97 protein-coding genes, 1 tRNA gene and 2 pseudogenes (1 of these 100 running past the window's edge) are annotated in these 115,343 nt (G+C 45.1%); 46 read left to right on the plus strand and 54 right to left on the minus strand.

Translation table 11 applies throughout. From position 1 onward, the window contains the following. The first annotated feature begins 20 nt into the window (after positions 1-20). Positions 21-97 (plus strand) — tRNA-Asp (locus Xmir_RS05090). 173 nt (positions 98-270) lie between these two features. Here Xmir_RS05090 and Xmir_RS05095 read toward each other — a convergent pair. The 3 genes from Xmir_RS05095 to Xmir_RS05105 are packed head-to-tail and all read right to left on the minus strand — an operon-like array spanning position 271 to position 2,387. Continuing rightward, positions 271-468, minus strand: coding sequence for a hypothetical protein (locus Xmir_RS05095; protein ID WP_099113346.1), 198 nt, complete (start codon positions 466-468; stop codon positions 271-273). A 42-nt stretch (positions 469-510) separates the two neighbouring features. Then, entirely contained in the window at positions 511-1,455 is a 945-nt protein-coding gene (locus tag Xmir_RS05100) for a hypothetical protein (RefSeq protein ID WP_099113347.1), read from the minus strand. 32 nt (positions 1,456-1,487) lie between these two features. Next, positions 1,488-2,387: a HEAT repeat domain-containing protein gene (locus Xmir_RS05105; RefSeq protein ID WP_167385943.1), complete on the minus strand. Its 900-nt coding sequence runs from the start codon at positions 2,385-2,387 to the stop codon at positions 1,488-1,490. 341 nt (positions 2,388-2,728) lie between these two features. Here Xmir_RS05105 and Xmir_RS05110 point away from each other — a divergent pair, with 341 nt between their 5' ends. After that, the gene (locus Xmir_RS05110) at positions 2,729-3,523 is read left to right on the plus strand and encodes an endonuclease/exonuclease/phosphatase family protein (RefSeq protein WP_255523075.1); all 795 of its coding nucleotides are present in this window, start codon (positions 2,729-2,731) and stop codon (positions 3,521-3,523) included. A 76-nt stretch (positions 3,524-3,599) separates the two neighbouring features. Here the strand turns inward: Xmir_RS05110 and Xmir_RS05115 are convergent, their stop codons facing one another. Then, positions 3,600-4,985 carry an amino acid permease gene (locus Xmir_RS05115; RefSeq protein WP_099113350.1) on the minus strand — a complete coding sequence of 462 codons (1,386 nt, stop codon included), beginning with the start codon at positions 4,983-4,985 and terminating at the stop codon, positions 3,600-3,602. 169 nt (positions 4,986-5,154) lie between these two features. Here Xmir_RS05115 and queE point away from each other — a divergent pair, with 169 nt between their 5' ends. Next, positions 5,155-5,826, plus strand: a complete 672-nt coding sequence (gene queE, locus Xmir_RS05120; RefSeq protein ID WP_099113351.1) for a 7-carboxy-7-deazaguanine synthase QueE — start codon at positions 5,155-5,157, stop codon at positions 5,824-5,826. A gap of 34 nt (positions 5,827-5,860) precedes the next feature. On the opposite strand, the gene queD is transcribed toward queE, so the two are convergent. Beyond that, the gene (gene queD, locus Xmir_RS05125) at positions 5,861-6,223 is read right to left on the minus strand and encodes a 6-carboxytetrahydropterin synthase QueD (protein WP_099113352.1); all 363 of its coding nucleotides are present in this window, start codon (positions 6,221-6,223) and stop codon (positions 5,861-5,863) included. A 275-nt stretch (positions 6,224-6,498) separates the two neighbouring features. On the opposite strand from queD, the gene cysJ reads away from it, so the two are divergent. From cysJ to Xmir_RS05140, 3 genes are read left to right on the plus strand one after another with little or no spacing between them, the layout of a single operon-like run. After that, positions 6,499-8,319 carry an NADPH-dependent assimilatory sulfite reductase flavoprotein subunit gene (cysJ, locus tag Xmir_RS05130; RefSeq protein WP_099113353.1) on the plus strand — a complete coding sequence of 607 codons (1,821 nt, stop codon included), beginning with the start codon at positions 6,499-6,501 and terminating at the stop codon, positions 8,317-8,319. A gap of 1 nt (position 8,320) precedes the next feature. Next, a complete protein-coding gene (gene cysI / locus Xmir_RS05135) occupies positions 8,321-10,060 on the plus strand; it encodes an assimilatory sulfite reductase (NADPH) hemoprotein subunit (protein WP_099113354.1) in 1,740 nt (579 codons plus the stop codon). After that, the gene (locus Xmir_RS05140; protein ID WP_099113355.1) at positions 10,057-10,791 is read left to right on the plus strand and encodes a phosphoadenylyl-sulfate reductase; all 735 of its coding nucleotides are present in this window, start codon (positions 10,057-10,059) and stop codon (positions 10,789-10,791) included. Before cysI ends, Xmir_RS05140 begins: the two co-directional genes overlap by 4 nt. A 230-nt stretch (positions 10,792-11,021) precedes the next feature. Here Xmir_RS05140 and Xmir_RS05145 read toward each other — a convergent pair whose 3' ends face one another. Beyond that, complete coding sequence (locus Xmir_RS05145; protein WP_208620388.1) at positions 11,022-11,498, minus strand: DUF2846 domain-containing protein; 477 nt, start codon at positions 11,496-11,498, stop codon at positions 11,022-11,024. Positions 11,499-12,295: 797 nt separating this feature from the next. Here Xmir_RS05145 and cysG point away from each other — a divergent pair. The 8 genes from cysG (at position 12,296) to truD (ending at position 19,637) form a co-directional block, all read left to right on the plus strand. Beyond that, positions 12,296-13,750, plus strand: a complete 1,455-nt coding sequence (gene cysG, locus Xmir_RS05150; RefSeq protein WP_099113356.1) for a siroheme synthase CysG — start codon at positions 12,296-12,298, stop codon at positions 13,748-13,750. 10 nt (positions 13,751-13,760) lie between these two features. Then, entirely contained in the window at positions 13,761-14,669 is a 909-nt protein-coding gene (gene cysD / locus Xmir_RS05155) for a sulfate adenylyltransferase subunit CysD (RefSeq protein WP_099113357.1), read from the plus strand. 11 nt (positions 14,670-14,680) lie between these two features. Further along, on the plus strand, positions 14,681-16,123 hold the full coding sequence (cysN, locus tag Xmir_RS05160) for a sulfate adenylyltransferase subunit CysN (RefSeq protein WP_099113358.1): 1,443 nt from the start codon (positions 14,681-14,683) through the stop codon (positions 16,121-16,123). Beyond that, positions 16,124-16,756, plus strand: a complete 633-nt coding sequence (gene cysC, locus Xmir_RS05165; protein ID WP_099113359.1) for an adenylyl-sulfate kinase — start codon at positions 16,124-16,126, stop codon at positions 16,754-16,756. A gap of 215 nt (positions 16,757-16,971) precedes the next feature. Then, positions 16,972-17,289: a cell division protein FtsB gene (ftsB, locus tag Xmir_RS05170; RefSeq protein WP_099113360.1), complete on the plus strand. Its 318-nt coding sequence runs from the start codon at positions 16,972-16,974 to the stop codon at positions 17,287-17,289. A 13-nt stretch (positions 17,290-17,302) separates the two neighbouring features. Next, positions 17,303-18,115 carry a 2-C-methyl-D-erythritol 4-phosphate cytidylyltransferase gene (gene ispD, locus Xmir_RS05175; protein ID WP_208620389.1) on the plus strand — a complete coding sequence of 271 codons (813 nt, stop codon included), beginning with the start codon at positions 17,303-17,305 and terminating at the stop codon, positions 18,113-18,115. Then, a complete protein-coding gene (ispF, locus tag Xmir_RS05180) occupies positions 18,112-18,585 on the plus strand; it encodes a 2-C-methyl-D-erythritol 2,4-cyclodiphosphate synthase (RefSeq protein WP_099113361.1) in 474 nt (157 codons plus the stop codon). Before ispD ends, ispF begins: the two co-directional genes overlap by 4 nt. Before the next feature lie 2 nt (positions 18,586-18,587). Continuing rightward, on the plus strand, positions 18,588-19,637 hold the full coding sequence (gene truD / locus Xmir_RS05185; RefSeq protein ID WP_099113362.1) for a tRNA pseudouridine(13) synthase TruD: 1,050 nt from the start codon (positions 18,588-18,590) through the stop codon (positions 19,635-19,637). Positions 19,638-19,790: 153 nt separating this feature from the next. Here truD and Xmir_RS05190 read toward each other — a convergent pair whose 3' ends face one another. Continuing rightward, a complete protein-coding gene (locus tag Xmir_RS05190) occupies positions 19,791-20,681 on the minus strand; it encodes a lipase family protein (RefSeq protein ID WP_099113363.1) in 891 nt (296 codons plus the stop codon). A gap of 631 nt (positions 20,682-21,312) precedes the next feature. Here Xmir_RS05190 and surE point away from each other — a divergent pair. From surE to rpoS, 4 genes are all read left to right on the plus strand, one after another. Next, on the plus strand, positions 21,313-22,077 hold the full coding sequence (gene surE / locus Xmir_RS05195; protein WP_099113364.1) for a 5'/3'-nucleotidase SurE: 765 nt from the start codon (positions 21,313-21,315) through the stop codon (positions 22,075-22,077). Further along, on the plus strand, positions 22,071-22,697 hold the full coding sequence (locus Xmir_RS05200) for a protein-L-isoaspartate(D-aspartate) O-methyltransferase (protein WP_099113365.1): 627 nt from the start codon (positions 22,071-22,073) through the stop codon (positions 22,695-22,697). Before surE ends, Xmir_RS05200 begins: the two co-directional genes overlap by 7 nt. Before the next feature lie 151 nt (positions 22,698-22,848). Further along, positions 22,849-23,925 (plus strand): murein hydrolase activator NlpD, encoded by a 1,077-nt coding sequence (gene nlpD, locus Xmir_RS05205; RefSeq protein ID WP_099113366.1) that lies wholly within the window; start codon positions 22,849-22,851, stop codon positions 23,923-23,925. Positions 23,926-23,978: 53 nt separating this feature from the next. Beyond that, positions 23,979-24,974, plus strand: a complete 996-nt coding sequence (gene rpoS, locus Xmir_RS05210) for an RNA polymerase sigma factor RpoS (RefSeq protein WP_099113367.1) — start codon at positions 23,979-23,981, stop codon at positions 24,972-24,974. 239 nt (positions 24,975-25,213) lie between these two features. Here the strand turns inward: rpoS and miaE are convergent, their stop codons facing one another. Further along, a complete protein-coding gene (gene miaE, locus Xmir_RS05215) occupies positions 25,214-26,032 on the minus strand; it encodes a tRNA isopentenyl-2-thiomethyl-A-37 hydroxylase MiaE (RefSeq protein WP_099113368.1) in 819 nt (272 codons plus the stop codon). A gap of 2 nt (positions 26,033-26,034) precedes the next feature. After that, positions 26,035-28,617, minus strand: a complete 2,583-nt coding sequence (gene mutS / locus Xmir_RS05220; protein WP_099113545.1) for a DNA mismatch repair protein MutS — start codon at positions 28,615-28,617, stop codon at positions 26,035-26,037. Between the two features lie 640 nt (positions 28,618-29,257). Between mutS and Xmir_RS05225 the strand changes: the two genes are divergently transcribed. Beyond that, positions 29,258-30,259, plus strand: a complete 1,002-nt coding sequence (locus Xmir_RS05225) for a Fic family protein (RefSeq protein ID WP_099113369.1) — start codon at positions 29,258-29,260, stop codon at positions 30,257-30,259. A gap of 159 nt (positions 30,260-30,418) precedes the next feature. On the opposite strand, the gene Xmir_RS05230 is transcribed toward Xmir_RS05225, so the two are convergent. Both Xmir_RS05230 and Xmir_RS05235 read right to left on the minus strand, forming a co-directional pair. Continuing rightward, positions 30,419-31,024, minus strand: a complete 606-nt coding sequence (locus Xmir_RS05230) for a plasmid pRiA4b ORF-3 family protein (RefSeq protein WP_099113370.1) — start codon at positions 31,022-31,024, stop codon at positions 30,419-30,421. Positions 31,025-31,145: 121 nt separating this feature from the next. After that, positions 31,146-32,510 (minus strand): Fic family protein, encoded by a 1,365-nt coding sequence (locus Xmir_RS05235; protein WP_099113371.1) that lies wholly within the window; start codon positions 32,508-32,510, stop codon positions 31,146-31,148. 111 nt (positions 32,511-32,621) lie between these two features. Between Xmir_RS05235 and map the strand changes: the two genes are divergently transcribed. The 5 genes from map to yjiA all read left to right on the plus strand — a co-directional run bounded on the left by map (position 32,622) and on the right by yjiA (position 39,257). After that, positions 32,622-33,431 carry a type I methionyl aminopeptidase gene (map, locus tag Xmir_RS05240; RefSeq protein WP_099113372.1) on the plus strand — a complete coding sequence of 270 codons (810 nt, stop codon included), beginning with the start codon at positions 32,622-32,624 and terminating at the stop codon, positions 33,429-33,431. Positions 33,432-33,883: 452 nt separating this feature from the next. Further along, positions 33,884-35,338 carry a phosphoethanolamine transferase gene (locus Xmir_RS05245; protein WP_167385944.1) on the plus strand — a complete coding sequence of 485 codons (1,455 nt, stop codon included), beginning with the start codon at positions 33,884-33,886 and terminating at the stop codon, positions 35,336-35,338. A 381-nt stretch (positions 35,339-35,719) separates the two neighbouring features. After that, entirely contained in the window at positions 35,720-37,873 is a 2,154-nt protein-coding gene (locus Xmir_RS05250; protein ID WP_099113374.1) for a carbon starvation CstA family protein, read from the plus strand. A 112-nt stretch (positions 37,874-37,985) separates the two neighbouring features. Further along, on the plus strand, positions 37,986-38,189 hold the full coding sequence (locus tag Xmir_RS05255) for a YbdD/YjiX family protein (protein ID WP_047962587.1): 204 nt from the start codon (positions 37,986-37,988) through the stop codon (positions 38,187-38,189). Between the two features lie 102 nt (positions 38,190-38,291). Beyond that, positions 38,292-39,257 carry a GTPase gene (yjiA, locus tag Xmir_RS05260; RefSeq protein ID WP_099113546.1) on the plus strand — a complete coding sequence of 322 codons (966 nt, stop codon included), beginning with the start codon at positions 38,292-38,294 and terminating at the stop codon, positions 39,255-39,257. Between the two features lie 320 nt (positions 39,258-39,577). Here yjiA and Xmir_RS05265 read toward each other — a convergent pair. The 3 genes and pseudogenes from Xmir_RS05265 to Xmir_RS05275 form a co-directional block, all read right to left on the minus strand. After that, a pseudogene (locus Xmir_RS05265) lies at positions 39,578-40,144 on the minus strand (tyrosine-type DNA invertase); the annotation flags it as partial. Between the two features lie 841 nt (positions 40,145-40,985). Beyond that, positions 40,986-42,344 carry an L-cysteine desulfidase family protein gene (locus Xmir_RS05270; RefSeq protein WP_099113376.1) on the minus strand — a complete coding sequence of 453 codons (1,359 nt, stop codon included), beginning with the start codon at positions 42,342-42,344 and terminating at the stop codon, positions 40,986-40,988. Positions 42,345-42,423: 79 nt separating this feature from the next. Further along, a complete protein-coding gene (locus tag Xmir_RS05275; RefSeq protein ID WP_099113377.1) occupies positions 42,424-43,749 on the minus strand; it encodes an SLC5/6 family protein in 1,326 nt (441 codons plus the stop codon). A 1,039-nt stretch (positions 43,750-44,788) separates the two neighbouring features. On the opposite strand from Xmir_RS05275, the gene Xmir_RS05280 reads away from it, so the two are divergent. Genes Xmir_RS05280 through Xmir_RS05290 form a run of 3 tightly spaced genes read left to right on the plus strand, consistent with a single transcriptional unit; the run spans position 44,789 to position 46,526 of the window. Further along, positions 44,789-45,460: a CsgG/HfaB family protein gene (locus tag Xmir_RS05280; protein WP_099113378.1), complete on the plus strand. Its 672-nt coding sequence runs from the start codon at positions 44,789-44,791 to the stop codon at positions 45,458-45,460. A gap of 50 nt (positions 45,461-45,510) precedes the next feature. Beyond that, complete coding sequence (locus Xmir_RS05285; RefSeq protein WP_047962592.1) at positions 45,511-45,867, plus strand: DUF4810 domain-containing protein; 357 nt, start codon at positions 45,511-45,513, stop codon at positions 45,865-45,867. Next, entirely contained in the window at positions 45,867-46,526 is a 660-nt protein-coding gene (locus Xmir_RS05290; protein ID WP_099113379.1) for a DUF799 domain-containing protein, read from the plus strand. The genes Xmir_RS05285 and Xmir_RS05290 overlap by 1 nt, the downstream gene beginning before the upstream one ends. 84 nt (positions 46,527-46,610) lie before the next feature. On the opposite strand, the gene Xmir_RS05295 is transcribed toward Xmir_RS05290, so the two are convergent. The 7 genes from Xmir_RS05295 to Xmir_RS05325 form a co-directional block, all read right to left on the minus strand. Beyond that, positions 46,611-47,951, minus strand: coding sequence for an MATE family efflux transporter (locus Xmir_RS05295; RefSeq protein ID WP_099113380.1), 1,341 nt, complete (start codon positions 47,949-47,951; stop codon positions 46,611-46,613). A 231-nt stretch (positions 47,952-48,182) separates the two neighbouring features. Next, the gene (fbpC, locus tag Xmir_RS05300; RefSeq protein ID WP_099113381.1) at positions 48,183-49,226 is read right to left on the minus strand and encodes a ferric ABC transporter ATP-binding protein; all 1,044 of its coding nucleotides are present in this window, start codon (positions 49,224-49,226) and stop codon (positions 48,183-48,185) included. Between the two features lie 15 nt (positions 49,227-49,241). Continuing rightward, entirely contained in the window at positions 49,242-51,320 is a 2,079-nt protein-coding gene (locus Xmir_RS05305; protein WP_099113382.1) for an ABC transporter permease, read from the minus strand. Between the two features lie 107 nt (positions 51,321-51,427). Continuing rightward, positions 51,428-52,459: an ABC transporter substrate-binding protein gene (locus Xmir_RS05310; protein WP_099113383.1), complete on the minus strand. Its 1,032-nt coding sequence runs from the start codon at positions 52,457-52,459 to the stop codon at positions 51,428-51,430. A 935-nt stretch (positions 52,460-53,394) separates the two neighbouring features. Beyond that, positions 53,395-54,690 (minus strand): MFS transporter family glucose-6-phosphate receptor UhpC, encoded by a 1,296-nt coding sequence (uhpC, locus tag Xmir_RS05315; protein ID WP_099113384.1) that lies wholly within the window; start codon positions 54,688-54,690, stop codon positions 53,395-53,397. Between the two features lie 27 nt (positions 54,691-54,717). Beyond that, the gene (locus Xmir_RS05320; protein WP_099113385.1) at positions 54,718-56,298 is read right to left on the minus strand and encodes an MASE1 domain-containing sensor histidine kinase; all 1,581 of its coding nucleotides are present in this window, start codon (positions 56,296-56,298) and stop codon (positions 54,718-54,720) included. A gap of 3 nt (positions 56,299-56,301) precedes the next feature. Next, positions 56,302-56,931 carry a response regulator transcription factor gene (locus tag Xmir_RS05325; protein WP_099113386.1) on the minus strand — a complete coding sequence of 210 codons (630 nt, stop codon included), beginning with the start codon at positions 56,929-56,931 and terminating at the stop codon, positions 56,302-56,304. A 903-nt stretch (positions 56,932-57,834) separates the two neighbouring features. Between Xmir_RS05325 and Xmir_RS05330 the strand changes: the two genes are divergently transcribed. After that, the gene (locus Xmir_RS05330) at positions 57,835-58,383 is read left to right on the plus strand and encodes a cysteine hydrolase family protein (RefSeq protein WP_099113387.1); all 549 of its coding nucleotides are present in this window, start codon (positions 57,835-57,837) and stop codon (positions 58,381-58,383) included. Positions 58,384-58,469: 86 nt separating this feature from the next. Here Xmir_RS05330 and speD read toward each other — a convergent pair whose 3' ends face one another. From speD to Xmir_RS05345, 3 genes are all read right to left on the minus strand, one after another. Then, on the minus strand, positions 58,470-59,270 hold the full coding sequence (speD, locus tag Xmir_RS05335) for an adenosylmethionine decarboxylase (protein ID WP_167385945.1): 801 nt from the start codon (positions 59,268-59,270) through the stop codon (positions 58,470-58,472). 22 nt (positions 59,271-59,292) lie between these two features. After that, positions 59,293-60,156 (minus strand): polyamine aminopropyltransferase, encoded by an 864-nt coding sequence (speE, locus tag Xmir_RS05340; protein ID WP_099113388.1) that lies wholly within the window; start codon positions 60,154-60,156, stop codon positions 59,293-59,295. Between the two features lie 110 nt (positions 60,157-60,266). After that, positions 60,267-60,614 carry a YacC family pilotin-like protein gene (locus Xmir_RS05345; RefSeq protein WP_099113389.1) on the minus strand — a complete coding sequence of 116 codons (348 nt, stop codon included), beginning with the start codon at positions 60,612-60,614 and terminating at the stop codon, positions 60,267-60,269. A 275-nt stretch (positions 60,615-60,889) separates the two neighbouring features. On the opposite strand from Xmir_RS05345, the gene hpt reads away from it, so the two are divergent. Next, positions 60,890-61,429, plus strand: a complete 540-nt coding sequence (gene hpt / locus Xmir_RS05350; protein ID WP_099113390.1) for a hypoxanthine phosphoribosyltransferase — start codon at positions 60,890-60,892, stop codon at positions 61,427-61,429. Positions 61,430-61,511: 82 nt separating this feature from the next. On the opposite strand, the gene can is transcribed toward hpt, so the two are convergent. Further along, positions 61,512-62,165 (minus strand): carbonate dehydratase, encoded by a 654-nt coding sequence (can, locus tag Xmir_RS05355; protein ID WP_099113391.1) that lies wholly within the window; start codon positions 62,163-62,165, stop codon positions 61,512-61,514. A gap of 181 nt (positions 62,166-62,346) precedes the next feature. On the opposite strand from can, the gene Xmir_RS05360 reads away from it, so the two are divergent. The 3 genes from Xmir_RS05360 to Xmir_RS28060 all read left to right on the plus strand — a co-directional run bounded on the left by Xmir_RS05360 (position 62,347) and on the right by Xmir_RS28060 (position 64,429). Further along, a complete protein-coding gene (locus Xmir_RS05360) occupies positions 62,347-63,270 on the plus strand; it encodes an ABC transporter ATP-binding protein (RefSeq protein ID WP_099113392.1) in 924 nt (307 codons plus the stop codon). After that, positions 63,270-64,040 (plus strand): ABC transporter permease, encoded by a 771-nt coding sequence (locus tag Xmir_RS05365; RefSeq protein ID WP_099113393.1) that lies wholly within the window; start codon positions 63,270-63,272, stop codon positions 64,038-64,040. The genes Xmir_RS05360 and Xmir_RS05365 overlap by 1 nt, the downstream gene beginning before the upstream one ends. A 239-nt stretch (positions 64,041-64,279) precedes the next feature. Next, positions 64,280-64,429 (plus strand): SymE family type I addiction module toxin, encoded by a 150-nt coding sequence (locus Xmir_RS28060; RefSeq protein ID WP_339373870.1) that lies wholly within the window; start codon positions 64,280-64,282, stop codon positions 64,427-64,429. Positions 64,430-64,551: 122 nt separating this feature from the next. Here the strand turns inward: Xmir_RS28060 and Xmir_RS05380 are convergent, their stop codons facing one another. From Xmir_RS05380 to Xmir_RS05405, 5 genes are all read right to left on the minus strand, one after another. Beyond that, the gene (locus Xmir_RS05380) at positions 64,552-64,932 is read right to left on the minus strand and encodes a hypothetical protein (RefSeq protein ID WP_145956867.1); all 381 of its coding nucleotides are present in this window, start codon (positions 64,930-64,932) and stop codon (positions 64,552-64,554) included. Between the two features lie 43 nt (positions 64,933-64,975). Continuing rightward, a complete protein-coding gene (locus tag Xmir_RS05385; protein WP_244170861.1) occupies positions 64,976-65,419 on the minus strand; it encodes an RHS repeat-associated core domain-containing protein in 444 nt (147 codons plus the stop codon). Positions 65,420-65,488: 69 nt separating this feature from the next. Further along, on the minus strand, positions 65,489-66,016 hold the full coding sequence (locus tag Xmir_RS22700; protein WP_145956868.1) for a hypothetical protein: 528 nt from the start codon (positions 66,014-66,016) through the stop codon (positions 65,489-65,491). A 374-nt stretch (positions 66,017-66,390) separates the two neighbouring features. Further along, entirely contained in the window at positions 66,391-67,434 is a 1,044-nt protein-coding gene (gene xerC, locus Xmir_RS05400; protein ID WP_099113397.1) for a site-specific tyrosine recombinase XerC, read from the minus strand. Between the two features lie 218 nt (positions 67,435-67,652). Beyond that, complete coding sequence (locus Xmir_RS05405; RefSeq protein ID WP_099113398.1) at positions 67,653-70,355, minus strand: CHC2 zinc finger domain-containing protein; 2,703 nt, start codon at positions 70,353-70,355, stop codon at positions 67,653-67,655. A 130-nt stretch (positions 70,356-70,485) separates the two neighbouring features. On the opposite strand from Xmir_RS05405, the gene Xmir_RS05410 reads away from it, so the two are divergent. Together Xmir_RS05410 and Xmir_RS05415 are read left to right on the plus strand one after the other, a co-directional pair. After that, positions 70,486-70,827, plus strand: coding sequence for a helix-turn-helix domain-containing protein (locus tag Xmir_RS05410; RefSeq protein ID WP_339373871.1), 342 nt, complete (start codon positions 70,486-70,488; stop codon positions 70,825-70,827). Positions 70,828-70,902: 75 nt separating this feature from the next. Further along, positions 70,903-71,223 (plus strand): SymE family type I addiction module toxin, encoded by a 321-nt coding sequence (locus tag Xmir_RS05415; RefSeq protein ID WP_099113400.1) that lies wholly within the window; start codon positions 70,903-70,905, stop codon positions 71,221-71,223. A gap of 83 nt (positions 71,224-71,306) precedes the next feature. Here Xmir_RS05415 and imm45 (Xmir_RS05420) read toward each other — a convergent pair whose 3' ends face one another. The 6 genes and pseudogenes from imm45 (Xmir_RS05420) to Xmir_RS05445 all read right to left on the minus strand — a co-directional run bounded on the left by imm45 (Xmir_RS05420) (position 71,307) and on the right by Xmir_RS05445 (position 76,976). Next, on the minus strand, positions 71,307-71,636 hold the full coding sequence (gene imm45, locus Xmir_RS05420; RefSeq protein ID WP_244170862.1) for an Imm45 family immunity protein: 330 nt from the start codon (positions 71,634-71,636) through the stop codon (positions 71,307-71,309). Continuing rightward, positions 71,636-71,875, minus strand: a complete 240-nt coding sequence (locus tag Xmir_RS31660; protein WP_339373872.1) for a colicin E3/pyocin S6 family cytotoxin — start codon at positions 71,873-71,875, stop codon at positions 71,636-71,638. The genes imm45 (Xmir_RS05420) and Xmir_RS31660 overlap by 1 nt, the downstream gene beginning before the upstream one ends. Positions 71,876-71,962: 87 nt before the next feature. Continuing rightward, positions 71,963-72,096: pseudogene (locus tag Xmir_RS31665) on the minus strand (RHS repeat-associated core domain-containing protein); the annotation flags it as partial. A gap of 13 nt (positions 72,097-72,109) precedes the next feature. After that, the gene (locus Xmir_RS22705) at positions 72,110-72,637 is read right to left on the minus strand and encodes a hypothetical protein (RefSeq protein WP_145956868.1); all 528 of its coding nucleotides are present in this window, start codon (positions 72,635-72,637) and stop codon (positions 72,110-72,112) included. A gap of 374 nt (positions 72,638-73,011) precedes the next feature. Next, complete coding sequence (gene xerC, locus Xmir_RS05440) at positions 73,012-74,055, minus strand: site-specific tyrosine recombinase XerC (RefSeq protein ID WP_099113397.1); 1,044 nt, start codon at positions 74,053-74,055, stop codon at positions 73,012-73,014. Positions 74,056-74,273: 218 nt separating this feature from the next. Then, a complete protein-coding gene (locus tag Xmir_RS05445) occupies positions 74,274-76,976 on the minus strand; it encodes a CHC2 zinc finger domain-containing protein (protein ID WP_099113398.1) in 2,703 nt (900 codons plus the stop codon). Positions 76,977-77,106: 130 nt separating this feature from the next. Between Xmir_RS05445 and Xmir_RS05450 the strand changes: the two genes are divergently transcribed. Both Xmir_RS05450 and Xmir_RS05455 read left to right on the plus strand, forming a co-directional pair. Continuing rightward, a complete protein-coding gene (locus Xmir_RS05450; protein WP_339373871.1) occupies positions 77,107-77,448 on the plus strand; it encodes a helix-turn-helix domain-containing protein in 342 nt (113 codons plus the stop codon). Positions 77,449-77,523: 75 nt separating this feature from the next. Further along, positions 77,524-77,844 (plus strand): SymE family type I addiction module toxin, encoded by a 321-nt coding sequence (locus tag Xmir_RS05455; RefSeq protein ID WP_099113400.1) that lies wholly within the window; start codon positions 77,524-77,526, stop codon positions 77,842-77,844. An 83-nt stretch (positions 77,845-77,927) separates the two neighbouring features. Here the strand turns inward: Xmir_RS05455 and imm45 (Xmir_RS05460) are convergent, their stop codons facing one another. The 12 genes from imm45 (Xmir_RS05460) to sfsA form a co-directional block, all read right to left on the minus strand. Then, positions 77,928-78,257, minus strand: coding sequence for an Imm45 family immunity protein (gene imm45, locus Xmir_RS05460; protein WP_244170862.1), 330 nt, complete (start codon positions 78,255-78,257; stop codon positions 77,928-77,930). Then, positions 78,257-82,894 carry an RHS repeat-associated core domain-containing protein gene (locus Xmir_RS05465; protein ID WP_099113401.1) on the minus strand — a complete coding sequence of 1,546 codons (4,638 nt, stop codon included), beginning with the start codon at positions 82,892-82,894 and terminating at the stop codon, positions 78,257-78,259. The genes imm45 (Xmir_RS05460) and Xmir_RS05465 overlap by 1 nt, the downstream gene beginning before the upstream one ends. 12 nt (positions 82,895-82,906) lie before the next feature. Further along, entirely contained in the window at positions 82,907-83,263 is a 357-nt protein-coding gene (locus Xmir_RS05470; protein ID WP_099113402.1) for a DUF4150 domain-containing protein, read from the minus strand. Next, positions 83,256-84,473 (minus strand): DUF2169 family type VI secretion system accessory protein, encoded by a 1,218-nt coding sequence (locus Xmir_RS05475; RefSeq protein ID WP_099113403.1) that lies wholly within the window; start codon positions 84,471-84,473, stop codon positions 83,256-83,258. Before Xmir_RS05475 ends, Xmir_RS05470 begins: the two co-directional genes overlap by 8 nt. Positions 84,474-84,488: 15 nt before the next feature. After that, the gene (locus Xmir_RS05480; protein ID WP_099113404.1) at positions 84,489-86,660 is read right to left on the minus strand and encodes a type VI secretion system Vgr family protein; all 2,172 of its coding nucleotides are present in this window, start codon (positions 86,658-86,660) and stop codon (positions 84,489-84,491) included. 698 nt (positions 86,661-87,358) lie between these two features. Next, on the minus strand, positions 87,359-88,216 hold the full coding sequence (gene panC, locus Xmir_RS05485) for a pantoate--beta-alanine ligase (protein WP_099113405.1): 858 nt from the start codon (positions 88,214-88,216) through the stop codon (positions 87,359-87,361). Between the two features lie 38 nt (positions 88,217-88,254). Next, positions 88,255-89,049, minus strand: a complete 795-nt coding sequence (gene panB / locus Xmir_RS05490; RefSeq protein WP_099113406.1) for a 3-methyl-2-oxobutanoate hydroxymethyltransferase — start codon at positions 89,047-89,049, stop codon at positions 88,255-88,257. A 181-nt stretch (positions 89,050-89,230) separates the two neighbouring features. Continuing rightward, positions 89,231-89,713, minus strand: coding sequence for a 2-amino-4-hydroxy-6-hydroxymethyldihydropteridine diphosphokinase (gene folK, locus Xmir_RS05495; RefSeq protein WP_099113549.1), 483 nt, complete (start codon positions 89,711-89,713; stop codon positions 89,231-89,233). 1 nt (position 89,714) lies between these two features. Beyond that, positions 89,715-91,082, minus strand: coding sequence for a polynucleotide adenylyltransferase PcnB (gene pcnB / locus Xmir_RS05500; protein WP_244170871.1), 1,368 nt, complete (start codon positions 91,080-91,082; stop codon positions 89,715-89,717). Positions 91,083-91,373: 291 nt separating this feature from the next. Continuing rightward, positions 91,374-92,270, minus strand: coding sequence for a tRNA glutamyl-Q(34) synthetase GluQRS (gluQRS, locus tag Xmir_RS05505; RefSeq protein ID WP_099113408.1), 897 nt, complete (start codon positions 92,268-92,270; stop codon positions 91,374-91,376). 58 nt (positions 92,271-92,328) lie between these two features. Beyond that, positions 92,329-92,784 carry an RNA polymerase-binding protein DksA gene (dksA, locus tag Xmir_RS05510; protein WP_010845119.1) on the minus strand — a complete coding sequence of 152 codons (456 nt, stop codon included), beginning with the start codon at positions 92,782-92,784 and terminating at the stop codon, positions 92,329-92,331. A gap of 194 nt (positions 92,785-92,978) precedes the next feature. Next, positions 92,979-93,689: a DNA/RNA nuclease SfsA gene (gene sfsA, locus Xmir_RS05515; RefSeq protein WP_099113409.1), complete on the minus strand. Its 711-nt coding sequence runs from the start codon at positions 93,687-93,689 to the stop codon at positions 92,979-92,981. 119 nt (positions 93,690-93,808) lie between these two features. Between sfsA and hrpB the strand changes: the two genes are divergently transcribed. Next, complete coding sequence (hrpB, locus tag Xmir_RS05520) at positions 93,809-96,283, plus strand: ATP-dependent helicase HrpB (protein WP_244170864.1); 2,475 nt, start codon at positions 93,809-93,811, stop codon at positions 96,281-96,283. Positions 96,284-96,330: 47 nt separating this feature from the next. Then, positions 96,331-98,814 (plus strand): bifunctional glycosyl transferase/transpeptidase, encoded by a 2,484-nt coding sequence (gene mrcB, locus Xmir_RS05525; RefSeq protein ID WP_099113411.1) that lies wholly within the window; start codon positions 96,331-96,333, stop codon positions 98,812-98,814. 118 nt (positions 98,815-98,932) lie between these two features. On the opposite strand, the gene Xmir_RS05530 is transcribed toward mrcB, so the two are convergent. Together Xmir_RS05530 and Xmir_RS05535 are read right to left on the minus strand one after the other, a co-directional pair. After that, complete coding sequence (locus tag Xmir_RS05530; protein ID WP_244170865.1) at positions 98,933-99,277, minus strand: type II toxin-antitoxin system HicB family antitoxin; 345 nt, start codon at positions 99,275-99,277, stop codon at positions 98,933-98,935. Then, positions 99,274-99,528: a type II toxin-antitoxin system HicA family toxin gene (locus Xmir_RS05535; protein WP_099113412.1), complete on the minus strand. Its 255-nt coding sequence runs from the start codon at positions 99,526-99,528 to the stop codon at positions 99,274-99,276. The genes Xmir_RS05530 and Xmir_RS05535 overlap by 4 nt, the downstream gene beginning before the upstream one ends. A gap of 339 nt (positions 99,529-99,867) precedes the next feature. Between Xmir_RS05535 and Xmir_RS05540 the strand changes: the two genes are divergently transcribed. Continuing rightward, a complete protein-coding gene (locus Xmir_RS05540) occupies positions 99,868-100,608 on the plus strand; it encodes a sulfite exporter TauE/SafE family protein (RefSeq protein ID WP_099113413.1) in 741 nt (246 codons plus the stop codon). Between the two features lie 67 nt (positions 100,609-100,675). On the opposite strand, the gene hemL is transcribed toward Xmir_RS05540, so the two are convergent. Then, positions 100,676-101,959, minus strand: a complete 1,284-nt coding sequence (gene hemL / locus Xmir_RS05545; RefSeq protein WP_099113414.1) for a glutamate-1-semialdehyde 2,1-aminomutase — start codon at positions 101,957-101,959, stop codon at positions 100,676-100,678. A gap of 356 nt (positions 101,960-102,315) precedes the next feature. Here hemL and Xmir_RS05550 point away from each other — a divergent pair, with 356 nt between their 5' ends. Both Xmir_RS05550 and erpA read left to right on the plus strand, forming a co-directional pair. Beyond that, positions 102,316-102,978, plus strand: a complete 663-nt coding sequence (locus Xmir_RS05550; protein WP_099113415.1) for a hypothetical protein — start codon at positions 102,316-102,318, stop codon at positions 102,976-102,978. Between the two features lie 204 nt (positions 102,979-103,182). Beyond that, a complete protein-coding gene (erpA, locus tag Xmir_RS05555) occupies positions 103,183-103,527 on the plus strand; it encodes an iron-sulfur cluster insertion protein ErpA (protein ID WP_099113416.1) in 345 nt (114 codons plus the stop codon). A 102-nt stretch (positions 103,528-103,629) separates the two neighbouring features. Here the strand turns inward: erpA and btuF are convergent, their stop codons facing one another. Both btuF and mtnN read right to left on the minus strand, forming a co-directional pair. Beyond that, positions 103,630-104,466 (minus strand): vitamin B12 ABC transporter substrate-binding protein BtuF, encoded by an 837-nt coding sequence (gene btuF, locus Xmir_RS05560; protein WP_422646036.1) that lies wholly within the window; start codon positions 104,464-104,466, stop codon positions 103,630-103,632. Positions 104,467-104,493: 27 nt separating this feature from the next. After that, positions 104,494-105,192, minus strand: coding sequence for a 5'-methylthioadenosine/S-adenosylhomocysteine nucleosidase (mtnN, locus tag Xmir_RS05565; RefSeq protein ID WP_099113417.1), 699 nt, complete (start codon positions 105,190-105,192; stop codon positions 104,494-104,496). A 134-nt stretch (positions 105,193-105,326) separates the two neighbouring features. Between mtnN and dgt the strand changes: the two genes are divergently transcribed. After that, the gene (gene dgt / locus Xmir_RS05570) at positions 105,327-106,853 is read left to right on the plus strand and encodes a dGTPase (RefSeq protein WP_099113418.1); all 1,527 of its coding nucleotides are present in this window, start codon (positions 105,327-105,329) and stop codon (positions 106,851-106,853) included. On the opposite strand, the gene Xmir_RS05575 is transcribed toward dgt, so the two are convergent. Continuing rightward, positions 106,837-109,245, minus strand: coding sequence for an ATP-binding protein (locus Xmir_RS05575; protein ID WP_099113419.1), 2,409 nt, complete (start codon positions 109,243-109,245; stop codon positions 106,837-106,839). The two genes, dgt and Xmir_RS05575, sit on opposite strands and share 17 nt — an antisense overlap. Positions 109,246-109,298: 53 nt before the next feature. Between Xmir_RS05575 and rlmD the strand changes: the two genes are divergently transcribed. From rlmD to pyrG, 4 genes are all read left to right on the plus strand, one after another. Further along, positions 109,299-110,651 carry a 23S rRNA (uracil(1939)-C(5))-methyltransferase RlmD gene (gene rlmD, locus Xmir_RS05580; protein WP_099113552.1) on the plus strand — a complete coding sequence of 451 codons (1,353 nt, stop codon included), beginning with the start codon at positions 109,299-109,301 and terminating at the stop codon, positions 110,649-110,651. A gap of 9 nt (positions 110,652-110,660) precedes the next feature. Next, entirely contained in the window at positions 110,661-112,895 is a 2,235-nt protein-coding gene (gene relA, locus Xmir_RS05585; protein WP_099113420.1) for a GTP diphosphokinase, read from the plus strand. A 6-nt stretch (positions 112,896-112,901) separates the two neighbouring features. After that, positions 112,902-113,702 (plus strand): nucleoside triphosphate pyrophosphohydrolase, encoded by an 801-nt coding sequence (gene mazG, locus Xmir_RS05590; protein ID WP_099113421.1) that lies wholly within the window; start codon positions 112,902-112,904, stop codon positions 113,700-113,702. Between the two features lie 260 nt (positions 113,703-113,962). Further along, positions 113,963-115,343 carry the 5' portion of a glutamine hydrolyzing CTP synthase gene (pyrG, locus tag Xmir_RS05595; protein WP_099113422.1) on the plus strand. 257 nt of this gene lie beyond the right edge of the window, so 1,381 of the gene's 1,638 nt are visible here — the first part of the coding sequence; the start codon lies at positions 113,963-113,965; its stop codon lies beyond the right edge, outside the window.

Consider the following 115,343-nt stretch of genomic DNA (forward strand, 5'->3'; position numbering starts at 1 on the left):
GCGGGAGAAAGAAATTCGGTGGTGCGGTAGTTCAGTTGGTTAGAATACCGGCCTGTCACGCCGGGGGTCGCGGGTTCGAGTCCCGTCCGCACCGCCACCTTATTTCGAGAAAAACCCTGAGAGAAATCTCAGGGTTTTTTCTTATCTGCAATAATTATCTGTTGTAATAAATTGCTTTGATTGTTAACCGCTTTCAATGGCTATATTCTGAATTCTGATAAATCTCGTGTATGAATATTGGACTGATTTTACTAACCTGAATCAGCAATTTCATTGTCCTTCTGATAAACCATATGGGTATAAACAACCTCGTTCAGCCCCTCCAGCGTCTATTTCACGACCAGCTTTGTTGCCGGAGAGAGTGTGAGGTACTGCACCGGCCAGCAAGATTTCTGTACCGAAAGAGGCAAGAGAAATTTCTGCAATTACTCCTGCTTTTTTGTTTTGAATTTGTTCAATATGATTCATTTTATTTCCCCTTTGATCAACAGGATTGTAAAGACTTCTCACTTATTTGGATAAGATAGCCTTGATTTTTTCTTTTACTCTTATTCTGACATAACTACTTTTATCATCATTTACTAAGCTAATGAGATCACTAATATCGTCCTTGTTATATGAACATTCAGCAGCGTCTAATATAGCCTCAAAGGCAATAGCACGTATTTCATCTCTGCTGTGATTACGGGCTACTTGCAAAGCGAGCTGACGACTTTTTTCGTTACCTAATTTTAATAATCCGTGGAATAGTGACTCTTGGGCGTGATAGCTTTCTTTCCTCCCTTTTTTTATATGTGCAATAACTTGTTGGTTTTCTGTTGGTTTTTCTTCATTATCTAAAATTAGTTTATTTTGGCTCACTTTTGTTTCTGGCTGCACTATCAAATTTAACGATACGCAAAAATCTTTTGGTGGGTATTGGATATGTACGTCTTTGTTTCGTCTATAAAACATGACATTGCCCGCAGATAACAATCGATCACCGGAAAAATTCAATGTTACTGATTCACCCTCTGTGCCGTTTATGTCATTGTCGTTGTAGTCATATAGGCTAGTTTTATAGCCATTCCCAAAGAAATTAACAGTCCAGAAATCAAAATCATGATCATGTGCTTTTCCATAAGGAAGTGGTACAAAATCGAACTGATTTTTCAACGGCAGCCAAACAACCATCCTGATAGAGATTCTTTTATCTTTGTAAATCAAGTAAGTAGGTGCTTGCATATCATTTTCTTTCTGAAACTGTGTTGGATCTCTGAGATCTGAACAAATAAAAGAAATGATTTCTTCTTTATTGGCGGCATAAGAATACAGCCATTCAGCGACTTGATTAATTTCTTCTTCTATATAAATCCTTTTATTTATATGAGAGATGACATCTGAGCTTTTTAACAATGCAAGAAATTTTTTAAGATCCAGTACATTTTTGACTGTTGGGGTGCTATCTATCGTCATATTCTGTTTCTCCTGAACTGGCAATGACATTTTTAACAATTTTTTGCCATTGTCATTTCTAGGCTATGTATAGCAGCTTGTTTAAGTATTGGATCTTGGTCATTCTCCGCCAGTATTTTAAGAATTTTTAGGCAATTGGATGGCGCTATTTTGGAAAGGCTCTGTACTGCTTCCCAGCGTACAAAGTTTGCGTAATTGGATGTTGCTAAATTTTCAATACATTGAATAGCTTGGGATGCCTTCATCTCTCCTAATAGCCTGACATATAATAGAATTCTGGATGCCTGCAAATTTGTACAGATACTTTGTATTGGCTCTAATGTTTCTCTGTTATAAACCCATGTAATCCACCCTTTCGGATCAGAATGTACAATCAATACGAAATTATTAGGAGAAGATTCAACATCAAAATCTAAGATATATTTATAAGCTTCAAAGTAATAAACTTTATTTGGTTTAAAATGACAATCTTCAACTCTTTTTATGGGTTTTGGTTTTTGGAGTATATTTTGTTCTGAACAAAACTCATAGCAAGGGACTATTATTTCCGTATTTGTCGGATTGATGACAAAAATATCAAATTCATTTGTATAAAGTGTATCTTGCTCACTATCACCAATAAGCCTGATTAATAAATTAAAATTATTTTGTCTATGTAGATAAATATGATCTTCAGATACCCCTTCATAATTTGAGGTAATTTCTCTTTTTTCCAGAATATCATTTAATATATCTACAATATCTTCCTGTTTTAGTGATGATAATATAGAGGCTATATTCAAAAAATCTGGATTATCTCCATTCATAACCTCATCGACGGCTTTTTGTAAGTCCGCTAATGCCTTAATTGAAGGTAGCATTGATGAAGTAAATTGGGAATGATACGCATCAATATTATTCAACTCATCTTGTTCGAAAATATTTTTTGGCATATTCAGTTCCTTCATACTTTGATTTCAACATGCTGGTTGTATGACAGTCATCAAATGAAACAGTATCTTTACGTTATTATTTCGTCAAGTAAAATTATATTATTGAATGCGCAATTTTATATTTATTAGATCTTAATATTAATTTTTTATAAATAATTGTAATAACTCATATTGTTAATCTATTCTCTCATCGTTGAGCCATTTTTTTGTGCATAGGAGATTGAAATCAATAATGTGTATGTCATATTAAGTAGCGAATGGGGTGGCGTATGGCGGAGGTAAGCTTGGAAAGAAAAAGCTACGCGAGAAGGCTGTATGAAAGAAAGCTTGTAAATATGAGGATGAGATATGCGAAAAAAAATTATGCTATGCGATATGTCGCGGGTCAGCCTGTAGAACAAGTTTTTCCTACTTCTAAGCAACTATTAGAAGAAGCCGCGTTGCCACGTGGGGAACCGATTCTTGCCAGCAATAACGAACTTTCTATCGCTATTTGGAATATCTATAAGCAGCAACGTCCATTATGGAAAAGTGTTCTGACCTCTTTAGCCGAGAAGAGCGACCTTATCTTACTGCAAGAAGCGCAAACGACCCCGGATTTATTGAAATTCATTACAGCCAGTGGCTTGGTTGCAGATCAAGTTCCTGCATTTGTCATACCTCAGCATCCATCGGGTGTAATGACATTGGCATCTTCTTCACCTGTTTATTGCTGCCCACTTCGCGAAAAAGAACCGATACTCAGGCTATCTAAGTCCTCATTAATCACGATTTACCCACTACCCGATGAACGCCAATTGATGGTGATAAATGTGCATGCCATTAACTTCAGTCTTGGTGTCGATGTTTATAGCAGGCAGCTGGACAATCTTGGTATCCACATAGGACTGCATGACGGCCCCGTTATTTTTGCCGGAGACTTTAATGCGTGGAGTCGCCAGAGATTAAAAGTTCTGGCGCGTTTTGCACATCGTATGCAACTTGAAGAAGTGTATTTCGATGATGATCACAGAACGATTGTTTTTGGTAAGCCGTTGGATTTCGTTTTTTATCGTGGATTAAAAGTCCTGAATGCAACGGTTTTAACGACAGTCGCTTCTGATCACAACCCATTGATTGTGAACTTCTCTCTATAACTGATAAAGAAAATAACTGGTGATTATTGATTGAAGGAATAAAAAAGCGCCGAAATTTATCGACGCTTTTTTTAACTTATTGATTTGAGGAGCGTGTTGTTGATTGCTTCTTTTTCACACTGAAGAGGTAGGCCAGCGTGAGCAAAATTACCCAACCTATTCCAACGTATAAAGCATCTCTCGTTTGTTCAAAATAACCTAACAATGCGATGACGCTGATCATGAAAATGATCGTAATAGCCGGGGCAATTGGCCACATTGGAATGGGGAATTTTAACGTCCTGATTTCTTCTGCACTCATTTTGCGGCGCATGGCAACATGGGAAAGCAAGATCATCAACCATACCCAAACCGTTGCAAATGTAGCGACAGAGGCGATAAGAATGAAAATTTCTGTAGGGATAAGATAATTCAGAACCACGCCCAGTAACAGAACTGATATCATGACAAGGACGGTCATCCATGGTACGCCATTACGAGTCAGTTTCTTGAATGATTTAGGTGCTTGCCCTTCTTGGGCCATACCGTACATCATCCTGCCTGCACCAAAAATATCACTATTAATAGCGGAAATGGCCGCGGTAATCACCACGACATTCAGAATATTCGCGGCTGAATTAATCCCCAGATTGGAAAAAATTTGTACGAATGGGCTTCCTTCCTGACCAATTTGATTCCATGGATAGATACACATCAGGATACACAGGGTCAGGACATAGAAGATCAAGATACGAAATGGAACAGCATTGATTGCTTTAGGGATTGTCTTTTCGGGATTTTTCGCTTCACTCGCGGTGATGCCAATGACTTCTATACCACCGAAAGCGAACATCACAATGGCAAAGGACGCTATCACCCCACCGATGCCATTTGGCATAAAACCACCGTGCTCCCATAAGTTGGAAAACCCGGTAGCATGTTCAGTTGTTTGCCCGAAACCGTAAAACATAATGGCAATACCACCTACAATCATGGCAATGATGGCGGTGACTTTGATGATAGAAAGCCAGAATTCCATTTCACCGAAGATCTTTACATGGCATAGATTGAGGGCACCAATAAAGCATACAATTCCCAATACCCAAATCCACTGATCAACATGAGGGAACCAAAGCTTCATATATGTGCCGAATGCGGTAATATCAGCCAGACAAACAAAGAGCATTTCAAGAATATAGATCCAACCCGTCAGAAAACCGGCCAAAGGCCCCAGATAATGGCTGGCATATTGTGAAAAAGAACCGGAGACGGGATGATGAACGGCCATTTCGCCAAGTGCTCTCATCACAATAAATACGGCAGCACCGCCGATTAAATAGGCCAGCAACACAGCGGGGCCAGCTTGCTGAATTGCTGCTGCTGAGCCGTAAAACAGCCCCGTGCCTATTGCAGAGCCTAAAGCCATAAAGCGGATGTGCCGCACGCTTAGGCCCTGTTTAAGCTGATTTTCATTATTTTGCATTCGTTATTCCCATCTATCCTTTCATGCCAGAGAGTATTTTAGGCATACGATGCCCTGTCTGGTTTGAGATGCCAGCAAAAGCAACCCAATACCATACCATAAAGATGGATGTTCGCGGGATAGATATCTGTAATAATAACGGGCAGTTTAGTAAAACCAGAGTTTTTTTATGATTTACCCAATAAATGAAATTTTTCAAACTTTACAGGGAGAAGGGGTGTTTACCGGTGTTCCTTCGGTCTTCATCCGCTTACAAGGATGTCCGGTAGGGTGTAGTTGGTGTGATACCAAGCATACATGGGAAAAAGAGGCTGATAAACAGCAGCCCATGGAAAACATCTTACTGAAATCGCAAGACAGCGATACCTGGGGTATGGCGACAGCGAAGCAGCTACTTGGCATATTCACTCGTCAAGGCTACAGCGCACGTCATATCGTGATTACCGGAGGCGAACCATGCTTATATGATCTGCGTCCTCTGACTGAAACACTGGAAAATGAAGGTTATCAATGCCAGATAGAGACAAGTGGTACACACGAAATTCAGTGCTCTGAAAAAACGTGGGTGACAGTTTCGCCAAAAGTAAAAATGCGTGGTGGATATCGAGTTTTGCCTGAGGCCATGAAACGAGCAAATGAAATTAAACATCCTGTTGGGCGGGAGCGCGATATTGAAGCATTGGATGAATTGCTGACGATGCTTGATGGCAGTTCCGCCCCGATAATTGCTTTACAACCCATCAGTCAGAAAGAAGAAGCGACCCGCCTGTGCATTGAAACGTGTATTGCCCGAAACTGGCGTTTTTCGATGCAGACCCATAAATACTTAAATATCGCCTGAAATTCATTCAGCACCAGATTCTGGTGCTGAATCTTTACTCACCTCGATAGATACAACCTGCGCTACAGGTTTCTTTCACCATTACGGCACTGAGTTGGGATAATATCGGTTTCAGCCGTTCCCATATCCACTTGGCCAGGACTTCACTGGTTGGATTTTCAAGCCCGGGAATTTCATTGAGATAGTGGTGATCAAGCTGTTCCCAAATGGGTTTAAAAGCAGTTTTTACATCGGCAAAGTCCATAAGCCAGCCGCTGAGGGGATCGACTTCTCCGGTAAGCTCCACGCGTACCATAAATGAATGTCCATGCAGGCGTCCACATTTATGCCCCTCAGGAACATGTGGGAGATGATGTGCTGCTTCAAATTGAAAATCTTTAAAGATAGTTGTAATCATGATGCGTTCCCCGATTTCAAAAGGCCGGCTATTCTACCTGAACTTTGTGCGCTTAACGTGATTTTTCTGGAGGAATAAAACACAGCGCTTAACAACTTTATCGATATATTAAATCTGTAAATAAAGTTAGGCATTTTGGTTATGAGATATTGCGATCCTTTCTTTAATTACTCATCCTATTTTGGGATAACCTGATAATTAATCCATGTTTATGATAGTTGTACTTTATTTATTCTCCCTGCATGGATATTCGCTATAGCAAAGGGCACTGGACAATGACCGCAAAACCACCTTCAACTGTATTATTACCTGTTTCTCCAGAACAGCTATCACGCCTGCAATCAGCAACGAGTGATTTTTCATCACACCAATTAGCTTGGTTATCTGGCTATTTTTGGGGAATGGTGAATCACCAGCCGCAAACGGAGATGGAGACGCCTGTTGTATCTATGCAGGAAACAGTAACCTTACTCTCTGCTTCACAAACAGGTAATGCCCGTCGTTTAGCCGAACAACTTAGAGATTCATTATTGGCTGCAAATCTCAATGTGAACTTGATTAACGCAGGTGATTATAAGTTTAAGCAAATTTCCCAAGAACGGATACTGATTATTATTGCTTCGACGCAAGGTGAAGGTGAACCAGCAGAAGAGGCGGTAGCGCTCTATAAGTATCTCTATTCCAAAAAAGCGCCATCAATGAAAGATACGGTTTATGCGGTATTTGGCTTGGGAGACACTTCGTATGAAAATTTCTGTCAGGCAGGAAAAGATTTTGATAACCGTCTGAATGAGCTTGGCGCACAGCGCTTATTGGATCGTGTTGACGCTGATGTGGAGTATCAAGCGCTGGCCGATCAATGGCGCCGACAAATCACAGATATTTTACAACTGCGCCTGTCAGTACAGGCAAAATCAGCCACCTCTGCTCAATCTGTTTCAACTCAGGCAATATCAACTGCACAAACGGATTCAGTGAGTGCGATGTATACCAAGGAAACGCCCTTGGCTGCATCGCTGTTGTCCAACCAAAAAATCACGGGACGTGGTTCTGACAAAGATGTTCGCCACGTTGAAATTGATCTGGGGGATTCAGGGCTGACTTATCAGCCGGGGGATGCCCTTGGAGTTTGGTTTGAAAACGATCCCGCTTTGGTGGATGAATTAATAGCCCTGCTTTGGTTGGAAGGTTCAGAACAAGTTAATGTGAATGGCAAGTTACTTCCACTGCGTGAGGCGCTGATAAGTCATCTAGAGCTGACTCAAAACACCGGCATGATTGTTGAGAAATATACCGCATTGGCGAAGGATGAAAAGCTGCTGGCATTAGTGGCTGATAAACAGGCATTGCAGCAATATGCTCAGTCAACACCAATTGTGGATATGGTCAGAAACGTCGCTGCACATCCTGAAGCTCAACAATTTGTTGATTTACTGCGCCCACTGACACCCCGGCTCTATTCCATTTCTTCTTCACAATCTGAAGTTGAAAATGAAGTCCACATTACCGTAGGGGTGGTTCGCTACGACATTGAAGGGCGAGCGCGTACTGGAGGTACATCAGGTTATTTGGCTGATCGCTTGCAGGAAGATGATGGCATCCGCGTTTTCATCGAAAAGAATAATAATTTTCGCTTGCCCGCTGATCCCAATACGCCTGTCATTATGATTGGGCCGGGAACGGGCATTGCTCCATTCAGGGCATTTTTGCAAGAGCGTGATAGTCAGGGGACAGAAGGTAAAAACTGGCTGTTTTTTGGCAATCCACATTTTGTTGAGGATTTTCTGTATCAGGTTGAATTCCAGCGTTATGTGAAAGAGGGTTTGTTGACTCGCATTGATTTGGCATGGTCACGGGATCAGCAACATAAAGTATATGTACAAGACAAACTATATGAGCAAGGCGAAGAAGTCTGGCGTTGGATTCAGGATGGTGCGCATCTGTATGTTTGTGGCGATGCTAATCGCATGGCAAAAGACGTAGAACAAGCCCTATTGGACATTATTTCACAACATGGTGGTATGGATGCCGAGCAGGCTGATGAATTCTTGAGTGAATTGCGCCTTGAGCGCCGTTATCAGAGAGATGTTTACTAACATGAGCAATGTGAGCAAAGAAAAACAAGGGCCTTTGATCGTTGAAGGTAAACTTGCAGATAGTGAGCGTATGAAGCTGGACAGCAATTACCTGCGGGGAACCATCAGCGAAGATTTAAAAAATGGGCTGACAGGTGGGTTTGAGGGAGATAATTTCCTGCTTATCCGCTTTCACGGCATGTATCAGCAAGATGATCGTGATATCCGGACTGAGCGCGCAGAACAAAAACTCGAACCGCGCCATGCCATGATGCTGCGTTGCCGTTTGCCGGGGGGGATTATTACCCCCAAACAGTGGCTGGGCATTGATCGTTTTGCGACAGAAAATACGCTGTACGGCAGCATTCGATTGACCAATCGGCAGACATTTCAGTTTCATGGCATTCTGAAAAATAATCTTAAACCTGCGCATCAACTGCTGGCATTGATGGGGCTGGATTCACTGGCGACAGCCAATGACGTTAATCGCAATGTACTGTGCACATCTAATCCCGTGCAATCTGTTTTACACCAACAGGCTTATGAATGGGCTAAAAAGATATCGGAACATCTGTTGCCACGGACTAACGCGTATGCTGAAATCTGGCTGGATAAAGAAAAAATCGCGACAACCGATGAAGAGCCGATCCTTGGCAAAACTTATTTGCCCCGTAAATTCAAAACCTCAGTAGTGATCCCGCCACAAAATGACGTTGATCTGCATGCCAACGATATGAACTTTGTTGCTATTGCAGAAAATGATCAACTGATCGGCTTTAATGTGTTGGTCGGTGGTGGATTAGCCATGACTCACGGTGATAAGAAAACATTCCCCCGTTTGGCGAGTGAATTTGGTTATATTCCACTAGAACATACATTGGCGATTGCAGAAGCCATCGTGACAACCCAGCGAGATTGGGGTAACCGAACTGATCGTAAAAATGCGAAAACCAAATATACCCTTGAGCGTGTGGGTGTAGAAACGTTCAAACAGGAAGTTGAAAAGCGTGCTGGTGTGAAATTTGAAACGGTCCGACCCTATGAATTCACCAGTCGGGGAGATCAAATGGGTTGGTTAAAAGGCATTGATGATCAATGGCACCTAACCTTATTTATCGAAAATGGGCGTTTACTGGATTATCCTGAGAAACCGTTAAAAACAGGGATCGCAGAAATTGCAAAAATCCATCAAGGCGATTTTCGTCTGACTGCCAATCAAAACCTGATTGTAGCGGGAATACCGGAAAGTGAAAAATCTCGGATTGAGCAAATTGCCCGTGCTCATGGCTTAATTGATGATGGTGTGACGACTTTACGTCATCATTCTATGGCCTGCGTTTCATTTCCGACTTGTCCATTGGCAATGGCCGAAGCTGAACGTTTCTTGCCGGCCTTTGTTGACCATATTGATACATTGATGGAAAAGCACGGTGTTGCTGATGAAGAGATCATTTTGCGTGTCACTGGCTGCCCCAATGGATGCGGCAGGGCAATGCTGGCAGAAATAGGGCTGGTGGGTAAAGCGCTTGATCGTTATAACCTGCATTTGGGAGGAAACCGCATTGGTAACCGAATTCCCCGCATGTACAGGGAAAATATCACATCAGCAGAGATCATTGAGATACTGGATACATTAATTGGTCGTTGGGCATCAGAGCGTCATGCCAATGAATGTTTTGGCGACTTCCTGATCCGCGCCGATATCATTAAGCCAGTATTGAATTCAGCAGTCGATTTTTACGACTGGCAGGAGGCTGTATGAGCCGATTGAATCTCCCGGAGCTGGCGGCACTGACACCAGAACAGCAAACCACGGCGCTGGCTGACATCAATCAACAATTAGAGTTGTTGGATGCCCATGATCGCGTGAAATGGGCGCTGGAACATTTGCCCGGCGAATTTGTGCTTTCCTCTAGTTTTGGTATTCAGGCGGCAGTTTGCTTACATCTTGTGACACGGGAGTACCCTGATATTCCCGTCGTGCTTACCGATACGGGGTACTTATTTCCCGAAACTTATCAATTTATCGATAGGCTGACCGAAAAACTCAACTTGAACCTGAAGGTTTTTCGTGCAGAGCACTCCTCAGTTTGGCAAGAAACGCGTTATGGCAAATTATGGGAGCAGGGAATAGAAGGCATTGAACGTTATAATCAGATCAACAAAGTTGAGCCGATGAACCGTGCATTGAAAGAATTGAAAGCACAGAGTTGGTTTGCAGGTTTGCGTCGTCAGCAATCAGAAAGCCGCGCTAATTTGCCTGTACTGGCAATTCAACGAGATGTTTTCAAAATCCTGCCAATGATTGATTGGGATAATCGGCGCGTACATCAATACCTGACTCAGCATGGCCTTGAGTACCATCCATTGTGGGAAGAAGGCTATCTCTCTGTGGGGGATACCCATACGACGCAAAAATGGGAACCGGGTATGAGTGAAGAACAAACTCGTTTTTTTGGCCTGAAACGTGAGTGCGGTTTGCACGAAGGTTGAATTTGTTCCTGAATTCTTATAGAAGTGGCCGTTTACTCAGGCCACCTCTAAACTAAAATTTGATTACATAAAACATAATCAGAAGCATTAATTCCACTAAAAATCAATGTGTAAAACAAAAAACTCGTTGGTAAGGCGAGATTTTTTTGTGCAGTAAAGCTGGCGTTTATTAATGAAATATTCTCAGATACTGCTGTTAACTTAGCATTGTGTAGTTGTTATGCTAAAAATCAGTTCTCACAATGCCCTTCCTTTGCAAGATGAACACCTGCCTTAGATATCACTCTTTTCCCTTCATCTTCAGTTGATACACTCAAACCCGCACCGCCAACAAAAACGCCCATTTTTATGTATTGTCTTATGAAGTAATTTTTTCCAGATTCAGTAAAAATGAGCAGGTCATTAGGGGAGAATTCTGATTCAGTAGATATTTTGTGATTTTGATCACCTGATACTTGTGTGTAGAAAAAAGTTTTATCCGCTGTTTCTCCAATACACTTCCCATCAACATAAATATCTTTTTTTAGAGCCTTACCGACAAAGCTATCGCGGTAGATATATAAACCAGATCTGCCTTTCTCTGGCGCAGAGAAGCTTTTAGCTTTCGATGATTCTTGTTCAGTTGCAAGAGGTACGCTGGCACAACCACTAAGAAATAACGCGCTAAAAAGAGAAATTGATAAAAGTAATTTTTTGGTATTCATCATAAAAAATAGAACCTTTTGTATAAAAGTAAAAGAACTTGCTCAATCCAGATGAAGTCGTCGTCATCCAAGAATAAATAATAGCCATCCATCACCTATATTGCGAATATTTGGTATTTAAACTTTCAAGAGGCACTGAGTATTCGTATTTTCCTGTTTAAAATGTATTATTTTACAGGTTTTCGGTCAGTGAAGTTAGATAGATACGCTTGCACGTTGAATGCACCAGATTTAAAATCTACTACTTGGGAATAACTTAGATAAAATATCTTTATAATATTTTTCTTTTTCTCTGGGTTTAAGTTTTGAATTTAATTTGCAAAAATTAAAATTTAATCAATAAATATTAGCGCACAAAAGCATTCTAATAGGGATTATGATGTTCACGTCCTTTAAGCAATATGTCCAGTATTCCGGTGGGATATCTCATTTTGTATTGGGTGATTTACAAAAATAAGAATGGTAAAGCCGAGGTGGATTTTATTTGTAACCTGAAGGGATCATCTAAATAAGTCGATGAAATAAACGTAAGGTGTGATAATAAACAGCATTTTTATAACCTTAAAATGTGATTCATATCACAAAATAACCTCTTTCAGCAAAGAGGCGGTACACAATAAAAAAGCAGGAGTTTTTCCTGAATATTTCACATGTTGCAATTTCATAACCCATTAAAAAACTGACCTTATGCAATTCAGGAACTAATAATTACTTTTTGTCATTTCATAACCTCGTCACAGCTTCATATATTCATCCTTTAGATAATTATTAAAAAATTAAACACTGGATGGCATGTCACTGTGGACTATTTACCCTTATTTGTTGAGCTCAAAGCCCGAAAAGTATTGCTGGTGGGAGGTGGAGAAATTGCTTCCCGCAAGGCAAGTTTGTTACTGCGTACTGGTGCAGCGTTAACAGTTGTTGCACCTGAATTACATGCAGAACTGCAACAGCGTCATCAAAAGGGAGAGTTTGAGTGGTTACAGGGAACGTTTAAAACCGAATATCTTAATGGCGTATTTTTAGTGATTGCCGCGACTGACGATCACAATCTCAACCAATCTATTTTTGAAGAAGCCAATAACTGGGCAATTCTGGTTAATGTTGTGGATAACCAACCACTTTGCTCCGCTATTTTTCCATCCATCATTGATCGTTCTCCGATTATGGTCGCTATTTCATCGGCCGGAAAATCTCCGGTATTGACAAAATTATTGCGGGAAAAGTTGGAGTCCTTACTGCCATTTCATCTTGGTTCAATGGCAGACATTGCAGGCCGCTGGCGTGAACGCGTAAAACAGCGGTTTGCTTCCATGCGTCAGCGACGTCATTTTTGGGAAAAGGCATTTAGTGGGCGTTTTGCCACTTTGGTTGCTAATGGACAATTACAACAAGCAGAAGAACAACTCGAACAACAATTCACTCAGGATAATTCTCGCATCCAAGGAGAATTGGCGTTGGTAGGAGCAGGGCCGGGAGATCCGGGTTTACTGACATTAAAAGGTTTGCAGGTGCTCCAGCAGGCTGATGTCGTCCTCTATGACCATTTGGTTAGTGACGAGATTCTGGAATTAGTGCGCCGTGATGCAGACAAAATCTGCGTTGGAAAAAGAGCGGGTAATCATTCTGTTGTTCAGGAAGAAACGAATGCGCTTATCGTTAAACTGGCAAACCAAGGGAAAAAAGTTGTGCGCCTGAAAGGAGGCGATCCCTTTATTTTTGGTCGTGGCGGAGAAGAATTACAAATTGCGGCAGAGGCTGGTATTCCTTTTCAGGTTGTGCCCGGTATTACCGCTGCCGTTGGTGCTTCTGCGTATGCAGGTATTCCTTTGACACATCGAGAACATTCTCAAAGCGTCACTTTTATTACAGGTCATTGCCGTGAAAACGGTAATGAATTGGATTGGCCTGCATTAGCGCGGGGCAATCAAACACTGGCAATTTACATGGGCATCATGAAATCTGCCTTAATCAGTCAAAAACTGATTTCACACGGGCGGGATGCCGATACTCCCGTTGCCGTCATTGGTTGTGGCACTCGTCAAGAACAGCAAGTGTTGACCGGAACCTTATCCGAACTGGAACGGTTGGCACAGGAAGCTCCATCTCCTGCTTTGCTGGTAGTGGGAGAAGTGGCTCAACTCCATCATCAGATAGCGTGGTTTGGGCAGCAATCCGTTGATCAAAATCCATTGACTGATCAAGAAAAAACGGTTGCTCAAGTAAATCATCCAGCTGTTATTGATTTTGAATAAGGAGTGGTCAATGGACAAAAAAAGACTGACACATTTACAGCAACTTGAAGCTGAAAGTATCCATATCATACGGGAAGTCGCGGCTGAATTTGCCAACCCTGTGATGCTCTATTCGATAGGTAAAGATTCTTCAGTCATGCTGCACCTCGCACGTAAGGCTTTTTATCCGGGAAAGGTTCCTTTTCCTTTACTGCACGTGGATACAGGCTGGAAATTTCGGGACATGTATGATTTCCGCGATCGTACTGTGGAAGAGTATGGTCTTGAATTGCTGGTTTACCGCAATCCACAAGGGGATGAACTGGGAATTAATCCTTTTATTCATGGCAGCGCAAAACATACCGACATCATGAAGACAGAGGGATTGAAACAGGCGCTGAATAAATATGGTTTTGATGCTGCATTTGGTGGGGCGCGGCGTGATGAAGAAAAATCGCGGGCGAAAGAACGGATTTACTCATTCCGTGATCGCGTTCATCGCTGGGATCCCAAAAACCAGCGCCCAGAACTCTGGCGCAACTATAACGGCCAGATTAACAAAGGGGAAAGCATCCGCGTATTCCCGTTATCCAACTGGACTGAATTGGACATCTGGCAATACATCTATTTAGAACAGATTGACATTGTTCCCCTTTATTTCGCTAAACATCGTCCGGTTATTCAGCGCGACGGAACATGGATTATGGTTGACGATGATCGCATTGATCTGAAAACTGGAGAAGTTATCAGTCAGCGTAAAGTTCGTTTCAGAACATTGGGTTGTTGGCCGCTGACAGGTGCTGTGGAGTCGGATGCAGGGACATTACCGGAAATCATAGAAGAAATGTTGATATCGACTACCAGTGAACGGCAGGGACGGCTGATTGATAGTGATCAATCCGGTTCGATGGAGCTGAAAAAGCGTCAGGGTTATTTTTAAGGAGACCAGAAATGCCAGCACTTGCATATAATGAAACCATCGCCAGCCAGATCAAACAGCAAGGAGGCGTTGAAGCTTACCTGCGGGGACAGCAAGAAAAGGGATTATTGCGCTTTTTAACCTGTGGTAGCGTGGATGATGGCAAAAGTACACTAATAGGCCGTTTACTGCATGACACCCGCCAAATTTATGAAGATCAGCTTGCAACATTACAAAGCGACAGCAAGCGGATAGGGACTCAAGGCGAAAAGCTGGATTTGGCATTATTAGTCGATGGATTGGCTGCGGAACGGGAGCAGGGCATTACCATTGACGTTGCATACCGTTATTTTTCTACAGAAAAGCGCAAATTCATCATTGCGGATACACCGGGGCATGAACAATATACCCGCAATATGGCCACTGGCGCTTCAACCAGTAATCTCTCCATTTTGCTGATAGATGCACGAAAAGGTGTCCAGGAGCAAACACGCCGACACAGTTTTATCAGCACCCTGCTGGGTATTCGCCATCTGGTGGTAGCCGTGAATAAAATGGATCTGCTCGAATACCGACAAGATATATTTGAACAGATCAAACAGGATTACTTGGATTTTGCAGCTCAATTGCCTGCTGACCTGAATATTCATTTCGTGCCAATTTCAGCATTGGAAGGGGATAACATTGTCACCCGCAGCGAAAAAATGGCCTGGCATACAGGGAAAACTTTACTGGATATCCTTGAATCCGTGGATGTACAGACCAAAGCGACAGAACAGCCTCTGCGCTTTCCGGTGCAATATGTAAACCGCCCCGATCTCGATTTTCGTGGATACAGTGGGACATTATCGTCAGGGGTTTTGCGCCAAGGCCAGAAAATTAAAGTGATGCCATCAGGGGTTGTTTCGACGGTAGAGAGAATAGTGACTTTTAATGGTGATCTGCCATTTGCTGTACCTGGAGAAGCCATTACCGTTGTACTAAAAGATGAAATTGATATCAGTCGTGGCGATCTATTGGTTGCTGTTGAGGATCAAATGATTGCAGTCCGCCATGCTTTGGTTGATGTTGTATGGATGTCGGAAAAGCCATTGATTCAGGGGCAAAGTCTGGATATCAAAGTTGCGGGTAAAAAAAGCCGGGGCAAAGTCGATAATTTCCAATATCAGGTAGATATTAACAATTTGACCCAGAAAGTTGCGGTTGAGCTCTCTTTGAATGCAATTGGGCTGGTGGAATTCTCATTTGATGAGCCGTTACTGCTCGACAGTTATGCACAAAATGCGGATACAGGCGGCATCATTCTGATTGATCGTCTGACCAACGTTACTGTGGGAGCCGGGCTGGTGCGGGAAATTCAGACTGATGTTTATGAAGAGCCTAAAGAATACAGTGAGTTTGAACTGGAGTTCAATCGGTTAGTCCGTCGCCACTTCCCGCATTGGGGAGCGCGTGACTTATTGGGAGGGAAATAAGTGTCTCAGAATAAGGCATCTGGCTCCCGCTCACCGGTTTCACAAAATATCGTCTGGCATTCACATGCACTGGATAGGAAACAGCGGGAAACAGTAAATGGGCATCCTGCCTTAGTAGTTTGGTTCACGGGATTATCTGGCTCAGGAAAATCCACTCTTGCGGGGGCATTGGAACAAGCGTTGTTTTCGCAAGGAATCAAAACCTACTTACTGGACGGTGATAATCTGCGCCATGGTTTGTGCAGTGATTTAGGATTTTCTGACACTGACAGGCAGGAAAATATTCGACGAGTCGGAGAAGTCTCAAAATTGATGGTTGATGCCGGGCTGGTGGTGCTGACCGCGTTTATTTCCCCCAACAAAACAGAGCGGCAAAAAATACGTGAACTCATGGAAGTGGGGCAATTTATTGAAGTGCATGTTGATACACCTCTTGAAATATGTGAGGCTCGTGATCCCAAAGGGTTATATAAAAAAGCACGAGCGGGAGAATTGCCCCATTTCACGGGAATTAGTGCAGTTTATGAAGCACCGGAGCATCCTGATATTTATTTGAATGGCTCACAACCCGTGGAAACTTCGATTGAAAAATTGCTTTTAGTTCTGCAAAGTTACGGTATCCAGCCAGCTTAATTCCCTCGTTAAATAAACCGCGGTGAAACACATTATTATTGATAGTGGAATAATGTGTTTCTACACTCATCTAACTCAATATGTGCTTATTACATCACGTGGTCATATTTTGTGGCCGTATTTTAGATCAGTTTTGCGATAGTAAATAGATAGTAAATAGTCAGTGGCGTGATGCTTTCAGTTGTGGGATGATTAGCGGGTTTTCAGGGGGGGAGATGGGCAAACTAACGCTACTATTACTGATTCTGCTTGGCTGGTTGCAGTATTCGCTGTGGCTCGGCAAAAATGGTATTCATGATTACGTTCGGGTTAAGTCTGAGGTTGATAAGCAAGAAGTCGATAATCTCAAACTTAAAGCGCGTAATGATCAGCTATTTGCTGAAATCAAGGATCTTAAAGTAGGAAATGAGGCGATTGAAGAACGTGCTCGTAATGAACTGGGCATGATTAAGCCGGGAGAATCCTTTTACCGTATGGTGCCAGATACCTCTAAACAAAACGCGCCGCAATCTTTAAACCAGAACAGCAACTAATTTACTAATCGAAATGAATAATTCAGGGTTTCATTCTCCTATTGACCATACTCTTATTGACACTCCTCTTACTGAAATAGTCGCATTGATCCCGGCTGCGGGCATTGGTAGCCGGATGAAATCCGATTGCCCAAAGCAGTACCTCAACGTTGCGGGGAAAACGATCCTTGAACATACCTTGGCTGCATTACTTGAGCATCCCCGTATACAGCGCATTATTGTTGCACTGAATCCTGCTGATACTCAATTTGAGCAGTTGGATATCGCCTCAGATCCCAGAATTACCACCGTTATCGGTGGTGAAGAGCGGGCAGACTCAGTATTGGCAGGGTTAAATTATTTGTCTGGCTTGCCGGCCGAAAGAGCAATTTGGGTTTTGGTACACGATGCCGCTCGCCCTTGTCTTCATCGGGACGATTTAGATAATTTGCTATGTCTTATTGAGAAACGTGTCGATTCTCCTGACGTATGTGGCGGGCTTCTGGCCTCTCCCGTGAGGGATACCATGAAACGCATGGTATCGCAGTCAGTAAAAGAATCACCCTCAACCAAACATTATACAGTGATTGATCATACCGTTGATCGCAACGGACTTTGGCATGCCCTGACCCCGCAGTTATTCCCTTTACAGCTATTGCGTGATTGCTTGAGCAAAGCACTTGCAGAACAAGCCTGCATTACGGATGAATCTTCGGCACTGGAATATTGTGGTTACCGCCCTGTATTGGTCAATGGGCGGGCGGATAATATTAAAGTTACCCAACCTGAAGATTTAGCATTGGCTGAGTTTTATCTATCCCGAAAATCTAAGGAATCTATCGTATGAGAATTGGACACGGTTTTGATGTGCATAAATTTGGCGGAGAAGGCCCATTGATCATTGGCGGTGTCCGTATTCCTTATGAACAAGGACTAATCGCTCATTCAGATGGCGATGTTGCGTTACATGCTGCTACAGATGCTTTGTTGGGCGCGGCGGCATTAGGTGATATCGGTAAATTATTCCCTGATACTGACCCTGCCTTTAAAGGTGCGGATAGCCGGGAACTGCTGAAAGAAGCTTATCGCCGTATCCGGGCAAAGGGTTATCGGATCGGGAATTTGGATATCACCATCATTGCGCAGGCACCGAAAATGCTGCCTCATATTCCTCAGATGCGGGTTAATTTGGCAGAGGATCTTGAATGTCATATGGATGATATTAACGTTAAGGCGACAACCACAGAAAAACTGGGATTTGTTGGCCGTAAAGAAGGCATTGCCTGCGAAGCGGTGGCTTTGCTGGTAAAGGAATAAGTATGACGTTGAGTGAATTACATTGGCTTTATGGCCGACCGGAAGCGACGGGTGTTGTCAAAGCCGCACCAGAAGACTTTATTGTTCGTGAAGATTTAGGCTTTTCTCCTGATGGAGAAGGTGAACACTTGATGGTACACATCCGTAAGACAGGATGTAACACCCAATTTGTGGCAGATAATCTTGCTCGTTTTGCCAAAATACCGTCTCGTTCTGTCAGTTATGCAGGGTTAAAAGATCGCAATGCGGTCACGGAACAGTGGTTTTGTTTACATCTTCCGGGAAAACAAGATCCGGATTTAACCGCCTTTCAACTTGAAGGTTGTGAAGTGCTGGCAACCTCCCGCCAGAAACGAAAACTACGGATTGGTGCATTGAAAGGTAATGATTTTACTCTGGTATTGAGAGAAATATCTGATCGGCAGTCCGTGGAAAACCGCTTACAGCAGATATCACAAACAGGTGTACCTAATTATTTTGGTGAGCAACGTTTCGGGCGTGATGGTCAAAATCTGGTGCAGGCGCAGCGCTGGGCGGCGAACGAAATTCAAGTCAGAGAACGTAATCGCCGCAGCTTTTACCTTTCTGCCTGCCGTAGTGCCATGTTTAATGCGATTGCCAGCATACGTATCGCCCAGAATACACATCAGCAGGTGTTGAATGGCGATGCTTTGCAGTTAACAGGACGTGGTAGCTGGTTTGTGGCTGATGAGTCTGAATTAGCCGTGTTGCAGCAGCGAGTCATGGACGGAGAATTACAGATAACGGCGCCTTTGCCGGGCGATAAGTCATTGGGTACACAGCATCAAGCCCTGGATTTTGAACAACAATGCTTACTGAAATATGAATCACTTTGGGAATTAGCCAAACGTGAGCGAGTGGAGAGCGCCCGCCGCGCAATATTGGTGAAGCCACTTAACTTGCGCTGGGAATGGAAGGATGATCAAATCGTTACTCTCTATTTCTCTCTGCCATCGGGGAGTTTTGCCACCAGCGTTGTCAGGGAGCTGATTAATCAAGAGCAAAATAATACTGCGGATATTGCGGAGTAAGAGTTTGATTAAGAGCCTAATGGAATAGGCTCTTAATCCATATTTATATCTAATACCCATCACACCCCATAATGGCCGCCTTACCACGATACATAAAAACGGGCGAATCGTGTTGGCTGTGTTCATTCATTATATTCCCTGATTTTTTATTATCTAACCCTTTATTATCACTTGTAGACAGTCATTCCATGTTTGATGCTCTACCGGGACATTTGCACTAATTACTTCGTAAAATTTGTATTTATTTAATAAAGCAAGATAAGTGAGTATAGTGTGTTTACAATTTATTGTATCAGTGATTTTCACATCGTCTCTCGGAGGCAGTTCATTGACATTGGGTAGTTGTTCAGAAAAAGGAGGAATTTTAGTTATCCAATCATATATATAATTATGAACGACATTATCCTTGAAATGCTCACTAACATATGTAACAAATTCATAATTTCCTACTCTTGGGCTGGCAAATAGGCAAGCCCTGCCGTGAGGGGCTTTATTATAGATATCTCTCATAAGATAAGTTCCCATTGCAGCACCAAGGCTATGACCTGATATTGTGTAATAGCCATTTACTCCGATAAATTGTGTGATGGCATCTGCTAGTTTGAGTTGGGAGTAATTAATACCTGTTGTATTATCAGGAACAATCAGATTCAGAGATTGATACATTGAATGAAAACCATCAAAAACTGCTTGATCTGGTGTATCAGGCCAGGGATGTATATAGTGTATATCAAAGTCTTTTATTTTTTCTGCAGAGGTTTTGGTCCCTCGGAGAGCAATAACGTATTCTCCTGGGTTTTTTATTCTCTCAACAATATATCCATGGTTAGCTCTTTTATCGGGAAATATTAATTCTTTTTTATTTTCTTTGGCATTTTCACAAATAATACATTCTATTCCTGATATATAACATTTCAGTTTCCAGCCATCTTTTTCTATGCGTGGATCTGGAGGGGGCATCAGGTTATCCGGATATTGATCATACATCGTTGCTGCATATAGAACTAATGATGCAAAACTATCGAAGTAATTTTCTGTGAACATATCTATCTCCCTATGTTGTTATTATAAAAAACCAAATAGATAACTAAAGTATATTTGGTTTTTTAAATATTGCCTGAAATTCAGGTGAATATTTTGTTTTTTTATTTATTTATATGTTATTTGTTTTAATTAAAATCAGGAGGCTAATTCTAATTGGTAAAAATAATTGTTTAATTAATAAATGAATCAAAAAATAATCATATACATTAATATATGATTAAATAAGCGAATTTTTCAGTTATATATCGTGTTTCCATCTGGGAAACTGCTCCAGAACAAAGTGATAATCCGTAACAAACTCACCGCTTTCATTGCTCAACAGCCGCCGTCAATTCAGACACTTCGACCATGAAGTAAAAAATAGTGTTCATCGGGATACTTTGATTCACTGAGATTTTCTTTTTTTAGCAGGCAGAAAATCAAAGAGATATTTCTTGTGGCGGCTGTTTTCATTTACTCAGCTTGAACGTAAAGCACTCTACAAAACAGGTAGCGTCATGCTAAGATCAAACGATTTTCTGACAGCTTTAATATTGTTCAATCGTAAGTCACGCCAGACAAATAGGATTACAGACAGGATAAGTTACAGTATTAAGCTATGTTTCACTTAATAAATCAATGAGATACTTACATGCTGCGGATATTGCTGAGTAACGATGATGGTGTTACCGCACCGGGTATTCAAACCTTAGCGGCTACATTGCGGGAACACTATCATGTTCAGGTGGTTGCACCTGATCGTAACCGTAGCGGTGCGTCGAACGCCTTAACACTAGATCGCCCCTTGCGCATTCATACACTGAATAATGGTGACATTGCCGTTCAGGAGGGAACACCGACGGATTGCGTCTATTTAGGTGTGAATAAACTGGTTCGCCCCCGTCCTGACATTGTTGTTTCAGGAATTAACTGTGGCCCCAATCTCGGGGATGATGTGATTTATTCCGGCACGGTTGCGGCTGCGATGGAAGGGCGCCATCTGGGGTTACCTGCACTGGCGGTATCACTCAATGGCGATAAACATTATGAAACAGCAGCAGAAGTAACAGTACGCTTATTAACGTTGTTGCAAAAGTTTCCATTGAGAGCGGGCAATATTCTGAATATCAATGTGCCTGATATCCCTATTGAGCAAATTAAAGGGTTCCGGGTAACCCGATGTGGCAGCCGCTGCGCTGCTGAAGAAGTTTATGCTTTGGAAGACCCCAAAGGCAATATGCTCTACTGGATAGGCCCTCCGGGAGAAAAAAATGACTTTGGGCCTGAAACGGATTTTGCAGCAGTGGAGGAAGGGTTTGTCTCCATTACTCCTTTACAGGTGGATTTGACGGCTTATAAAGCTCAGGAATTGATAAGCGATTGGTTGGCAAAAGTCGGAGATATTGACGAATGTTAATCCGGTCAATGAAAAATTTGCTGGCGCAATTGCGCCAGCAAGGAATACACAATGAGCATCTGTTGGAAATTATAGCCAAAGTACCCAGGGAATGTTTCGTTGATGAAGCCCTGGCGCACAAGGCTTATGAGAATACAGCCCTGCCGATTGGGCATGGGCAGACCATATCCCAGCCTTATATTGTTGCTCGCATGACAGAATTGCTGAATGTAACGCCAGAATCCAATGTATTGGAAATAGGCACCGGCTCCGGTTATCAGACTGCTATACTTGCTCATTTAGCCAAACATGTTTTCTCTGTGGAACGTATAAAGGGATTACAGTGGCAGGCCAAACGCAGATTGAAACAACTGGACTTACATAATATCTCAACTCGTCACGGTGATGGTTGGCATGGATGGCCATCAAAAGGGCCGTTTGATGCCATCATTGTTACCGCTGCACCACCAGAAGTTCCACAGGCTTTGCTCCATCAACTTGCCGATGGCGGTGTGATGGTTTTGCCTGTCGGTGAGCGTTCTCAGTCGTTGAAAGTGGTACATCGTTATGGGAATGATTTTCATAGTGAAGTTATCGAATCAGTCCGTTTTGTGCCCCTAATTCAAGGCGAGCTAGCATAATCAGCTAATTTTTTGTGGCTATGACTTTTAAATTAGCTGTCATTTTTTCTGAAATTAAGCAAAATATTTCGCTTTAAATCTTTTGTAATTCTAAATTTCTTTATAAATCATTATTCTTTGCTCTTATATTGCCTTTATGAGGGGATAAGGTATGAATTCAGGAAACCCAGTGAAAAAAATAAAGTGGATAATTACCAGTACTGTTATGGGAATCATGCTGGTAGGTTGTAGCAATACACCGGATCGCCCGGCACCAATAGTGAATATTGATAATAAGGAGAAAAATGGAGAAATATTCTCTAAACCGTCATCAATTTCGGCTCCATTGCCATCTTCTCCTCCTGTGATTTCAACTCATCGCGTATCAGATAATCATGCTGCCAAAAACCGTCAGTTAGTGAATCATGCTACCGAAAATGGTTCATATTCAGGAAAGATTGTCTATAACCGTAACTACGAAAACATTCCCAAGGGAAGCTACAGCGGGAGTACCTACACGGTCAAACATGGCGATACTTTGTTTTATATAGCCTGGATTACAGGTAATGATTTTCGTGATCTATCTCAAAGAAACGGCATTTCAGAACCTTATGGCTTAAATGTTGGGCAAGTCCTGAAAATAGATAATGTAAACTCCAAGAATGGTGTATTAATAGCATCAAATAGTACTCAATCTAAAATTAAGCAGGTTGATTTTCAAAAAATTAATGCGTATCCTGCAAATATTGATAGACCAAGCTCAGGAAAGATGTTGCCAAGAGTAACTATTTCTGGTAGTGAAAATGCCGCTCAAAAAGTATCTACAGCAACAGATACAGATGTAAATAACACTATTAGCAGTGCTGGCATTGGCACTATTAATAGTTGGAGATGGCCGGCAGAAGGCAAAATTCTTGAAGGCTTTTCTGATTCTCAGGGAGGAAATAAAGGCGTTGATATTGCGGGCAATCGTGGCCAACCCGTATTCTCAACAGCCAGTGGGAAAGTCGTTTATGCCGGTAATGCGTTACGTGGATATGGAAATTTAATAATTATAAAACATAACGATGACTACCTGAGCGCCTATGCTCATAACGATACTATGTTAGTTCGTGAGCAGCAGGATGTTCAAGCGGGGCAAAAAATTGCCACCATGGGTAGTACCGGAACAAGTTCCGTAAGATTGCATTTTGAAATTCGCTATAAGGGAAAATCCGTAAACCCGCTGCGTTATCTTCCGCAGCGATAAACCGGGGCAGGATCTGAAATTCCTGCCCGCATTATCATGGGTAGGAGCAGCTGATGAGCCAAAGTACGCTTAAAGTTAATAAGTTGTATGATGATGCGGATTTAGACGAAAATCGCATGGAAGCTGATGACTTTGATGAAGCGTTGCTGAAAGATGAGGATGATGTAGCCAATCTTGATGAAGATTTGGATTTGTTGCAAGGGGTAAACCAACGTGTTCTTGATGCAACACAGCTATATCTTGGAGAGATTGGTTTTTCTCCTCTGCTGACCGCAGAGGAAGAGGTTCTTTTCGCGAGACGGGCACTTCGAGGAGATATGGCTGCACGCCAACGCATGATTGAAAGTAACTTGCGGTTGGTTGTTAAAATATCTCGCCGATATAGCAATCGGGGATTAGCTTTGCTGGATCTGATTGAAGAAGGCAACCTTGGGCTTATTCGTGCGGTAGAAAAATTTGATCCTGAAAGGGGATTCCGTTTTTCTACTTATGCAACATGGTGGATACGTCAAACAATCGAACGTGCCATCATGAACCAAACTCGCACAATTCGTCTGCCTATTCACATAGTCAAAGAGTTAAATGTCTATTTACGTACTGCAAGAGAACTGGCACACAAATTGGATCACGAACCCAGTGTCGAAGAAATTGCGGAGAAACTGGATAAACCCGTTGAAGACGTGAGCCGTATGATGCGGCTTAACGAGCGCATTACTTCTGTCGATACGCCAATTAGTGGCGATTCAGATAAAGCATTATTGGATATTTTATCTGATGAAAACGACTCAGGGCCGGAAACAACAATCCAAGATGATGATATGAAACAGAGTATCGTTAAGTGGTTGTTTGAACTGAATGCAAAACAGCGTGAAGTTCTGGCCAGACGTTTCGGTTTGCTTGGGTATGAAGCGGAAACATTAGAGGATGTTGGGCGAGAAATAGGTTTAACAAGAGAGAGAGTTCGTCAAATTCAGGTTGAGGGATTGCGTCGTCTTAGAGATATACTGCATACCCAAGGCTTGAATATAGAATCATTATTCCGTACTTAATTATATTTATATCCATTTGATTTCAATTTACTGCGAGGTGAAAAGTAAACAAATTTCCAGAGGCAGAAGTGACTGTATGCCTGGAATGCGTGGCTGTGATCTTCAAATTGGTAACTGAAAGTTAAAGAGATATATTTGGTGGTAACCCAAAGGTGGGCTAAATAAGCCCATCTTTTATTTCTCTTTCACTTACCTATTTATTCACTTATTTATATTTTTATTATCACTTAGTCTTCTATTTATCTATTTTCGATAATAGGAACACCACTGTGAAATTTAAAATCATGATCCAGTGTTTGAATAAGTTCTGCTTCAATTCGGCCGAAATAATTCACCCTTTCTGCAATATCTTCTTTAGATATCAATTGAGCCAGTGACAAATAATCTTGATAGTGGCGGGCTTCTGATCGCAGCAGAGAAATATAAAACTTACCTAATTCTTCATCTAAGTGAGGCGCCAGTTTTGCGAAACGTTCACATGAGCGCGCCTCAATATAAGCACCAATAATCAGCTTATCCACCAACGTATAAGGTTCATGGTTGGTAATATGTTGAAACAGGGATTTGGCATAGCGACTGGCAGTGATACTGTCATAGCTTATCCCTCTGGCATCCATGATTTCCAGTACCTGATAAAAGTGATGGAGTTCTTCCTTAATCAACATCACCATTTTATCAATTAAATCCTGACCATACGGTGATTTTGACCGAGCAGTAATTTGCTTGGTAGCCTGACTTTTTCCCTTTAGTGAATGGATGTCACCTATTTTTTTATAAGCAAAATCTTCATAGGGCTGAAACCATGCCAATAAGGTGTCAGCACTTTCGGGGTCAACGGCATATTTGCGAATTAAGAACATGGCGCTTTGCGCCGCTTTCAATTCGCACAATAGATGATCACGCAGTAAAACCGGCAGATTTTCGGGCTGCCGGGCTTTTTCTACCCACTGTTCAGGTGTTTCGCACTGTAAGAACTGATAAATGGGGACTAACAAGCTGGCATCAAACTTTATTGCTGTTCCGCTTTTTTCTACCCCATTTATTGCTACGTCATTCATTGCTATACCATATCCTTTAAGCGATAGATCCATTCCAGTGCCTGGCGTGGTGTTAACGTATCTGGATTCAGGTTTTCCAATGCTTCTACTGCCGGAGAAGTTTCTTCTGTCAGCAGAGTCAACTGCGGCGTATCAACATGGCTTGCCGTCGCATGATTGGAGAGCGATTCCAGTTCCTTCAGTTTCTGCCGCGCCCGCTTAATGACATCACGGGGAACACCCGCTAAAGAAGCAACCGCCAGCCCATAGCTCTTGCTTGCTGCGCCTTCCTGCACACTGTGCATGAAAGCAATCGTATCGCCATGTTCGACGGCATCCAGATGAATATTGACAACACCTTCCAGTTTTTCTGGCAGGGTTGTCAGCTCGAAATAGTGAGTTGCAAACAGTGTCATCGCTTTGATGCGGTTAGCCAAACTTTCAGCGCAGGACCAGGCAAGGGATAAACCATCATATGTAGACGTGCCGCGACCGATTTCATCCATTAATACTAAACTGTATTCGGTAGCATTATGCAGAATATTGGCGGTTTCGGTCATTTCCACCATAAAGGTAGAACGCCCTGACGCGAGATCATCAGATGCACCTACACGAGTGAAAATACGGTCTACGGGGCCAATAATCGCTTTCTCGGCAGGGACAAAGCTCCCAATATAGGCCAGCAGCGTAATCAGGGCCGCCTGACGCATATAGGTACTTTTACCCCCCATATTCGGCCCTGTAATAATCAGCAAACGGCGCTGTGATGAGAGCGTTAATGGGTTAGAAATAAATGGCTCACTCAATACCTGCTCAACAACGGGATGGCGACCGCCAGTGATTTGAATACCGGCTTTATCTGTCAGTATCGGACAAGTGTAATTCAGTGTTTCAGCACGTTCAGCAAGATTTGCCAGCACATCCAGTTCTGCCAGCGCTTCCGCACTGGCCTGCAACTCCGCCAGATGAGGCAACAACAAATCAAACAATTCTTCATACAGCGCTTTCTCAATGGCAAGTGCTTTGCCTTTGGAAGTCAGCACCTTGTCTTCATATTCCTTTAATTCAGGAATGATATAGCGTTCTGCATTTTTAAGCGTCTGACGACGAACATAATGGATCGGCACTAAATGGCTTTGCCCGCGGCTGACTTGAATATAGTATCCATGCACCGCATTGAAGCCGACTTTCAGGGTATCTATGCCGAGCTTTTCACGTTCACGGATCTCCAGTCTGTCCAGATAATCACTGGCACCCTCGGCCAATGCTCTCCACTCGTCCAATTCAGCATTATAGCCAGTCGCAATGACACCGCCGTCACGTACTAAAACAGGCGGTGTTTCGACAACCGCATTTTCCAACAGCGTTTGTAGTTCATCAAAATGCCCCACGCGTTGCTGTAATGCCTGAATATAAGGAAAATCGGAAGATGCCATGATCTGATGAATGTCCGGCAATTGCTGGAAAGCGTGACGCATTCTGGCCAGATCACGGGGACGGGCAGAGCGAAGTGCAAGGCGGGCAAGTACACGCTCTAAGTCACCGACCTGACGTAAAAATGGTTGTAACTCATAGCCAATTTCCTGTAATGCGGAAATGGCTTGCTGGCGGTTTTCCAGTATGCCTTTATTGCGAATCGGCGTATGCAGCCAGCGTTTTAGCATTCGGCTGCCCATTGGTGTTACACACTGATCGAGTACCGAAGCCAGCGTGTTCTCCGTACCACCGGATAGATTTAACGTCAGCTCAAGATTACGGCGGGTTGCGGCATCCATAATGACCGTTTCCTGTTGACGTTCCATCGTAAGGCTACGGATATGGGGGAGGGCGGTGCGTTGAGTATCTTTAACATATTGCAGCAAACAACCCGCAGCACGCAGAGCAAGCGTCGATTTTTCCACGCCGAAGCCAATCAGGTCACGAGTGCTGAATTGCAGATTCAGTTGTTGCTTTGCGGTTTCCAGTTCAAATTCCCACATTGGGCGGCGGCGTAAACCATGACAGCGCTCGATCAGCGCCATCGGCCCGAATGTTTCAGGATAAAGCAATTCAGCGGGTCGTGTGCGTTGCAATTCTGCGGCAATAGTATCTTCATCGGCCATTTCAGACACGCGGAAACGGCCGGAAGTGATATCCAATGTTGCATAACCAAAGCCCTGACTGTCATGCCAGATAGCCGCCAGAAGATTATCCTGACGCTCTTGCAGCAAAGCCTCATCAGTCACTGTACCGGGTGTGACAATACGTACAACTTTGCGCTCAACAGGGCCTTTGCTGCTTGCTGGATCACCGACTTGCTCACAGAGCGCTGCGGATTCACCGAGTTGTACCAGTTTTGCCAAGTAGTTTTCGATTGCGTGATAAGGAACGCCCGCCATAGGAATAGGCTGACCCGCCGATTGCCCGCGTTTGGTCAGAGAAATATCCAGTAGCTTCGCCGCTTTTTTGGCATCGTCATAGAACAACTCATAAAAATCCCCCATCCGATAAAGCAGTAGAATATCTGGGTGCTGTGCTTTCAGTCGCAGATACTGCTGCATCATGGGAGTATGGCTATCTATATCCTTTGCTGGGGATTCTTTCGTATTGATGTTATTCAATTTCATTAATTCCTGTTGACTCAGTTGGGCCATCGACGCTCAGTCAACCCATCTAAATGACAAAACCTAAATATGATCAGCTAAGGATGGAACGTTAATGAACCTCATCCTGGGCGAAAAAGCTATCTTATCACTGATAATCTGTGTGATTCACCTATGGATTAGATTAGGAAGATTTTGGTGCTAGGTTAGCAGGATTACTCGCAGGAATGTATCAGATTTTTTCATTATTCAGCAGGATTGCGAAGCGGCTCGACTTAATCCCTTTCACTATTACCGACTTCTCTGCCATAAATATTATGCTTCTTAATCTAAGCTTTTCGGAAGTTAATTCTAAATTCATGAGGGTGATAATCATTGTTGTTCACATTGCTATTTGTTGTTGCCCATTATTGAAGTTTACGTAAAAAGATATTATTTTTAACCAGTTACAACAAATTAGCTCGTTTTAAAGTTTCCAATTTAACCGCTTGTGTTTGAGTCAGCCCCTATTATTAGCTTATTCTCTCAAATAACAGAAAATATAGATGACAGGAAAATAGATGATAAGAAATAGTGCCTTGTTCCTTTATCTTATTGAGTTTATAAGTATTGCAAAGAAATCAATGTACCATTGAGAATCGAACGGATTGAAGAGGAAATTATCGTGGCTGTTTACCAACCCCCTTACACTATTACACCAATCATGCTGAATCGCGTGGCAGAAATAGCTGAATTATTGGGGCGTTGGTCTATGAGTGCGGAGTGCTCTTCGCCTTTGTTACGTAAAGAAAATCGCATTCGTACTATACAAGCATCATTGGCGATTGAGCATAATAGTTTGTCTACTGAACAAGTCACGGCAATTATTGATGGAAAACGAGTATTGGCGCCTGCAAAGGATATTCAGGAAGTGCGTAATGCTATATTGGCTTACGAGAAGTTACCGGATTGGTGTAGCTCTCGTTTGACGGATCTTTTGGCTGCACACCGGTTACTAATGGTTGGATTGGTTGATTTTCCGGGGCAGTTACGTCAGGGGGATGTGGGTATCTATCGAGAAAACCAGTTAATCCATATGGCTCCACCTGCTAATCAAATATTGCGATTAATCGGGGATCTTCTGATGTGGTTGAAACACACGGATATTCATCCGTTAATTGCCAGCTCGATCTTTCATTATGAATTCGAGTTTATTCATCCATTTACTGATGGAAATGGCCGCATGGGGCGCCTATGGCAAACGTTGATTCTGAGTGAATGGCGCCCGGAGTTGATGTGGTTACCCGTAGAAACCCTGATTCATCACCAGCAACAGGCCTATTATCAGGTTCTTAGGGAATGTGATCGAACAGGCGACTGTACGTTATTTATCGATTTTATGTTAGAAAAATTAGCCGAAGCGCTTAGGGAAAGCCTGAATGCGTATCAACAGGACTCTGTCGCAATGTCGGTAGAAATGTCGGTAGAAAATTTACAGCCACTCAATGCTACCTCGCAGAAAATCTTATCAGTTATTGCACTTCATCCTGCCATTACCATCACTCAATTGGCTGATGAGTTAGGTGTAAACCGCCGCACAATCGAGCGGAATATAAAGATATTGCAAGATAATGGCTATCTGGTTCGTGTTGGCGCGAAGAAAGGGGGATATTGGCGGGTTAGCTGACTCGGTAATACCCTAAAATTGGGATATTCAAACTGCCTGCAACAAAAAAACGCCTATTGAGAAAGTCCTAATAGAATTAGGACTCATAAAATGGCAAGAATAATGAAGCAGTTATTTTAAAATATAGTTATCTGAGAATATAGTTATTAGAAAATATAGCTATCCGAATAGTGATAAATAGCGATCTCTTGACCAGCGATAATATAAGGCCAGCATATTGTTTACTTCTTCTATATTAAATTTTTCAGGGGAAAAAGCGGTATCAGGGGAAATATCGGATTTTCCATTAACCCATGCAAACATTTCCTGATAATCTTTATGTGTTGGTTTATTAAGGATATCAACCAGTTCCATATAGCCATATATTCCACCACAATCTTCTGGCGGGCAGGCTCTTTGACCTTCACAGCAGAAAATAGGCATAGGGAGTTCATGAGGAGAATAATTACTGTTTTCAAGTACAATTTCATGTTCCCAGTAATCACCGAAATCATAAAGATAAGTGAATTTGCTCCCTTTTCTTTTGAGTAATGAACCCAGCCTTACTTTTCTCTCTTCTTTACCCTCTTCAGGTTCTTCAGGCATTTCAGTGAATCGTTTGATACCAAAAGAAAATTCATGTAAATGGCTGTCATTCCAACCCATCACGATTTGTATTATATCGTGTAATCTATCCAATGAAATATTGGATGGAACGACAAAACGACGCCATATGCTTGGATTAGTTTCTATAAGTGTTATTTTCAACAGGTAAAACTTTTCCATTTATCGTCCTTCTAACTTGATGAGTTGGTAGAAAAATCAGTGTATGTTTACTTATTCCAGTCATAGTATGGTGTGGTTTGAATTGAAATACGAACTATTTTTGTACCCATAAAATAGTTAGTTACCACCCACTTGATTTAACAGATGTTTTTTCTTTCCATGTTGAGATTTGTGATAAATTCTTAGGTGCGACATAAACCGCTTCTCTGCCATCTTTATGTGTTTTTAATAAACCTAGTTTTTCCAATTGGTTAAGATCATTTCGCGCTGTATTGTCTGATACCCTCATTCTGCCGCGAATTTCTGCCACAGTGAAAATATTTCCCGGTCTGGCAAACGCAATATTTAGCAATGCGCGCTGTCTGGCATTCAATTCAGCGATGATGTTTGATTCGTAAAGGAATGTTTCTACTTCAGTCCGGGTTTTTATAATATGTTTTATATAATTAAGATATTCTTCGATTGCCCGCTCAACAATTTGACACTGATAATCAACAAAATAAGTGAGATCAAACTGGTCAGTCTCTGTATAACAGTATGCCTTTACATAAGCCGTTGAGGATTTTTTCAATAGCTTACTGATGGAGATGTATTTAAATGCAGTATAACCACAACGCAGCATGTACCAGTAAAATAAGGCTCTTGCCGTTCTGCCATTTCCGTCATTAAAGGGATGAATAAATCCCATCATAAAATGGAGAACAATAGCTTTTATTAATGGGTGTAAATAATCAATACCAGCCTGTCGTTCATGGGCGGTATTTGCCCAAAGACAGAGTTCTTCTATCCTCTGTCCGATTTCTTTGTAGGAAGGTGGAGTGTGTATAATTTCACCGTCTACGCCTGCAACAACAACATCATTGGTTGTGCGGAATCGGGCTGGTTTATATTTATCATCGTTAATTCCTTCAACTGCAATAGCATGAATTTCTCTGATGAAAGCAGGAGTAAGCTTATCATTGCAGTGCTCTGTAATATACGCCATCATCCGGTGATTACCCATAATCATACGCTCACTTTCGTCTCTCGGAGGGCGTTGGATTTTGAGCATTTCTAAAGCAACTTGGCTGGTTGTCGCTGCACCTTCCAACTGGCTGGATGAAATTGACTCTTCAGCAATGAGTTCATCAAATAAATACTTTGAAGCATTGAGCGATTCCAACAATTCAGCTTGCCCGGCTGAGGATGTTACTCGGTCTATTTTAGAACAAATTTGTTTAATTATTGGTGTTGTGAACAACTTGGCCAGTTGATCCGGATTATCACCTGTCAATGACAGTTGTTGGATATTTTTATTACGCAGAAAACGCACAATTGACCAGTAGGCAATGGGGTCTGCTCCTACAGGTAGTCGATGACGTAATTTATCCCAGGGAAGATAGCGACCTTCATCATCAATGGCTTTTGCGTTGGATATATTGATGGAAAAGACAGATGGGGCCATTTCTGCGATATCTGTAAGTGCAGGGGGACGCTTAATTTTCATCTTTCACCGCAAAATTAGAGAAATTTGAGATAAATGTTGGCTTGAGTTGTGTACTAATGCAAGTGCATTATTAAAACGGAACCTACATAATTTGAATTAAGAGAAGAACACATGACAAAAAGCAACGGAATATTGATAAAGAATGCGGAAGAGATAAAGAAAATGGAAATTGCGGGGCGTTTGACAGGTCAGGTACTTGAAGCGGTTCGCCCGATTATCGCACCAGGTATAACGACTCTGGAAATCGATTCATTTTGCCATGATTACATCGTTAATACCCTTGATGCGATACCCGGCAGTTTGGGGCAATACGGCTTCCCTTATACAGTCAATACTTCAGTGAATCACGTTGTTTGTCATGGCTGGCCTTCTGAGAAGAGGCTGAAAAATGGAGATATTGTTAACGTAGATGTGACGGTTAAAAAAGAAGGATATTATGGCGACAGCAGTATTACATTTTGTGTCGGTGACGTACCATCCCATGCCAAGCGTTTGGTCAATGTGACCCAAGAATGTCTATACAAGGCGATTAAGATCGTTAAGCCGGGTGTCACGTTGGGGGATATCGGCCACACGATACAACAACATGCTGAAGCCAATAATTACTCTGTGGTGCGTGAATATTGTGGGCATGGCATTGGCCGCAGTATGCATGAGGAACCACAAGTCCTGCATTATGGCAGGGCTGGTGAAGGCATATTGCTGGAGGAAGGCATGACTTTCACGATCGAGCCTATGATTAACCAAGGTAAAAAGGACGTGAAGCTGCATAAAGATGGCTGGACAGTAACGACCAAAGATCGCCGGTTATCGGCTCAGTTTGAGCATACGATTTTGGTAACCCATGATGGCTTCAAGGTATTGACTTTGCGGGATGAAGAACGTGAGGCTTTTGAGCGTTACCTGTCGATCACCCGGTAATCTGCATTCTGTTGAATAATGGTAAACCCAATGCTGGTTAATATGGAGTTGGATATAGTGTTGGGTTTTGTTTTGTCATTAAGTAAACTTTTTTCCTTTAATCTATAGAATTTTTTCTAAGAAGAAAAAATTTTCTTTGTGAAATCAGTCAGTTTATTATTTAGCGGATTTAGATAAACTTATCTTCATTCCCATGTTTAGCTAAAATTGCGCCATGCTGAATTTTCGAACAGCAGACGTGGGTAGTGTTTGTTCAAAAAATAACAAATTTGCTTAAGTGGATATTTATCTCCGCTATATAAAATTACAGGGTTACTATGTCTTCTATTTATAAAAATAAGAACGTCTCTTGTTTTATTGTCCTTTTTTTTCTTATATTTCTAATACATAAATGCTTGGGTTATCAATTAAAGCTGATATATGTCCTTAGTGCATTTTCATTATTTCTATTTATGGCTGCGGTCAGTAAACGAATATATACCGTTCTGATTGCCTTTTTTTCCCTTGTGGGAATACTCTACACTCCCATTGGTCTCAACTATGGTTATCCTGATGTTAATGCGGTAGGTTCATTACTCTACACGAATCAGAATGAAACATTGGAGTATATTAGTGGCCTTTCGCTATCAACTTATCTAACTGCCATAGCCATTTTTGTTTTGATGATGTTTGCTTTCAAATTAAACATCACCTTATCTGATAAAAGCAAAAAATGGTTACTTGCCCTATTTTTTATTTCTGCTTTCTGGTCGCCAGTTAAAGGCTACATTAAATCGGATTTTGAAGATGGCTCGGAACTTTTGAATACCAGTTTGCCTGAGGCCCGCTTTTTCAGTGACGTTTATCGGAGTTATGCGGAAGTTATGTCTGAAAATAGTCGGTTTGCCAAGATTATTAAGAATCAGGATGATTGGCAACCTGTTGTCAAAGAAGAAAAATATGACACATACATTATGGTGATTGGAGAGAGTGTCCGAAAAGACTTTCTGGGGGCTTATGGTTTTCCAAATAAAAATACCCCATGGTTGGATAAAACCAATGCAACAATGTTGACCAACTATATTTCTGCTGCTCCATCAACACAACTGTCATTGACGAACTCTCTGGCAATTCGTGAAAAAAACGAAATTCAATTGAATAACAGCATAATTTCATTGGCGAAAAAGACGGGATTTGAAACTTACTGGCTTTCTAATCAAGGCATGAAAGGAGGCTTTGATTCTCCGGTGGCACTGATTGGGCAACAGGCCAAATATCATACTTTTTTAAAAGAAGGCAGCTCAGATGATCGCAGTTATATGCCGGATGAAAATTTATTGCCTTATATCCGTAATGCGTTGATGAAAGATAAGCAGAAGAAACTGGTTGTCATTCACTTAATGGGTTCGCATCCACAGCCTTGTGCCAGAACTAATGAACAATACAGCGGTTATTTTCATTCCCAAAACATCTCGTGTTATATCCAGAGTATCCAGAATACGGATAACCTTCTGGCAGAAATTGAAAATATTGCCAATCAAAACCAATTGCATTGGACGATGCTCTATTTCGCGGATCATGGGTTGTCATTTGTGAATAAAAACACGGATGGTGAGAACGTGACTCATAACGACAGTTATAAACAGAACTATCAAGTTCCTTTTATCATCACCGATTACGATTATTCCACGAAAAACGTGGCTTCCAACCAATCCGGTAAAGATAAGATCGATGCGCCACGCAGCGGTTTGTACCTTTTATCCATGTTGTCCACATGGTTGGGAGTCGAGGAACCCCGTTTGATATCCGACTGTGATTGGTTTTCTAATCAAGAATGTCAGAACCAACATACCGTGATTTCATTCAGTAACGAGTATAAGGACTTTAATCAATTGAAGGATGACACTATTAATTTAGGTCTTAAATAGTAATTTAGGTCATAAGTAGTAATTTATGTCATAAATAGTAATTTCGGTTACAAATAGTAATTTTGGTTACAAAGAGTAATTTGGCTTATAAATAGTTAATTTTGGTTTGTGAACAGTGAGTTACGTCACAAATTCAAGGTGGGTTTTCTAAGCCATAACCACTGATGGGGGGATTCTGACCGTTTAATGCGGTATTCAACCGCTGGCTTAGATCCTTCCAATATTGCGAGAGGGATTTTATATCATAGTGCAGTGTGGCGAGGAGTATTTGCCTTTAATCGGTATTGCTTTCTTTCGGCCATCAGAGAGTTATCTCGTGGAAAAGGAAGTAAAAAATTAAATAGTGACTTGCTGTTCGTCTTACCTTGAAAAGGAAGTTTTATGAACAATAATAAATTGTTAAAACATATTCCCTGGATGATATTGGGGATAATTGGCGCACTTTGCCTTGGAGTTGTTGCGCTACGACGGGGAGAACACATTAGCGCTTTATGGATCATTGTTGCATCCGTAGCGGTTTATCTGGTTGCTTATCGGTATTACAGCCTCTATATCGCCACTAAGGTGATGAAACTGGATGCGACACGGGCAACCCCTGCGGTCGTCAATAATGATGGACTGAACTATGTTCCTACCAATAAAAATGTCCTGTTTGGCCATCACTTTGCGGCCATTGCAGGCGCGGGGCCGTTAGTCGGGCCGGTATTGGCGGCACAGGTAGGATATCTGCCGGGAACATTGTGGCTATTGGCCGGGGTGGTGCTCGCTGGTGCGGTACAGGATTTTATGGTGTTGTTTATCTCCTCCCGCCGCAATGGTGCATCGCTTGGTGAGATCGTTAAAGAAGAAATGGGACGGGTGCCGGGAACAATCGCCCTGTTTGGTTGCTTCTTAATCATGATTATCATTCTGGCGGTACTGGCCTTGATTGTCGTGAAAGCATTGGCGGAAAGTCCGTGGGGAGTCTTTACGGTTTGTTCTACAGTGCCAATTGCGCTTTTCATGGGGATCTACATGCGATATATCCGTCCGGGGCGTGTTGGTGAAGTCTCCGTGATGGGTATTCTCATGCTGGTTGCTGCTATTTGGTTTGGCGGAGTGGTTGCGGCCGATCCTTATTGGGGACCTGCGCTGACTTTCAAAGATACCACCATCACTTATGCACTGATTGGTTATGCGTTTATCTCTGCATTATTACCCGTCTGGCTCATTTTGGCACCGCGTGATTATCTGGCGACTTTCCTGAAAATCGGGGTCATTGTCGGCCTTGCGATTGGTATCGTTATTCTGAATCCTGAACTGAAAATGCCTGCCGTCACACAATATATTGATGGTACAGGGCCAGTTTGGAAAGGTACGCTGTTCCCATTCCTGTTCATTACCATTGCTTGTGGTGCGGTATCGGGTTTCCATGCCCTGATCTCTTCGGGAACGACACCTAAGTTGCTGGCAAATGAAAAAGATGCACGTTTCATTGGTTATGGTGCGATGCTGATGGAATCATTTGTTGCGATCATGGCATTGGTTGCAGCATCCATCATCGAACCGGGCCTGTACTTTGCCATGAATACGCCTCCGGCAGCGCTGGGCATTACCATGCCTGATCTGCATAATCTGGGCACAGCAGAAGCACCCATGATCATGGCTTCCTTAAAGGAAGTGACAACTCATGCAGCCGCGACTGTCAGTTCTTGGGGCTTTGTAATTTCGCCGGATCAGATTTTGCAAACGGCAAAAGACATTGGTGAACCATCTGTCCTGAACCGTGCGGGTGGCGCGCCCACTCTGGCGGTAGGTATTGCCCACGTATTCCACCAAATCATCCCTGCGGCGGATATGGGCTTCTGGTATCACTTCGGTATTCTGTTTGAAGCATTGTTTATCCTGACAGCTCTGGATGCAGGTACGCGCTCAGGTCGTTTCATGTTGCAGGATCTTTTGGGTAATTTTGTTCCATTCCTGAAAAAGACTGACTCTCTGATTGCCGGCATTATCGGTACGGCGGGTTGTGTTGGCTTATGGGGTTACCTGTTGTACCAAGGCGTGGTTGATCCATTGGGTGGCGTGAAGAGCCTGTGGCCACTGTTTGGCATCTCTAACCAGATGCTGGCAGCCGTTGCGTTGGTATTGGGTACGGTTGTACTGATCAAGATGAAGCGTACTCAATACATTTGGGTAACGGTGCTTCCTGCGGTTTGGTTGCTGATTTGTACGACTTGGGCGCTGGGCCTGAAACTGTTTAGTGATGACCCACGGCTTGAAGGTTTCCTTTTCCTTGCGAAAGAGTATAAACAGCGGATTGCTGAAGGTGGCGCGGAATTAACGGCCCAGCAAATCAGCAACATGAACCACATTGTTGTAAACAACTATACCAATGCGGGTTTAAGTATCCTGTTCTTCGTGGTGGTGTATGGCATCATTATCTATGGCATCAAAACCGCGATAAAAGCGAGCAAAACACCAGAGCGTACCGATAACGAAACACCTTATGTTCCGATTCCAGAGGGCGGGGTAAAAGTCTCTTCTACGCACTGATGTGATACTTATGCTGATACTGGCTAAGTGATTCTGTATCGGTAACAGCTATATTCCTATACCCCGCATAATCGGCTTTGTATTATGTGGGGTATTTTTTTGGAGAATCATTATGTTTGGCAATCTTGGCCGGGCAGGTAAATATTTGGGGCAGGCAGCTCGTATGCTGGTAGGCGTTCCTGACTACGATACATATGTCCAGCATATGAAAGAAAATCACCCTGATAAACCGTACATGACCTATGAAGAATTTTTCCGTGAACGCCAGAATGCCCGCTATGGTGGTGATGGAAAAGGGGGGATGCGCTGCTGTTAATGAAAAGAACTCATGAAAAGTACTCGTAAAAAATACGATGCAGTGGATGGAAAACAAAACAACAAGTCAGCGAACTTATTGAGCAGCCAGCAGGAAACGAAAATGCAACCAATATCAGTCACGATCCTGACCGGTTTTTTGGGATCAGGTAAGACGACGCTATTGCGTCATATTATCAATGCCAATCATGGTTATAAAATCGCCGTCATCGAAAATGAATTTGGTGAAGTGCCTATTGATAATGAATTAATTGGCGATCGTGCCACTCAGATTAAGACATTAAGTAATGGATGTATCTGCTGTAGCCGCTCGAATGATTTGGAAGATGCCTTGCTGGATTTATTGGGTAGCATGGATAAAGGGCAAATCTATTTTGATCGCCTGATAATTGAATGTACCGGCATGGCGGATCCCGGGCCGATTACGCAGACTTTCTTCTCCCATGAAGTCTTGTGCCAGCGTTTTTTATTGGATGGCATTATTACCTTGGTTGATGCTGTTCATGCCGATCAACAGTTAGATCGCTTTCCCATTGCACAGTCTCAGGTAGGCTATGCTGACAGGATTATTCTGACGAAAACGGATGTTGCTCCGACCCATGATGCTTTAGTTGAGCGTTTACAGCGAATTAATGCTAAGGCCCCGATTCATAAAGTGATTCAGGGTGAGGCTGATTTAAGCGTGCTGTTTGATGTTGAAGGTTTTATGCTGAATGACAAATTGACGGTTTCAGCACCTGTATTCCGATTTATCCCCAAACAACAAAACACGGTCCAGTCGATTGTTGTTAGCTTATCGCATCCGGTTGAATTATCAGAGATTTCCAGCTTGATGGAAGAGTTGTTGCTGAGCTTTGCAGACAACCTGCTGCGTTACAAAGGCATTCTTGCTATCAAAGATGAATCGCGCCGATTGTTGTTTCAGGGCGTACAGCGCCTATATAGTGCGGATTGGGACAGAGCATGGCGTGATGATGAATTACGTGAAAGTGTGTTAGTTTTTATTGGAATAGATCTGCCGGAACCGAAAATTCGTGAGAAATTTTCGGCACTGTTTGTAGAATTGTAATCGGTTGTTTTTTTATTCTTTATTGAGCAGTGAAATAATTTATATAAATTCGCTGCTCGTGTTTAATTAGAAGTTTATTTTATATTTTATCTTTCAAGTCTAAGGTTGTGTGAAAAAATATAGCAATATATTAACAAATCTCAAACAATAAAAATAAAATTTATCCATAAACGGAGATTATCATACGCATAAGAGAATGGCTTATTTAGATGATAGTGGAATCGTTTATTTTGTCCCCTGCAATCTCCACAAGTAAGTTAGTGGAGATTGTTGCAATAACAGGTTATGTTAGTGGAAACAGCAAAGGAAAAATAAAACGTTTATTTAGATTGAGTTTCCCAAATTCTGGAAAAACGTTTCACATTACTGGCTGTATAAATCACGGTATGTGAAATGTTACGATGCCCAAGATAATCCTGAATCAGACGTGTATCACGACCAAGATCGGCTAACGCATAACCACAGGCATGCCTTAACATATGGGGATGTGGAGAAACACTGACGGATGCTTGTTTTCCATAACGTTTCAGTAATCCATAGACTTGTTGCCGTGAAACGGCCCCGGATTTTTGGGAAAGGAACACCCAAGGGGAATCGGCTTCGCGCCATTTTTGGCGAACATTGAGCCATTTTTTTAATGCTTCAATTTCTTCTGGAATCAAAGGATGTGTAGTTGAAAGCCCACCCTTTAACCGCCTGATATGAATAATCGCCGAATTTAGATCGAGATCAGAGAGACATAGATTACACAGCTCACTAACCCTAAAACCGTGAATAAAACACATTAATAACATGCAGTAATCCCGTTCTGCGTGACGTCCTTGTTTTGTTTCTGCCAAAATTGCGTCTATTTCGTATCGGGTCAAAAATTTACGTTGTTTCATGAAATTATCATTCCTATGAAATCAGAGAGATTAATTGTGAATAGCAAGGTATTTTGGCCAGCCGAATACAATAAGCCACCAGTGTTTTTTGAATGTGATTGGCAAAATACCGGATTGATTTAATTGAAATACCGCAAATAAAAAATTTGCTTCTTCTGTTCGTCTTATTTCTCATGAAAATACTAATTGAAATCGTATAAATGTGTGTTATTTGATTTTTAAGTACAGAATGGGGCAATCATAAATAGAATTCCATATAAAAAAACTTTTCTACTGAATTTTACAACTAATCATTTCGCATGGTTTTTATTTTAGTTTTTTATTCTTCTAAATTTCCTTTTAGGTGTATTGATTTTGTATTTTTACTGCATTTACTAGAAAAAGTAAATAATTTATCTAACTTGCTCATATAATGACTCGATTTTGATTAAAAAATTATCAGCCATACATGGCTTTTAGTTTAATGTTCTGATATTTATTTAAATATTGAATTTTTATTCTTCAATTTTAAGCGAAAGTGTTAATCAAAACGAGGTTTTTGGGAAATCAAAGGGATGGCACTAAGACTCTAAGCCACTAAGAGGTGAATTAAAGTGATGGACAGAACTTAAGTCAGGCTAACATCATTGGTTATTATTTCTAATGTATGTTGCGCAGGCTGGATTTTAAAAGGTCAATAATGCTTATTCAGTTTGTGAAATTTAATTAAATAGATATCCCCTATAATTATTTAAATATAGTTTCATCATTGTAATGATTATTTACTGGAACAAATAATGTAGAAGATGATTTTATTGGGACCAAAAAACACTCTCCTGAGCATTTTCTGGTCGTATCAGGTTATTTAAGCAAAGCTGGCCTTGTGCGCCATAATCTCAATGATTTGTATATCTGTTTGCTGCATGGCATGTCGTGCAAGTGAACATAGGTTTGCGATGGATTGGTCTACGTCATTGGAAACAATACCATCACTGCCACTGACACAACTGTTATCCAGCGCCATCAAAACGGCTTTATAGGCAGCGCTGGCGCTGGTGGAAACTTTCATTGCACAACTGTTTGAAGCCCCGTCGCAAATCATACCGCTGATATCACCTATCATGTTGCAAATTGCCATTGCAACGGGTTGATAGCGTTGTTCAATCAACCATGCAATCCCTGCTGCTGCACCCATTGATGCCGTTGTTGCTGCGCAAAGAGCGGAAAGCGTTGGCAATTTGTTGTGAATGTAAATCGCCATCAGGTGTGACAACATCAGCGCCCGTGCCAACTGTTCTTTATTGCAGCCCAGATGTTCAGCCACAACAACAACTGGCATAGTCGCTGCGATCCCTTGATTGCCTGAACCGGAATTACTCATTGCCGGTAAAACAGCGCCACCCATACGGGCATCTGAAGCTGCGGAAGTGCGGATCATAATGTCGGAAAGGAGATCCCGTGCCAATAACCCCCTGTCACGTTGGCGTTGCAGAGTCATGCCAATGTGTAAGCCATACTGTGTGGTTAACCCTGCTTGAGACAGGGCATCATTCAAACGCGCGGCTTCCAGTATAAAGTGAATATCCTCATAAGGTGCTTCGGTTGCAAACTCATAAACCGTAAAAGCGGTGGCTTGCTCAAGGCAATATTCAGTTTCATGATTGGCAACATATCCGTCAGTGTTATTTTCATCGGCATGACAGACCGCTGTATCGTTGGATTGTGATTGCTTATCAAATATGACACGGCCATTATGCTCAATTCTCACAATTTTGGTGTGATTGCCCGCGATAGTGACTGTTGCCGATTCATTCTCATAAAATACCGTGGCTTCTGAATACAGAACTTCATCACACGGTTGTTGGATACTGACGGTGACAGCGCCTTGCTGTAATAATGCCTTACTTTGTGCGATCTCTTCGGGAGTGGCATTCTGTAAAACCTCCAGACCCGCATTAGGGTTGCCACCCAATGCACCAAGTGCAGCCGCAACTGGCAGCCCAACCATTCCCGTACCCGGCACGGTGACACCCATACCATTTTTCATCAAATTGGGTGAAACTCGTGCACTGATCCGCTGTGCTGGGCCGGATAGATAAGATGCGGCTGTGGCCGCAGCAAGGGCCAGTGAAATGGGTTCAGTACACCCGATGGCTGGCTTAACTTCCTTTTTGACTGCACGAATAAACTCATTCCACAACCGTGTGTGTTGTTTCTGACTCATATAAACAAACCTTAATGACAAAACTGATCGAAATTGGCCTTTCACATATAAAATTTCTTAAGCAGGCGTTTTTTCCATATCAGGAAAAGGCCAGAAAAGGAGAAACGCATAACAAAACCCCGGTAAAGATGACCAAAATGAGCGATGCGCCTTTATAGTGGTGCAGGCCGGGAACTTTATAGACCAGATAGGCGGGGATTAAACAACCAACGATGCCAAATATCGGGCTACAGAGGGAAGTGAAGCTCAATACCGGGGCATTCAGGAGGATGGCGCTCCATGCCAATAAAATGGCAAAAGCTATAATGCCATTTTGAACCCATTTTTCATTGATATTTTCGGCAGGCATCAGGCGGCTAAGAATATTCATGGCAATCCCCTGGCTGGCTTCGCGGAATCCGAGATAAACACCAAAAAAGGCCGTCATCACAGCAAAGATATTGAGCATGATACTGACGGCAATGACCCAACCGCCGGGAAAGAACTGGGCGGCAACCGCCAGGGCAGAAATATTCTGCTCATAGGCTTTGAGGGCTTCATCGTGTCCCATTGCCAGCGTAAAAGAGACGGCATAGAAAAATACGGTACAAAACAGGATGCCAAAGGCAATGTTCATGGCTCTCAATGCTTTGTGGCGGGCAACTTCACGTTTTTGTTCCCGGTTACGATAAGAGATGATCATCGGGCTTAGTGTTTGAATGAACAAAATAGAGGTGAGTGTAAAAGGCAACGTAATAATGGCTTTTTTGATTAATAAACCGAGAGGAGGTAATGCCCCGATATTGTATAAGTGCCACATGCCTATCATGGAAAGCCCCAATGCGGCAACGACAAATAACTTGGCCATCACCATCAGGCTGGACACCTTGAACAGTAATCGTTCACCACGGGATGAAATAGCGACCAGCAGACAGATTAACACTAGCCCATAAAATGGATTTTCCGACATTAACTCATCAGTAATGCCAAAGGTTTGTAGATAAGAAGCGCTGTCATTGGTTATGGCGGTGGAATAAACAAACATCCAGATCACCAGCATAATAAAGTAGAGCACCCCCAATAAAATTCCCCAGTTTTTACCGAGATAACCACTGATGACACTGGGATAATCTTTGCATTCTGGTGATTCAGCAAGCGTGTTGATAAAAAGTCGCTGAAAAAGATACATGGCAGGATAGCCAATAATGGAAGAAAGCAGGAAAACCCACAACCCCATTAATCCGACCTGGACAGGCAGGAAAACAATACCCGCTCCGATGGCCATACCAATACTCATGATAACCCAACCGGTATCGGTATTATCGAATTTTATCGCCTTTTTCCATTCATCTTCTGTCATGTTGGCGCACTTGACTGCCGGAGATAAGTGGGGCGTAACATCATTGTTTTTTGCTGCTGTTTTCATAATAGCACTCGCTTACATCTTTGGTATTTTAATGGGCATAGAACAGGCACAAGGGGAAATACATCACGTAAACACGATTAACCACTATTTTAATAAGGTTATTGTCGTGTACTGATAGTCAATGATTTCAAAGAGAAAAAATTTCCCTAAACACTCCATCTGATACGATTTTTGAGAGAACAACTTCGTCATAAAGAAGAAATTGCTACTTATTGTTTTCAACGAAAAACCGCAAAGGGAGATTGTGCAAAAAAGAATGCTGGTTTGTTTGTATCATATTGATAAATAAAATAATTGAATTTTAGTAAGAAGGTCTTATGAGTCTTTGTGATATTAACAATTGAAACAACCAGAGGGAAAAATTGTGTACTTTATCACGCTTATCTTAGTTCAAAACACCTTGTTAGTATTAAATCCTTTTTATTGTTAATATTATGATGTAGTTCAGCATATTAATCTAGAGTTTTTTACTGGTGGAATTGTTCAGTACATGAACTTCATCTGGGGACATGGATTGGAAATAGCATCTTATTCACCGTTAATAGGCTTTCGTTTATTGTGGTTAAACAGATATATTAAGAGATTCAAAATGTATTTTTATTTAAATAAGTTAAATTATAATTTTCCTTTGAATAGCAAAGGCAATTTTGTTTGATTGAGATAATCAAATAGTTTGAGTAATCTACTATAAGCAATATAGTCGTCGTAATTCCTTATTTTATCAATAAATAATCCGGTAAATTATAATATTATTTCCTCCGGTAGATTTTATATAATAAAAGTGATTGAGTTTAACTCATCAATAAGAGATTGACATTAATACCGGATAACTAATTCCCCCTGAATGATCTTTACTGAATTTTCAATTTTTAATCATTATTAATCATTGGGTTAGTAAGTGACCGTCTCTCCTGATTTTTGAATTAAATAGACTTTTCCTATAACAATATTTATTATTATTTCGTTTGATGTTAGTAGCATCCGCCTGTACAAAAAATCGGGCACTTTTATTTAAACATTCATTCAGGAAGACATAATAATGAAAAGCAAACTCACATTAGCCTCGCTTTGTCTGGCTTCTCTTGTGTTGGCTGGTTGTGCGACAGAATCTTCGTCAACACTGCCGGTACAAAAAGTCACTTCTTATAAGACTACTTATGCAGGCATTCGCAGCCCAATCGCCGTCGGGAAATTCGAAAACCGTTCAAGCTATCAAAATGGCATTTTTTCTGACGGCATTGATCGTTTAGGAAATCAGTCAAAAACAATTCTGGTGACTCACCTACAACAAACCGGCCGTTTTAACGTGTTGGAACGCACCAATCTGGCTGAATTGAAAGCTGAAGCGGGTTTGCAGGGCAAGACTCAGAAACTGAAAGGGGCCAATTATATTATTACGGGTTCCGTGACTGAATTTGGCCGCAAAGAAATCGGTGATCATCAATTATGGGGCATTTTAGGCCGTGGCAAATCACAAGTGGCTTATGCAAAAGTGATGCTGAATGTTGTGAATGTTGAAACCTCCGAAGTTGTTTTTTCTTCTGCCGGAGCAGGGGAATATAAACTTTCCAGTCGTGAAATCATTGGATTTGGTGGTACTTCCAGCTATGACTCTACCCTGAATGGCAAGGTATTGGATTTGGCGATCCGTGAAGCGATCAACGATCTGGTCGCTGGTATTGAAAGCGGGGCATGGAAGCCAACTAACTAATTTACTTAGTTAAATTTATTCCGGAAAGTTTGGACAGGAAAGAGAGCTGTATGTTTTTGATGAAAAAGACGGGGATGTTGTTGGGCGTACTGCTATTGGTGGGATGTGCAAAAGCACCGAAAACCATGTACGTATGGGGTGATTATCAGCAAACGCTTTATCAGTATTACCAGCAGGATAAAACCGGGCCACAAGAGCAGCTACAGGCATTGCAAAAAGTGATTGAACAGGCCAAAGCTAAAGATAAACCGGTTCCCCCAGGTTTGCATGCACAAATGGGGCTGCTTTACAGCAAGGTTGGTAATATTGAAGATGCTTTCCAGCAGTTTGAAATAGAGAAAAATTTATTTCCTGAATCAGCGCCTTACATGGATTTTCTGTTAAGCAAAAATAAGGGAGTGAAATAATGAACCGTTTTCTGGGGGCAATTGGTGCCTTATTATTGCTGGTTCTGTCAGGATGTGTCCAACATAAACCGTATGACTATTCAGCACTGAGGGAAAGTAAACCTAAATCCATTCTGGTACTGCCTGCGGTCAATAAATCGGTGGAAATACAGGCTTCCGGCAGTTTGCTGTCTCAAGTGGCTTATCCACTGGCAGAGTCCGGTTATTATGTTTATCCCGTTGCTGTAGTTGAAGAAACATTCCGCCAAAATGGCGTGACAGAGGCACAAGATATCCATAATCTCAGTTATAAAAAACTGTATGACATTTTTGGTGCGGATTCCGCTCTTTACCTGGATATCACACAATACGGCACGCAATACCAAATTATTAACAGTGATACTCGTGTTAGTGCAACCGCCCGTTTAGTGGATTTGCGCACGGGTAAACAACTGTGGAATGGTATTGCGACGGCATCTTCCACAGAAAATGATGATTACTCTAGCGGTGGTCTGGTCGGTATTCTGATATCGGCTGCTATCTCTCAAATCGCGAATACCATTACGGACAGGAGCCATGACATTGCAGGCATTACGACTAATCGTCTGTTAAGTGCAGGTGGATATGGCCACTTGCTGTATGGCCCACGTTCTGAATTCTATGGCAAAGAAAAGTTATAACTTTTTATTGAAATAGTTTTTAGTTGAAATGATTTCTTGTTGAAATAAAAGTGCCGCAATTCTACGCGGCATTTTATATTTAAATCAGATATCCAGTCGCTTGGTCTGCCATTTTTTAGACTTCCAGCGCCATGCGTTAACTAACCCACGGACCCACTCATCACAGAAAAAGCCTATCCAAATTCCCAGAATTCCCATCTCCATCGTTATTCCCAGAAAATAACCGACAGGAATGGAGATACCCCACATGAAAATTATTGCGGTACAGAGTGGGAAACGGGCATCACCGGAAGCGCGCAAAGCATTGACCATCACAATGTTGAAGGTACGCCCTGGCTCCAAAAAGACGGAGAGCAGGAACAGCGGCAGCAGAAGCTCGATAATCTTCTTATCTTCCGTCATAAGCTCAAGAAGCGGCTCCCGGAAAATCCAGAACGTCAATACGACGCCGATTGTGACGATCACGCCGATTTTCAAGCTCTTGATACCGCGAATATAGGCATCTTCAAAGCGTTTTGCGCCAACAAGGTGACCAACCATAATCTCATTACCAATACTGGTAGAGATACCAAACAACATAATGAACAGAGATAATTGGAAGTAAAGTGTCTGTGCAGCCAGAGAAGTTTCCCCCATCAGGCCAATAAACGCTTGTGCGGTCATAAATTGCAGAATCCATACCAGGTTTTCACCGGCGGCTGGTAAGCCGATATGCAGGATTTTGCTCAACATATTCTTAGACCAATACACAAGCAGCTTAGGCTCAAACTTGATTCTCAAGCCACAGAACAGCAATCCACAGAGTAAAATAACGGCAACAGTACGACCAAATACGGTAGACCACGCCACGCCTTCCAGTCCATATTGAGGCAGCCCGAAGAACCCATACAGAACGATCATGTTACCGACAATCGTCAGCAAGTTGGCAATCAGCGTGACATACATCGCCGCTTTCGCTTTACCATAAACCCGCAAACAGGCAGCCAAAATAATCGAAATCGCTTCAGGTATCAGACAGATACCAAGAACATGCAGATAAGCAAACCCATCCTCCATCAAATTTTCGGGCAGGTTCATGATATGCAGGATCTTATAACCGAAGAAAATCGTGATCAGCGCACAACTGAAACCCAGTAAAAAATTAAATGCAATAGAGATATGAATCGCTTGACTGGCTTTATCACGCTTCCCTGATCCCAGATATTGTGCGATGACAACACTGCAACCTACGCTAATGAAATTGAAAATCGTAATGAAGAGATCAAAAACATGATTACCCACTCCCATCGCAGCGAGATAAGAAGAAGAAATATGGCTGACCATGTACGTATTAATTAATAACGTCGCCATATGCAGAAAGATATCAATGAAAATCGGCCAGCTTAACGAGAAAAGCGAACGATCAACAACATCAGACTGATGCATTGTAAAACCTATTTATTAGAAGTTAAATGAATGGACTTTTGGTGGTGTGTGACATACCCAGAAAGTGTAGAAGATTTTACAGGGTTTATTGATGAATTGATAGGCAGAATAGGTGATTATCTCTCTGGTTTTGTGAGGAATTTGGCCGGATAGAAAAGCCCCTGCGGTGATGAGCGCAGGGGCTTAGTGTGACGGATTTTGACTCTTGCCGAACACACATTTTGCTTGGCGTTACGCTTCTAAAATAAACATTCCAACCGGATGAATTTCCAGATAATAATTTTCACCAACTTTCGGTTGCAGTTGAGAGGCATTGACCTGCAACAATAATGTTTGCCCATGCCAGTCAACGGTTACTTCATATTGTGCCCCCATATAGGCGACATGGTTGATTTGGCAACGTTGGCTTTCATTCCCTTGTTGGCGAAGGGTAATTGCTTCCGGGCGAACACCAACAGTAATGGATGCCTGTGTTGCTGTGAAATTAGCCGGGCGTGGTATCCGGTATTGGAAAATCTCCACATAATCTGCATCTTGTGCGGCAGGGAGAATATTGGCATCTCCCATAAAGCTCGCCATAAATTTCGATGCAGGTTGGCGATATAAAGTTTGGGGTGAATCCATCTGCATGATCTTTCCTTTGTTCATGACCAAAACAGTATCAGATACAGCAAAGGCTTCACTCTGATCATGTGTGACATAGAGCGAAGTGATATTGAACTGTTGTTGTAATTCACGAATTTTTTCACGCATACTGCGGCGTAGGTTAGCGTCAAGGTTACTTAAGGGTTCATCGAACAACAGCACTTTAGGTTTGAGGATGAGGGCGCGAGCTAAAGCAACACGCTGTTGTTGTCCCCCAGAAATCTGATCAACATAGCGATCTTCAAAACCACTCAAATCTACCAGTTCCAATGCCTCCCTGACACGTTCACGGATCTCCGCTTTTGGCCGCCCCAGCATTTTCAATCCATAACCAATGTTTTCCCCCAATGACATATGCGGAAAAAGGGCATAAGACTGAAATACCATGCAAATATCCCGTTGCTGGATAGAGCGATCGGTAACATCTTCCCCATCAATGAAAATATTGCCTGAGGTCGGTTTTTCCAACCCTGCCACCAGCCTGAGTACCGTTGTTTTACCGCATCCTGATGGCCCCAATAAAGTGACCATATGCCCCTGTGGGATGGATAAATCCAGCGAGTCGATTACTGTGTTGTTACCGAACCGTTTGGTCACATTTTTTAATTCGACAAAATGTCGCAATGTCATATCGTCACTCCATGATTACTGGGTATTTTTAGCTTTTGAGCGGGAAATACGCGCTTCGCCAACTAAATAGTCAAATAGGAAAATTACCGCCAGCATGACCACAATCAGAATGGAGCCATATGCGATAGCCAGGCCATACTCGCCATCTTCAACGCGATTCAGGATATAAGCTGTTGCTACACGCGTATCGGGAGTTACCAAAAATACAATGGCACTAACCGTAGTTATGGCGCGCACAAAGCTATAAACCAATGCCGATAAGATAGCAGGGCGTAAGAGTGGTAGCAGAATATGCAATATTGTTCTCATCGAACCCGCCCGCAGGCTGAGAGAGGCTTCATCCAGCGATTTATCAATCTGACCAAGCCCTGCAATACCGGCTCTAATACCCACAGGTACATTTCGCATTGTCATGGAGATGATGATAATGAACGCTGTACCTGTGATATAGAATGGTGCGTTATTGAAGGCCAGAAGATAAGAAATTCCCGCGACCGTACCAGGCACTGCAAAACAGAGCATCGTAGTGAATTCAATGACTTTCTTGCCCCGGAATTGTTGACGCACCACGATATAGGCAATTAACAGCCCGAAAATGGCAGTAATGGGAGCGGCAATGCCAGCATATAGCAGCGTATCTAACAATGAAGGCCATGCGCCATCACTCATTCCCTGACCAAATAGCTTAATGAAATTATCCAGAGTCAGAGAGTAATCCACGCCCCAGTTGACGGTAAAACTGCCGTAGAAAATACTGCCATAGAGCAGGATATTGAATACTACCCAGACAAATAGCAGGGAGCAAACACTCCACACCAATGAAACGGGCAAAGGCTGCACATCGCCACGGTAAGATTTACCGGAAACCGTGACATAGGAACGTTTCCCAATCCAGAGATACTGAACACAGAAAACCAGAAGTGAGAAAACTAACAGTGATGCGCCCAGCGTGCTGGCGGCTTGATAATCAAGCTGTGAGCCTGTGATATAGAAGTAAATTTGGGTAGCCAGCACGTCAAAATTACCGCCCAATACCAAAGGATTACTGAAATCAGCCAGAGATTGAACAATGACGATCAAGAAAGCATTGGCAAGAGCTGGTTTGAGTAACGGTATAAAAACATAGAAGAAAGTTTGATAGCGATTGGCTCTCAGGGTATAGGCCGCTTCTTCCAAAGAAGGATGAATTGTCTTGATGGCACCATCCAAAATCATGAACGCCATTGGTGTAAATGCCAACACTTGGGCAATCCAAATCCCCGTGAAACCATATAACCAGTTTGTGTTAGTTAAACCAAACCATGTAGACAGAAACTCTGTGATATAACCGGAGCGTCCCATCATTAGAGTGACACCCAATCCGACAACAAATGGCGGTGTTACGATTGGCAAAATGGAGAATACCCGCCCAATGATGGCGGAACGTTTGGCGATTCTGGCGGTGTAAATCGCCAGCACCAATCCAAAGAATGTACAGCCAAAACCGACTGCAACAGAAAGCATCACAGAATTGACAATAATTTTCAGTATATGGGGTTGACCGAGTATCGATAAAAATGCGAAGGGTGCAAAATGGTCGGACTCATCCGTAAACATGGGAATAAAGATGGCGATACTAGGGAAAAGAATAAATACTCCAATCAACGCAATGATTGCTACCAGCGAACCAATGACGAAATTGTCACCACCAAGCCATTCCAAGCGTGCGAGAGCCAAGGTAATAATTGCTCCCAATGCGATAAACAAAGCAATGGAGGAGTAGCCTAACCCGCGTCCAGCTAATGCAGCACTGGTGATAATGAAAAGTGTGCATACCAGGGCATATCCCGCGTCAAAATAGTGACGTTGACGAGAATAGTGATCGGCAGGAAGCCGTGGACGCAATAGCAATACCGATGGCAGCAAAAACCATAATATGCTGATATTGAAGTCGTTCCAGCCATAAGCTGCCAGAATTTCTTCTTGTGTTGAATCAAAAAGGCCGTAATCCAGACTCCATGATGGCAGCAGAGCAAATGACAGCCATGCTAATATAACCCACCAGAAAACAGAATCCCGCCCCTGCTTTTTCTGCAAGGTAAGGGTATGAGACATAATTCCCCCAATAAAATTTTACGAAGAGAGTACGTAAATCACGTGATCAAGCAGCGAATAGATGTTATGGCTCACTGCTTGAATAGGTATAATATTAATTTAAAAGGTTATTTTCCCATTTTGACTTCTGTGAGCCACTTATTAATCAGTTTCTTACGCATGTCATTGGAACCATATTTATCCATGTCATAATTGATAAGATTCAATTCAGTAGGATTCAGTGTAATGGGTGAGGATTCTGCTGTGATATTGGTGAGGATCTGGTAGGATTTCCCTTGCTTCCAACTTAACTCTTGAGCTTCTTTAGACAATACCCAATCAACAAACAACTTGGCGTTATCCATATTGCGGGCATTTTTGATAATGCTGACACCACCGATTTCATAGCCAGTGCCTTCACAAGGGGAAATCAATTTCATTGGTGCACCATTTTCGACTTCCAGTGAATAATCATGCAGGAAGCCAATTCCAATGGCTGTTTCACCACGTGCGGTATTACGTGCGGGAGCAATGCCGGATTTGGTGTATTGGGAAATATTACTGTTGAGTTTTTTCAGGTAATCAAAAGCTTCGTTCTCACCCCACAATTGGATAAAAGTTGCCAATGCGGTATAGGAAGTGCCGGAACTTTGTGGATCGGCAATTTGAATTTCACCTTTATATTCTGGTTTAGTCAGATCCTTCCAGCATGTGGGGACGGGGAGATTTTTCTCTTTCAGGCGTTCTGTATTCACACCAAAACCAAGGATACCCATATAGACAGCAGAAGAATAGTTTCCTTTGCGTTTTGCAGGATCGCGGAACTGAGGCATGATTTGAGATAAGTTCAGTGATTGATAAGGTTGCAGGAGATCCAATTCACCGGCTTGGGAGTGGGGATCAAGTGTACCGCCATACCATACATCTGCCTGTGGATTGCGTTTTTCTGCTTCTATTTTAGCTAATGTACTACCTGTGTTATTACGAATAAATGTGGTTTTGACATTATATTTTTCGCCAAAAGCACGCGTTTCTGTTTCACATAGGGCATTAGTGCCGCTGCAATAAACAATCAGTCTGCCTGCTGCTTGAGTATTGCTGGTTATAGTAGCTGCTGTTAACCCCAGAGCGATTAATGCGGTGATATAATTGAGTTTCATTAATGATGTCCTTACTTTCAGAATTTCTACCTTGGGTGAGTTAAGATGAATATTAATAAACGAAACTCTTATTATTAATTTAAAAATAGAGTCCTGCCGATTTATTCTTGGGACATCATGATAAGGTTAAATTTTTTATGCAAATTAATAGAGTAAATTTGCAAACCAGATAACAAAATCAATAATTTCTATTGAGTGTTTTTTATTTTACAGAGTATTGGACTATGTTAAATAGGAAGCAAAACTTGTTGGTTTTATTTGTTTTTATAAAGTTAAATTAAGAGGGGTGTTATTTTTTTTGTTAAGTGTCTAATGTTAAATAATTAAATTTTAACTTTGCTTTTAGAATGTTAATTTTTTATTTAACTATTTGATCGAAAGTTATCATATAAAAAGAATAAATTTCCCAACTATTATGGGGACAGTGAGATAACTTCACGTTTTATCTCTTTTCAAAGCACCCCATATTATTTACTTTATAATACTTATCAGATAATAATTACCCCATAAGTAGTATAAATATCCAGATTTTTATAACAATTGATATCGAATGTGAAAATCAACAATAGAGCATTTAATGGACAAATATTGTTTTTGTAGTATAAAGTATGCTCTAAATTAATTGTTTTTATTCTGTGAGGAAATAGAGAATTGTTTTTCAGAATTGAATGTCACTTGGTAAATTATTCAATGTATATAATAAGTTTGGATGAAAATATAAAAAACTTCTATTCACTATTTCTATAACTTTTTATTAACATTTATCTCATTATGAGAATTGTAGAATACGAGTAACATTTTGTGGAGTATAAAACATATCTAGAGCGGAAACAGCCGTAGTGTATGTAGAATCCGGCTGTTTACACTCTAATGCGATAGATTCAGTAAATCCATCGGTGATTACTGGCTATTTTGGAATAAATATAACTATTTTGTTAGGTTTTTTTACTGTATTTATTAATATCTGCGATTAATAGTGGCATGAGTAATAATCCCATCAGTGCAGAAGCTAACGTGAGTAAAGCAAACATACCAGACCAGTCGTAGTTGTTAATTATTTGACTTAGCGGCCATCCTGCGATAGCTGCGCTAAGGTAGGCATACAGACCCAAATACCCAGTGACTGTACCGGCAGCTTTCTTATGGCAGTATTCCGTTGCGGCTAATCCAATTAGCATTTGCGGGCCGAAAACAAAAAAACCGATACTGAAAATACAAGTAGACAATAAAATATAGTGTTGTATAGGAACCAACCAAAGAGCGGTTACTGAAAAAAACAGCCCGATAGAAAACAGCAGAATCATTGGAGTTCGCCGGCTACGGAAGAATATGTCAGATCCCCATCCTGAGCAAAGTGCACCTAACAAACCACCGAGTTCAAATAGTGAAAGGGTAACATTAGAACTGAATAAGTTGGCCCCATGTTTTTCTGATAACCAAAGATTACCCCAGTCATGTATTGCGATCCTAATGAAATACACCAATATATAGGAACATCCAAGAATCCAAATGGTGCGATTGAACAAAATTGTTTCTTGTAGGATTTTCATCATTGACATTGGTGGAGATGAGTGCTCTTGCCTTAGCTCCATTGCATCTTGCCGCCACTGTCCAATGCTAGGTAAACCCTGTTGTTGTGGAATGCCTGGTAGTTTTTGGAATAACCAGATTCCCAATATAATACTAATAACTCCAGGGATCAGTAGGGCAGCTCGCCAGCTATAGGTTGTTGTTAACAGCGCGGATAGTAGTGTTAGAAGAATTCCACTTATATTTATAGAAATATTCCAGCATCCCCACCAGAAACCTCGTTCATTACGGGAATACCAGTGAGTTAATAGTCGTGCACAGGGAGGCCATCCCCATCCCTGAAAAAAGCCATTTAGTGTCCAGACAATCAACAAAGCGGTTAGTGATGAGCAAAAGGTGAAAATGATATTGAGTATTCCGGTTACGAATAAACCAGCTCCCATAAACCAGCGATATCCAGTATGGTCATGGAAAATCCCTGATACAAATTTTGAACAGCCATAAGCAAGATAAAATAGACTAGCTAACCAGCCAATATCATCTTTATTTAGCATCAATTCTACCTGCATTTCAGGCATGGCAATATTCAAGCTCTTACGTGTTAATTGAAATGCGGCATAACCAACAATCATTGATATCAACAGATGGCTTCTCCAATAGCGATAATTTTGTGAAATCTGCTCATTGCTATTGGTTTGCATAATAAATCTCCATAAAAGCCTTAGAAGCTATAGTTTTAGTACGTCAGAAATGATTTCTGATGATTTAATACCCTCATCAGAATTTATAGGTAAATTAACAATAACATGAGTTCCTTGTTGAGTATTTAAGCTCCAGTTACCACCAAGGGCACGAACTCGTTCTTCAATCCCCTTCAAACCAAACCCTGTATTTTTCTTATCATCTATGATGCCAATTCCATTATCACTGACTTGGAGCTGAATTAAATTTTCTTTCTGTTTTAAGATGATTGTAATGGTATTAGCGTTGGAATGTTTACTGATATTGTTCAGTAACTCTTGAATAAGTCGATAAAGAGTTAAGGTAATGGTGCTATTCTTCGGCTCTTGTGGAAGTCGATAATCAAACTGGCAAATAATGTTTTGTTCCTCGAAAGCGAATTCATTTACCAGATGACGAATAGCCTGTTCGAATGACATTTCATCTAAGGCCGGTGGGCGTAGTTCGCGTAGTAGTTGACGAGTAGATTGGTGAATTTGTTGGGATAGGTATTTGATCTGTTCTGCTGCTTTTATTACCAGAGGTGAGTTTGCTGTACGTTTTACCAAGGTAGATTGAATTTGAATAGCAGTGATATTTTGTCCAATTTCATCATGTAATTCTCTGGCAATATTTTTGCGGATCTCTTCTTCAATGTGTACTAGATTTTGCATTAAGGTATAACGTGCAACTAACTCTTTTTCCAATCGTGCACGATAGTGACTTAGGTTACTTGCTAGCTGTTGTTGGCGGCTGATAGCTATACCAAGCCCAATACCTAATAAGGCCTGGGTAGTCAAAAAGATTTCCAATTCTTGGAGTTCACTAAATGAGCCACTGGATTGACGAGCAAAAGTCACTATCAAGCTACCTAACAATGCAGAAAAAACACCTCCTTGCCAACCATAACGATAAGCCATAAAAACATTGGGGAGAAAGACCAAAATTGATAAAAGCCCTTCAATTTTTGGGGATAAAAAGAAATGCCCACTGATCCCTAATAAACTGAATAGAAAACACCACATTAAGAAAGATGATCGTAATTGTGGATAGAATGAATCGTCTGTAATGTGATTGTTTTTTAAACTTTGTTCATATAAATAGATGTAAATCAGATAAACAAACGGAGATAGAAGTACACCTCCGGTGATTGAAGCGAGAAAAAAAAGATTTACTTTAGATGATGGTGAAAAACTTAGGCAAAAAGTTTGTAACAGGCTATTAATAATAACGCCAACTAACAGAATGGAAAGTTGTTGCCAATAAAGAGAATAGCGTTTCCAGATTTGTTGAATCAATAAGACCGTGATCAGGCTGATCCCAGGAGAAAATAATATAGCTGGGTTTGTAATTAACTGTTCGTTAATTAACCATGACAGCATACTGATTTCACTGATAATGAGGAGCGGTAAATAACGCCTCCATAACAGAATCATCAGAACTAGCCTCAATCCTTGTGGCAGGAAAAGCACAGCCTGTTGCCCATCCTCATGTAAATAAAAACTAATAATCCAAAGTGAAATCCAGCTAATTGAGTAGAAAATAAATATAAATAGAGATTGTAAACCGAAACGTGCTTTCCAATTCATTTACTAACCCGTAATGATTTGATGTTGTAATGCGTAATGAACAAGTTCAATAGTGGAGTCGCACTGCAACTTACTAAGAATATTAGCACGATGAACATGTACTGTTTTGGGGCTTAGTTCAAGTTGTTCAGCTATATCTTTTACGCTAACACCATTGATTAGCAATTTAAAAATTTCTTTTTCCCGTGAGGTTAGTATTTGTAATACGGAAACTTCTTGGGGTCTCTGACGCAGAGCCTTTAATGCGTCAGCACAGAGGTAAATTTCTCCTTTATGAACAGTTCGTACTGCCTGGATTAATTCTTCTGGCCCACAGCATTTTGTCAGATAACCGCGTGCACCTGCATCAAGTGCACTTTGTACTAGAGCAGCAGTGTCATGAATGCTGAGCATGATAGTACGAAAATTAGGGCATGTGGGGCGTAATCGTGCCAGAAGCTGTAAACCACTTTCACTGGGCATGGAAATATCCATAATCACAACATCAATCGTTTTTTTTAGTAAATCTGACCATGCTTCACTGGCACTGCTGTATTGACCAACGATTATAATGTCATCTTCAAGAGTCAATAATTGAGCAAAGCCTGAACGGACAACAACATGGTCATCAATGAGGGCAATTTTTATCTTCATTTTTATTGTTTATTGTAGGGTATTTATTATAAATCTAGTTATATATCATAATGTTCTTAAAATAAAATTCATGCAAATAATTAAACCAAAACTGTTAATTGGATAACAATTTTTATTGTAAGGCAACTAAATTATATTACTTTATATTTTTTTTATTATTTTAACTGTTGTTTTTATATACTCCATAGCATAGTGATTGATTTTTATTTAATCGGTCGTTAGTAGGTGAAAGATAGTTCTAATTACATTAATTTTTTTTGCTTCGTAAAATGAAATCAATAAATTTAAAAAACAAATTAAACTATATTTAAAGGCATTTCCTTTGTTTTGTGGTTGTTTTTTAGTATCAAGTGGAGTTGAATTTTTACCATGATTCTTTTATTGGCGGAATTATGCTGAAATGAAATTATTCTTTCAATAGTCACATGCCTTTACCTTCAGGTTGAGCTACGCCATCAACACCAGCGTCAGAAAATTTTACTAGATATGTATTGTTAGGTTTTAATCATTATTATTCCTTAATATTTATAACCGTATTTAAATAGCTTTATGTATAGGAGTGCGTTACTATATTATCCAATTTTCATTGGAATACCGTATGTATGACATGGATTAATATTATTACTTATATAAATAATTTGATTTATCTCATTGAGAAAACCAACTGCCATTATAAAATAATTTTATTAAATCGCTTGTAGTATTATTTTGTATGTAAAGATAAGTGAGAAGTAAATATTATATCACTTTGTATATTCAGGAATTATTATTTTCTATTTAAAGTAATTAAATATTCAATATTTTTTATCATATAAAACAATATAATTATATTATCAAATAAGGTTTTTTAATTATGGTTTTTTCTGAAAAATTCCACATGCAAAAGTAAAGAAGGTCTTACAAATGAAAGCTCTTATTGTAATCGACATGTTGAATGATTTTGTAACAGGTGTTCTCGCCAATGAAGAAAGCGCGATGAAAATTATTCCTGTGATCCAACGGACGATCAACTATGCCAGAAGCCGGAATGATTGGCTGGTGGTGTATGCCAATGATGCTCATTGTGCAAGTGATTGTGAAATAGGTATTTGGGGAAAACATGCGTTGGCAGGAACGAAGGGCGCTGAAGTTGTCGCGGAATTGGCTCCCATTGGCGCAGATCGTGAAATTATTTCTCCCAAGCATTTTTATAGCGCTTTTGATGGAACCGATCTGGAAGAAGTTTTAAAGCAATATGGTGTCAAAGAAGTTGTCTTGACTGGGCAACATACCCATTGTTGTGTCCAGCATACAGCCTATGGCGCATTTATCCGGGGTTATGATATCAAAGTATTGTCAGATGCTGTTTGTGTGTTTCCGGGGGTTGATCAGAATAGTGCCCTTAACTATTTAAAAAATATGTATAATGCTGAAGTTATAACGAGTGCTGAATTAGGTGTTCCGTCAGAATAGGGTAGCCAGACCCTCACCGAAATGGAGTTTAATGACTGGCAGATTAATTTCCTGCCAGTCAAATAAGTTAGATAGAGCGCGAATATTTATAGATCAGGTAAATTCCTGCCGTAGTAAATTTCCTGTATCTCTTTTTTAAGTAAGCGAGTGATCTCTTTCTTTTCTATTTCGTTTAATTCTTCTGCTGTGGTATTGAATAAATACTCATTCAGATCAAATTCTTTCAACATCATTTTGGTATGGAAAAGGTTTTCCTGAAAAATATTGACATCCAGCATGTGGTACTGAGATTGGATCTCTTCTGTCACATAATTCTGAATGGAATTAATTTCATGGTCTATGTAGAGTTTTACGCCACTGATATCCCGGGTAAAACCACGAACACGGTAATCCATCGTCACAATGTCAGATTCTAATTCATGGATCAGATAATTTAGGGTCTTAAGAGGGGAAATTATACCACAAGTTGATACCTCAATATCTGCCCTGAAGGTACATATACCACCATCTGGATGGCTTTCCGGGTAGGTGTGTACACAAATGTGGCTTTTGTCTAAGTGGGCAACGATAGAATCAGGAAGTGGGCCTGGATTTTCTGTATTATCCACTAAATTAGGGTCAATGGGTTCTTCACTAATCAGAATGGTAACGCTCGCTCCTTGTGGGTCATAATCTTGGCGAGCAATATTAAGAATGTTTGCACCAATGATTGAACAGGTTTCACTGAGGATCTCAGTCAGGCGAGTTGCATTATACTGTTCATCAATGTACGCGATATAACTGTCGCGATCGGCATTTGTTTTTGCATAACAGATGTCATAAATACAAAAACTTAAGCTTTTTGTGAGATTATTAAAGCCGTGCAATTTCAGTTTGCGCAATTTCATTCACCTCCCGGCTAATGGGGGATTATTGGTTTCCAGACAGTGCATTCAGTAAGTATTGTGGTAATGCAAAACTTCCTGCATGTATGGCAGGTGTATAGTAACGGCAGGCTATGGCCGCACCTTCAAAACGCTGTTGTAGTGTTATCAAAGGAACCTGACGCAAGGCAGAGTTTTGGGTTGCCCATGCAAACGTCATAATCCCACCATAATAGGTCGGAACGGCAGCCTGATAGAAACTGCTATCAGCAAAATAACGACTCAATTTTTTATGGCTATTGACGGCCTCATCCTGTTGCAGAAAACAGACGCCATTTTGGGCTACAAAAATACCGCTTTCATTTAAGCAGCGGGCGCAGCCTTCATAAAATTCAGAGGTAAATAGGCTTTCACCTGGCCCGGCGGGATCGGTGCAGTCAGAAATGATGACATCAAATTTTTCAGATGTGGTTTTGACAAAACTAACACCGTCATCAATCACCAGCTTGAAACGAGGGTCGTCATAAGCCCCTGCGTTATGGTTTGGTAAGTATTGGCGGCAGAATTCAACCACACCAGCATCAATTTCTACCATTGTGATATTGTCGAGATAGTGATGACGACAGACTTCACGTAGCATTCCACCATCACCACCGCCAATGATTAACACCTTTTTAGCTTGGCCGTGGGCAAATAATGGCACATGAGCCATCATTTCATGATAGATAAATTCATCGCGCTCTGTGGTTTGAACTACACCATCAAGCGCCATAATGCGACCTAGATCTGTATTTTCGAAAATGATTAGGTCTTGGTGCTCTGTTTTGTCATGATAAAGCACATTTTCAACTGCAAAATATTGACCGAAATTGGAATGCAACGTTTCATACCAAATTTCTTTTTGCGACATGTCTAGGTATTTCTCCATTGTGATGTTCCCAGGAATTGGGCGCACATAATAGCCAACTATTAACCTAGTTGCACCGCGAAATTGACTTATAGAGAGATTTTGTTAGGGAACTATTTTACATAGGCGAGTAGGCTAAGAGAACGTCGAGCAAGAGAACGACATTTAACTTCATGAGGTAAGTTAATTTCCTTTAAGTCGTTATAACCTAATTGATTCAGTTCTTCCATTAACTGACCATCATAGTTACTGAGATCCCAATTCTGGCGTTGGGCAAAATAGATAATCGTGCGCCTGATCTCACGATCTGGGATCTGACTATAGCCACAGTCATATTTCAGGTAAATATAGACCGCAGTTAAATCAGCAAGGTTTTCAGCTTCACTTTCAGACAGGGCTTTTGCGGGTTGCGCAAAACCGAACAGAACCAGGATGTAAGTCAATAAGGTAATTTTTTGCATAATTTCTATTATACTGATTTTCTACCGTTTTACTTAAATTAACATATTAATATCTGTGTTAGCCAAACTTAATTTACTTAATGTTGGGAAAATTGCCATTTTTTCTGCCAATAAAAAAATTTAATTGAGCATTAACGAATAGGGTTTGTTCTGATGGCATAGAGTGTTATTTTATGCGCTTGGTGAGCTTATGGTATTGAGCGGTGTATAAATAATCACATTTATCATTGGGTTTGTATTGTGATTATTTAAAACAAAATCAACTGGTTATATTGATGAAGAAACATATTGTAGAAGTGATGATCTCCGAACAGGAGGTTAAGCAACGTATTGCTGAGCTGGGGCAACAGATTACCGAACATTATCGTAAGAGCGATCGTGAACTCGTGTTGGTCGGCTTGCTGAAAGGATCATTTATCTTTATGGCAGATTTATGCCGTGAAGTACAGGTTCCTCATGAAGTGGACTTCATGACCGCATCCAGCTATGGCAATGAGATGAGTTCTACCCGCGATGTGAAAATCCTCAAAGATCTGGATGAAGACATTCGTGGCAAAGATGTGTTGATCGTTGAAGATATTATCGATTCAGGCAATACACTGAACAAAATCCGTGAGATTCTGGGGCTGCGTGAACCGAATTCACTGGCGATTTGTACTTTGCTGAACAAACCATCCCGTCGTGAGGTTGATGTTCCCGTTGAGTGGATTGGTTATTCGATTGAAGATAAATTTGTCGTTGGTTACGGCATTGATTATGCCCAGCGTTATCGTCACCTGCCTTATATCGGGCACGTCACCTTATTGGAAGATTGATTTTTGCGGTAATTTTAAGTAATCAGTCGAGTTATTAGCAAGTGGCAGCAAAAGGCTGCCATTTGTTTTTTAGATTAGCTTGTTATTTGGCTTGAGACAATTTGGAGATAGCCTGGCGATAATTAAGTTCGAGTTTCTCGCGGCTATCCGCCGTAATATCCAGATCGTGTAATTCACCGTCTTTTAAACCATATACCCAACCGTGGATCATCACCTTCTGACCACGTTTCCACGCAGATTGCATAATGGTAGAGTGGCCGAGGTTGTAAACCTGTTCAATGACATTCAATTCACACAGGCGGTTCAGTCGATCATTAGGCGGCAATTCGCCAAGCATCGAACTGTGTTTGTACCACAAATCCCGGATGTGGAGCAGCCAGTTATTGATTAAGCCCAGCTCAGTGCCATCCACAGCAGCTTCAATACCACCACAGCCGTAGTGACCGCAGATAATGATGTGCTCAACCTGTAGGACATCAACAGCATATTGTACAACGGATAAACAGTTTAGATCGGTATGAATAACAAGGTTTGCAACGTTTCGGTGAACAAAAAGATCGCCTGGTGCAGCATCAATCAGTTTTTCAGCAGGTACTCGGCTATCAGAACAGCCTATCCACAGGAAATGGGGTTTTTGTGCCTTTGATAATTCTTTGAAAAAAAGTGGATTTTCTTCATTTACGGACTTTGACCACTGTTTGTTCCTGGCAAACAGCTCTTCAATTTTTCTCATCATAACTAATAGCCTGACAACGTTTTTGAGATAGAATCATATACAACATTAATTGAGAATTTAATATTTAATTGAAGAATGTTTTTTATTTGATCCCTGTCATTGCTAAGAAAGGCGGGAAGAATCATGGCATAATTCCCACCTTGCACTCAAAAATAGCAAAGAATAAAGGTGTTTTTTACTTATGGCTTACGCATTAGAGTTAACGCAGCTCACTAAAACTTATGAAAGCGGGGTGAAAGCGCTGCGGGGGATTGATTTGCATGTAGAAGCTGGCGATTTTTACGCGCTTTTGGGGCCAAATGGTGCAGGGAAATCCACTACGATTGGTATTATTAGTTCTTTAGTCAATAAAAGTAGCGGTAAGGTTAAGGTATTTGACTACGATATTGATACAGATATCGTTAATGCTAAACGTCAGCTTGGTCTTGTTCCTCAGGAATTTAATTTTAATCAATTTGAGACAGTGATTCAGATAGTACTGAATCAGGCGGGATATTATGGCGTCCCGCGCGATGTTGCACAGGACAGGGCTGAAATCTATCTTACTCAACTGGATCTATGGGAAAAGCGCAACGAACGGGCTATTCGTTTGTCCGGCGGCATGAAACGTCGTTTGATGATTGCCCGTGCTTTGATGCATCAACCAAAATTGCTCATCCTTGATGAACCTACAGCGGGAGTGGATATTGAACTGCGCCGATCTATGTGGGAGTTTTTGAGAGAATTAAATGCGCAGGGAACCACAATCATTCTGACGACTCATTATCTGGAAGAAGCTGAAATGCTGTGTCGCAATATTGGTATCATCCAGCATGGTGAACTGGTAGAAAACACCAGTATGAAAAGCCTGCTCAGCCAGCTTGAACGTGAAACTTTCTTGCTTGATTTAGAGCTTAAAGGAACAGTTCCTATCGTTGATGGTTATGATTATCGTTTGGTTGATGCTGCCACGTTGGAAGTTGATGTAAAACGTGGACAGGGGCTGAATGATATTTTTTCCCAGCTAAGTACGCAGGGCATTCAAATTAGCAGTATGCGTAATAAAGCGAATCGCCTGGAAGAGTTGTTTGTTGGGTTGACCAATAATAATCAAGGAGATAGATAATGATCCAGTTGTACTGGGTGGCTCTGAAAACCATTTGGATTAAGGAAATCACTCGTTTTGGTCGCATTTGGGTGCAGACATTATTACCGCCTATAATCACCATGTCTCTGTATTTCGTTATATTCGGCAATCTGGTGGGTTCTCGCATTGGTGAAATGGGCGGGGTGGGTTATATGCAGTTTATTGTGCCCGGGCTGATAATGATGTCAGTGATTACCAACTCTTACGCGAATGTCTCTTCGTCTTTCTTTGGCGCCAAATTTCAGCGCAGTATTGAAGAAGTACTGGTTGCTCCGGTTCCAACTCATGTCATCATTGCTGGATTCGTTGGCGGTGGGGTAGCCCGTGGTGTATGTGTTGGCATTCTGGTGACATTGGTTTCCTTATTGTTTGTGCCGTTACAGATACATTCATGGGGCATGGTAGTGATTACCTTGCTGGCGACGTCTATTTTGTTTTCTCTGGCAGGGCTGTTGAATGCTATCTTTGCGAAAACGTTCGATGATATCAGCATCATACCAACCTTTGTCTTGACACCACTGACTTATCTGGGAGGCGTATTTTATTCCCTTACCCTGTTGCCAACCTTCTGGCAAGTCGTGTCAAAACTCAACCCGATTGTCTATATGGTTAGTGGTTTCCGCTATGGTTTCTTGGGTATTGCGGATGTCTCTCTGACGATGACATTAAGTATGTTGAGTATCTTTATTATCGTATTTTATTTTCTGGCTTGGTATTTAATTGAATCTGGCCGGGGGTTAAGAACATAACAACCGAAATTAACCACTCCGCCGTTGATGATGGCGGAGTGGGGTGATAATAATAGCGAGTGGCGGATTCACATAATAAGCTAACCACCATAATGACTACGATACAAGTGCAACACCGTTACTCTGGTAGTAAACATATCCGTATTCCTTGAAATAATTCATTCAGTGTCTTACCACCTCGTGTTTTTTGGTGGCGATTATTTGACCGGTTTACAACTAAAGCCCCGCTCGCGATACACCTGAAAGGGCAGTGGCTTAAACAGGCTGGGTTTGATATTGACGGGACACTGACCGTCAAAATACTGGACGGCTGTCTGGTGCTGATCCCCGACAGACGACACCCGAACTATCAAGCAACAGTACCAGCGCCAGCAAGATCAGCTCAGTGAAATTAAGCTCAGGATGCGGGAGCTGATTGGTGATTACAACAGCCGCTAAGGGCAGGGAGTGAGCAGCTCTTAAAAGAACAAGGCCGGAAGATCATAGGGATCTTTCCGGCTTTTTCATATTGTTATATTGCTTTGTCAAAAATATTTAACTCATATTCTTCGTCACTTATAACAATAACTCTCATTGGATTAAGTGATAACATACTGATATCGAATGTTTTATTTAATGCAAAATAGCTAGATAAAAAATCATGTAAATCAACAATATTAAATGAGATGATTGCCAATCCTTCAAACAACATATAGTGACTATTACATTCACCAATATGTATTTTAGATTGCATATATGAGTAAATATCCTCCTCATTTACGGGAAGCTCTAACTTACATTCAGGTATTTCTTCTCCTTTCAAAATCCTGTTATGTATTTCTCTATGCCATTGAAATTCTTCTTCATTAATTAAAGACATAGATACATTCTTAATCCCATGAATCTTATCCATATATCTCTTTGCTTTTGACAGCAACAATTTCTCTTCAAGTTTATTATTCATAATAAATATGGTGATCGTCTGTTTTCGGGTCGGTTATCTTCTGGTATCTATTTTCTTTAAAGTCATATGTTCTTGGATCTGCACCTGTTTTTGCTTGACCAGCGTGTGCATGGGGGTAGGGCGCTCTAGGATCATTCGTATGTTCAAGTACAACTTTTTTATGTCCATGACCATCTATATACTCGTAATAACGACCATGCGAACCCGCATCTTCTGAATATTGATAATTAGTTTGACCTCTCCGTTTAGGATCATTCCCAACAGTCCATTGTCTATTTGGTTTTTGAGAACGCGGTATTCCTGCTAAATCTTTGGCTTTATTTAAGGCTTGGCGTCGATTTGGTTTGGGTTTTCCACAGTCATCGCCTGCTAACCCAAACGGATCAACCCAAGACAGCGGATTATGCACATACCCATACGGATTCAACCCACCCATCAACCCTATCGGGTCTTAGGGCAGGTTCCGGTGCGGTCATACTGTTTTAAGCGATTTTTTCCTTGATTATCAGATTATTAAGGAGCCACTTTTACCCGTTTCGCCCATCCCCGCGAACCTAAAACGCCGAAGTGCACTTTTGGCCTGTTTTGCCACTTCGCCCCGGTGCGTTTTTGCCCTGCTACCGTCGCAAGCTGTTGTGCAGTATAGCGCCCCATTTTCTTTGTGATGGGCTGGACAGCCTGATTTTGTGAGGCTTTTCACTTCCGGCAACGGGCGAACGCCGCCCAACTTGCTTGGGCGGCGGGCGGCCGTTCTGCGGGTGCGGGCGGCACAGAGCCTGCAAGCGGCGCCCCTGCGACGCTCTGGTGCACGGTGGCTGTGGTTTTGCCACGGTTTTGCATGACGGCGCTTTACGCAAGGGAAGCCCCCTGCGGGGGCTGCACGGGGCGGAGATGGCGAGCACGGCAACGAGCAACGGAGCGCAGCGCAGTGCGAGCCGCGCGCAGCCAGTGCAGCAGGGTTGGGGCGGGGGAGGTAAAACAGCGGAGGCCGCAGGCCGACCTGCCTACAGGGTGGTTGGCCGGGCGATGGCACGGCAGCTAAAGCAGAACACCGGTTTTTGCCAAGGACGGGCGCCGGTGCTGACAGCAGAAGGCGCCGCCTTGTGCGCCACACCCCGCGATGCCGACCTGCGGGGGCGCCAGACATAATGTTAATTATACGCTGCGAACCGTTCTTCGATGCGGCTGACTGGCTGCGGAGCGGCCCGGTGAGGGGCGTATAATTCCCCCACATTATGTTGAGTGGGCTTTGGGCGGCCTGCACGGACTGAACGGGGACACCGTGGTTCAGGCCGCCCATTGCCCACGTACCCCCGCAGACACCGATGCTAACGGGCAGTCCGGCCACGGTCTGCCCCTGCACCGATCCTGCCCAACTCAACGGGGACGTGCAGGCTGTCCGGTGCGCTATCGCTTCGGCTTGGTATCCGGTTTTCCGCTGGCACGGTCTGAGCCGCTCTCCGGCGGTTCGGTATGCTTGTCGGCTTCCGGCAATGCCTGAGTGGCACGCTCGGCCGGATGGGTTTGCTTATGTACTTTCTTTAGGTGTCCGATAGCGACCCGCGTATACACTTGGGTGGTATTGAGTTTTTCGTGTCCCAGCATCGCCTGGATATGCCGGATATCCGCCCCGTTATCCAGCATCTGCGTGGCCATTGAGTGCCGGAACAGGTGACAGGCACCCGGTTTGTCAAGCCGGGCCTGATGGCGGATGGCCTTCGCGGCGATGTGTGTCAGGTGCCCCGGACTGAGCGGCCTGCCTTTTTGCGAGATAAACAGGTAGCCGCTGTCATACACCTCAGCCAACTGAGGCCGGACCTGCACCAGATAACGTGTCAGCCAGCCCAGTGCCCGCTCACCGACAGGCACCACCCGGTCTTTATTCCCTTTGCCCTGATTGACCACCACGGCCCCGCGTTCAAAGTCAATATCCCCCCGCCGGAGCTGGCGCAGCTCCATACGCCGGATGCCGCTGCTCCAGAGGATTTCCAGCATCACCCGGTTGCGCAGCCCCAATACGCTTTGGTCGTCAAGACTGTCCAGTACCTGCGTGGTTTCCCGTTCACTCAGGATCTGAGTGGGCAACCGCTTCTCTTCTTTCGGTAATACCAACTGCTCGGCCGGGTTGTAGAGAATGTGGTGGCGTTGCAGCAACCAACGGAACCACAACCGCAGGGTACTCAGGCGTTCACGCTGGCCGTTATGGCTGTAAGGCTGGCCATCGGCCTTACGGTAGGCACGCAGATAACGCTGCCAGCTTTCCAGTAACCCCAGCGTGATCTGTGCCGGATACTGCACGGTGCGCTGTTCGCACCAGTCCACGAACGGTAACAGCCGTTCCCGGTAGCTTTCCCGCGTGCGCGGGCTTTTTCCCTGTGCGGCCTGTGTATCGAGGTACGCTTCCAGTTGCGCCCGCAGCGTGATAAGCGGGTTGTCATGTGAAGTTGTCATTCGGATTTTCCTTTCAGTCGTGGGCGTTATCCGGCAGTACGGTATGAGAGGGCGGTTTTAGTGTGTTGCCGGAACAGTGATTTTTCGTTTTGTCAGACTTGCGGTCTGTGAACCCTGTCTGGCTCTGGCTTGAGGGCGGTTTTGACGGCCCAGACTTAGCCCCGACTTGGGGCAGACTTGGGACAGACTTGCCTCCGTTCTGCCCAGACTTGCGGGGATCATACCGGGACGATCAGGCCGCTTAAGTGGGCGCTGTCACCGTCACCGTCCCAGAGCAGTTCGTATTGCAACAGATGCCCGCGACTGCCGCCGTGGATCAGCAGATACTCCATGTCACTCAGGCGCTGGCAATGCAGCTTAAGCTGGCTGTCGCTCCAGTTCGTGTAAGCCCGGATATCCCGCCGGGTAAAGCGCACGGCATTCAAAGCGCACTGCTGCTCAGTTGCCATCTCGTTCGCCATCTGCTGTATCAGCAATAACAGTTTGCGCGTCTGTGGCGGCATCTCGTCCAGTGTCCGGCCTAAGATTTCATGGGCGAGCTGGTTCGCCAGCCGGATATCGGTTTTCGTGACTTCGATGTATTCCAGTGTCTTGCCGCGATGCTCAGCGGTCTTGATCTCCCGCTGGTGCTGGTGCAACAGGGCGATACTCTGGATTAACGTCAGGTATTTCATGTGGTCACGGCGGGTACGGGTTTTGTCTGACAGGAACGTCAGTTGGTGCGCATACGGATTGACCACATTCAGCGGGCGCAACAACCGCTGGGCGTTCTGGTGCAGTGCGGTGAGATAGTCCCGCTCGTTCTCAGCCAGCAAGCCTTCCAGCGTTTGTTTCTGGCGCTGCACCGCGTGGATCGCTTCGGTCTGTTCGCGGGATTCGTTGACCGTCAGCACCAGACAGCGGTTCAATAACTCTTCATCCACATCAATGGCGGTGGTGGTCAGCATCAGCATCACCGGGCCTTTCACGGTATAGCTTTTGGTGACCAGATTGCCCGTGGCTTCGTCCTTGCCCGTACTCGCCATGGTCAGCTCGCCGTCTGACTGCAACAGCTTCAACGCATAGGCCGCCTGCCGCACGCCCTCTTCTTCGGCTATCGCTAAAATCTTGTGCTGGAGATTAGTTTCACCGAGATAGAACAGGCTCTGGCCGGTCATGGCGCTGTACTGGATGCGCTCTTCTTCGGGGATCAGGTTGAGTACGGCCTCCATTAACGAGGATTTTCCGGCCGCGCTGCTGCTCTGGATCAGGACAGCTAACGGTTTGGGCAGTTTGCGGCTCACCGCCGCCAGATAACCCGCAAGCAGATTAGTCGATTCGCCGACCACACCGCAGGCGGCTAAGTCAGCGCTAATACGTGCGGTCAGGTAGGGGGCTTGCAACAGAGCCAGTGCTGATTCCCGCTCGGTCAGGCTCATTTCCGCTGCTTTTTGTTCCGTGCCCGCTGTGGCCTGCTGTTGCCCCTGTTCAACCGCCAGTAACACCTGCCCCAGCGAACGGCGCAGTTCGGCTTCCCCCAACCCCAGTTCAGCGGCGGCCAGCCGGGCATAACTCTGGCGTGAGCGGGCGCTCATCAGATCAACGCCATCAGCGAACAGCACGCCGCTTTGCGTGTCCAGTACCTGTGCATTGATCTTCATCGCTGCCGATCCCGCTTTCACCGTGCCCAGCCCACGCAGACACCATTGCAGTGTGCCGACTGACACGAGCAACTCGCCATGATCACCGGACTCACAGACCACATTCGGCGTCACGCTGGGCGTGGGTTCAGCGGCTAAAGGGGAAGCGGGTTCTGGCTCAGCCGTCTGGCGCTCAACCGCCACGATGTCCGCCGCATCCTGCATCGGCACTGCTCCTTCAATCAGCAGGGCAAAGGCGGATCCCGGTTCGGCCATCTGACACAGGTATTCGTTGGCATCCATGTCCGGCGGGAACACCACGCGCAGCGGCGTGATCCCTTTGGCAACCAGCGCTGCCGCCAGTTTCACCGCCGCATCATTGCCCGCCGTATCATTATCAAAGGCGATCAGGATTTGCTTAATACCGTGCTGTTCGAACGCCTGCCAGTGATCGGCGATGATGCCGTTCACCCCGTAAGCGGCCGTGACATTGCGGTGTCCGGTCACCCAGAACGACATCGCATCAATGAGTGATTCACACAGGATCAGCGTCTTGGACACACCCAGCGATGCTTCATTCCAGACGCCTTGATGGGCGCCCGGCAGGTACAGATGGCGGATAACCGATGCCCGCAGATCATCACTGATCATGCGTCCGTACAGTTCGTGGATTTGCCCCTGCGCATCCATCACGGGAACAACCAGCGAGCCACGCAGATGCTCGCGCCCGTTCTCCCGCAAGACCCCGGCCGCCTGCAAGCGGGCACGGATCTCTGCGCCGGCTTTGATCTTCTTCGGGGGCAGCCGGTAGCCCAGCGTGCGGTTGGCAAAGCCCAGTTTGAACTGACTGACCAGCTCAGGATGATTGAGCCGCCGTTTGGACAGGTACGCTTGCGCTTCCGCCGCATTCAGCAACGTATGGTGATAAAACTCAACCACCCGTGATAACAACATCTGCTGCCCGATAGCATCACTGGCCAGCTCTTCCGGCTGCACCAGCGGCTCGACCGCGGGATTGTGCCCCAGCACGGCCTTTAAGCGTTCAGCGGCATGGCGCAGGCTCAGCCCTTCGGTTTTCATCACCCAGTCCAGTACCGATCCGCCCGCACTGCAACCAAAGCAGTGATAGAGATTTTTGGACGGAGTGATCACCATGGAGGGTGTTTTCTCTTCATGGAACGGGCACAACATGGTCATATCTTTGCCGCGCTTAAACAACTGCCGCCCTTGCTGCTCGATAACGGCCACTAAGGAGACGGTGGCTTTCAGGTGCTGTAATTCTGCTTCGGGTATGCGAGCCATAAAGTGACCTTCCTAAAATTGCGTCAAGATTCCATTGCTCTTTTATTTAGTATCCGATAGGATACCAATATAAAGCAAGCACTTTTTGGGGGATAGAATGACAGCAAATTTCTCTGACTGGTTTAATTCAATGAGTATTGCTAACAGACTCATCGCCCTGCGCAAGCAAAAAGGCTTATCACAACAGGCACTAGCGGATGCTATCGGCATTCACGTGACACAAGTAAAACGTTATGAGGGCGGGATTTCGTTACCGTCTCTGGAAGCGGTTAAGAAGATAGCGAAGACACTGCGAGTGACGACAGATTCACTAATATTTGAAGATAATGAGCTACAACCTGATAGCGATTTAGCTCTACAGTTTCAGGCGATCAGCAATATGCAGCCGGAACAGCGGCAGGTGATAAAAGAAGTACTGGAAGGCATGATCATTAAGTATGAAGCTGAACGCTGGTCTTCCAAAATGAAGTAAAAACGATTAACGCAACGTATTCGGGCGGGCACCCGAACACGCTGCTAACCATAAGCAACTAAGAAGGAGTTGAACATGGCTAAGGCGCATTCTAGGCAAAACCGTGCAGTAAATAAAGCGGCAAAAACCGAACGTTATTATACCGTGGGATACGTGCCGCAAAATAACAAGGCCAAGGCACCGCCCGCGATCCATCTTAAAGGGCAGTGGCTTAAACAGGCCGGGTTTGAGATTGGTGGCACACTCACCGTCAAGATTATGGACGGCTGTCTGGTGCTTATTCCTGACAGTGATGACACCAAAACCATTAAGCAACAGTACCAGCGTCAGCAAGACCAGCTCAGTGAGATTAAGCTGCGAATGCGGGAACTGATTGGCGACTACACAAGCCGCTAAGGGCAGGGGCTGAGCGGCTCTTAAAAAGAAGAAAGCCGGAAGATCACGGGGATCTTTCCGGCCTTAATAAGTAGATATTTAGTTTATTTGATTGCTAATGGTGGTGAGTAATGTTCCATAATGTATACATCATTTACGTCACATTCAGGATAAATCCACTTGTTCCAATTTGATATTATCCATTCTTTTTTTAAGGCCACTTTATCTGTATATTCACTTTCTTTAGGTAATTGAATTAATAGTAGCCCTGCTTTATGTCCAGTCGATACAACCAGACCATGCCTAGAATAATCATCTGGAATATTAACTACTAAAAGGTCTAAAACTTTTTCATATGGCCAAACCGCAGGAAATCTAAAAACACATCCTCTAGAAATGCTGTCAGATTTGTAATCAATGAGTTTCACTGTCATTATTTTACCTTTAAATCATGTCCGCCACTTTTATCAATACTATTAGGTATATCATTTAACTTCATATCTACTTCGCCTAAATGATTCCCTCGTTTTTGAGCAACTTTTTCAAACCGGCCATGTTGTGTATCAACAGAATAATAATATTTGTCATCCTGATATATTATTCTTCCCTTATTTAATTTTTCGATATTCTTGGCTCTTTTCCAGTTGTTTTCTTTGGAAACACTTTCTGCCATTTCTCTTACTACAGGCACTCTTTCTTGTACAGGTAAGCGAAAGAGGCTTTTTTCAAATTCTGCAACTGTTTGGCCATTAGGTAATGTAGGGCATGGAGCTAACCCAAACGGATCAACCCAAGACAGCGGATTATGCACATAGCCATACGGATTCAACCCACCCATCAACCCTATCGGGTCTTAGGGCAGGTTCCGGTGCGGTCATACTGTTTTAAGCGATTTTTTCCTTGATTATCAGATTATTAAGGAGCCACTTTTACCCGTTTCGCCCATCCCCGCGAACCTAAAACGCCGAAGTGCACTTTTGGCCTGTTTTGCCACTTCGCCCCGGTGCGTTTTTGCCCTGCTACCGTCGCAAGCTGTTGTGCAGTATAGCGCCCCATTTTCTTTGTGATGGGCTGGACAGCCTGATTTTGTGAGGCTTTTCACTTCCGGCAACGGGCGAACGCCGCCCAACTTGCTTGGGCGGCGGGCGGCCGTTCTGCGGGTGCGGGCGGCACAGAGCCTGCAAGCGGCGCCCCTGCGACGCTCTGGTGCACGGTGGCTGTGGTTTTGCCACGGTTTTGCATGACGGCGCTTTACGCAAGGGAAGCCCCCTGCGGGGGCTGCACGGGGCGGAGATGGCGAGCACGGCAACGAGCAACGGAGCGCAGCGCAGTGCGAGCCGCGCGCAGCCAGTGCAGCAGGGTTGGGGCGGGGGAGGTAAAACAGCGGAGGCCGCAGGCCGACCTGCCTACAGGGTGGTTGGCCGGGCGATGGCACGGCAGCTAAAGCAGAACACCGGTTTTTGCCAAGGACGGGCGCCGGTGCTGACAGCAGAAGGCGCCGCCTTGTGCGCCACACCCCGCGATGCCGACCTGCGGGGGCGCCAGACATAATGTTAATTATACGCTGCGAACCGTTCTTCGATGCGGCTGACTGGCTGCGGAGCGGCCCGGTGAGGGGCGTATAATTCCCCCACATTATGTTGAGTGGGCTTTGGGCGGCCTGCACGGACTGAACGGGGACACCGTGGTTCAGGCCGCCCATTGCCCACGTACCCCCGCAGACACCGATGCTAACGGGCAGTCCGGCCACGGTCTGCCCCTGCACCGATCCTGCCCAACTCAACGGGGACGTGCAGGCTGTCCGGTGCGCTATCGCTTCGGCTTGGTATCCGGTTTTCCGCTGGCACGGTCTGAGCCGCTCTCCGGCGGTTCGGTATGCTTGTCGGCTTCCGGCAATGCCTGAGTGGCACGCTCGGCCGGATGGGTTTGCTTATGTACTTTCTTTAGGTGTCCGATAGCGACCCGCGTATACACTTGGGTGGTATTGAGTTTTTCGTGTCCCAGCATCGCCTGGATATGCCGGATATCCGCCCCGTTATCCAGCATCTGCGTGGCCATTGAGTGCCGGAACAGGTGACAGGCACCCGGTTTGTCAAGCCGGGCCTGATGGCGGATGGCCTTCGCGGCGATGTGTGTCAGGTGCCCCGGACTGAGCGGCCTGCCTTTTTGCGAGATAAACAGGTAGCCGCTGTCATACACCTCAGCCAACTGAGGCCGGACCTGCACCAGATAACGTGTCAGCCAGCCCAGTGCCCGCTCACCGACAGGCACCACCCGGTCTTTATTCCCTTTGCCCTGATTGACCACCACGGCCCCGCGTTCAAAGTCAATATCCCCCCGCCGGAGCTGGCGCAGCTCCATACGCCGGATGCCGCTGCTCCAGAGGATTTCCAGCATCACCCGGTTGCGCAGCCCCAATACGCTTTGGTCGTCAAGACTGTCCAGTACCTGCGTGGTTTCCCGTTCACTCAGGATCTGAGTGGGCAACCGCTTCTCTTCTTTCGGTAATACCAACTGCTCGGCCGGGTTGTAGAGAATGTGGTGGCGTTGCAGCAACCAACGGAACCACAACCGCAGGGTACTCAGGCGTTCACGCTGGCCGTTATGGCTGTAAGGCTGGCCATCGGCCTTACGGTAGGCACGCAGATAACGCTGCCAGCTTTCCAGTAACCCCAGCGTGATCTGTGCCGGATACTGCACGGTGCGCTGTTCGCACCAGTCCACGAACGGTAACAGCCGTTCCCGGTAGCTTTCCCGCGTGCGCGGGCTTTTTCCCTGTGCGGCCTGTGTATCGAGGTACGCTTCCAGTTGCGCCCGCAGCGTGATAAGCGGGTTGTCATGTGAAGTTGTCATTCGGATTTTCCTTTCAGTCGTGGGCGTTATCCGGCAGTACGGTATGAGAGGGCGGTTTTAGTGTGTTGCCGGAACAGTGATTTTTCGTTTTGTCAGACTTGCGGTCTGTGAACCCTGTCTGGCTCTGGCTTGAGGGCGGTTTTGACGGCCCAGACTTAGCCCCGACTTGGGGCAGACTTGGGACAGACTTGCCTCCGTTCTGCCCAGACTTGCGGGGATCATACCGGGACGATCAGGCCGCTTAAGTGGGCGCTGTCACCGTCACCGTCCCAGAGCAGTTCGTATTGCAACAGATGCCCGCGACTGCCGCCGTGGATCAGCAGATACTCCATGTCACTCAGGCGCTGGCAATGCAGCTTAAGCTGGCTGTCGCTCCAGTTCGTGTAAGCCCGGATATCCCGCCGGGTAAAGCGCACGGCATTCAAAGCGCACTGCTGCTCAGTTGCCATCTCGTTCGCCATCTGCTGTATCAGCAATAACAGTTTGCGCGTCTGTGGCGGCATCTCGTCCAGTGTCCGGCCTAAGATTTCATGGGCGAGCTGGTTCGCCAGCCGGATATCGGTTTTCGTGACTTCGATGTATTCCAGTGTCTTGCCGCGATGCTCAGCGGTCTTGATCTCCCGCTGGTGCTGGTGCAACAGGGCGATACTCTGGATTAACGTCAGGTATTTCATGTGGTCACGGCGGGTACGGGTTTTGTCTGACAGGAACGTCAGTTGGTGCGCATACGGATTGACCACATTCAGCGGGCGCAACAACCGCTGGGCGTTCTGGTGCAGTGCGGTGAGATAGTCCCGCTCGTTCTCAGCCAGCAAGCCTTCCAGCGTTTGTTTCTGGCGCTGCACCGCGTGGATCGCTTCGGTCTGTTCGCGGGATTCGTTGACCGTCAGCACCAGACAGCGGTTCAATAACTCTTCATCCACATCAATGGCGGTGGTGGTCAGCATCAGCATCACCGGGCCTTTCACGGTATAGCTTTTGGTGACCAGATTGCCCGTGGCTTCGTCCTTGCCCGTACTCGCCATGGTCAGCTCGCCGTCTGACTGCAACAGCTTCAACGCATAGGCCGCCTGCCGCACGCCCTCTTCTTCGGCTATCGCTAAAATCTTGTGCTGGAGATTAGTTTCACCGAGATAGAACAGGCTCTGGCCGGTCATGGCGCTGTACTGGATGCGCTCTTCTTCGGGGATCAGGTTGAGTACGGCCTCCATTAACGAGGATTTTCCGGCCGCGCTGCTGCTCTGGATCAGGACAGCTAACGGTTTGGGCAGTTTGCGGCTCACCGCCGCCAGATAACCCGCAAGCAGATTAGTCGATTCGCCGACCACACCGCAGGCGGCTAAGTCAGCGCTAATACGTGCGGTCAGGTAGGGGGCTTGCAACAGAGCCAGTGCTGATTCCCGCTCGGTCAGGCTCATTTCCGCTGCTTTTTGTTCCGTGCCCGCTGTGGCCTGCTGTTGCCCCTGTTCAACCGCCAGTAACACCTGCCCCAGCGAACGGCGCAGTTCGGCTTCCCCCAACCCCAGTTCAGCGGCGGCCAGCCGGGCATAACTCTGGCGTGAGCGGGCGCTCATCAGATCAACGCCATCAGCGAACAGCACGCCGCTTTGCGTGTCCAGTACCTGTGCATTGATCTTCATCGCTGCCGATCCCGCTTTCACCGTGCCCAGCCCACGCAGACACCATTGCAGTGTGCCGACTGACACGAGCAACTCGCCATGATCACCGGACTCACAGACCACATTCGGCGTCACGCTGGGCGTGGGTTCAGCGGCTAAAGGGGAAGCGGGTTCTGGCTCAGCCGTCTGGCGCTCAACCGCCACGATGTCCGCCGCATCCTGCATCGGCACTGCTCCTTCAATCAGCAGGGCAAAGGCGGATCCCGGTTCGGCCATCTGACACAGGTATTCGTTGGCATCCATGTCCGGCGGGAACACCACGCGCAGCGGCGTGATCCCTTTGGCAACCAGCGCTGCCGCCAGTTTCACCGCCGCATCATTGCCCGCCGTATCATTATCAAAGGCGATCAGGATTTGCTTAATACCGTGCTGTTCGAACGCCTGCCAGTGATCGGCGATGATGCCGTTCACCCCGTAAGCGGCCGTGACATTGCGGTGTCCGGTCACCCAGAACGACATCGCATCAATGAGTGATTCACACAGGATCAGCGTCTTGGACACACCCAGCGATGCTTCATTCCAGACGCCTTGATGGGCGCCCGGCAGGTACAGATGGCGGATAACCGATGCCCGCAGATCATCACTGATCATGCGTCCGTACAGTTCGTGGATTTGCCCCTGCGCATCCATCACGGGAACAACCAGCGAGCCACGCAGATGCTCGCGCCCGTTCTCCCGCAAGACCCCGGCCGCCTGCAAGCGGGCACGGATCTCTGCGCCGGCTTTGATCTTCTTCGGGGGCAGCCGGTAGCCCAGCGTGCGGTTGGCAAAGCCCAGTTTGAACTGACTGACCAGCTCAGGATGATTGAGCCGCCGTTTGGACAGGTACGCTTGCGCTTCCGCCGCATTCAGCAACGTATGGTGATAAAACTCAACCACCCGTGATAACAACATCTGCTGCCCGATAGCATCACTGGCCAGCTCTTCCGGCTGCACCAGCGGCTCGACCGCGGGATTGTGCCCCAGCACGGCCTTTAAGCGTTCAGCGGCATGGCGCAGGCTCAGCCCTTCGGTTTTCATCACCCAGTCCAGTACCGATCCGCCCGCACTGCAACCAAAGCAGTGATAGAGATTTTTGGACGGAGTGATCACCATGGAGGGTGTTTTCTCTTCATGGAACGGGCACAACATGGTCATATCTTTGCCGCGCTTAAACAACTGCCGCCCTTGCTGCTCGATAACGGCCACTAAGGAGACGGTGGCTTTCAGGTGCTGTAATTCTGCTTCGGGTATGCGAGCCATAAAGTGACCTTCCTAAAATTGCGTCAAGATTCCATTGCTCTTTTATTTAGTATCCGATAGGATACCAATATAAAGCAAGCACTTTTTGGGGGATAGAATGACAGCAAATTTCTCTGACTGGTTTAATTCAATGAGTATTGCTAACAGACTCATCGCCCTGCGCAAGCAAAAAGGCTTATCACAACAGGCACTAGCGGATGCTATCGGCATTCACGTGACACAAGTAAAACGTTATGAGGGCGGGATTTCGTTACCGTCTCTGGAAGCGGTTAAGAAGATAGCGAAGACACTGCGAGTGACGACAGATTCACTAATATTTGAAGATAATGAGCTACAACCTGATAGCGATTTAGCTCTACAGTTTCAGGCGATCAGCAATATGCAGCCGGAACAGCGGCAGGTGATAAAAGAAGTACTGGAAGGCATGATCATTAAGTATGAAGCTGAACGCTGGTCTTCCAAAATGAAGTAAAAACGATTAACGCAACGTATTCGGGCGGGCACCCGAACACGCTGCTAACCATAAGCAACTAAGAAGGAGTTGAACATGGCTAAGGCGCATTCTAGGCAAAACCGTGCAGTAAATAAAGCGGCAAAAACCGAACGTTATTATACCGTGGGATACGTGCCGCAAAATAACAAGGCCAAGGCACCGCCCGCGATCCATCTTAAAGGGCAGTGGCTTAAACAGGCCGGGTTTGAGATTGGTGGCACACTCACCGTCAAGATTATGGACGGCTGTCTGGTGCTTATTCCTGACAGTGATGACACCAAAACCATTAAGCAACAGTACCAGCGTCAGCAAGACCAGCTCAGTGAGATTAAGCTGCGAATGCGGGAACTGATTGGCGACTACACAAGCCGCTAAGGGCAGGGGCTGAGCGGCTCTTAAAAAGAAGAAAGCCGGAAGATCACGGGGATCTTTCCGGCCTTAATAAGTAGATATTTAGTTTATTTGATTGCTAATGGTGGTGAGTAATGTTCCATAATGTATACATCATTTACGTCACATTCAGGATAAATCCACTTGTTCCAATTTGATATTATCCATTCTTTTTTTAAGGCCACTTTATCTGTATATTCACTTTCTTTAGGTAATTGAATTAATAGTAGCCCTGCTTTATGTCCAGTCGATACAACCAGACCATGCCTAGAATAATCATCTGGAATATTAACTACTAAAAGGTCTAAAACTTTTTCATATGGCCAAACCGCAGGAAATCTAAAAACACATCCTCTAGAAATGCTGTCAGATTTGTAATCAATGAGTTTCACTGTCATTATTTTACCTTTAAATCATGTCCGCCACTTTTATCAATACTATTAGGTATATCATTTAACTTCATATCTACTTCGCCTAAATGATTCCCTCGTTTTTGAGCAACTTTTTCAAACCGGCCATGTTGTGTATCAACAGAATAATAATATTTGTCATCCTGATATATTATTCTTCCCTTATTTAATTTTTCGATATTCTTGGCTCTTTTCCAGTTGTTTTCTTTGGAAACACTTTCTGCCATTTCTCTTACTACAGGCACTCTTTCTTGTACAGGTAAGCGAAAGAGGCTTTTTTCAAATTCTGCAACTGTTTGGCCATTAGGTAATGTAGGGCATGGAGCTAACCCAAACGGATCAACCCAAGACAGCGGATTATGCACATAGCCATACGGATTCAACCCACCCATCAACCCTATCGGGTCAGGCGAAATATACTGCCCGGTCTCCGGCGAGTAATAACGGAACCGGTTGTAGACTAACCCGCTCTCCTCATCCGCAAACTGCCCTAAAAACCGGAAGTGACAGTCAACATGATAATCCGGATTATTGGAGGCGATGACCTGAAAACGTTCCGCTTTACCCCAGGTCGTCAGCCGCTGCGCCCAGACCAGTACCCCTTCCTCGGACAACATTTCCCTCGGCGTGCCCTGATGGTCACTGACGATATAGTGCAGCTTACCGCGCTCAAAGCGGGCCGACGGCGTTAAGGAACCGGGTTCATATAACCAACGGATACGCTGATCTTCTATCGGCGTACCGTCGGCATAAACCGGTGTTTCCTCAATCAGCTGGTCGCCGCTCCACAGGTAATCCTGCCCCAGGATCGCATCAATTCTTGGCGCTAAATCCGGTTTGCCTGCCAGCCATAACTGTAAATTAGCCGCGGCCAGTTTACCATCGTGAATTTTCAGTTTTTGGAGCCGTCTGCCAAAAGGGTCATATTTATACTGCCAGCGCGACCCATCCGGGGTTTCACAGTGGGTCAGCTGGTTTTGGGTGTCCCAGCGGTAGCGCCAGATTTGCGGGCGGAAGCCGTCACGTTGTTCGGTTTTTTCCACCAGACGGCCATTGTCATCATAGTGATAACGGATATCTCCCTGCTGCACCACCCGCCCGGCTTTTTGGCGCTGCGTGATTTGTGCCATCGCGCCGTAGGCATCCACAGGCAGATGTTGGCTCAGGTTGCCGTTGGCATCATAACTAAATTGTTCTTCGTGCGGACGCGCCCCCTCGAACAGGGTATGCAGTATCTGGTCGTTAGTATTGTAACGGTAGCGGGTTTGTCCCCAGCGGCTGTCGTCAATCACCCGCACATTATGGGCCCGGTCATATTGCCAGCTCCGGTTGACCGCGGTCGCTTGTGGCGGGAAGTGCGGGTCATTTTGTGCCAGCGTTTCCCGGAAAAATTGGGTGGCCTGCCCGGCCGACTGATGGGCCAGCAATCCGGTCGCGGTGTAGCGGCTGGCAAGGATAAACCCGTGGGCGCTTTCGCGTACTGTTTCCCGTCCCAGTGCATCATGCTGCAAGGTCAGGGGCGCATGCTGGTTAAGCTGAAAATGATTCAGACTCCCCGACAGGTTATAGCCAAAGTGCAGGGTATTGCCCTCCACACTTTCACTGACCGGGCGTCCGGTCAGACTGTCCCATTCACGGGTGATTTCCCGCCCGTTGATACGCTCACAGGCCGGCAGGCCCGTGGTCTTATCATATTCATACTCGACGATAGCATCGGCGTTCGTGGCTTTCACCAATTGATACCGTTTGTTGTATTCGTAAGTGGTGGTGTCTTTGAGCACCAGCTGGTTATCTTCCGGCTGCCAGCTTTCCTGTTTGACCAGTAAGCCCGCAGCGGAGTAGTGCCAGCGAAGTTGCTGACCATCGGGATACTGCACTTGTGTGCGTCGCCCCAATTTATCGTACTGATAGTCGAGGGTTCGTCCGGTAAAATCGGTTTCCCGGATAATCTGCCCGGCGGCATCCCGCTCATAGCGGTAGGTTTCACCGGTGGAGGCTGTCACAGAATTCAACCGGGTCAGACGGTCATAACCAAAGTGTAAGAGAGTGCCATCGGGCCGGGTCACCTGCGTCAGCAGATCAAACGCGCCGTAAGTGTAGCGGGTGGTACGGCCTTCGCCGTCAGTCACTGCCACCACACGCCGTTCACTGTCATAGGCCAGTTGCTGCGTGGTGCCATCCGGCAGTTCAACATCGGTCAGGCTGCCGTTCAGGCTGGCGTGGTCGTGGCTGTAACGATAGTGCGTTTGCTGTTTGAGGGCATCGGTGAGTTGGCGCAGGCGGCCCAGTTCGTCCAGTTGCAGACCGGTGGTCTGACCGTCCGGCGTCATCACGGCGGCCAGCCGCTGCTGTTCATCGTAGGCATAGTGCCATTGGCGGCCATCTGGTAGCAAGCGCTGGCGCAATTCACCGTGGGTGCCGTAGTGGTATTCTTCTTTGTGCCCCAACGGATCCGTCAGTGCCGTCAGGTTGCCCTGCCCGTCATAATGAAATTGCCAGCGATCGCCTGTCGGCAGGACACTTTCAATCAGCTGCCCGTGTTCATCATAACCATAATAAAAAGTATCGCCGGTCGGCAGCTTGACTTCGGTCAGTGCCCCGTCAGGGTTATAATCGAACGTGGTGATACCGCCTGACGGATCGGCTTCCCAGACAATGTGGCTATGGCGCCACTGGCGGCGGGTGATGCGGCCCAGCGGATCAACTTCACGGAGAACCAGCCCGTTGTGGTCGTAATGGTGTTGGGTTTCACCGCCTTCGGCATCCCGATAGGTGGTGATACGCGCCTGATCGTCATAGTGGAAATGGTCGTTCCAATAGCCACTGGTGGTTGCAGTTGTGAGTACCCGTCCCCGATCATCGTAGGTGAGATAGACATCGGTCTGATCGGTATCGTGCCAGCGGATCATCCGCCCCTGCGCGTCATATTCATGCCACAGGTGATTATGCTGAAACGCTTCACATTCATGCAGGTAACCTTGCGGATCATAGTAGCAGGTCACCAGCCGTTGTTGCTTTTGCTGGTCAAGATAATCCACGGTTTGGAGTTGCTGGCTCTGATAGGCCAGCACCAGCCGGAAACCATCCGTGCGTGTGACTTCAATGAGTTGTGACTGCTTATCATAGATAAAGCGGATCGCATTCTGGCGGCGATCCGTGATCGCGGACAGTTTACGAAGAGCGCCGATCGTGTGATTAAAATGGTAAGTGAGCTGAGACTGACGGTCGGTTAGTTTCAGTTCGCCAGTCAGCTCACCCGTTAACACGTAATGAGGAATATGCTGGTTACGGGCGAGGACCTGATCCTCCGGTGTGGTGAAATCATAAATTACCCCATCAGCATCGGTGAAATTCACCTTGCCGCCGCTCAGCACGAGCTGGCGTGACCAGTCATCCGCCCATTTCGGCCCAAACAGGCCGCGGTACTTGGCGGTGGAGCGATAGGTGCGGGTCAGGGTGATGGGCAACAGTCCGGGAATGGAGATAACCGGCCAGACTTGCAGGAAGTCACCGGTGGCCATATCGACAGGTTCACCTTTTACATCGCAGGTTCCGGTACAACTGCCTTCTTTGTTGCTGGACGAGTTATCAACGGGGTCTTTTTCGTTGTTTTTGGGTTTAGCGGGCGTGGGGCTGGCGGTTTCCGGTGATTGGCCTTTGATTTTGGCCCCGGCTGCGCTTTCGGCGGCTTTGGCTTCTTCACTCAGCACCTTGCTTTCAGCTTTGGCTGTGGCTTTTGCGGTGCCTTTTGCGGCGCCTTTAAGTGCCCCTGCTCCTCCTATAGCTATACTGCCGATATCAAAAGCGAGGGCACCCCCTCTTTCGGCATCGCTTTTCATTTCCAGCTTAATGGCATCCGCATTCACCGCCGCCACGGCCTTTTGCTGCATTTCAGCAATGCCGGCAGGAGCGCCGCCCAGATATTCCCAGGTTTTTTCGGCTGCAACGGCGGGACCCGTCACGGCTATCACCGCCCCCTTGCCAAACAATTCTGCCATTTCAGGCACGGTATTCCAGAGCGCTTTTCCTGCCCCGATAGCCGCTTCCCCGGGATTATTCCAAGCTTCCTCTAGGTTATGTTTACTCTCATCAGCCCATTTTTTGATGTCATCGGCGGTTTCCCCAAACCAGTCAACGGCTTTATCCCACATGCCTTTTTCCGCCGGCGCTTCAGGTTTAACGGCCGGATTGGCATCATGGGGGGTATTTTGTGCGGCACCGGCTTGCCCGACAACACTGCCCAGCGTGTTACCTTCACCCGTCGGGCTGTCGTTCCGCGTCTTTTGAGGCAACGCTGCATTAGGTTCGGGATGACCGTCTTCTTCTTTTTCTTCTTCTTCCCATTCTTTCTTTGGAAACTCACCACTTTTGAATTTTTCAACAGTATTCTGAGCCGTTTTCTTAAAATCCTGAGCGGTGAAGTCAGCATCTGCCTGATTATAGTAAACGTCTAATTCCGGGTCGTCTCCGTAATCACCGTAAAAGCGGGAACTTTGCCGATATAAGGTATCTGCATTGCTTAGCGCTTTCTCCGCCTCAGCCTGTGTGCGGATGTTAAATTCTTTACAATATTCTTCAGCTCTAACCTCAGCGCTATCCGGTGTGACAATAATCTTTTCTGACATAGCTTTCCCTCCCTATGCCCCATTCATCCAAAATTTATCCCCGTGGCGCAGCACCAGTTTATTGCCGGCCCGTACCGTGCGGGTGTGATCTTTCGGGTGGCATTTGCCACCGACGGTGCCGCTCTTGACGCCATTAGCCACACCGGGTTGATCACCTAAGGTTTGCGGCACAAAACTCTGGGCAAACACCACCACCGGTTTGCCATTGGCGCGCACAGTTTTCTCCGGGACTGAGCTGTCCGCCAGTTTCGCCACCACCGGATAGGGAATAGGTGGCGTCGACGACCCCATCGGGGTTTTGCACACGTCCGGCAGCATGCCGACAATCATCCATGTGCCGGCGGTTCGGGCGATGTAGTTATCAGCCATCCTTTTTTTCCTCGTCCAGTGGGGCCAGTTTGAGCAACGGCGCATCCGGGTTGATTTCAAACCGGGCTTCGGCGACCCGGATGGGCAGGGAGGCTTTGACGCTCAGACGGCAGGTCATGTGCAGCGTCCTGGCCTCGCTGTCGATAATTAACGTATCAAGGCGCATCGGGACAGGCAGCAACATGCCATTGTGCATGCGCAGCAGGATAAACGGGCGGTGTCCCGGCAGGCGGACATGCAGATCCCCGTTGGGAGTCAGGCCGCTTAACGTGATAGCAATATCGGTTTCCGGCCAGTCAATTTGTTGGTCAGCCGGCGCACCATTCCAGTAGCCGAAGTCAAAGTCTTTTGGCAGATAGGGATGGCGGTGTGCCAGCCAGTCGGCATCGTAAGTGCCGGCCAACGGGCGGCGGGGCAGCCACGGGCGGCCGATAAAGCCCATGCCCTGTGGCTGACAGGCCGGCGTATCGGGCGGTAACGTTCCATTCAGTTGCGCCGCAAAATGCTGGGCCGTGAAGGGCGCATCCGGTTGGGTAATACGCGGGGCAGGGTAACGGGTGAGTTGTTTGGCGCTGGCGTACCACGGCGTGATAAACCCCGTGCCCAGCGGATTGGTTTCACAAGTGGCCTGAGCCATCGGCGCTTTTTCACCGTCAGGATGCTGCTGGCGCTGTTCGGGGGTCAGCCGGTCACTCTCTTTGAGGTATTGGCTCGCTTTCTCATCGGCCTGAATTTTGCACTCGCCCCCAAAGGCATAGCGATAATCCAGCGGCAGGGTGGTAAAGGGTTTGGGTTCCGTCAGTTGCCAGTTGCCGCCGGTGTCACGGATAAATTCCCGCTCACCGGTTATGGTCAGCGTTTTATCGAGCAGGGCCTGGCCCTGCTGGGTTTTTACCTGCAACCGCACGGGAAATTCGCTACAGGGGCGGCCATCAGGCGGATACGCTGTGCCATTGACAATGACGTCACAGCGCGGTTTAAACGGGGCAAGGTCACTTTCCTGCAAGACCTGTGAGGCATTCATCAGCCCGCGATATTCATCCTGTAAGCACAACGGCGGTGCGGGCAGCAATTCGGCGCTGTATTCCCCCAGTCCGGCAGGCAGCAGTTGGTAGCCGATTTTCATCACGGCCACATGATGCTCGGTATCTTCGACATCGAGCATCGAGTAATTCATCACCGCAAAGGGGGTGAGGTTACGAAATTCCATCTCTGTCTGTCCTTGTTAGTTCAGGTCGATGTCTTTACCGGTGATTTGTACCGGGCCACTGGCCTCAAACTTGAACTCACTGCCCTGAATGGTGATTTTGCCGCTGCTGTCCATACGCAGGACGCTGGCACCGCATTTCAGTTCAATCACGTCACCGGCCTTGATGGACAGGGTATTACCGACGGCAACGGATTTATGGCTGCCGACCTGCTCAGTCTGGCTGGCCCCGACGGTGGTATTCATGCTGGCCCCGACAGTCAGTGCGTAGGCCATGCCGATGGTTTCTGTGCTGGTGAATCTCACCATCTCGGTTTTGTGCGCATTGACTTTGATGGCCTGGTTCTTCTCCACCGTTTCCGTGTGGTTCGCCAGGACATGGGTATCGCGGTTATTGAGCACTTTGGTGTTCATGTCTTTCTGCGCGTGCAGTGCCAGCCGTTCACTGCCCTTGGCATCCTCAAACAGCAGTTCGTTATACCCTTGCCCCTTGTGGGTTTTGGAGCGGAACGCCATCTGGGTTTTGCTGCCCGGCAAGGCCCCCGGCGGGATGTTGCTGGCATGGTAAGTCCGTCCGGTCACTATCGGCTGGTCGGGGTCGCCGTGCAGGAAGTCCACCACCACCTCCTGCCCGATACGCGGGATGGCCAGCATCCCCCAGCCCTGACCCGCCCACGGCTGGCTGACCCGTATCCAGCAGGAGCTTTGGTCGTCGCTCTTGCCGTAGCGGTCCCACGGGAACTGGAGGCGGATACGGCCATACTGATCACAGAAAATCTCTTCCCCCGCCGGGCCGACCACTTTGGCAATCTGCGGGCCATCAATCACCGGTTTGGGCAACGGTGCCGGGCGCCAGTTCTGGTTCTGGCGGATGAAAGAGAAGTGGCTGTTCAGTGTCGTGCCGGAGCCTGAGCTGGCAGTTTCCAGTGCCTGCGGCTGGCTGCCGCTGTGGCTGGCGGAAACGGTCTGCCATGACTGGTTCAGGTCTGCCCGGGGATGGTTATCGAGAATAAACAGTTTGCCCGGTTGCAGGGCGATGGCATTGCCGCTGCCCTGTCCGGTCACGGCGTCGCTGCGCAGCGCTTCCAGCCGGTAGCGGGTAAAATCCTTGCCGTGCGCCTCGTCCTTGAAACGGCCCGGGTAGTCGTAGTGCTCGTAGTACAGCTGTTGCAGGTTTTCGTCCCGCATCTGCTGGTGAAATTCTGCCGGCCAGGCCGGGTTCTTGAAGGTGTAATCCTTAAGCTGCACCTGAGCCGGGCGTACCTGCGCGCTGCTGGTCAGGCTGTTGACCGCCGGTTCGCCCAGCGTGCTGCCCTCACCCGGCTGATAGGGCAGGCGGATGCCCGGCGGCACTGAGCCGCAGTCATCGGCGAACACCAGCGTGTTGCGCCCGTTGCTGCATTCAAAGAAGTAGAAAATGCCCTCTTCCGCCGTCAGCCGTTGCAGGAAATCGAAATCGCTTTCCTGATACTGCACACAGAATTCGCGCTCCGGATGCGGGTGGCGCAGGTTAAACACCACGTCGCGGATGCTGTGCTCCTTGAGGATTTTGGTGATGATGCCGGCGATGTTGAGCTGCTGGAAGATGCGCGAGTTCTGCCGCAGGGTCGTGCGCCACAAATCCGGCCGGATACTCATCCGGTAGGTGGTTTGGTGCAGGCCGGTGTTGCCCTGCTCAAAGCGGGTGACGGTGCCGGTGATGCTGCGCTGTTCGATACCGTTTTGCAGAATGGTCAGTGTCGCCGTGCGGTCCAGCACCAGCGGGAAGTCAATGGCGGGGTCGGCGCTCGCCAGCCCCACTTCCAGCACAAAGGGACGCGAGAAGTGTTCGCTCAGGCTGAAGTCGGTGACGACAAAGGTCTGTGCCGGCAACCCGCCTGCGGTCAGGGTGAACAACAGGCCGCTGGGATCAGTGCCACCCAGTCCCAATAGCTGGCCGATTTGTTGCAACATTTTGCCTGCCGTCGTGTCACCGGCGGCGGCTTGGGCAGCCAGCCCGGCTTTTTGTCCCTGTCCACCGGCAAAGCCGCCGCCCATGCCGCTGATCATGCTACCGGCACCCGCAGCAATATTCCCCCCCGCTCCCGTCAACAGCCCTTTGGCCTGTTTCACCCTCTGCGTCGTTTGCTGGCCTTGTTCTAACAGCGTTTTTCCTTTCTTCAATTGTGTGAGGTGCTTTTTCACTGACATTTATTCTGTCTCCCTGAGATGATGGAACGTGATGAAATAGACTATCCCGCCTGATAGCAACGCAGGCCATAACATTCAGGCACAAGATTTAAATTTAACTCACATTGTCTCCGACCAATTGGTTAATTAAGGGTGCAATACGCTGTGTTGCGATAATTTGAAGGAGTTTTGTTGTCCGGATATATCGGCTGATTTGTAGTAAATAAAATGGGGGAAATAATAAATAACAAATGAGTCAAGACCAAACTAAATCGAGTGAAATAAAAACCAGCATCTGACAATAACAGCGTAAAAAGTTAAAATGATTACCATTTTAGTGTTAAATTCTGTTTTTTTATAATTAATGGGTTTTAAATCTAAAAGCGCTTGGGGTTAATTTTGTTTATGCCTTTGATTAATAATCGAAATTTTATATTTAAATTTTGGAAAAAAAGCATGATCGTTTTTGATAGGTGAAATTCGTCACATTTTAATCATTGGTAAAACGATATTTATGCGTAATCACTAACTTGAAATAATCTTTTTATTATTGACCTGATTATCAAAAGTTTTCTTCTGTAAATATGAATTAATTATTCATTTTCTAAAAGAGATAACTGAACTAATGAAGGGATTATTATAAATACTGAGGAAATATGACTTAGGGACATGCGCGTCACTTATATTATTCTGCCAACACACATATCCCACCATTAAGATCAGTCAGCCAAATCAACCTGCTGATTGTCAATCAGTCTTGTTTGGCCTAACCATGCAGCCATAAGGATCACGGCTTTTTTGCTTTGTGCTGTCAATGGAGCCAGATTTTCTGCATCGCGGATAAACAATTCATCAGGCATAAAGCCCTCTTCCCGTAAATGCGCAGAGGTTAATTCAATCAGCCGCTCTGTATCCCGTTCTCCGTTCCTTAAGCGTTCCGCTATACACTGCATGGCCTTATTCAGCAACGGTGCAATTTTTTTCTCTTCAGCAGACAAGAGGTTATTACGTGAACTCAGAGCCAATCCATTTTTATCACGGATAATAGGCACGGATACCAATGTAATGTCGTAAGCCATATCTGCAATCATTTTGCGGATAATCTGCAATTGCTGAAAATCTTTTTCACCAAAATAAACCAAATCGGGTTGGATTAAATTAAACAATTTGCTGACAACCGTTGTAACGCCACGAAAATGCCCCGGACGGCTGGCACCTTCAAGCATATGAGATAGCTCTGGCACTTCGACAAACGTTTGATTGCTGTTTAAACCGTTCGGGTACATTTCGCCAACGCTGGGTGCGAAGACTAATTCAACATTGTGACGGCTGAGTTTCTCGCAATCTTCTTGCAAGGTCCGGGGATAATTGACCAGATCATCTTCCCGGTCAAATTGCATTGGATTGACGAAAATACTGACAATAACAACATCAGCCTGCGTTTTGGCGGTATCAACCAATGCCATGTGGCCATCGTGCAGATTTCCCATCGTAGGGACAAAAGCAATACGCTTGCCAGCTTGACGCCAACGGCGGATCTCACGGCGTAAAATTGGGATTGTTTCTATAATCAGCATTGCTGTACTCCTTTAATTAGCAGTCATGCTGGAGAGAATTACTTGAATGAATGTGCTTGGTCGGGATAGGCTCCGCTTTCTACCTGTTCTTTATACAGGCGGATAGCATCCCTGACATTGCCAGTTTCTTTGAGAAAGTCTTTGGCAAATTTAGGTGGTCTTGCGGTAATGCCCAAGGCATCGTGCATAACCAGAATTTGAGCATCTGTACCATTACCGGCACCGATTCCAATCACTGGGATTGTGGTGAGCTGGTCGGTAATTTGACGTGCAAGCTCGGCAGGAACGCATTCTAACAACAGTATTTGCATGCCAGAATCTTTTAGGGCGATAGCATCGGCCATTAATTGATTTGCGGATGATTCATCACGACCCTGAACTTTATACCCGCCAAGGATATTAACGGATTGCGGCATTAAGCCTAAATGGATACAGACAGGAACAGAACGCTCAGTCAGCATTCTCACCGTATCACAGAGCCAGCTTCCACCCTCAATTTTGACCATGTTGGCACCGGCACGCATGAGCTTGGCTGCATTCTCACAAGCTTGCTCTGGTGTGGCGTAACTCATGAATGGCATATCTGTAATTAAGAAAGAATCCGGTGCTCCAGTGCGAACGCAACGAGTATGGTAAATGGCATCTTCCATTGTGACGGGTAAGGTAGAATCGAACCCCTGCACAGTCATACCCAGTGAATCGCCAATCAGCATGACATTGATGCCTTGTTCGGCGAAAAGGTGGGCGAAACTGGCATCGTAAGCGGTGATAGTTGCGAACTTACGTTTTTCTTTTTTTAACTGACGTAGGTCAGCCAGGGTGGTTGGTTTCATTATTATCTCCTGAATAGTTATACCCACTATCTTTCATGTTGTGATCGTAGTTGCAACCTGAAATTCATTAGGTATAGGGCCTATCCCATTGGCTTGTTCAGAAAGCACCCAATAGGATAGGCCCTGATTATCCAGAAATCGGCCACGGCTGTATGAGATGTTGAATTACAAAATATGCGAGCTATAACCAAAGCATCAGGCCATTTTCTGGGACTTTTTGTAATCGTTCTGCCAGTGTTTCTCCATCGGGGAACACAAGATCCGGTGCAATTTCTGCAAGCGGGTAAAGCATAAATTCGCGCTGTTTTAGACCATAGTGGGGAACAGTCAGGCGTTCAGTATTAATTATATGATCACCAAACAGCATGATATCCAGATCGAGTGTTCTTGGCCCCCAGCGTTCATTTTTGCGAACACGGCCTTGCGCCAGTTCGATTGCCTGAGTGTGATCAAGCAAAGTCTCTGGTGGCAATTGAGTTTCCAATGCGACAGCAAGGTTGAGATAATCAGGCTGATCCTGTGGCCCCATGGGTTTAGTCCGATAAAAAGATGATCGAACAACAAAAGTGGTATCAGGGATATTTTTCAAAGCAGCAAGTGCATTATCAACTTGCTGCAAAGGATCGGCCAAATTACTGCCAATGGCAATATAAACCCGCGTCATATTAACCATTGTTCCTGTTTTGGCGAGTGTACCCACCGTGTCCACCTCGGCGGGAACGTGTCCGACGACGAATGGGTTCATTACCCAGTTCTGATATCATTCCACGCTGCTGCGAAGGTGTTGACTGTTGGAATTCAGCCCACCACTGTACCAGCTCTTTCAGCTCATGGCGTGGTTCAATACTGGCACGTAACTCCAGTAAATCATATGCAGCACGAAACTTAGGATGCTCCATCAGCTTATTCGCGCGCTTTCCTTGACGGCGCGGCAAGCGAAGCTGAAGTAACCAGATATCCCGCATGGTTGTGGTATGTCGCTTCGGAATGGCAATCGAACGGCACTGCTCATCTAGAATATCATTCATTGCCAGTGCGAAAGCATCGTAATACTGTAATCCGCCTTCCTGTGACAGTTTTTCCGCATGTTCGAGTAATGGATACCAAAGCATGGCAGCGAATAAGAAAGCCGGGTTAACCCGCCTGTCATTCTGTAAGCGGTAATCGGTATTTTTCAGAACCTGTGCCAACAGTTTTTCCATCGGAGAATCAGCGCATTGGGTGAAACAGCGTTGAATCATGGGGAATAATGGCTGGAACAGATGATATTCACGCAACAATTTATAGGTGTTGTAACCTTGCCCCGACTGTAACAGTTTCAGTGATTCTTCAAACAGGCGTGCTGACGGAATGTCCTGCAACAGAAATGCAAGGCGTGGGATCGGCTCGGCGGTGGCTGGTTCAATGGTCATGTTCAGTTTGCTGGCAAAACGAACGGCCCGCAGCATACGTACAGGATCTTCCCGATAACGTGTTTCTGGATCACCAATCAGGCGGATAATGCCTGCGTTGAGATCTGCCATGCCGCCGACATAATCCCGCAGCGCAAAATCATCAATGCCGTAATAGAGACTATTGATCGTGAAATCGCGACGGGCTGCGTCTTCTTCAACCGAACCAAAGATATTATCACGCAGTAACATGCCGCTCTGGGCTTTATGTGACTGGTTCCGGTCATTACTTTCAACTTGCTCATGTGGCCCGCGGAAGGTAGCAACTTCAATGACATCCGGCCCAAACATAATATGGGCCAGGCGAAAGCGGCGGCCAACAAGACGGCAATTGCGGAACAATTTACGCACCTGCTCTGGTGTGGCGTTGGTGGCTATATCGAAATCTTTAGGCTGCTTGTGCAGCAATAGATCACGAACGCCACCGCCGACCAGATAGGCGTCAAAACCTGACTTATTCAGGCGATACAGAACTTTCAGGGCATTATCACTAATGTCTTTACGTGAAATCGGATGTTGTTCCCGAGGGATCACAGTGATCGGGGAGTCCGAAGGTTTTTCCTTGGCGGATTTTTTCCTCATTTTGTCGTTGTCGGCATGTGATAAAGATGAATGATTTCCTCTGCGACGTTTACGCAGAGAACTGCTCTCTGTTTGAGCAGAATGGTCAGATACGGTGGCTGGCCTTTCACTGACTGCCTGTGCGTCGCGTTTTACCCTGTTATCGCGGATCAGCAAATTACGGCAGAAAGTTGCTACTCGGTTAAAAATGGGACACCTCGATAGTGACTAATCAATTAAAACAAAAAACAGCCGCCAATCATAACTTACTGGACATTTTTTGAGAATGCTTACAGCGCTAATAGCAACACTTTATTTAAATTGGCAATAGGTTATGTTTTTTGGCGAAATCGTGTTTATATTCCAACTGTCGATAGCCTGCTGTAGCAGTTGTTCTGTAGAGAGGTCCTGCCAGCCTACGATAATTGGTTGATTCAAAAATGATAACGCATCAATAAGCACTTGCCTTGGATCATTCAGAGGGATCGGTTGGGCATGATTTTGCTTAGAAAGCTTATTTCCTTCTCTATTTAACACGAGAGGTAAATGTACATAATCCGGCATTTTAAAATTCAAGTGCTGATACAGAGATAGCTGGCGAACCGTTGGCTCAATTAAATCTGCCCCTCTGACAATTTCAGTGACGCCCTGATAGTTATCATCAATAACAACGACAAGATTATAGGCGAATAACCCATCTTTGCGATGAATAATGAAATCTTCTTCCGCCATTGCCATAGACACGGTGATGTGCCCTTGCAATTTATCGCAAAAACCATGAACCGGATGGTGTTGTTTCAGGCGAATTGCCGCATTATGGCTCGGTAAGTGTGAATGACGACAGTGTTTATCATAAAAACCGCCCAGTTGTTGAATGCGCTGGCGGGTACAGGTACAGCAATAGCTATTTCCCTGCTGTTTTAACTGATCGAGGATGGCACGATAGGCTTCATGGCGTTGGGATTGATAAAGAACGTCGTCATCCCAGTAAAGGCCATAATGCTCAAGGGTTTTCAATATCCGATTGGCGGCTCCGGGTACTTCCCGTGGGGGATCTATGTCGTCAATACGCATCAGCCATTTCCCATGACAGGCACGTGCTTGCAGATAACTGCCCAGTGCAGTCACCAGGGAACCGAAATGGAGATCGCCGGAAGGTGACGGAGCGAAGCGCCCAATATATAACGAGGAGTGTTCAGATTGAATCATATCAGGATCAATGTAGGGGAATACGGCGCTGTTCAGCGCCGTACTTAACCCTATTTTGTTAGCCAGCCATTTGCTTTTCGCGAATTTCAGCCAACGTCTTACAGTCAATACATAAATCGGCTGTTGGGCGAGCTTCTAAACGGCGGATGCCGATTTCAACCCCACAGGACTCACAATAGCCGAAGTCGTCCTCTTCGACTTTTTTCAGCGTTTTCTCGATCTTTTTGATCAACTTACGCTCACGATCCCGATTACGTAATTCAAGACTGAACTCTTCTTCTTGCGCCGCACGGTCAACTGGATCAGGGAAGTTTGCTGCCTCATCTTGCATATGAGATACAGTACGGTCTACTTCATCCCTGAGTTGATTGCGCCATGCTTCCAGAATCAGCTTGAAATGCTCTAACTGGGCATCGTTCATGTATTCTTCGCCTGGCTTTTCCTGGTAGGGTCCTACCCCAGCGATGGCGAGAATGCTCAAGGACGAGGTTTTACGTTTTTGCCCTTCTTGCATAATGCTTCTCCTTACACACGCACTATCAAACGGCCCCCCAACAGCAGGGGGAAAAAATAGGCCGCTATAAATAGCAGATGACTGCGAGGTTGGCAATTGTTCCTGCCATTAGTTTTGCAATGCTGTGAAGGCAGACATGTTTACTGCTTAAATATATCGCAAAACTAACCTCGTCAGCATGATCTGTTTACAAATTATCCTATTGATAAAAAAGGCAATTTGTCACTTAGTATCATCCTGCCTTCTGTCATGTTGGCCTTGTAACAAATTACTTCGACCCCTGAATTACATGCTTGTTCCAAAAGAAAAGCATAATCATGGTCAATATGTTTTGCTGCCGCAACCTGACTGATCCCAGAATGTAAAACAGCAAATAACAGGACAGCGCGCTGACCTTGTTGTGCTATCAATGATAGCTCACGTAAATGTTTTTGCCCGCGAATTGTTACCGCATCGGGAAAATAACCATAATTTTCCTGTAACAACGTTACTGACTTGACTTCAATATAACAATTAACTCGTTGTTTTGATTGTAACAATAAATCTATACGGCTTTTCTCTTTTCCATAACTCACCTCACGGCTAATTTGCTCATAACCAGATAATTCCGAAATTACCTTTTTTTCAATGGCTTGATAGACCAAATCATTGGCTCTGAGGGTATTGACACAAATCCAGTGCCCATTTTGAGTCTGCGTCAGTTCCCAGCTATTCGGGTATTTACGTTTGGGATTGTCGGATGTGGAATACCAGACAGTATCTCCCGGTGTAGCACAACCTGTCATTGCACCCGTATTGGCACAGTGTATGGTAAGTGTTTCTCCTTCTGGTGTAAGGACATCTGCCAGAAAGCGCTTATAACGGCGGATTAAAGTGGCAGGCTTTAGGGGTGGCGAAAATTCCATAAACTTTCCTTTATAACCCGTGATCGACAATCTCAGTAACCTGAAATTCGATGAAATGAAATCAAAGATGCTAATGCTACAATGGCATCTGTTGAAAGTTAATCCATTATGGTGATCCTTTGTTATTACCCATTTATGACGTCGTAGAATCCGTTATTGCTAAATTGCAAACGTCGAAACAGGTGCTGCTACATGCCCCCACAGGGGCAGGAAAATCGACCGGATTACCATTGGCGATTCTGAATCAAACACCATCGGCAGGCCGCATTATTATGCTGGAACCTCGGCGTATTGCCGCGCGGAGTGTGGCTGAACGCCTTGCTGAGCAATTGAATGAACCTGTCGGTATGACCGTGGGCTATCGGATGCGCTCTGAAACTAAAGTCAGTGCTTCGACACGCCTTGAAGTGGTGACGGAAGGGATTCTAACCCGCATGCTCCAGCAAGATCCTGAATTGAGCGGTGTTTCTCTCGTCATTCTTGACGAATTTCATGAGCGTAGTTTGCAGGCGGATTTAGCGCTGGCGTTGTTGCTTGATGTACAGGAGGGATTGCGGGATGACTTGCGTATTCTGGTAATGTCTGCAACGCTGGATAATCAGCGTCTTTCTTCTCTGTTGCCGGATGCGCCAGTGATTGTATCAGAAGGGCGTAGCTATCCGGTTGCAAGATCTTATCATCCGCTTCCTGCTCATCAGCCTTTCGAACAGTCAGTCGCGTCGGCAGTATTGCGTTTATTGCAGCAGGAGACGGGATCACTGTTGCTGTTTCTGCCCGGTATCGGTGAAATTCAGCGGGTATTTTCGCAGCTGGAAGGAAAGGTCAGCGACGATACGTTATTGTGCCCACTGTATGGTGCATTGTCGCTGTCAGATCAACGCAAGGCGATAGCGCCAGCCCCAATGGGGATGCGTAAGGTTGTGTTGGCAACCAATATTGCAGAAACGAGTTTGACGATTGAAGGCATCCGGTTGGTGGTAGATAGCGGCCTTGAACGTACCAGTCGGTTTGAGCCGAAAAGCGGCCTGACGCGTTTAATCACTCAGCGCATCAGCCAGGCATCAATGGTTCAGCGGGCAGGACGCGCCGGACGATTGGAGTCAGGCGTTTGTTGGCATCTGTTCAGTCAAGAGCAAGCAGAAAGGGCGACGGAACACAGTGAACCGGAAATCCTGCATTCAGATCTCAGCAGTCTGTTGCTTTCCCTTTTACAGTGGGGATGCCGTGACAGTCGCCAGCTCCAGTGGATGGATAACCCTCCACAACCTGCATTAGCTGTTGCAGCATCGTTGTTATTGCGATTGGGGGCATTGGATGAATATCAACAATTGACTGCCCGTGGTTGGCGGATGGCGGAATCCGGTAGCGAACCGCGTTTGGCGGCAATGTTATGTTCAGGTAAAGAGTGTGCAGAAAAGGAACAAGACAGTTCGGCATTGGCAACGGCAGCAAAATTGGTTGCGATTCTGGAAGAACCCCCTCGCCGTGGACAACCTGATATTACTTATTGGATGACATCAAATCAGCGCCATTGGCAGCAACGGGCTAATCAGCTTATCAGGAATCTTGTGGGCAAGAATGGAAAACAAGGCACTGAGAATTATACAGAGAACATTAACCTTGCTGCTATCCCTGAATTATTGGTACAGGGATTTCCAGACAGGATCGCCAAAAACCGTGATAACCTTGGACGTTTTCAGCTCGCTAATGGTTTGGGTGTCATGGTGGAGCGTGAGGAACCACTTTCGGGAGAAGGCTGGTTGGTTATTCCATCGTTGCAGCAGCTTAATACGCCTGATGCCAGAGTATCGCTTGCCTGCCCTTTAGATATCGAACATACCTTACGACAATCTCCGCTTCTGTTTACTGAACATACAGCCGTGGAGTGGGATGATAACAAAGGCTCGTTGCGGGCATGGAAACGTTTGCAATGTGGGCGTTTAGTTGTCAAAGCTCAGCCTCTGGCAAAACCTTCAGAATCGGAATTACAAGAAGCCTTGCTGAATTGGGTTCGGCAGGAAGGTTTATCAGCGTTGAATTGGTCACAGGAAGCGTTGCAATTGCGTATTCGTTTGCAAAGGGCAACGGAATGGCTGCCGGAAGTAGAGTGGCCGACGGTTGACGATGAATCCTTGCTAAATACCCTTGAGCACTGGTTGCTTCCGGCGTTGGGAGGCATCGGTGATTTGAAAGGGCTGCGTCAGATTGAACTTTCATCTTGCCTGATGAGTTTGCTTGATTGGCAGCAACGGCAAATACTGGATAATGAATTGCCTACTAATTACACTGTGCCAACTGGGAGCAGGATCACTATCCGATATTTTAACGATAAGCCGCCCGTCCTGTCAGTCAGAATGCAAGAAATGTATGGGGAGCAGCAAAATCCGGTATTGGCGAAAGGGAGAATTCCGGTTGTCATTGAATTATTATCTCCTGCCCATCGTCCATTACAGATCACGCAAGATCTCGCTGCATTCTGGCAGGGCGCTTACCGTGAAGTACAAAAAGAGATGAAAGGGCGTTACCCCAAACACTTATGGCCAGATGATCCTGCCAACACGGCGCCGACGAAGCGCGTGAAAAAATATATGTGATTACTTTTAATTCATATTACTGCATTGTAAACATTGGAGAATTCGGTATGTCTGATGATGATCGTCAGCCAATCGGACGCAAAGGTAAAAAATCGGGGCCTCGTCGCGGGCGCGCATCAAAAAAACGCGATCGGCGGGATAACTATGATGATTATAAAGATGATGAAGATGATGATTTTGACGACGATGAGGATGAAGTCATGACTAAAAAAGGGAAGAATTCCCGACCATCCAAGGTCCGCCCCCCCAAGAATAGAGGGAACTGGTTTTTGTGGCTGCTGTTAAAAGTCTTTATTGTGTTGATAGTCTTGTTTGTTATTTATGGTGTTTATCTGGATAACAAAATTCGCCAGCGTATTGACGGTAAAGTTTGGGATTTACCTGCCGCAGTGTATGGCCGGATGGTTAACCTCGAACCCGGCATGAATTACAGTAAGGATGAAATGATCCGTTTACTGGAAGGGATGCAGTACCGGAAAGTGACCAGAATCACCCGTGCAGGTGAATTCATTGTCAAGGGTAATAGCATTGAGATGCTGCGTCGTCCATTTGATTTCCCTGATGGTAAAGAAGGGCAAATTCAAGCCCGATTGACCTTTGATAATAATCACCTTTCCAGCATTCAAAACCTGGAAAATCAACGTCAGTTTGGTTTCTTCCGCCTTGATCCGAAACTGATCACAATGATGCAATCGCCGAATGGCGAGCAGCGCCTGTTTATCTCGCGCCCGGACTTCCCTCAATCATTGGTTGAGGCTCTACTGCAAACAGAAGATCGTTATTTCTATGAACATGACGGAGTCAGGCCGCTTTCCATTGTCCGTGCCGCATTGGCTAACTTAATGGCGGGGCGCACGGTTCAAGGGGGAAGTACCCTGACGCAGCAATTGGTGAGAAACCTGTTTCTTTCCAATGAACGTACCTTGAGCCGTAAAGTGAATGAAGCCTACATGGCGTTATTGATGGATGCCCGTTACAGTAAGGATCGCATCCTTGAACTGTACCTGAACGAAGTCTTTCTGGGGCAAAGTGGTGACGAGCAAATCCATGGTTTCCCTCTGGCGAGCCAGTACTATTTTGGGAGGCCGATTGGGGAACTGACTTTGGATCAGCAGGCGTTGCTGGTGGGGATGGTCAAAGGGGCATCTTTATATAACCCCTGGCGCAATCCCAAAGTGACACTGGAACGCCGTAATGTCGTGTTAAAAATTCTTCAGAGCCGAAACGTTATCTCTCAGCAACAATATGATGAATTGAGCGCCCGCCCATTGGGTGTGAAGCTGAAAAATGAGGGAATTACACCACAACCTGCTTTTATGCAGTTAGTGCGTCAGGAACTACAGGAAAAGCTAGGCGATAAAGTTAATGACTTATCGGGTGTGAAAATCTTTACCACTTTAGATCCGGTTGCACAGTTTGCGGCGGAAAAATCGGTAGAAGAAGGCGTTACCGCTCTACGGAAAGCCCGTAATATTGAAGATCTGGAAGGGGCAATGGTTGTCGTTGACCGTTTCAGTGGCGAAGTTCGTGCGATGGTAGGCGGTTCCCAGCCGCAATATGCCGGGTTTAACCGGGCATTGAATGCCCGCCGTTTGATCGGCTCTCTTGCCAAACCAGCGACGTATCTGACGGCATTGAGTCAGCCGGATAAATATCGCCTGAATACTTGGCTGGCAGATGAGCCTATTTCTATCCCTCAGACCGGGGGGAAACCTTGGGAACCGAGGAACTTTAGCCGTACTTTTAGCGGGCGCGTTATGATCATAGATGCGTTGGCACGCTCGATGAACATTCCGACGGTGAACTTGGGGCTGGATGTTGGGTTGGATCGCATTGCCAGTACCTTAATCTCTCTGGGAATTCCTGCGAAAGAGATCAAACAGGTTCCCGCCATGTTATTGGGTGCGATTGAGTTAACGCCAATGGAAATGGCGCAAGAGTTCCAGACCATTGCCAGCGGCGGTAATCGTGCAAAACTCTCCGCCTTGCGTTCTATCATTGCCGAAGATGGTACGGTGGTTTACCAGAGCTACCCACAGGCAGAGCGGGCTATTCCGCCACAGGCTGCTTATCTGACATTATACGGTATGCAGCAAGTCATAGCGCGAGGCACTGGCCGTTCATTGGTTGGAAAATATGGCAAATATAATTTGGCAGGGAAAACCGGAACGACCAATGATCTTCGTGATAGTTGGTTTACAGGAATTGATGGTAAAGAAGTGGCGATTGTCTGGACTGGGCGCGATAACAATGGTCCCACCAAGTTGACGGGGGCGACGGGAGCATTAAAGATTTACGAGCGTTATCTGGAAAACGAAACGCCATTGATGCTGAATAACCGTCCGCCGGAAGGTATCGTGGATATGTCAGTCAATGAAGATGGCAGCTTCAATTGTGCGGGTAATGGTGTAAGGATATTACCGGTTTGGACAGACGATCCACAGGCTTTGTGTCAGCAATCAGAGCAACAGCCAATAGAGGAAAATGGGGAAGAAGCGCCGGGCTGGCTGCGTGAGATGTTTGGTCAGTAATAATAGTAATAAGTAATAATATAGTTATAAAATACCATCCCCATTTGTGATAGTGGGGATGGATAAATTACTTAATTCAATAGTGCCCTTATAAACCTCATCTTGCTCTATATTGAGATCAAGAGTGTTTTTCTATCACGAGATCAACGCCTTCGTTTAAAAGTTCGTTGAGAGATTGACCTGTGGCTTGTGCGGTGATCGTTAAAGCATGATGACGTTCTGGTGTCAACCGGGCTGCAATTTTACCACTGTAAGTTTTGTAGGGTTTTATACCATCTTTCTTACATTCATCCAGAAAAATTGTCAGTGATATCGAGCCTTCTTTTTTCAGTTCATCAACGCTATAAGCGTAAAAATCAGCACCACCATTTAAGCCGATAAACTCGCCACGGAACATTTCTATGTCCGGATCGAAAGAGATAACAGCCGTGTGACCATCTATTTTAAGTGTATTATTCATCATGGTTTTATTCCTAAGCTATCCAACCAGATACGAATAGAGTTAACCGCTCCCTTGTCAGTAGTCGGTCTGGGGTGTGGCCTGTGAAAAATACGCTTTTCACCGTTCAACAAAACTGCGATCCTGGAACCTTCCCGTTCATGGATCTCTGCGCCTAATGCGGTAAAAAGTGCTTCAATATCAGACCATTTTATAGAGCCGTTGACAGGTCTGGTAAACACATCTGACAGAGTTTTTTGGTGACGTTTGTTCATAAGTAAGTAGTATCGTATTTTGATATCATTTTATCCAATATTCAACATTTAACTAAGCTGACAACCATTTTAAGATGCAGAATCTACGGTGAGTTCTGGATAGTATGCTGTCAATGGCATATTGTATCCCAGATAACGAAACGAAGTTGAGGTAACAACCTGGTTCCTTATTCGGATATTCAATCTCCATCGCAAAAAAAAGTATCAAGATATTTTGTCTGCTATAGACTATGGCACAATTTTGATATTAATTTTTATTCATGGGATATGTTTATATGCTGGGAGTTGGTGTGCTACATGAATTAAAAACGCAGTCGTTTTTTATGTGTGGGTGATAGCATGAATATTGTTGTTTTATCCTTACTCTTTATTACCGCTGCGTTATTACATGGCATTAGTGGTATCGGCTTTCCGATAGCCAGTACAACCGCATTAAGCCTATTTATGCCATTAAAAGAGGCGGTTGTATTAGCCTTATGGCCAACATTATTGGTTAATATCTTTAGTGTAATATCGGGCGGAAAGATTGGTAATATTTTATATAAATATGGTTTGTTAGCCTTCTTTTCACTGCTCGGCAGTTTTATTGGTGCGAAACTGTTATTTTTAATTAATCCAGCCTATTTGCAATTATTGCTGAGCGGTGTAATTGCATTTTACATTATTAATAGTACGCATAGCAGTAAGCTGCATTTGCCAGAAAATCCCACTGTTTTATCTCTATTTGGTTTAGCTGCTGGTATTATTGGCGGCGCAACCAATGCGATGTCACCTATCTTAATTATGTGCTTATTGGCCATGAGCAGTGATCGCCATGAAATTGCACGAGCAGCGAATTTGTGTTTTTTACTTGGCAAGATCAGCCAATTAATCGTATTACACCATGAAGCGTTCGCACTGTTTTCCTCGGATTATTTATGGCCGGTAGTGATACTAACAGCGTTATCCTTGCTTTCTCTTTTTATTGGTACTCGCTTGAGATCACAGATTAGCCCACAGCATTTTCGCTGGTTGGTACTGATTTTGCTTGGTGTTTTGGCGATAATGTCAGCGATTCAGGCGATACGGGCTTTGGTGTGAGCCTTTATTCAGACGCCACGGAATTGTAGGGATAAATTGTGGCGTCTGAGGAAGGGAAGCGGGTATTTTATTTCAGTTTTGCAAAACAACGCGCTGCTGCATCAACAGTACGCTGAATATCTTCATCTGAATGAGCAATGGACATAAACCCTGCTTCAAACGCGGAGGGTGCCAGGTAAATCCCCTCATCCAGCATTAAATGGAAGAACTGCTTGAAGCGTTCTACATTGCACTTCATTACATCCTGATAGCAGGTAACGCTTTCCGCATCGGTAAAGAAAATACCGAACATGCCACCGACGTGATTAACAACCAGAGGAATACCTGCTGTCGATGCGGCATTTTTCAGGCCAGTAGCCAGTTTATCGGTTAATTCACTCAGGCGCTGATGAACACCCGCTTGGGCAACTTCGTTCAGACAAGCCAAACCCGCAGCCATCGCTATAGGGTTACCAGAAAGAGTTCCCGCCTGATAAACAGGACCGGTTGGCGCCAATTTTTCCATGATTTCCCGACGACCACCAAAAGCGCCTACAGGCATACCACCGCCGATGATTTTGCCAAGCGATGTCAAATCCGGCTTAACATTGTAATAGTCCTGCGCACCACCCAGAGCAACGCGGAAACCTGTCATTACTTCATCAATGATCAGTAAGGCACCAAATTCATCACACAGATTACGCAGACCTGGCAGGAATTCTGGCAATGGTGGAATACAGTTCATGTTGCCGGCGACAGGTTCAACAATGATACAGGTAATTTCTTCAGGATATTTTTCGAAGGATTCGCGAACGGAGTTCAAATCATTGTAGATGCAAGTCAGGGTATGTTTAGCAAAATCCGCAGGAACCCCCGGAGAGTTTGGTTGACCGATAGTCAGGGCGCCGGAGCCTGCTTTAACCAACAGACAGTCAGCGTGACCGTGGTAGCAGCCTTCGAATTTAATAATCTTGTCGCGTTGGGTATAACCGCGAGCCAGACGAATGGCACTCATGGTCGCTTCTGTACCTGAGTTCACCATACGCACCATATCCATGGAAGGCACCAGTTTTGTGACCAATTTTGCCATTTCCACTTCGGCAGCGGTTGGCGCGCCAAAACTCAGGCCACGTTCAGCAGCTTCAATGACGGCATTACGGATGGCAGGGTGATTATGCCCAAGTACCATTGGTCCCCATGACCCGACATAGTCAATATAGGCATTGTTATCGACATCATAAAGGTAGGCACCATCAGCACGTTGGATAAAGACAGGCGTACCGCCAACACCGTTAAAAGCACGTACAGGTGAATTGACACCGCCGGGGATCACATGTTTTGCCTGAGAGTAAAGCGTTTCGGACTGGCTCATTAATAAAAGCTCCTGAAAGATAACGGTACAGATATGGGAATGCCATTCTAAAGCACCCCAATGGGGAAGCCAAATTATCATATAGATGAGAGTTTGTGAGAGATCTCTGAACAAAAATAAGCGAGCGATATTAGTGGGATAGGGTCGTGTTTTCGTAATATATAATTAAGTTAAAGCCTATCTTGTTACTGATTTTATAAAAACTAAGCGCAATGGAATTGCATGCAATTTGAGCAATTGGTGCCAAAGTTGTATTATAGTGATGATAATTTATCCAATCAGTGCAAAGACTGTATTATAATGGTGATAATTTTATAAGTATCAAAGGATTGTCCTATCTTTCGGAGGGCAAGTACATGTTGATTGATGAAGCGAAAAATCACTCTATGCCATATTTGATCCCCGATACAGGATTTAACTATAAATTACGTCATCCTAAAAAAAACGAAGAGCACACAAAGGCTTTTTTACAAAAAGGAGTAAAAGATTTTGAATTACCAAACTTTGATGTTCCTTATGGATATCGTTTAGTAAAATCCCTCAAGGAACATGAATACCGCATGGTGACTATTAGCGATAATTCTGAAACTGTTTATTTTGTTAAGTTAAATTTTCGCAAGGACATAGTGTTAGAAAGGGAAACTTGTACTCAAATTGCGTTGTGGCGTACACCTCGTATGAAACATCAAAATGCTATCGGTAATTTGCCAAGAGATTTTTTTAAGTATTTATTGAGCAAGTACAGTATTGTCGTAACCGATGAAGCACAAACACAAGACGGTAAACGCTTTTGGGAAAAAATGATCGACTGGGCAATGGTCAAAGGCTACCGAATATACGCTTCTGATGGCACTTCTGATGATGGCGAAATGAATTGCCCTCCTCTGACGCTCATTTCCTCTATGACAGAATTCTATGACAGATGGGATGAATTTTGTTGGAGAAATGACAAGGATGTCCATACACACCGCCTGATTGTTATCAGCCAAAATTCACTTCTCGCAGATCACTCTTTATGAGTGGTCTTTACTTATGGGATTTTTTTTGCCAAGCATCTATTCTCGACCCACTGGCAATGAAGAACGACATGATTTGAGTTGTTATGTTCATGTGGCAAAACTTGAACGAATCAGTCAGGTATTGGATAATCGCCGTTAACTAATCAGAAAGCATAAAACGACTTTCCGAGAATTTTTACCGGAAAACCGGACTGGAGCAAAAATATGAGCGATGATACTGCACTGCCTTTGCAGTTTACTGATGCCGCAGCCAACAAAGTGAAGGTGCTGGTTGCTGATGAAGATAACCCGAACCTGCGTCTGCGGGTCTATATTACAGGTGGTGGTTGCAGCGGTTTCCAGTATGGTTTCACTTTCGATGACCAAATTAACGAGGGTGATCTCACCATTCAGAAACAAGGGGTTGAACTGGTTATTGACCCAATGAGTCTGCAATATCTGGTAGGCGGTTGTGTGGATTATACGGAAGGGCTGGAAGGTTCCCGGTTTGTTGTCACCAACCCGAATGCAAAAACGACTTGCGGTTGTGGCTCTTCTTTCAGTATTTGATTGAGATATTGCTAATTCCTGCAATCATTAGCCTCCTGTTTGGAGGCTATTTTGTAAGGAATTATCGAAGAATTTATCTGATCAATTATATTTTTAATCAGATTAATTTAGTTGCTTACAAAGTTGTTCTGTTGCCAAAATAACCCTCGGCCCCGAACGACTAAACCAGTCATCATTCAGTGTGATAATTTTAATATTTAATTGCGGCTGCCAAAAATCCGCAATCCGCTGTTTCTGCTCTTCCGTTCCACCCATAACAATCACTTCCGGTTTGCGGGTAAGTACTTGCTCACGATTAACCTGTGGCCACGAAACAGGGCTGTCAGCAAAAATATTTCTGCCGCCGCATACGGAAACGATTTCGCTTTGGATGGTGTGAGCAGATGAGGTAAAAATCGGATTCGTGCCAAATTGTAAAAACACCGGCTTAGGATTTGGGCTGGCGTAATCTTGCTTTAATTGGTTGAACTTTTGGCGAATATCCGCAGCCGATTTTTGGGCAATGTCGGGATGTGGGCTATAGGCAGCAAGTCGTTCCAGATCAGTTGCAACATCTTCTACTTTTTTCACATCAGAATAAAAAATCGGAATGCCTAAAGCAGCAAGTTGCTCCAGAGGCCGTTGAGGATTGCCTCCACGCCATGCCAGAATGAGATCGGGTTTCAGGGCGATGATGCGTTCTACATTAATTCCTTGCCAATCAGCAATCTGCTCCAGTTTTTTGGCGGCTTCTGGATAATCTGAGTAAGCACTAACTGCGACAAGTTGATCGCCGAGTCCCGCGGCATATGCCAGTTCTGTTGTTGACGGTGCAAGACTAATGACACGGGAAGCCGCTGCATAAAGTGGAGCACTGAAAACACATAAAAAGCTATATAAAAAACTATATAGAAGGAATGAGCATGCCATCTGAGTAAATCGATGAGAGGCCATTTTCATTATTTATGCTCCACTTTAAATGATGGATTATTGTTTGCTGAATTCAGTTAACATGGCGTTGACCATCCGTGTAGATTCACGCGCAGCGACAACTAAAAATTCATCAAAGCTGATATGGGATTCTTGATCGGCAACGTCAGAAATAGCGCGAACGACAACAAATGGTATATTGTATTGATGGCAAACATGACCAATAGCCGCTGCTTCCATCTCAACCGCAGCAACTTTCGGGAAAGTGGCTCGAATGCGGGCTAATGGTTCAGAACCATTGATAAAAGCATCTCCACTGCAAACCAAACCGCGAACTGCATTCAGATCGAGGGATTGAATACATTTTTCTGCCAGAGTGATTAATGATTCGTCAGCAACAAAAGCAGGCGGGCATTGCGCCATTTGGCCCGGTTCATAACCAAAAGCGGTAACATCTGCATCGTGATAGCGCACTTCTTCGGAAACGACGATATCACCCACTTTTAATTTGGGATCAAGGCCACCGGCAGAGCCTGTGTTAATCACGATATCCGGCTGGCAATGTTCAATCAATAAAGTCGTTCCCAGTGCGGCAGAAACTTTACCAATACCGGATTTCAGCAAGGCGATATCAACGCCGTTTAACTTGCCGGTATAGATTTCACACCCAGCTCGTGACAGTGTTTGCAGACCTTCAATCTGGTCACGCAATAAAGTCACTTCTTGTTCCATTGCGCCTATTACGCCTACTTTCATTGTGTCATACTCACTTGTTATTAATGGATTGGTCTATATTAAAAGGCCGATTTAATCGGCAAGTGTATCACTGAATAGCTATTTACCGGAGATTCCAATTTTAAATAATCGTTTCATTCGGTATGGGAGGGTTAATGTCTAAGATTGATTTCAAACAGAAGTTGAATTACCAACGTAAGTTCAGTAAATCTTCCATTCATCCCGATGATGAAGATCAAGTCACTCGCCAATTTGAAAGTGATCGCGGTCGGATCATCAACTCAGCCGCCATTCGGCGATTACAGCAAAAAACGCAGGTATTCCCGCTTGAGCGCAATGCGGCTGTACGCAGTCGATTGACTCATTCGCTTGAAGTTCAGCAAATAGGGCGCTATATCTCAAAAACAATTATTGCCGAGCTGACAAAGCAAGACTTACTGAAAAAATATGGGCTAAGTGATCGCTTACTTGCTTTTGAAAGCCTGGTTGAAATGGCTTGCCTGATGCACGATATTGGGAATCCGCCATTCGGACATTTTGGCGAAGCGGCGATTAAAGATTGGTTTTCCCGCCGATTGGACCCGGATTATTCACCAAAAATGGAAAATCGTCAGGATAACTGCAAAGTTGCAGCATTGCGTTTGAGCGGTGAAGAAAAGAAAGATCTGTTCCGTCGGCAATTGCGTAAAGATTTATGCCAGTTTGAAGGTAATGCTCAAGCTATTCGTCTGGCGCATAATCTGCTTAGGTTGAATCTCACTTATGCCCAAATTGGCTGTATCTTGAAATATACCTGCCCGGCTTATCGTCTGGAGGAATCTCCTGCTGAATTCAGCTACCTGATGAAGAAAAAAGGCTATTACTGGTCAGAAGACAGTTTTATCCGTGAGTTGAGAAAAGAGCTGCAAATGGGCGATTTCTGCCGTTTTCCGCTGACATACATTATGGAAGCTGCTGATGATATTTCGTACTGCATTGCGGATTTGGATGATGCCGTCGAAAAAGGCATTTTTAATGTTGACCAGTTAGTGGAATACCTGAAAAAAGAGTGGGAAGAAAATGGCGGGCACAGAAAAGGGGATTTATTTGAATCTACTGTAATACAAGCCTATAAGAAAACAACCAACAATGAAGTTCGCCGTAATATCCATGAACAATTTTTTATGTATTTGCGGGTATTTATTACGGGAAAACTGGTTCCTTACACTGCCAGGCTATTTATCGAACACCTGCCGGAAATTTACGCGGGCACATTTAACCACGCCCTGCTGGAAGGGAATGGGGATGAGCATCGTTTACTGAAAACCTTAAAAAATGTCACGCGCAAACACGTCTTCAATCATCCTGAAGTCGAAGAATTAGAATTACAGGGCTACCGGATTATTAATGGATTACTGGATGTGTATAGCCCCTTGTTGGAGCTGTCCCGACAGGATTTCATAGAACTGAATCAGAATAATTTCCATAAAAAATATTTTATTGAAACTCGCCTGCTGCATAAACTTTCGACTAAACATCGTCTGGCTTATGGTGAAGCGGTAGAACATATTGTTGCCACTGATGAAGCAGAAAAAGATGTCCTCGAATTTTATTATCGGGCGCGTCTGATTCAGGACTATATCAGTGGCATGACGGATCATTACGCTTATGAAGAATACCGTAAATTTATGGTAACGAAATAACGGTATGCGTTTCCCTGAGTACAGTTGTCTCGAATATAGCGGGCGCGGCTGAAATAACATGCTCGATCTCATCCATAAACTCCAGTAACTCGGGTTCCAGATCGGCAAGCGCAATATCTTGCTGTAGTTGTTTTTCGACGAATTCGCAAATCGCTTTCAGTTTAGGCACACCGTTATAGCAGCAACTTCCGTGTAATTGATGGACATGATGCTGAAAGTGTTTGCGGGTTGCCTCTCCATCTGTGGTTAAAGCGTGTTCTATCATGTTCTTCATGTTTGGTAATGATTGCACCAGCATTTCCAGCATCTCTCGTGCCAGTGATTCCTTGCCGGCGGTTTGCTGCAACGCCATAATCCAATCAATAGCTGGTGGTTTTTTCTGTTGCCCGTACTTTTGGTGATCGCATTTCTGGTTATTGAATTGATTCAGTAATTTTTTCAGGCGATTTTCGTCCAAGGGCTTGGAAAGATAATCAATAAACGGTGCACTGTTTGCTTCATGGCAGGCAAAAGCTGTCACGGCCACAATCGGTGTCTCTTTATGCAGAGGCAATTGATGGATCAGTTCAGAGGTTTGAATCCCATCCAGATCTGCCATCTGGATATCCATCAAAATAAGATCCAGCGGATGTTTTTCCGCTGTTTCCAATGCTTCTATGCCATTGCGGCACAGTAAAGTATTTTCAACTTGCTCACTCAACAGAGCACCAATCAATTTCAGGTTAGCAGGATTATCATCCACCGCCATCACCGTCATGGCTAAACGCGGTACGACGGGAGAAACGGGCAGAAGCTCAGGTAATGAACCGAATAAGAATTCTTCCTTTTCCAACCAGATATCAAAATAGAACACGGTACCTTTGGCGATTTCACTGGTGAAATCAATTTCCCCTTTCATTTCATTCACCAGTCTTTTGGTGATACTTAAACCCAATCCTGTTCCTCCGTAATGGCGGGTAATGCTGGCATCGGCCTGATTGAAGGCCTGAAACAAAATCGGACGATATTCAGGTTTAATGCCGATACCGGTATCAGTCACGACAAAGTCAATTTGTACGAGATGATGTTGCTGCTGGCGTAATTTAATATCCAGCGTCACACTGCCTTTGTCCGTGAATTTAATCGCATTGCCAATGAGGTTAGTGAGTATTTGCTGTAAGCGAATGGGATCACCGATCATCAGGTTAGGTAAATTCTCATCAATATGATGATGCAGTGGCAGGTTTTTATCACTGGCAGCGGGAGTCAGTAGCTCAATCACTTCATTGACGGTATCTCGCAGCAGGAAAGGCACTTGATCCAGCACCAGCTTGTTGGATTCCAGACGTGAGAAATCCAGAATGTCATTGATGATTTTCAGTAGGTTGTTGGCTGAACGATCAATGACATAGAGATACTCCATTTGTTGGGCGGTAATGGGCGTTTTCAACATCTGGCGGGTAAAGCCAATAACGCCATTAAGGGGAGTACGCAATTCATGGGACATATTAGCCAGAAATTCCGTTTTGATCCTGACCGCTTCCTGTGCCCGTTTTTTAGCGATGGTCAGTTCAACATTCTGGATTTCTAACTGCTCCATCGTAATTTGCAGATCGGAAGTGGCCTGATCAATGTGGAGCTGCATTTCGTCCCTGTACTTCGAAAGCGATTCCGCTACGGTATTGATGCCATTCTGGAGTGCGGCCAATTCTCCCGGCATAGCGCCAGTGACACGGCTGTTTAATTGTCCCTGCCGAATGCGATCTACCGCTTGGACCATGCAGTTTAATGGTTGTGTCACTTTACGCACCAGAACATGGGCAAATAGGGCTGTGCCTCCCAGACACAGAATTAACAGAATGATTGAGGTCGCAATTTCCTTGTACTGTTGAAGCTGAGCGGCGCGTAAATCTAAATCAATCGCAATATAGCCAATGGGCAACGTATCGTTGGCAGACGTATCATTGGCAGCGTTATGCCACTGATGAGAAGAGGGCGTTTCTGAGATAATCGGCATCTTCAAAATGATACTATTGCCGTATTCCGTCTTGGACAAAGTGGTTGGAATCGGGGCATCGGGAGCGACTCTCAGAAGATTGACATCATATTTGTTATTCGAAATATCAAATAATTTATGGTGCTCATCAAAAATTGCAATCGCTCGCACAATTTCCGAGTTCCGGCGATGCAGGCTATTTATCAATGACTTGACTCGCTGGCGATTATCCAAATTGATGCCAACTTCGCTGGCAATAGATAACGGTTCAATAATACTGATCCCACTGCGGACTATCAGGCTCTTCAACTCGTAATAGCGGTATGAGATAAATGATATACTCACAAGCGTTCCGACCAGTAGAACAGGAACCAATATCAGGCTCATCATACGGGTGCGTAGGCTATATTTGGTCATAGGCGTCCATTGTGGGAAAATCAGAACTCAATTTTTCAAAGTCAGTCAGAATCATGGTGCAATTTTACTCCCCAAATCGTCGTTCCGTAAACCGAGGCATTATTTCCGTTACCGCAGATAATCTTGATGCCCAAGGGCAAGGAATTGCCCGCCATCAGGGAAAAACTATCTTTATTCCGGGATTATTGCCGGGTGAGCAGGCACAAATCCAACTGACCGAGGAAAAACGCCAGTTTGCCAAAGCCAAAGTGGTCAAGCGTCTGTCAGACAGTCCATATCGCGTAACGCCTCGCTGCCCGCATTTTAAAGTATGTGGCGGATGCCAGCAGCAACACGTTGCCTCTGAACTACAAGTTAATACCAAGGCCAGTGTGTTGGAACACCTGATTCAGCGGGAAACAGGGATTAATATCAGTGCGCAACCCATTATTCACAGTCCGGAATATGGCTATCGGCGCCGTGCCCGTCTTGGCCTGCAATATCACGCTAAGCAGCGTACATTGTTAATGGGATTCCGGCAGAGCCAAACCAACGACCTGGTCAATATCAAACACTGCCCTGTTATGCGCCCTGAACTGGAACGATTATTGCTGCCTTTGTCTCAGTGCTTAAACAGCCTGAATGCCGTTAAACGGTTGGGACACGTTGAACTGGTGTTGGCAGATAATGGCCCGCTCATCGTATTACGTCATCTTGATCCCTTGAAGCACGAAGATAGGGAAATATTGTGCACTTTTTCTGTGCAATATCATGTGGCCGTTTATCTGGCGGGCGATGAAAAATCCCTTGAACCCTTGATGGAAGCCCCTTTGATAGATGCACAATCTGAGCCGTGGTATCAGGTAGCTGGATTAAAACTGGTGTTCAGCCCGCGGGATTTTATTCAGGTTAATGATGAAGTTAACCAACAAATGGTATCACAGGCGTTGGCATGGCTGGATTTGCAGCCAACAGACAGGGTACTGGATCTGTTTTGTGGCATGGGGAACTTTACCCTGCCGATTGCCACTAAAGTACAGGCAGCAGTTGGCGTGGAAGGAGTTGCTGCGCTGGTGGCGAGTGGGCAGTATAACGCTCAGCTCAATGAACTTAATAACGTCGATTTTTTTCATGAAAATCTGGAATCGGATATTCAGCATCAGCCTTGGGCCGTGCAAGGGTTCAATAAAGTGCTGCTGGATCCCGCCCGCGCAGGTGCAGCGGGTGTTATGACACATATCGTAAAACTGGCTCCAGAGAAAGTGGTTTACGTTTCCTGTAACCCCACAACACTGGCACGGGACAGCAAAATTCTGCTGGAAGCTGGTTATCATCTTGTCAGTGTGCGGATGCTGGATATGTTTCCGCACACCGGTCATCTGGAATCCATGGCACTGTTCAGCCGTGAGTCAATGACTATCGAGTAGGGAGAAATTATGGTTGCGGTAAGAAGTGCGCATCTCACACCGGCAGGTGAGTTTGCTGTTGATAAGTGGATCGCGAGTTTAAACATCACTAACCCCCAATCCAGTGAAAAACTGGCAGAAACATGGCATTACTGTCACGCAAAAGTTCAGGATCACCCCGATGCGGAGCTGTTACTGTGGCGTGGTGTGGAAATGGTGGAGATCCTGTCCACATTGAGCATGGATAATGACAGTATGCGCGCTGCGCTGCTCTTTCCCATCCTTAATGCCAGGCTACTCGATAGCGAAACAGTGACAGAAACTTTTGGCAAGGCCATTACGAATCTGGTGCATGGTGTTCTGGAAATGGATGCCATTCGCCAACTGAAAGCCACGCATACTGACTCTACCTGTTCAGCACAGGTTGATAATGTTCGCCGGATGTTGCTGGCGATGGTGGAAGATTTTCGCTGTGTCATTATCAAACTGGCTGAACGAATTGCCCATTTGCGGGAAGTGAAGGATGCCAGCGAAGATGAGCGGGTTCTGGCGGCCAAAGAGTGTTCCAATATCTATGCTCCTCTGGCTAACCGGCTGGGGATTGGGCAGCTAAAATGGGAATTGGAGGATTTCTGCTTCCGTTATCTGCATCCTGATGAATATAAGAAAATAGCCAAGCTGCTGCATGAGCGTCGAATCGATCGTGAACAATATATCGAGAAATTCATTACGATGCTGCGTAAGTATATGTTGAAAGAAGGAATAAGCGGCGAAATTTACGGGCGTCCCAAACATATCTACAGCATTTGGCGCAAAATGCAGAAGAAATCCCTGTCCTTTGATGAGCTGTTTGACGTGCGTGCCGTGAGGATTGTCGTCGATCGTCTACAGGATTGCTATGCCGCGTTGGGGATAGTGCATACTCACTATCGTCATTTGCCGGATGAATTTGACGATTACGTCGCTAACCCGAAACCGAACGGTTATCAGTCTATTCATACTGTCGTTTTAGGGCCGGGGGGTAAAACCCTTGAAATCCAGATACGCACCCGCCAGATGCATGACGATGCTGAGCTTGGAGTTGCGGCGCATTGGAAATACAAAGAAGGCACTGCGATTGGGGGTAAATCCGGCAGTTATGAAAGCCGCATTGCGTGGCTGCGTAAGCTGATCGCATGGCAGGAAGAAATGGCGGATACCGGCGAAATGCTGGATGAAGTACGCAGTCAGGTATTTGATGATCGCGTTTATGTCTTTACGCCAAAAGGGGATGTAATTGACTTGCCAATCGGCTCTACTCCGTTGGATTTTGCCTATCATATTCACAGTGATGTCGGGCATCGCTGCATTGGGGCAAAAATTGGCGGGCGCATCGTACCTTTCAGCTATCAGCTCCAGATGGGTGATCAGATTGAAATCATTACCCAGAAACACCCGAATCCAAGCCGTGATTGGCTGAACCCTAACCTTGGTTATGTGACGACCAGCCGTGGTCGTGCGAAAATTCACAACTGGTTCCGCAAGCAAGATCGCGACAAAAATATCATTGCCGGTCGCCAAATGTTGGACAATGAGTTGACGCATTTGGGTATCACCGTCAAAGAAGCAGAGAAGGAACTGATTGCCCGTTACAACGTGCATTCACTGGAAGAAGTGCTGGCGGGCATTGGTGTCGGTGATATCCGTATCCACCAATTGGTGAATTTCCTGCAAAACAGATTCAATAAAACGACAGCGGAAGAAGAGGATCGCGAGGCGCTTCGCAATCTGGAGAGCAAAACCTATACGCCACGTAATATAACCAGAGATAATGGCCGGGTTGTTGTTGAAGGCGTTGGTAACTTAATGCACCACATTGCCCGTTGCTGCCAGCCTATCCCCGGCGATGAGATCATTGGTTTTATTACTCGCGGGCGTGGTATTTCTATCCATCGTGCTGATTGTGATCAACTGGCAGAATTGGAAGCCAGTTCACCAGAACGGATCGTTGATGCGGTGTGGGGCGAAAGTTATTCCAGTGGCTACTCCCTTGTGGTGCGGGTACTTGCCAATGATCGCAGTGGATTATTACGTGATATCACAACCATCCTCGCCAATGAAAAAGTCAATGTGCTGGGGGTCAGCAGCCGTAGTGATGTTAAGCAACAGCTTGCTACCATTGATATGAATATTGAGATTTATAACCTACAGGTGCTTGGGCGGGTATTGGCAAAACTCAATCAATTGCCTGATGTGATTGAAGCCAGACGTTTGCACGGTAATTGATTATATATGAATAAAATGAAAACTATCCCCATCGAACGGCTTAAAGGGATTATGGCGCAATTGCGCCATCCCCAGAATGGCTGTCCCTGGGACAAAATACAAACTTCAACCACGATTGCCCCTTACACGCTGGAAGAGACTTATGAAGTACTCGATGCGATTGAACGCAATGATACTCATGCCCTGAAAGAAGAGCTGGGGGATTTGCTGTTTCACATTGTGTTTTATGCCCAAATGGCTCAGGAGCAACAACAATTTGATTTCGACGATATCTGCGAGGCAGTATGCAACAAACTGGAACGTCGCCATCCTCATATCTTCAATCAACAAGCGGGGATCAGCAGCGAAGAGGCAATAGGAAGCTGGGAGCGGCGCAAGACCGCAGAAAGGGCAGAGAAAGATCAGCATTCAGTGCTGGATGATATTCCAGCCAGTCTGCCGGCTCTGATGAAAGCCTATAAGATCCAGAAACGCTGTGCTTCGGTTGGTTTTGATTGGGATACACTTGGCCCTGTGTTGGATAAGGTCTATGAAGAAATTGACGAAGTCATGGCTGAAGTGCAGCAGGCCGTTGTTGATGAAACCCGATTGGAAGAAGAACTGGGAGATTTACTGTTTTCGGTGGTCAATTTATCCCGCCATTTAGGTCACAAGCCGGAGATGGCATTACAAAAAGCCTGCCAGAAATTTGAAAATCGTTTTCGCAATGTCGAAAAACTGATCCTGGACAAAGGATTGACACTGGAAACTGCTACATTGGATGAGATGGATGCTATGTGGCAGCAAGTGAAAAATCAGCAGCTATAAGCCAGCGATAGAAAAAATGACATAAAAATAGCGAAAAGGATGTCGCATGCGTAGCTGAATAACCTGAATTAAGTGAAAAAATTTCACACTAATAACTTGATGAATTTAAAGAGAAAGCAGTGCGGTTGCTTTGCAGTGTTACTGATTAAGTGGCACTTTACCCTGTTTAGATGGTTTGTAGCGAAATTAAGGTTAGGGTATACTGCTTTCCCGTCCTGTTATATTCATCATCCTTTTAAACCTAAACTTTCAGGTTCAGCATGAAAACTAATTATATTTTTGTGACCGGCGGGGTCGTATCCTCTCTGGGTAAAGGCATTGCCGCAGCCTCTTTGGCGGCTATACTCGAAGCCCGTGGACTCAATGTCACCATTATGAAACTGGACCCGTACATCAACGTCGATCCAGGCACAATGAGTCCAACCCAACACGGGGAAGTTTTCGTTACCGAAGACGGCGCTGAAACTGATCTTGATTTAGGTCATTACGAACGTTTCATCCGAACTAAAATGACACGCCGCAATAACTTCACGACCGGCCGTGTCTACTCTGAAGTGTTGCGCAAAGAACGCCGTGGCGATTATTTGGGCGCAACCATTCAGGTTATCCCTCACATCACCAATGAAATCAAAGACCGTATCATCCGTGGTGCAGAAGGCCATGATGTTGTGCTGGTGGAAATCGGCGGTACTGTCGGTGATATCGAATCTCTGCCATTCCTCGAAGCCATTCGTCAGATGGCGGTAGAAGTGGGCCGCGAAAATACGCTGTTCATGCACTTGACTCTGGTGCCTTATATGGCCGCAGCGGGCGAAGTGAAAACTAAGCCAACCCAGCATTCCGTGAAAGAATTGCTGTCTATTGGTATTCAGCCGGACGTGCTGATCTGCCGTTCAGATCGCATCATCCCCGCCAATGAGCGTGCAAAAATTGCGCTTTTCTGTAACGTACCAGAGAAAGCGGTTATCTCCTTAAAAGATGTTGATTCCATTTATAAAATCCCAGGCCTCTTGAAATCTCAGGGCTTAGATGATTATATTTGTAAACGATTCAGCATCGAGCGCCCGGAAGCAGATCTGTCCGAATGGGAACAGGTTATTTACGAAGAAGCCAACCCATCGGGTGAAGTTACCATCGGGATGGTGGGCAAATACGTTGAACTGCCAGATGCTTATAAATCCGTGATTGAAGCACTGAAACATGGTGGGCTGAAAAATCGCCTGACGGTCAATATCAAGCTGATCGATTCACAGGACGTCGAAACCCGTGGTGTTGAAGTGCTGAAAGGTCTGGATGCAATTCTGGTACCGGGCGGCTTCGGTGGCCGTGGTATCGAAGGCAAGATCATGACGGCCCGTTACGCCCGTGAGAACAAAGTTCCGTACTTGGGCATTTGTCTGGGTATGCAGGTTGCCCTGATTGAGTTTTCTCGCAACGTTGCAGGAATGGCAGGGGCCAACTCGACTGAATTTGAGCCTGAATGTAAGTTACCGGTTGTTGGCCTGATCACCGAATGGCGTGATGAGAACGGCAACGTAGAAGTACGTAGCGAAGAGAGTGATCTCGGCGGAACGATGCGTGTTGGTGGTCAGTTGTGCCATCTGACTGAAGGTAGTCTGGTGCGTAAACTGTATGGCCAGG

The sequence above is a fragment of the Xenorhabdus miraniensis genome (genome assembly GCF_002632615.1).

Excerpts from the sequence above, each read along its gene's own strand:
- cysJ (WP_099113353.1), top strand. The coding sequence starts at position 6,499 with ATGACCGCAAAACCACCTTCAACTGTATTATTACCTGTTTCTCCAGAA.
- mutS (WP_099113545.1), bottom strand. The coding sequence starts at position 28,617 with ATGAAATTGAATAACATCAATACGAAAGAATCCCCAGCAAAGGATATA.
- Xmir_RS05410 (WP_339373871.1), top strand. The coding sequence starts at position 70,486 with ATGAGTATTGCTAACAGACTCATCGCCCTGCGCAAGCAAAAAGGCTTA.
- rlmD (WP_099113552.1), top strand. The coding sequence starts at position 109,299 with ATGGTGCAATTTTACTCCCCAAATCGTCGTTCCGTAAACCGAGGCATT.
- hpt (WP_099113390.1), top strand. The coding sequence starts at position 60,890 with ATGAAGAAACATATTGTAGAAGTGATGATCTCCGAACAGGAGGTTAAG.
- Xmir_RS05200 (WP_099113365.1), top strand. The coding sequence starts at position 22,071 with ATGTTAATCCGGTCAATGAAAAATTTGCTGGCGCAATTGCGCCAGCAA.
- Xmir_RS05110 (WP_255523075.1), top strand. The coding sequence starts at position 2,729 with ATGAGATATGCGAAAAAAAATTATGCTATGCGATATGTCGCGGGTCAG.
- cysN (WP_099113358.1), top strand. The coding sequence starts at position 14,681 with ATGCCAGCACTTGCATATAATGAAACCATCGCCAGCCAGATCAAACAG.
- Xmir_RS05270 (WP_099113376.1), bottom strand. The coding sequence starts at position 42,344 with ATGAGTCAGAAACAACACACACGGTTGTGGAATGAGTTTATTCGTGCA.
- Xmir_RS05385 (WP_244170861.1), bottom strand. The coding sequence starts at position 65,419 with ATGGGTGGGTTGAATCCGTATGGGTATGTGCATAATCCGCTGTCTTGG.
- Xmir_RS05480 (WP_099113404.1), bottom strand. The coding sequence starts at position 86,660 with ATGTCAGTGAAAAAGCACCTCACACAATTGAAGAAAGGAAAAACGCTG.
- surE (WP_099113364.1), top strand. The coding sequence starts at position 21,313 with ATGCTGCGGATATTGCTGAGTAACGATGATGGTGTTACCGCACCGGGT.
- ftsB (WP_099113360.1), top strand. The coding sequence starts at position 16,972 with ATGGGCAAACTAACGCTACTATTACTGATTCTGCTTGGCTGGTTGCAG.
- Xmir_RS05415 (WP_099113400.1), top strand. The coding sequence starts at position 70,903 with ATGGCTAAGGCGCATTCTAGGCAAAACCGTGCAGTAAATAAAGCGGCA.
- Xmir_RS05405 (WP_099113398.1), bottom strand. The coding sequence starts at position 70,355 with ATGGCTCGCATACCCGAAGCAGAATTACAGCACCTGAAAGCCACCGTC.
- Xmir_RS05295 (WP_099113380.1), bottom strand. The coding sequence starts at position 47,951 with ATGCATCAGTCTGATGTTGTTGATCGTTCGCTTTTCTCGTTAAGCTGG.
- panB (WP_099113406.1), bottom strand. The coding sequence starts at position 89,049 with ATGAAACCAACCACCCTGGCTGACCTACGTCAGTTAAAAAAAGAAAAA.
- mrcB (WP_099113411.1), top strand. The coding sequence starts at position 96,331 with ATGTCTGATGATGATCGTCAGCCAATCGGACGCAAAGGTAAAAAATCG.
- folK (WP_099113549.1), bottom strand. The coding sequence starts at position 89,713 with ATGACGCGGGTTTATATTGCCATTGGCAGTAATTTGGCCGATCCTTTG.
- cysD (WP_099113357.1), top strand. The coding sequence starts at position 13,761 with ATGGACAAAAAAAGACTGACACATTTACAGCAACTTGAAGCTGAAAGT.
- dgt (WP_099113418.1), top strand. The coding sequence starts at position 105,327 with ATGTCTAAGATTGATTTCAAACAGAAGTTGAATTACCAACGTAAGTTC.
- Xmir_RS05305 (WP_099113382.1), bottom strand. The coding sequence starts at position 51,320 with ATGTCTCATACCCTTACCTTGCAGAAAAAGCAGGGGCGGGATTCTGTT.
- Xmir_RS05250 (WP_099113374.1), top strand. The coding sequence starts at position 35,720 with ATGAACAATAATAAATTGTTAAAACATATTCCCTGGATGATATTGGGG.
- Xmir_RS05475 (WP_099113403.1), bottom strand. The coding sequence starts at position 84,473 with ATGGAATTTCGTAACCTCACCCCCTTTGCGGTGATGAATTACTCGATG.
- Xmir_RS05575 (WP_099113419.1), bottom strand. The coding sequence starts at position 109,245 with ATGACCAAATATAGCCTACGCACCCGTATGATGAGCCTGATATTGGTT.
- Xmir_RS05290 (WP_099113379.1), top strand. The coding sequence starts at position 45,867 with ATGAACCGTTTTCTGGGGGCAATTGGTGCCTTATTATTGCTGGTTCTG.
- Xmir_RS05540 (WP_099113413.1), top strand. The coding sequence starts at position 99,868 with ATGAATATTGTTGTTTTATCCTTACTCTTTATTACCGCTGCGTTATTA.
- Xmir_RS05360 (WP_099113392.1), top strand. The coding sequence starts at position 62,347 with ATGGCTTACGCATTAGAGTTAACGCAGCTCACTAAAACTTATGAAAGC.
- relA (WP_099113420.1), top strand. The coding sequence starts at position 110,661 with ATGGTTGCGGTAAGAAGTGCGCATCTCACACCGGCAGGTGAGTTTGCT.
- speD (WP_167385945.1), bottom strand. The coding sequence starts at position 59,270 with ATGAAATTGCGCAAACTGAAATTGCACGGCTTTAATAATCTCACAAAA.
- Xmir_RS05445 (WP_099113398.1), bottom strand. The coding sequence starts at position 76,976 with ATGGCTCGCATACCCGAAGCAGAATTACAGCACCTGAAAGCCACCGTC.
- rpoS (WP_099113367.1), top strand. The coding sequence starts at position 23,979 with ATGAGCCAAAGTACGCTTAAAGTTAATAAGTTGTATGATGATGCGGAT.
- panC (WP_099113405.1), bottom strand. The coding sequence starts at position 88,216 with ATGCTGATTATAGAAACAATCCCAATTTTACGCCGTGAGATCCGCCGT.
- fbpC (WP_099113381.1), bottom strand. The coding sequence starts at position 49,226 with ATGACATTGCGACATTTTGTCGAATTAAAAAATGTGACCAAACGGTTC.
- ispD (WP_208620389.1), top strand. The coding sequence starts at position 17,303 with ATGAATAATTCAGGGTTTCATTCTCCTATTGACCATACTCTTATTGAC.
- Xmir_RS05325 (WP_099113386.1), bottom strand. The coding sequence starts at position 56,931 with ATGAAGATAAAAATTGCCCTCATTGATGACCATGTTGTTGTCCGTTCA.
- cysI (WP_099113354.1), top strand. The coding sequence starts at position 8,321 with ATGAGCAATGTGAGCAAAGAAAAACAAGGGCCTTTGATCGTTGAAGGT.
- Xmir_RS05145 (WP_208620388.1), bottom strand. The coding sequence starts at position 11,498 with ATGATGAATACCAAAAAATTACTTTTATCAATTTCTCTTTTTAGCGCG.
- can (WP_099113391.1), bottom strand. The coding sequence starts at position 62,165 with ATGATGAGAAAAATTGAAGAGCTGTTTGCCAGGAACAAACAGTGGTCA.
- Xmir_RS05105 (WP_167385943.1), bottom strand. The coding sequence starts at position 2,387 with ATGCCAAAAAATATTTTCGAACAAGATGAGTTGAATAATATTGATGCG.
- hemL (WP_099113414.1), bottom strand. The coding sequence starts at position 101,959 with ATGAGCCAGTCCGAAACGCTTTACTCTCAGGCAAAACATGTGATCCCC.
- Xmir_RS05330 (WP_099113387.1), top strand. The coding sequence starts at position 57,835 with ATGAAAGCTCTTATTGTAATCGACATGTTGAATGATTTTGTAACAGGT.
- map (WP_099113372.1), top strand. The coding sequence starts at position 32,622 with ATGACAAAAAGCAACGGAATATTGATAAAGAATGCGGAAGAGATAAAG.
- Xmir_RS05140 (WP_099113355.1), top strand. The coding sequence starts at position 10,057 with ATGAGCCGATTGAATCTCCCGGAGCTGGCGGCACTGACACCAGAACAG.
- Xmir_RS05535 (WP_099113412.1), bottom strand. The coding sequence starts at position 99,528 with ATGAACAAACGTCACCAAAAAACTCTGTCAGATGTGTTTACCAGACCT.
- Xmir_RS05450 (WP_339373871.1), top strand. The coding sequence starts at position 77,107 with ATGAGTATTGCTAACAGACTCATCGCCCTGCGCAAGCAAAAAGGCTTA.
- queD (WP_099113352.1), bottom strand. The coding sequence starts at position 6,223 with ATGATTACAACTATCTTTAAAGATTTTCAATTTGAAGCAGCACATCAT.
- Xmir_RS05255 (WP_047962587.1), top strand. The coding sequence starts at position 37,986 with ATGTTTGGCAATCTTGGCCGGGCAGGTAAATATTTGGGGCAGGCAGCT.
- mtnN (WP_099113417.1), bottom strand. The coding sequence starts at position 105,192 with ATGAAAGTAGGCGTAATAGGCGCAATGGAACAAGAAGTGACTTTATTG.
- Xmir_RS05275 (WP_099113377.1), bottom strand. The coding sequence starts at position 43,749 with ATGAAAACAGCAGCAAAAAACAATGATGTTACGCCCCACTTATCTCCG.
- btuF (WP_422646036.1), bottom strand. The coding sequence starts at position 104,466 with ATGAAAATGGCCTCTCATCGATTTACTCAGATGGCATGCTCATTCCTT.
- imm45 (WP_244170862.1), bottom strand. The coding sequence starts at position 78,257 with ATGACAGTGAAACTCATTGATTACAAATCTGACAGCATTTCTAGAGGA.
- yjiA (WP_099113546.1), top strand. The coding sequence starts at position 38,292 with ATGCAACCAATATCAGTCACGATCCTGACCGGTTTTTTGGGATCAGGT.
- truD (WP_099113362.1), top strand. The coding sequence starts at position 18,588 with ATGACGTTGAGTGAATTACATTGGCTTTATGGCCGACCGGAAGCGACG.
- Xmir_RS05465 (WP_099113401.1), bottom strand. The coding sequence starts at position 82,894 with ATGTCAGAAAAGATTATTGTCACACCGGATAGCGCTGAGGTTAGAGCT.
- Xmir_RS31660 (WP_339373872.1), bottom strand. The coding sequence starts at position 71,875 with ATGGCAGAAAGTGTTTCCAAAGAAAACAACTGGAAAAGAGCCAAGAAT.
- Xmir_RS05280 (WP_099113378.1), top strand. The coding sequence starts at position 44,789 with ATGAAAAGCAAACTCACATTAGCCTCGCTTTGTCTGGCTTCTCTTGTG.
- Xmir_RS05550 (WP_099113415.1), top strand. The coding sequence starts at position 102,316 with ATGTTGATTGATGAAGCGAAAAATCACTCTATGCCATATTTGATCCCC.
- uhpC (WP_099113384.1), bottom strand. The coding sequence starts at position 54,690 with ATGCAAACCAATAGCAATGAGCAGATTTCACAAAATTATCGCTATTGG.
- imm45 (WP_244170862.1), bottom strand. The coding sequence starts at position 71,636 with ATGACAGTGAAACTCATTGATTACAAATCTGACAGCATTTCTAGAGGA.
- Xmir_RS05115 (WP_099113350.1), bottom strand. The coding sequence starts at position 4,985 with ATGCAAAATAATGAAAATCAGCTTAAACAGGGCCTAAGCGTGCGGCAC.
- Xmir_RS05190 (WP_099113363.1), bottom strand. The coding sequence starts at position 20,681 with ATGTTCACAGAAAATTACTTCGATAGTTTTGCATCATTAGTTCTATAT.
- Xmir_RS05380 (WP_145956867.1), bottom strand. The coding sequence starts at position 64,932 with ATGGATAAGATTCATGGGATTAAGAATGTATCTATGTCTTTAATTAAT.
- Xmir_RS05345 (WP_099113389.1), bottom strand. The coding sequence starts at position 60,614 with ATGCAAAAAATTACCTTATTGACTTACATCCTGGTTCTGTTCGGTTTT.
- queE (WP_099113351.1), top strand. The coding sequence starts at position 5,155 with ATGATTTACCCAATAAATGAAATTTTTCAAACTTTACAGGGAGAAGGG.
- dksA (WP_010845119.1), bottom strand. The coding sequence starts at position 92,784 with ATGCAAGAAGGGCAAAAACGTAAAACCTCGTCCTTGAGCATTCTCGCC.
- gluQRS (WP_099113408.1), bottom strand. The coding sequence starts at position 92,270 with ATGATTCAATCTGAACACTCCTCGTTATATATTGGGCGCTTCGCTCCG.
- Xmir_RS05530 (WP_244170865.1), bottom strand. The coding sequence starts at position 99,277 with ATGATGAATAATACACTTAAAATAGATGGTCACACGGCTGTTATCTCT.
- Xmir_RS05470 (WP_099113402.1), bottom strand. The coding sequence starts at position 83,263 with ATGGCTGATAACTACATCGCCCGAACCGCCGGCACATGGATGATTGTC.
- Xmir_RS05095 (WP_099113346.1), bottom strand. The coding sequence starts at position 468 with ATGAATCATATTGAACAAATTCAAAACAAAAAAGCAGGAGTAATTGCA.
- Xmir_RS05320 (WP_099113385.1), bottom strand. The coding sequence starts at position 56,298 with ATGAATTGGAAAGCACGTTTCGGTTTACAATCTCTATTTATATTTATT.
- nlpD (WP_099113366.1), top strand. The coding sequence starts at position 22,849 with ATGAATTCAGGAAACCCAGTGAAAAAAATAAAGTGGATAATTACCAGT.
- Xmir_RS05455 (WP_099113400.1), top strand. The coding sequence starts at position 77,524 with ATGGCTAAGGCGCATTCTAGGCAAAACCGTGCAGTAAATAAAGCGGCA.
- Xmir_RS05100 (WP_099113347.1), bottom strand. The coding sequence starts at position 1,455 with ATGACGATAGATAGCACCCCAACAGTCAAAAATGTACTGGATCTTAAA.
- sfsA (WP_099113409.1), bottom strand. The coding sequence starts at position 93,689 with ATGGAATTTTCGCCACCCCTAAAGCCTGCCACTTTAATCCGCCGTTAT.
- Xmir_RS05230 (WP_099113370.1), bottom strand. The coding sequence starts at position 31,024 with ATGGAAAAGTTTTACCTGTTGAAAATAACACTTATAGAAACTAATCCA.
- xerC (WP_099113397.1), bottom strand. The coding sequence starts at position 67,434 with ATGACAACTTCACATGACAACCCGCTTATCACGCTGCGGGCGCAACTG.
- mazG (WP_099113421.1), top strand. The coding sequence starts at position 112,902 with ATGAATAAAATGAAAACTATCCCCATCGAACGGCTTAAAGGGATTATG.
- speE (WP_099113388.1), bottom strand. The coding sequence starts at position 60,156 with ATGTCGCAAAAAGAAATTTGGTATGAAACGTTGCATTCCAATTTCGGT.
- miaE (WP_099113368.1), bottom strand. The coding sequence starts at position 26,032 with ATGAATGACGTAGCAATAAATGGGGTAGAAAAAAGCGGAACAGCAATA.
- Xmir_RS05235 (WP_099113371.1), bottom strand. The coding sequence starts at position 32,510 with ATGAAAATTAAGCGTCCCCCTGCACTTACAGATATCGCAGAAATGGCC.
- xerC (WP_099113397.1), bottom strand. The coding sequence starts at position 74,055 with ATGACAACTTCACATGACAACCCGCTTATCACGCTGCGGGCGCAACTG.
- erpA (WP_099113416.1), top strand. The coding sequence starts at position 103,183 with ATGAGCGATGATACTGCACTGCCTTTGCAGTTTACTGATGCCGCAGCC.
- Xmir_RS05245 (WP_167385944.1), top strand. The coding sequence starts at position 33,884 with ATGGCTGCGGTCAGTAAACGAATATATACCGTTCTGATTGCCTTTTTT.
- Xmir_RS05285 (WP_047962592.1), top strand. The coding sequence starts at position 45,511 with ATGTTTTTGATGAAAAAGACGGGGATGTTGTTGGGCGTACTGCTATTG.
- pcnB (WP_244170871.1), bottom strand. The coding sequence starts at position 91,082 with ATGAGGAAAAAATCCGCCAAGGAAAAACCTTCGGACTCCCCGATCACT.
- Xmir_RS05365 (WP_099113393.1), top strand. The coding sequence starts at position 63,270 with ATGATCCAGTTGTACTGGGTGGCTCTGAAAACCATTTGGATTAAGGAA.
- ispF (WP_099113361.1), top strand. The coding sequence starts at position 18,112 with ATGAGAATTGGACACGGTTTTGATGTGCATAAATTTGGCGGAGAAGGC.
- Xmir_RS05310 (WP_099113383.1), bottom strand. The coding sequence starts at position 52,459 with ATGAAACTCAATTATATCACCGCATTAATCGCTCTGGGGTTAACAGCA.